98 protein-coding genes, 9 tRNA genes and 2 pseudogenes are annotated in these 111,543 nt (G+C 51.1%); 96 read left to right on the forward strand and 13 right to left on the reverse strand.

The annotated features are described in order from the left end of the window. Positions 1 to 212 precede the first annotated feature (212 nt). The 10 genes from LK536_RS50225 to LK536_RS50270 all read left to right on the forward strand — a co-directional run bounded on the left by LK536_RS50225 (position 213) and on the right by LK536_RS50270 (position 2,356). Positions 213 to 285, forward strand: a tRNA-Asn gene (locus LK536_RS50225). Between the two features lie 38 nt (positions 286 to 323). After that, a tRNA-Glu gene (locus LK536_RS50230) sits at positions 324 to 395 on the forward strand. Between the two features lie 29 nt (positions 396 to 424). Beyond that, positions 425 to 497: transfer RNA gene (locus LK536_RS50235), tRNA-Thr, on the forward strand. A 42-nt stretch (positions 498 to 539) separates the two neighbouring features. Continuing rightward, positions 540 to 613 (forward strand) — tRNA-Ile (locus tag LK536_RS50240). Positions 614 to 659: 46 nt separating this feature from the next. Continuing rightward, positions 660 to 733, forward strand: a tRNA-Asp gene (locus LK536_RS50245). Positions 734 to 771: 38 nt separating this feature from the next. Beyond that, positions 772 to 844 (forward strand) — tRNA-Val (locus LK536_RS50250). Positions 845 to 854: 10 nt separating this feature from the next. Continuing rightward, positions 855 to 938 (forward strand) — tRNA-Leu (locus LK536_RS50255). 60 nt (positions 939 to 998) lie between these two features. After that, positions 999 to 1,078, forward strand: a tRNA-Leu gene (locus tag LK536_RS50260). Between the two features lie 104 nt (positions 1,079 to 1,182). Beyond that, positions 1,183 to 1,581, forward strand: coding sequence for a VOC family protein (locus LK536_RS50265; protein WP_008720951.1), 399 nt, complete (start codon positions 1,183 to 1,185; stop codon positions 1,579 to 1,581). 1 nt (position 1,582) lies between these two features. Further along, positions 1,583 to 2,356: a GNAT family N-acetyltransferase gene (locus LK536_RS50270; RefSeq protein WP_227796703.1), complete on the forward strand. Its 774-nt coding sequence runs from the start codon at positions 1,583 to 1,585 to the stop codon at positions 2,354 to 2,356. A 174-nt stretch (positions 2,357 to 2,530) separates the two neighbouring features. On the opposite strand, the pseudogene LK536_RS50275 reads toward LK536_RS50270, so the two are convergent. After that, positions 2,531 to 2,695, reverse strand: a pseudogene (locus LK536_RS50275) (DUF6783 domain-containing protein); the annotation flags it as partial. Between LK536_RS50275 and LK536_RS50280 the strand changes: the two are divergent. The 26 genes and pseudogenes from LK536_RS50280 to LK536_RS50405 all read left to right on the forward strand — a co-directional run. Further along, positions 2,672 to 2,797: pseudogene (locus tag LK536_RS50280) on the forward strand (DUF6783 domain-containing protein); the annotation flags it as partial. The pseudogenes LK536_RS50275 and LK536_RS50280 overlap by 24 nt on opposite strands. A 43-nt stretch (positions 2,798 to 2,840) precedes the next feature. Next, entirely contained in the window at positions 2,841 to 3,512 is a 672-nt protein-coding gene (locus LK536_RS50285; RefSeq protein WP_227796704.1) for a sce7726 family protein, read from the forward strand. A gap of 87 nt (positions 3,513 to 3,599) precedes the next feature. Beyond that, a complete protein-coding gene (locus LK536_RS50290) occupies positions 3,600 to 4,847 on the forward strand; it encodes a DUF4272 domain-containing protein (protein ID WP_227796705.1) in 1,248 nt (415 codons plus the stop codon). Between the two features lie 344 nt (positions 4,848 to 5,191). After that, the gene (locus tag LK536_RS50295) at positions 5,192 to 6,892 is read left to right on the forward strand and encodes an ABC transporter substrate-binding protein (RefSeq protein ID WP_227796706.1); all 1,701 of its coding nucleotides are present in this window, start codon (positions 5,192 to 5,194) and stop codon (positions 6,890 to 6,892) included. A 15-nt stretch (positions 6,893 to 6,907) separates the two neighbouring features. Then, entirely contained in the window at positions 6,908 to 7,891 is a 984-nt protein-coding gene (locus LK536_RS50300; protein WP_227796707.1) for an ABC transporter permease, read from the forward strand. Next, positions 7,891 to 8,724, forward strand: coding sequence for an ABC transporter permease (locus LK536_RS50305; protein ID WP_008720958.1), 834 nt, complete (start codon positions 7,891 to 7,893; stop codon positions 8,722 to 8,724). Before LK536_RS50300 ends, LK536_RS50305 begins: the two co-directional genes overlap by 1 nt. A gap of 177 nt (positions 8,725 to 8,901) precedes the next feature. Beyond that, the gene (locus LK536_RS50310) at positions 8,902 to 9,825 is read left to right on the forward strand and encodes an ATP-binding cassette domain-containing protein (protein ID WP_235712237.1); all 924 of its coding nucleotides are present in this window, start codon (positions 8,902 to 8,904) and stop codon (positions 9,823 to 9,825) included. Next, on the forward strand, positions 9,822 to 10,433 hold the full coding sequence (locus tag LK536_RS50315) for an ABC transporter ATP-binding protein (protein ID WP_227796708.1): 612 nt from the start codon (positions 9,822 to 9,824) through the stop codon (positions 10,431 to 10,433). The genes LK536_RS50310 and LK536_RS50315 overlap by 4 nt, the downstream gene beginning before the upstream one ends. A gap of 2 nt (positions 10,434 to 10,435) precedes the next feature. Beyond that, positions 10,436 to 11,179 (forward strand): nickel pincer cofactor biosynthesis protein LarB, encoded by a 744-nt coding sequence (gene larB / locus LK536_RS50320; protein ID WP_227796709.1) that lies wholly within the window; start codon positions 10,436 to 10,438, stop codon positions 11,177 to 11,179. Between the two features lie 49 nt (positions 11,180 to 11,228). Further along, a complete protein-coding gene (gene larC, locus LK536_RS50325; protein ID WP_331472257.1) occupies positions 11,229 to 12,719 on the forward strand; it encodes a nickel pincer cofactor biosynthesis protein LarC in 1,491 nt (496 codons plus the stop codon). A gap of 2 nt (positions 12,720 to 12,721) precedes the next feature. Beyond that, complete coding sequence (larE, locus tag LK536_RS50330; RefSeq protein ID WP_227796711.1) at positions 12,722 to 13,537, forward strand: ATP-dependent sacrificial sulfur transferase LarE; 816 nt, start codon at positions 12,722 to 12,724, stop codon at positions 13,535 to 13,537. A gap of 132 nt (positions 13,538 to 13,669) precedes the next feature. Then, positions 13,670 to 14,146, forward strand: a complete 477-nt coding sequence (locus LK536_RS50335) for a Na+/H+ antiporter subunit E (protein WP_008720966.1) — start codon at positions 13,670 to 13,672, stop codon at positions 14,144 to 14,146. Continuing rightward, positions 14,137 to 14,526 (forward strand): MrpF/PhaF family protein, encoded by a 390-nt coding sequence (locus tag LK536_RS50340; protein WP_008720967.1) that lies wholly within the window; start codon positions 14,137 to 14,139, stop codon positions 14,524 to 14,526. Before LK536_RS50335 ends, LK536_RS50340 begins: the two co-directional genes overlap by 10 nt. Next, on the forward strand, positions 14,523 to 15,131 hold the full coding sequence (locus LK536_RS50345; protein WP_227796712.1) for a monovalent cation/H(+) antiporter subunit G: 609 nt from the start codon (positions 14,523 to 14,525) through the stop codon (positions 15,129 to 15,131). The genes LK536_RS50340 and LK536_RS50345 overlap by 4 nt, the downstream gene beginning before the upstream one ends. Then, a complete protein-coding gene (locus LK536_RS50350) occupies positions 15,118 to 15,420 on the forward strand; it encodes a hydrogenase subunit MbhD domain-containing protein (RefSeq protein ID WP_025483805.1) in 303 nt (100 codons plus the stop codon). The genes LK536_RS50345 and LK536_RS50350 overlap by 14 nt, the downstream gene beginning before the upstream one ends. Continuing rightward, positions 15,401 to 16,594, forward strand: a complete 1,194-nt coding sequence (mbhE, locus tag LK536_RS50355; protein WP_331472251.1) for a hydrogen gas-evolving membrane-bound hydrogenase subunit E — start codon at positions 15,401 to 15,403, stop codon at positions 16,592 to 16,594. Before LK536_RS50350 ends, mbhE begins: the two co-directional genes overlap by 20 nt. A gap of 1 nt (position 16,595) precedes the next feature. After that, positions 16,596 to 16,973, forward strand: coding sequence for a sodium:proton antiporter (locus tag LK536_RS50360; RefSeq protein ID WP_008720971.1), 378 nt, complete (start codon positions 16,596 to 16,598; stop codon positions 16,971 to 16,973). Then, positions 16,970 to 18,454, forward strand: a complete 1,485-nt coding sequence (locus LK536_RS50365; protein WP_025483801.1) for a complex I subunit 5 family protein — start codon at positions 16,970 to 16,972, stop codon at positions 18,452 to 18,454. The genes LK536_RS50360 and LK536_RS50365 overlap by 4 nt, the downstream gene beginning before the upstream one ends. Positions 18,455 to 18,467: 13 nt before the next feature. Beyond that, positions 18,468 to 19,961, forward strand: coding sequence for a complex I subunit 5 family protein (locus LK536_RS50370; protein WP_227796713.1), 1,494 nt, complete (start codon positions 18,468 to 18,470; stop codon positions 19,959 to 19,961). 13 nt (positions 19,962 to 19,974) lie between these two features. Continuing rightward, complete coding sequence (locus LK536_RS50375; protein ID WP_130790463.1) at positions 19,975 to 21,504, forward strand: complex I subunit 5 family protein; 1,530 nt, start codon at positions 19,975 to 19,977, stop codon at positions 21,502 to 21,504. After that, on the forward strand, positions 21,501 to 23,855 hold the full coding sequence (locus LK536_RS50380; protein ID WP_227796714.1) for a complex I subunit 5 family protein: 2,355 nt from the start codon (positions 21,501 to 21,503) through the stop codon (positions 23,853 to 23,855). The genes LK536_RS50375 and LK536_RS50380 overlap by 4 nt, the downstream gene beginning before the upstream one ends. Before the next feature lie 337 nt (positions 23,856 to 24,192). Continuing rightward, positions 24,193 to 25,251: an inorganic phosphate transporter gene (locus tag LK536_RS50385; RefSeq protein ID WP_040381112.1), complete on the forward strand. Its 1,059-nt coding sequence runs from the start codon at positions 24,193 to 24,195 to the stop codon at positions 25,249 to 25,251. Positions 25,252 to 25,268: 17 nt separating this feature from the next. Continuing rightward, entirely contained in the window at positions 25,269 to 25,892 is a 624-nt protein-coding gene (locus LK536_RS50390; protein WP_008720979.1) for a DUF47 domain-containing protein, read from the forward strand. A gap of 178 nt (positions 25,893 to 26,070) precedes the next feature. Continuing rightward, positions 26,071 to 26,841 carry a polyphosphate polymerase domain-containing protein gene (locus LK536_RS50395; protein ID WP_227796715.1) on the forward strand — a complete coding sequence of 257 codons (771 nt, stop codon included), beginning with the start codon at positions 26,071 to 26,073 and terminating at the stop codon, positions 26,839 to 26,841. Further along, the gene (locus LK536_RS50400; protein WP_227796716.1) at positions 26,834 to 27,508 is read left to right on the forward strand and encodes a DUF4956 domain-containing protein; all 675 of its coding nucleotides are present in this window, start codon (positions 26,834 to 26,836) and stop codon (positions 27,506 to 27,508) included. The genes LK536_RS50395 and LK536_RS50400 overlap by 8 nt, the downstream gene beginning before the upstream one ends. A 17-nt stretch (positions 27,509 to 27,525) precedes the next feature. Beyond that, a complete protein-coding gene (locus LK536_RS50405; protein WP_506092201.1) occupies positions 27,526 to 29,502 on the forward strand; it encodes a carbohydrate-binding domain-containing protein in 1,977 nt (658 codons plus the stop codon). A 149-nt stretch (positions 29,503 to 29,651) separates the two neighbouring features. Here LK536_RS50405 and LK536_RS50410 read toward each other — a convergent pair whose 3' ends face one another. Beyond that, complete coding sequence (locus LK536_RS50410; RefSeq protein WP_227796718.1) at positions 29,652 to 31,175, reverse strand: serine hydrolase; 1,524 nt, start codon at positions 31,173 to 31,175, stop codon at positions 29,652 to 29,654. A gap of 268 nt (positions 31,176 to 31,443) precedes the next feature. Here LK536_RS50410 and LK536_RS50415 point away from each other — a divergent pair, with 268 nt between their 5' ends. After that, the gene (locus LK536_RS50415) at positions 31,444 to 32,259 is read left to right on the forward strand and encodes an NPCBM/NEW2 domain-containing protein (RefSeq protein WP_008720985.1); all 816 of its coding nucleotides are present in this window, start codon (positions 31,444 to 31,446) and stop codon (positions 32,257 to 32,259) included. Between the two features lie 374 nt (positions 32,260 to 32,633). On the opposite strand, the gene LK536_RS50420 is transcribed toward LK536_RS50415, so the two are convergent. Then, a tRNA-Pro gene (locus LK536_RS50420) sits at positions 32,634 to 32,707 on the reverse strand. A gap of 84 nt (positions 32,708 to 32,791) precedes the next feature. On the opposite strand from LK536_RS50420, the gene LK536_RS50425 reads away from it, so the two are divergent. The 6 genes from LK536_RS50425 to LK536_RS50450 all read left to right on the forward strand — a co-directional run bounded on the left by LK536_RS50425 (position 32,792) and on the right by LK536_RS50450 (position 41,924). Beyond that, positions 32,792 to 33,592, forward strand: a complete 801-nt coding sequence (locus LK536_RS50425) for a Cof-type HAD-IIB family hydrolase (protein WP_227796719.1) — start codon at positions 32,792 to 32,794, stop codon at positions 33,590 to 33,592. A gap of 24 nt (positions 33,593 to 33,616) precedes the next feature. After that, positions 33,617 to 35,047: a dihydrolipoyl dehydrogenase gene (gene lpdA / locus LK536_RS50430; RefSeq protein WP_008721020.1), complete on the forward strand. Its 1,431-nt coding sequence runs from the start codon at positions 33,617 to 33,619 to the stop codon at positions 35,045 to 35,047. 39 nt (positions 35,048 to 35,086) lie between these two features. Further along, positions 35,087 to 36,916 carry an aminopeptidase P family protein gene (locus LK536_RS50435; RefSeq protein ID WP_227796720.1) on the forward strand — a complete coding sequence of 610 codons (1,830 nt, stop codon included), beginning with the start codon at positions 35,087 to 35,089 and terminating at the stop codon, positions 36,914 to 36,916. 702 nt (positions 36,917 to 37,618) lie between these two features. Beyond that, the gene (gene rlmD / locus LK536_RS50440) at positions 37,619 to 39,373 is read left to right on the forward strand and encodes a 23S rRNA (uracil(1939)-C(5))-methyltransferase RlmD (protein ID WP_227796721.1); all 1,755 of its coding nucleotides are present in this window, start codon (positions 37,619 to 37,621) and stop codon (positions 39,371 to 39,373) included. A 279-nt stretch (positions 39,374 to 39,652) separates the two neighbouring features. Then, complete coding sequence (locus LK536_RS50445; protein ID WP_227796722.1) at positions 39,653 to 40,345, forward strand: HNH endonuclease; 693 nt, start codon at positions 39,653 to 39,655, stop codon at positions 40,343 to 40,345. 1,261 nt (positions 40,346 to 41,606) lie between these two features. Then, entirely contained in the window at positions 41,607 to 41,924 is a 318-nt protein-coding gene (locus LK536_RS50450; RefSeq protein ID WP_227796723.1) for an AAA family ATPase, read from the forward strand. A gap of 116 nt (positions 41,925 to 42,040) precedes the next feature. Here LK536_RS50450 and LK536_RS50455 read toward each other — a convergent pair whose 3' ends face one another. Both LK536_RS50455 and LK536_RS50460 read right to left on the reverse strand, forming a co-directional pair. Continuing rightward, complete coding sequence (locus tag LK536_RS50455) at positions 42,041 to 42,226, reverse strand: hypothetical protein (protein ID WP_227796724.1); 186 nt, start codon at positions 42,224 to 42,226, stop codon at positions 42,041 to 42,043. Between the two features lie 120 nt (positions 42,227 to 42,346). Continuing rightward, on the reverse strand, positions 42,347 to 43,195 hold the full coding sequence (locus LK536_RS50460) for a DUF4397 domain-containing protein (protein WP_227796725.1): 849 nt from the start codon (positions 43,193 to 43,195) through the stop codon (positions 42,347 to 42,349). 157 nt (positions 43,196 to 43,352) lie between these two features. Here LK536_RS50460 and LK536_RS50465 point away from each other — a divergent pair, with 157 nt between their 5' ends. From LK536_RS50465 to LK536_RS50495, 7 genes are all read left to right on the forward strand, one after another. Continuing rightward, positions 43,353 to 43,934, forward strand: coding sequence for an HNH endonuclease (locus LK536_RS50465; protein ID WP_227796726.1), 582 nt, complete (start codon positions 43,353 to 43,355; stop codon positions 43,932 to 43,934). A 95-nt stretch (positions 43,935 to 44,029) separates the two neighbouring features. Further along, on the forward strand, positions 44,030 to 44,614 hold the full coding sequence (locus LK536_RS50470; RefSeq protein ID WP_227796727.1) for a zinc ribbon domain-containing protein: 585 nt from the start codon (positions 44,030 to 44,032) through the stop codon (positions 44,612 to 44,614). A gap of 21 nt (positions 44,615 to 44,635) precedes the next feature. Next, a complete protein-coding gene (locus tag LK536_RS50475) occupies positions 44,636 to 45,208 on the forward strand; it encodes a hypothetical protein (protein ID WP_227796728.1) in 573 nt (190 codons plus the stop codon). A gap of 58 nt (positions 45,209 to 45,266) precedes the next feature. Then, a complete protein-coding gene (locus LK536_RS50480; protein ID WP_120058188.1) occupies positions 45,267 to 45,890 on the forward strand; it encodes an acetyltransferase in 624 nt (207 codons plus the stop codon). Between the two features lie 34 nt (positions 45,891 to 45,924). Next, positions 45,925 to 46,413: a hypothetical protein gene (locus tag LK536_RS50485; protein ID WP_227796729.1), complete on the forward strand. Its 489-nt coding sequence runs from the start codon at positions 45,925 to 45,927 to the stop codon at positions 46,411 to 46,413. An 18-nt stretch (positions 46,414 to 46,431) separates the two neighbouring features. Beyond that, positions 46,432 to 46,767 carry a hypothetical protein gene (locus tag LK536_RS50490; RefSeq protein WP_227796730.1) on the forward strand — a complete coding sequence of 112 codons (336 nt, stop codon included), beginning with the start codon at positions 46,432 to 46,434 and terminating at the stop codon, positions 46,765 to 46,767. A 63-nt stretch (positions 46,768 to 46,830) separates the two neighbouring features. Continuing rightward, positions 46,831 to 47,439, forward strand: coding sequence for a hypothetical protein (locus LK536_RS50495; RefSeq protein ID WP_227796731.1), 609 nt, complete (start codon positions 46,831 to 46,833; stop codon positions 47,437 to 47,439). 18 nt (positions 47,440 to 47,457) lie between these two features. Here the strand turns inward: LK536_RS50495 and LK536_RS50500 are convergent, their stop codons facing one another. Next, positions 47,458 to 48,255 (reverse strand): MerR family transcriptional regulator, encoded by a 798-nt coding sequence (locus LK536_RS50500; protein ID WP_025483759.1) that lies wholly within the window; start codon positions 48,253 to 48,255, stop codon positions 47,458 to 47,460. A gap of 105 nt (positions 48,256 to 48,360) precedes the next feature. Between LK536_RS50500 and LK536_RS50505 the strand changes: the two genes are divergently transcribed. The 4 genes from LK536_RS50505 (at position 48,361) to LK536_RS50520 (ending at position 52,559) form a co-directional block, all read left to right on the forward strand. After that, positions 48,361 to 49,731, forward strand: a complete 1,371-nt coding sequence (locus LK536_RS50505; protein ID WP_227796732.1) for an MATE family efflux transporter — start codon at positions 48,361 to 48,363, stop codon at positions 49,729 to 49,731. Positions 49,732 to 49,946: 215 nt separating this feature from the next. Next, positions 49,947 to 50,768 carry a pyridoxamine kinase gene (locus tag LK536_RS50510; protein ID WP_227796733.1) on the forward strand — a complete coding sequence of 274 codons (822 nt, stop codon included), beginning with the start codon at positions 49,947 to 49,949 and terminating at the stop codon, positions 50,766 to 50,768. A 168-nt stretch (positions 50,769 to 50,936) separates the two neighbouring features. After that, entirely contained in the window at positions 50,937 to 52,025 is a 1,089-nt protein-coding gene (locus LK536_RS50515; RefSeq protein WP_008721049.1) for an anaerobic sulfatase maturase, read from the forward strand. 48 nt (positions 52,026 to 52,073) lie between these two features. Beyond that, on the forward strand, positions 52,074 to 52,559 hold the full coding sequence (locus tag LK536_RS50520) for a DUF4624 family lipoprotein (protein ID WP_227796734.1): 486 nt from the start codon (positions 52,074 to 52,076) through the stop codon (positions 52,557 to 52,559). Positions 52,560 to 52,648: 89 nt separating this feature from the next. Here LK536_RS50520 and LK536_RS50525 read toward each other — a convergent pair whose 3' ends face one another. Continuing rightward, positions 52,649 to 52,882 carry an HPr family phosphocarrier protein gene (locus tag LK536_RS50525; RefSeq protein WP_025483754.1) on the reverse strand — a complete coding sequence of 78 codons (234 nt, stop codon included), beginning with the start codon at positions 52,880 to 52,882 and terminating at the stop codon, positions 52,649 to 52,651. 299 nt (positions 52,883 to 53,181) lie between these two features. Between LK536_RS50525 and LK536_RS50530 the strand changes: the two genes are divergently transcribed. Both LK536_RS50530 and LK536_RS50535 read left to right on the forward strand, forming a co-directional pair. Then, on the forward strand, positions 53,182 to 53,601 hold the full coding sequence (locus tag LK536_RS50530) for an Hsp20/alpha crystallin family protein (protein ID WP_008721053.1): 420 nt from the start codon (positions 53,182 to 53,184) through the stop codon (positions 53,599 to 53,601). Between the two features lie 491 nt (positions 53,602 to 54,092). Then, positions 54,093 to 56,144 (forward strand): methyl-accepting chemotaxis protein, encoded by a 2,052-nt coding sequence (locus tag LK536_RS50535; protein WP_506092202.1) that lies wholly within the window; start codon positions 54,093 to 54,095, stop codon positions 56,142 to 56,144. A 115-nt stretch (positions 56,145 to 56,259) separates the two neighbouring features. Here LK536_RS50535 and LK536_RS50540 read toward each other — a convergent pair whose 3' ends face one another. Further along, positions 56,260 to 58,002 carry an FUSC family protein gene (locus tag LK536_RS50540; RefSeq protein WP_227796736.1) on the reverse strand — a complete coding sequence of 581 codons (1,743 nt, stop codon included), beginning with the start codon at positions 58,000 to 58,002 and terminating at the stop codon, positions 56,260 to 56,262. Between the two features lie 167 nt (positions 58,003 to 58,169). Here LK536_RS50540 and LK536_RS50545 point away from each other — a divergent pair, with 167 nt between their 5' ends. Continuing rightward, positions 58,170 to 58,616 carry a MarR family winged helix-turn-helix transcriptional regulator gene (locus LK536_RS50545; protein WP_008721058.1) on the forward strand — a complete coding sequence of 149 codons (447 nt, stop codon included), beginning with the start codon at positions 58,170 to 58,172 and terminating at the stop codon, positions 58,614 to 58,616. Here the strand turns inward: LK536_RS50545 and LK536_RS50550 are convergent. Then, positions 58,603 to 59,619, reverse strand: coding sequence for a linear amide C-N hydrolase (locus LK536_RS50550; RefSeq protein WP_008721059.1), 1,017 nt, complete (start codon positions 59,617 to 59,619; stop codon positions 58,603 to 58,605). The two genes, LK536_RS50545 and LK536_RS50550, sit on opposite strands and share 14 nt — an antisense overlap. A gap of 199 nt (positions 59,620 to 59,818) precedes the next feature. Here LK536_RS50550 and LK536_RS50555 point away from each other — a divergent pair, with 199 nt between their 5' ends. The 25 genes from LK536_RS50555 to LK536_RS50675 all read left to right on the forward strand — a co-directional run bounded on the left by LK536_RS50555 (position 59,819) and on the right by LK536_RS50675 (position 89,318). Then, positions 59,819 to 60,454 carry an endonuclease III domain-containing protein gene (locus LK536_RS50555; RefSeq protein ID WP_008721060.1) on the forward strand — a complete coding sequence of 212 codons (636 nt, stop codon included), beginning with the start codon at positions 59,819 to 59,821 and terminating at the stop codon, positions 60,452 to 60,454. A gap of 67 nt (positions 60,455 to 60,521) precedes the next feature. After that, on the forward strand, positions 60,522 to 63,854 hold the full coding sequence (locus LK536_RS50560) for a PAS domain-containing protein (protein ID WP_331472252.1): 3,333 nt from the start codon (positions 60,522 to 60,524) through the stop codon (positions 63,852 to 63,854). Positions 63,855 to 63,885: 31 nt separating this feature from the next. After that, positions 63,886 to 64,758 carry a patatin-like phospholipase family protein gene (locus LK536_RS50565; protein ID WP_008721062.1) on the forward strand — a complete coding sequence of 291 codons (873 nt, stop codon included), beginning with the start codon at positions 63,886 to 63,888 and terminating at the stop codon, positions 64,756 to 64,758. After that, complete coding sequence (locus LK536_RS50570) at positions 64,758 to 65,192, forward strand: PPC domain-containing DNA-binding protein (protein ID WP_008721063.1); 435 nt, start codon at positions 64,758 to 64,760, stop codon at positions 65,190 to 65,192. The genes LK536_RS50565 and LK536_RS50570 overlap by 1 nt, the downstream gene beginning before the upstream one ends. Before the next feature lie 7 nt (positions 65,193 to 65,199). Then, positions 65,200 to 65,880, forward strand: coding sequence for a FadR/GntR family transcriptional regulator (locus LK536_RS50575; RefSeq protein WP_034576709.1), 681 nt, complete (start codon positions 65,200 to 65,202; stop codon positions 65,878 to 65,880). A gap of 190 nt (positions 65,881 to 66,070) precedes the next feature. Further along, positions 66,071 to 67,168, forward strand: coding sequence for an iron-containing alcohol dehydrogenase family protein (locus tag LK536_RS50580; RefSeq protein ID WP_227796737.1), 1,098 nt, complete (start codon positions 66,071 to 66,073; stop codon positions 67,166 to 67,168). A gap of 210 nt (positions 67,169 to 67,378) precedes the next feature. After that, a complete protein-coding gene (locus LK536_RS50585) occupies positions 67,379 to 68,209 on the forward strand; it encodes an AraC family transcriptional regulator (protein WP_025483744.1) in 831 nt (276 codons plus the stop codon). A 171-nt stretch (positions 68,210 to 68,380) separates the two neighbouring features. Next, the gene (gene xylB, locus LK536_RS50590; RefSeq protein WP_227796738.1) at positions 68,381 to 69,910 is read left to right on the forward strand and encodes a xylulokinase; all 1,530 of its coding nucleotides are present in this window, start codon (positions 68,381 to 68,383) and stop codon (positions 69,908 to 69,910) included. 67 nt (positions 69,911 to 69,977) lie between these two features. Next, positions 69,978 to 70,598 (forward strand): DUF4867 family protein, encoded by a 621-nt coding sequence (locus LK536_RS50595; RefSeq protein ID WP_008721070.1) that lies wholly within the window; start codon positions 69,978 to 69,980, stop codon positions 70,596 to 70,598. A 118-nt stretch (positions 70,599 to 70,716) separates the two neighbouring features. Next, a complete protein-coding gene (locus tag LK536_RS50600) occupies positions 70,717 to 72,201 on the forward strand; it encodes an L-fucose/L-arabinose isomerase family protein (protein WP_227796759.1) in 1,485 nt (494 codons plus the stop codon). Between the two features lie 34 nt (positions 72,202 to 72,235). After that, the gene (locus tag LK536_RS50605; RefSeq protein ID WP_506092205.1) at positions 72,236 to 72,466 is read left to right on the forward strand and encodes a hypothetical protein; all 231 of its coding nucleotides are present in this window, start codon (positions 72,236 to 72,238) and stop codon (positions 72,464 to 72,466) included. 81 nt (positions 72,467 to 72,547) lie between these two features. After that, positions 72,548 to 73,573, forward strand: coding sequence for a substrate-binding domain-containing protein (locus LK536_RS50610; RefSeq protein ID WP_008721073.1), 1,026 nt, complete (start codon positions 72,548 to 72,550; stop codon positions 73,571 to 73,573). Between the two features lie 135 nt (positions 73,574 to 73,708). Next, positions 73,709 to 75,220 (forward strand): sensor histidine kinase, encoded by a 1,512-nt coding sequence (locus tag LK536_RS50615; protein ID WP_227796739.1) that lies wholly within the window; start codon positions 73,709 to 73,711, stop codon positions 75,218 to 75,220. Next, entirely contained in the window at positions 75,198 to 76,784 is a 1,587-nt protein-coding gene (locus LK536_RS50620) for a helix-turn-helix domain-containing protein (RefSeq protein ID WP_008721076.1), read from the forward strand. Before LK536_RS50615 ends, LK536_RS50620 begins: the two co-directional genes overlap by 23 nt. A 4-nt stretch (positions 76,785 to 76,788) precedes the next feature. After that, positions 76,789 to 77,889, forward strand: coding sequence for a sugar ABC transporter substrate-binding protein (locus tag LK536_RS50625; RefSeq protein WP_331472254.1), 1,101 nt, complete (start codon positions 76,789 to 76,791; stop codon positions 77,887 to 77,889). A 272-nt stretch (positions 77,890 to 78,161) separates the two neighbouring features. Beyond that, positions 78,162 to 79,349, forward strand: coding sequence for a multiple monosaccharide ABC transporter substrate-binding protein (chvE, locus tag LK536_RS50630; RefSeq protein ID WP_008721079.1), 1,188 nt, complete (start codon positions 78,162 to 78,164; stop codon positions 79,347 to 79,349). Between the two features lie 102 nt (positions 79,350 to 79,451). Next, the gene (mmsA, locus tag LK536_RS50635) at positions 79,452 to 80,990 is read left to right on the forward strand and encodes a multiple monosaccharide ABC transporter ATP-binding protein (protein ID WP_025483736.1); all 1,539 of its coding nucleotides are present in this window, start codon (positions 79,452 to 79,454) and stop codon (positions 80,988 to 80,990) included. Between the two features lie 3 nt (positions 80,991 to 80,993). Beyond that, on the forward strand, positions 80,994 to 82,169 hold the full coding sequence (mmsB, locus tag LK536_RS50640) for a multiple monosaccharide ABC transporter permease (RefSeq protein WP_008721081.1): 1,176 nt from the start codon (positions 80,994 to 80,996) through the stop codon (positions 82,167 to 82,169). A gap of 203 nt (positions 82,170 to 82,372) precedes the next feature. Continuing rightward, a complete protein-coding gene (locus LK536_RS50645) occupies positions 82,373 to 83,398 on the forward strand; it encodes a LacI family DNA-binding transcriptional regulator (RefSeq protein ID WP_162158524.1) in 1,026 nt (341 codons plus the stop codon). 90 nt (positions 83,399 to 83,488) lie between these two features. Then, the gene (locus LK536_RS50650; RefSeq protein WP_227796740.1) at positions 83,489 to 84,967 is read left to right on the forward strand and encodes a sulfatase; all 1,479 of its coding nucleotides are present in this window, start codon (positions 83,489 to 83,491) and stop codon (positions 84,965 to 84,967) included. Positions 84,968 to 85,014: 47 nt separating this feature from the next. After that, a complete protein-coding gene (locus LK536_RS50655; protein ID WP_227796741.1) occupies positions 85,015 to 86,208 on the forward strand; it encodes an ABC transporter substrate-binding protein in 1,194 nt (397 codons plus the stop codon). Positions 86,209 to 86,246: 38 nt separating this feature from the next. Further along, positions 86,247 to 87,038 carry an ABC transporter permease gene (locus LK536_RS50660; RefSeq protein ID WP_227796742.1) on the forward strand — a complete coding sequence of 264 codons (792 nt, stop codon included), beginning with the start codon at positions 86,247 to 86,249 and terminating at the stop codon, positions 87,036 to 87,038. Further along, positions 87,035 to 87,817, forward strand: coding sequence for an ABC transporter permease (locus tag LK536_RS50665; protein WP_008721088.1), 783 nt, complete (start codon positions 87,035 to 87,037; stop codon positions 87,815 to 87,817). Before LK536_RS50660 ends, LK536_RS50665 begins: the two co-directional genes overlap by 4 nt. Beyond that, complete coding sequence (locus LK536_RS50670; protein ID WP_331472255.1) at positions 87,790 to 88,566, forward strand: ABC transporter ATP-binding protein; 777 nt, start codon at positions 87,790 to 87,792, stop codon at positions 88,564 to 88,566. The genes LK536_RS50665 and LK536_RS50670 overlap by 28 nt, the downstream gene beginning before the upstream one ends. A gap of 8 nt (positions 88,567 to 88,574) precedes the next feature. Next, positions 88,575 to 89,318 carry an ABC transporter ATP-binding protein gene (locus LK536_RS50675; RefSeq protein ID WP_227796743.1) on the forward strand — a complete coding sequence of 248 codons (744 nt, stop codon included), beginning with the start codon at positions 88,575 to 88,577 and terminating at the stop codon, positions 89,316 to 89,318. A 6-nt stretch (positions 89,319 to 89,324) separates the two neighbouring features. On the opposite strand, the gene LK536_RS50680 is transcribed toward LK536_RS50675, so the two are convergent. Then, positions 89,325 to 90,029 (reverse strand): aspartate/glutamate racemase family protein, encoded by a 705-nt coding sequence (locus LK536_RS50680; protein WP_227796744.1) that lies wholly within the window; start codon positions 90,027 to 90,029, stop codon positions 89,325 to 89,327. Positions 90,030 to 90,227: 198 nt separating this feature from the next. Between LK536_RS50680 and LK536_RS50685 the strand changes: the two genes are divergently transcribed. The 10 genes from LK536_RS50685 to LK536_RS50730 all read left to right on the forward strand — a co-directional run bounded on the left by LK536_RS50685 (position 90,228) and on the right by LK536_RS50730 (position 102,937). Next, positions 90,228 to 90,710 carry a peptide deformylase gene (locus LK536_RS50685; protein ID WP_227796745.1) on the forward strand — a complete coding sequence of 161 codons (483 nt, stop codon included), beginning with the start codon at positions 90,228 to 90,230 and terminating at the stop codon, positions 90,708 to 90,710. Between the two features lie 66 nt (positions 90,711 to 90,776). After that, positions 90,777 to 91,610, forward strand: a complete 834-nt coding sequence (locus tag LK536_RS50690; RefSeq protein ID WP_331472256.1) for a RelA/SpoT-related domain-containing protein — start codon at positions 90,777 to 90,779, stop codon at positions 91,608 to 91,610. Next, the gene (locus LK536_RS50695) at positions 91,591 to 92,646 is read left to right on the forward strand and encodes a GNAT family N-acetyltransferase (RefSeq protein WP_227796746.1); all 1,056 of its coding nucleotides are present in this window, start codon (positions 91,591 to 91,593) and stop codon (positions 92,644 to 92,646) included. Before LK536_RS50690 ends, LK536_RS50695 begins: the two co-directional genes overlap by 20 nt. Before the next feature lie 15 nt (positions 92,647 to 92,661). After that, positions 92,662 to 93,495, forward strand: a complete 834-nt coding sequence (locus tag LK536_RS50700) for an HAD family hydrolase (protein WP_227796747.1) — start codon at positions 92,662 to 92,664, stop codon at positions 93,493 to 93,495. Positions 93,496 to 93,676: 181 nt separating this feature from the next. After that, positions 93,677 to 94,582 (forward strand): helix-turn-helix transcriptional regulator, encoded by a 906-nt coding sequence (locus LK536_RS50705; protein WP_227796748.1) that lies wholly within the window; start codon positions 93,677 to 93,679, stop codon positions 94,580 to 94,582. A 124-nt stretch (positions 94,583 to 94,706) separates the two neighbouring features. After that, positions 94,707 to 96,230 carry a 4Fe-4S dicluster domain-containing protein gene (locus LK536_RS50710; RefSeq protein WP_008721098.1) on the forward strand — a complete coding sequence of 508 codons (1,524 nt, stop codon included), beginning with the start codon at positions 94,707 to 94,709 and terminating at the stop codon, positions 96,228 to 96,230. A gap of 256 nt (positions 96,231 to 96,486) precedes the next feature. Further along, a complete protein-coding gene (locus tag LK536_RS50715; protein WP_227796749.1) occupies positions 96,487 to 98,583 on the forward strand; it encodes an ABC transporter ATP-binding protein/permease in 2,097 nt (698 codons plus the stop codon). After that, a complete protein-coding gene (locus tag LK536_RS50720) occupies positions 98,583 to 100,289 on the forward strand; it encodes an ATP-binding cassette domain-containing protein (RefSeq protein WP_506092206.1) in 1,707 nt (568 codons plus the stop codon). Before LK536_RS50715 ends, LK536_RS50720 begins: the two co-directional genes overlap by 1 nt. A gap of 53 nt (positions 100,290 to 100,342) precedes the next feature. After that, on the forward strand, positions 100,343 to 101,755 hold the full coding sequence (locus tag LK536_RS50725) for a sodium:solute symporter family protein (protein ID WP_227796751.1): 1,413 nt from the start codon (positions 100,343 to 100,345) through the stop codon (positions 101,753 to 101,755). 66 nt (positions 101,756 to 101,821) lie between these two features. Then, the gene (locus LK536_RS50730; RefSeq protein ID WP_025483718.1) at positions 101,822 to 102,937 is read left to right on the forward strand and encodes an aminopeptidase; all 1,116 of its coding nucleotides are present in this window, start codon (positions 101,822 to 101,824) and stop codon (positions 102,935 to 102,937) included. A 364-nt stretch (positions 102,938 to 103,301) separates the two neighbouring features. On the opposite strand, the gene LK536_RS50735 is transcribed toward LK536_RS50730, so the two are convergent. The 3 genes from LK536_RS50735 to LK536_RS50745 form a co-directional block, all read right to left on the reverse strand. Then, positions 103,302 to 103,610 (reverse strand): type II toxin-antitoxin system RelE/ParE family toxin, encoded by a 309-nt coding sequence (locus LK536_RS50735; RefSeq protein WP_227796752.1) that lies wholly within the window; start codon positions 103,608 to 103,610, stop codon positions 103,302 to 103,304. Positions 103,611 to 103,612: 2 nt separating this feature from the next. Then, positions 103,613 to 103,858 carry a type II toxin-antitoxin system prevent-host-death family antitoxin gene (locus LK536_RS50740; RefSeq protein ID WP_227796753.1) on the reverse strand — a complete coding sequence of 82 codons (246 nt, stop codon included), beginning with the start codon at positions 103,856 to 103,858 and terminating at the stop codon, positions 103,613 to 103,615. Positions 103,859 to 103,969: 111 nt separating this feature from the next. Next, positions 103,970 to 105,268, reverse strand: coding sequence for an L-cysteine desulfidase family protein (locus LK536_RS50745; protein WP_227796754.1), 1,299 nt, complete (start codon positions 105,266 to 105,268; stop codon positions 103,970 to 103,972). A gap of 292 nt (positions 105,269 to 105,560) precedes the next feature. Between LK536_RS50745 and LK536_RS50750 the strand changes: the two genes are divergently transcribed. The 4 genes from LK536_RS50750 to LK536_RS50765 all read left to right on the forward strand — a co-directional run bounded on the left by LK536_RS50750 (position 105,561) and on the right by LK536_RS50765 (position 110,906). Further along, complete coding sequence (locus LK536_RS50750; protein ID WP_227796755.1) at positions 105,561 to 107,765, forward strand: sigma-54 interaction domain-containing protein; 2,205 nt, start codon at positions 105,561 to 105,563, stop codon at positions 107,763 to 107,765. A gap of 329 nt (positions 107,766 to 108,094) precedes the next feature. Then, positions 108,095 to 109,264, forward strand: a complete 1,170-nt coding sequence (locus LK536_RS50755; RefSeq protein ID WP_120058168.1) for a MalY/PatB family protein — start codon at positions 108,095 to 108,097, stop codon at positions 109,262 to 109,264. Positions 109,265 to 109,290: 26 nt separating this feature from the next. Beyond that, the gene (locus LK536_RS50760; protein WP_025483714.1) at positions 109,291 to 110,568 is read left to right on the forward strand and encodes a dicarboxylate/amino acid:cation symporter; all 1,278 of its coding nucleotides are present in this window, start codon (positions 109,291 to 109,293) and stop codon (positions 110,566 to 110,568) included. 80 nt (positions 110,569 to 110,648) lie between these two features. Beyond that, complete coding sequence (locus tag LK536_RS50765; protein WP_008721112.1) at positions 110,649 to 110,906, forward strand: glutaredoxin; 258 nt, start codon at positions 110,649 to 110,651, stop codon at positions 110,904 to 110,906. Positions 110,907 to 111,543 lie beyond the last annotated feature (637 nt).

Consider the following 111,543-nt stretch of genomic DNA (forward strand, 5'->3'; position numbering starts at 1 on the left):
AGAGGTGGAAGTGCAGCAATGTACGGAGCTGACTAATACTAATCGGTCGAGGGCTTAACCAGAAGGTTCAGGGAGAAGCAGGAAGTTTGTCAGTTCGGTTTTCAATATGTGGTTTTGAGGGTACGTAAATAGTGTAATTTGTGCTTGAAATTTAGATTGAATTATTGTATAATGATTTGGTCAGCGCAATAAACGCTTAGTTGTACCATTATTCCTCGATAGCTCAGTCGGTAGAGCACGCGGCTGTTAACCGCGCTGTCGTAGGTTCAAGTCCTACTCGGGGAGTTTTTAGTGGAAGTCCATGGCGACCACTACCTTATTCAGGCCCCATGGTCAAGCGGTTAAGACATCGCCCTTTCACGGCGGTAACACGAGTTCGAATCTCGTTGGGGTCATTTAGCTTCAAGATTATTGGCATGAATATGCCGATGTGGCTCAATTGGCAGAGCAGCTGATTTGTAATCAGCAGGTTATCGGTTCGAGTCCGATCATCGGCTTTACTGTGATAACAGTAAACTTTATAAGAGATAATATAGTTCGGACCTTTAGCTCAGTTGGTTAGAGCAACCGGCTCATAACCGGTCGGTCCTGGGTTCGAGTCCCCGAAGGTCCACTCTTTCCTAACTAAAGCAGATTGAGAACTATATAATCTAAATAATGGCCCGGTGGCTCAGCTGGTTAGAGCGCCGCCCTGTCACGGCGGAGGTCGACGGTTCGAACCCGTTCCGGGTCGTTTGCATTTTATAATGCGACACAATTCGTATACATTTTGGGGTCTTAGCTCAGCTGGGAGAGCATCTGCCTTACAAGCAGAGGGTCACAGGTTCGAGCCCTGTAGGCCCCATTTGTATTATGCGGGTGTGGTGGAATAGGCAGACACAAGGGACTTAAAATCCCTCGGTAGCGATACCGTGCCGGTTCAAGTCCGGCCACCCGCATTGCAATTAAGTTCTGATGCTGAAAAGTGTTGGGACTTTTCTTGTAATTATATTAGATTTGCGGCTGTGGTGGAATTGGCAGACACGATGGGTTTAGGTCCCATTGGGAGACCGTGCAGGTTCGAGTCCTGTTAGCCGCATAGAGGAGCCTTATGAATAGGCTCCTTTTATATTTGAATAATGATGACATACAGATGTCATGTTTCTCCTGTTATAATGTGAAAAACAGGAAGAGGGAGAACGCATGAGACTAGAAGGATTTGGCATTTTCGTGAAGGATATGGGGACCATGATACGGTTTTACCGTGATGTCCTTGGGTTTGAGATTAAGGAAGATGAAGACAGTGATAATGTATTCCTGGAAAAGGACGGCACATTGTTCCTGCTTTATGGGCGTGATGATTTAGAGAAGATGACTGGCCGGAAGTTTTGTTATGCAGGTAAGGTGAGTGGTCATTTTGAGATTGCATTGACAGTAGCAGATTATGCTGCGGTAGATGAGGCATATAATAGTGTGCTTAAAAAGGGGGCTGTTCCAATCATGGCTCCTGTCACGGAACCATGGGGACAGCGGACCTGCTATGTGGCTGACCCGGAAGGCAATCTGGTTGAGATTGGGTCATTTGTTAAGGGAGAATCGTAAAATGGGTGATAAGCCGGTATTTAAACAGGTCACATTGGAAAATCTGGAGACAGAACATATATGCTGCTGTATTTCCGATAAGAAAGGTGAAAACTGTGTTCCATCCAAGAAATCATGGCTTCGCGGCAGGATGCAGGAAGGACTTGTGTTTAATAAGCTGGATGTGCGGGGAAAAGTGTTTATAGAATACATACCGGCAGAATTTGCCTGGGCGCCCATTAAGGCGGATGGTTATATGTATATTGACTGTTTATGGGTTTCCGGGCAATATAAGGGAAAGGGCTTTGGAGACCAACTGATGGATCAATGCATTGATGATAGCAGGGCCAAGGGAAAAAAGGGTCTTGTCTGCCTGTCATCTAAAAAGAAGATGCCGTTTCTGGCAGACCCGGGATATCTGAAGCACCGGGGGTTTAAGGTGGCGGATACAGCCAGCCCTTATTATGAGTTGTTCTATCTGCCTTTTTCGGATCCGGGTACAGTTCCGGCCATTAAGGATGTGGCAAGGAATGGCTGTGTGGATGAGAAGGGATTGATCCTGTATTATTCAGATCAATGTCCACATACGTCTAAATATGTACCGCTTCTTGCTGGGAATCTGAAGGAACTTGGGCTGGAGTGCAGGTTCAGGAAGCTTGAAACAAAAGAGGATGCACAGTCTGCACCTGTTCCATTTACAACATATGCGTTATTTTATAATGGCAAATTTATTACCAATGAAATCCTATCGGAAAAGAGCTTTGCAAAAATATGGGAGCGGATTAGGAAGATGTAAGGGTAGTAAGATCTGGGGATGGATTGGCATATGTAGGGATGGAAAAATATGGGGATGAATTGGCGGGGCCGATGCGGGAAAAGGAATTGGCCGGAGGAAGAATCAGAGGAAGAATCAGCGGGGCGATGTGGAAAGAAGAATACACAGAGTGATGGGGGAAAGCGAATAGAGAGGTCAGTGGACAGTCAGAAATGGCTGTCTTTTTTGGGGGATATATAGTAAAATTGTTTCATGATATGATATGCTAGAGCGTGTTTGAAAATTCATTCCCGCCGTCTGCACGCCCCACTTCGCGGTATATTTGGCCCCGATTCAGTCAGCGTAGCCCGCTACGCCTCCATCATCGGGACCAAATCTCCCACAAAGTGGGACGCACAGCCGACGGAAAGCAATTTTCAAACACGCTCTAGGATAAGAAGATATGGGCAGGCCAGGGATTAAGGCCGTCCATTAACTGGCTGTGACAGGGGAGTCTGGAAAATATATGCTGTATGATAAAGATATAAGGGAGCCGCTTTTCGATTTCCTGGAGGAAACTTATGGTAAGATAAGGATTATAGAAGAAAAGCAGGTAGGGAAATCAAGGGCGGATATTGTGATGGTCCTTCCCGGACTTTTGACGGGAATTGAGATTAAAAGTGATGCAGACACCTATGTACGTCTGTCCCGGCAGGTTAAGGATTATGACCGCTTCTTTGACCGGAATATGGTGGTGGCTGGTTCCAGCCATGCGGTCCATGTCAGGGAGCATGTTCCGGAATGGTGGGGAATCATTACAGTGGAGCAGACGGACCTGGGCATTGATTTTTATGTCCTGCGGGAGCCTCGGGAAAATCCTCAGATGAACTGGAAACGTAAGCTCAGCCTTTTATGGCGTCCGGAACTGGTACATATCCAGGAACTGACCTGTATGCCCAGATATAAAGAGAAGAGTAAGGCATTTGTCATCGACAAAATGCTATTGAAGGTCCCAAAGGAGCAGTTGTCCGCCCTGGTGAGCGATGAACTGTTTGAACGGGATTATACACGGATTGAGGAAATCATCAGGGAGTATAAAATACAGAACAGGCCGGAGTTGAAGGACCAGACAGGGAAAAAGAAAAGGAAAAGAAGCAGGATAAAAGGCAGAAGGAAAAGCACGATAAAAACCAGATGAAAAGCAGGACGCAGCCAAAATGAAAGCAGGATGAAAGTTGGATGAAAGCTGGATGTAAAACAAAATAAAGAATAGGAGGGCAGAGGTTTGGGTTTGTTTAATTGGAAAAATAAGCGGAAAAAAGAGAAGGAGGAGCCTGGGAAAAAGGAGATGAAGGAGGCAGTACTGACCTTATATGCATGCAGGAAAGATGGGGAGGCAGTGCCTGGGATAGCGAAGGACTTATTTTCACAGGTGATGGAGAGGATTTTCTTTACGGATGAGCAGGAATTCCAAATCCTGTTTAAGGATGGGACAGCCATTCAATTTCATGTGACAGCAAATAAACCGGAAAATAAGGCCCAGTCAGAGGGAATGGTCCGTTTTTTTGCCCAGGCGCCCCTTGAGGATGATACAATCAGGGATGCAATCCTGCGCCAGATTAGCCTTTTTAATTGTATTGTGGGGATTCAGTTCCAATTGGATGACAATGAACAGAGGACAAATCATATTGTTAACACCATATATGGGATGGCAAAGGAACTGGGAGGATTTGTCCTGCACCCGGATATGTGCCTGTACAGCCCGGATGGGAAGCTGCTTATATCCATTGATGGAAAGACGGATTATGAGGAGTTCCGTCCTCAGGCCCATTCCAGCCTCCTGGAACGGGATGCGGAGGAGACGGAGGCGGACAGGGCAAGAAAAGAACGGTCAATCGCCCTTCTGAAGGAAAAAGGCATACCGTATATTGAGCACCTGCAGGCCGCGGTATTGAAAGAGGAATGCAGGATTCCACCGAAAGACGTCATCATCCACAGGCTGTCAGCTGTATTTGCGGCGGCAGTGGTGTCTGAGATTTATGGAGGCGGTCAGTTTGACAACTGCCGTGAGATTGCTGAAGGCCAGATGAAGCAGATGGAGGAGCGCTATCAGGTCACCCGCTGGCTCTCCCCTGAGGAAAAGGCGTATATTGAAAATCCATTGCAGGAACCGCTGCAGCACGTTAAGTTTGGCTGGAGATATGAATGCTGCTCCGTCCTTTTGTGGGCGTTGTCCATGATTGGGTTGAAAGAGCCGGATGAAATCTGTGACGCTGCCAAACTGGGGTCAATTATGTGGAATCATACATTTGACAGCCTGATGGAAAAAGCCGTGCTCCGCGGCAGGGATGAAATCCTGGATATGCAGGATCTTGTATTCCGATATGACTGGGCATGTGTGGATGCACGCATACACCATGGGAAAGTGGATGGGCTGGATGGGGAAATCATATTTGAATGGCATTATGCGCTTAACTGGCTGACAGGAGCAGATGGGATTACGGAGTGGGATAGGGTGAGTACTACTACGTGATATGTGGATTGTGATGTGTTTAAGGAATTTAAGGCAGTATAAGAAGCATGTAAAATGTTTTCATAAGAAAGTGATTGACGTTCCACTGAGATTTTCGTATAATTTTTATTAACGGTTGGCAGAAGTCAACATCTGTGTGGAGTATGGATTCTGCATGGACCTATGGTCCGGACGATAATTAACAGTAATGATATCAGGAGAATACCAGGAAGGTAATGGATATCCCTAAGGGATAGGTCTGTTTTCCTGGTATTTTTGTGTGTTAAAGGAGCCGGATGAGGGAGATGCAAAAAGATGGACCTGAGACATGTAGGATGGTTTTCAGGAATTATAGGAGGACGGGAATGAAACGAAGTTTTAATTTTACAATGGCAGCCATGGCTGCAGCAGCCATGCTGGTGACTGGGTGCGGGGGAAATGGTTCCGGTGCGGCAGGAGGACCGGCATCCGGACAGGAGCAGCAGGGAACACAGGGGACAGCACAGGCGTCCAGCCAAAAGGAGCAACAGGAAAATGGACAGGTGTCCGGAACCCAGGGAACGGTAAGGGATGACGTGATTGTTGTCATGGGGCCTACGTCCGAACCGGAAGCGGGATTTGACCCGGCTTATGGATGGGGGGCAGGGGAGCATGTGCATGAGCCGTTAATCCAGAGTACCCTGACGGTGACGACAACGGATCTGAAAATCGGCTATGACCTGGCGACCGGCATGGAGGCCAGTGACGATGGCCTGACCTGGACAGTGACCATACGGGATGACGTGGTGTTTACGGATGGGGAGAAGCTGACTGCGGGGGATGTGGCATTTACCTATAATACGCTGAGGGATACCAGTTCGGTTAATGACTTCACCATGCTTAAAGAGGCTGTGGCAGTGGATGACGCAACGGTGGAATTCCATATGAACCGCCCGTATTCCATATGGCCATATACAATGGCTATTGTCGGAATCGTGCCGGAACATGCCTATGGGACGGGATATGGGGAGCATCCGGTTGGTTCGGGCCGTTATATGCTGAAGCAGTGGGATAAGGGGCAGCAGGTAATCCTGGAGGCTAATCCGGATTATTATGGGGAGGCGCCAAAGATGAAGAAGGTGACCATCCTGTTCATGGAGGAGGATGCGGCCTATGCGGCTGTCATGTCGGGACAGGCGGACCTGGCCTATACGGCTGCTTCTTATTCGGACCAGACACTGCCGGGATATGAACTGCTGGCATTTGAAACCGTGGATAACAGGGGATTTAACCTTCCTGCCGTGCCGGATGAAGGAAAGACAATGGATGGGATACCCGTTGGAAATGATTTTACAGGTGATGTGCAGGTGCGGCGGGCCATCAATCTTGCAATCGACAGGAATGAGATGATTGATAATGTGCTGAACGGCTATGGAAGCCCGGCCTACAGCGTCTGTGATAAGATGCCCTGGTATAATGATGCTGCCCGGGTCGGGTATGATGCTGCGAAGGCAGCGGATATACTGGATAAAGCCGGGTGGTTGACCGGAAGCGATGGAATCAGGGAAAAGGACGGCGTCAGGGCATCCATGACCCTTATGTACCCGGCCAGCGATTCTGTCCGCCAGGCCCTGGCAGCAGATACGGCCAATCAGCTAAAGGAAGTTGGCATTGAGGTTAAGACAGAGGGCGTTGGATGGGACACGGCTTATGACAGGGCGCAGGCAGAACCGCTGATGTGGGGCTGGGGCGCGCATACGCCTATGGAGCTTTATAACATTTACCATACCATGAAGGAATCGGGGCTGGCGGAGTATTCTCCTTATGCCAATGAGACCGTGGACCGTTATATGGATGAGGCCCTGGCCTCCAGCGATTTGGAACAGTCCTATGAGCTTTGGAAAAAGGCACAGTGGGATGGGAACACGGGAATTACCCAGGATGGGGATATACCATGGATCTGGCTGGTGAATATTGACCATCTGTACTGGGCCAGGGAGAATCTAAAGGTGGCGGATCAGAAGCTGCATCCCCACGGGCATGGATGGTCCATTGTGAATAATGTGGATCAGTGGAGCTGGTTGTGATGAAAGGACGATGACATGGGTTTGAGACAGGTTGGTAAGAATGTTGCACGGATGGCAGTACTGCTTGTGCTGGTCAGTATTGCGGCCTTTTTCCTGGTCACGGTGTCGCCTCTTGACCCACTAAGGACGAATGTGGGGCAGGCGGCGCTGGGAAGCATGAGTGAGGAGCAGATTGCACAGCTTGAGGAGTACTGGGGCGTGAACACGCCGCCTGTTAAACGGTATGTGTCCTGGGCAGCGGATTTCCTGCGGGGGGATATGGGGACATCCCTTCTGTACCGCCAGCCTGTTTCCAAGGTGATTGGAGAAAGGCTGGCTAATTCCCTCTGGCTGATGGCATCGGCCTGGCTGATATCCGGCGCAGTGGGATTTGTGCTGGGCGTGGCGGCAGGGGCCAGGAAAGGGGGGCTGGCAGATAAGCTGATTTCTGCATATGCGCTGCTTACTGCCAGTACCCCGGCCTTCTGGCTGGCGCTGGTGCTGCTGATGGTATTTGCGGTGTGGCTGAAGGTGCTCCCGATTGGACTCAGCGTCCCCATCGGGATGGAAGCGTCCGCTGTCACGCTGGGGGACAGGCTGGTCCACGGCATCCTTCCGGTGGCTGCCTTGTCCATTACCGGCATTTCCAATATCGCACTTCACACAAGAGAGAAGATGGCAGAGGTCATGGAGAGCGATTATGTGCTGTTTGCAAGGGCCAGAGGTGAGTCGGAGTGGGGGATTGTGAAGCGCCATGGCATACGCAACATCCTGCTTCCGGCCATGACCCTGCAGTTTGCTTCGGTCAGCGAGATATTCGGAGGGTCGGTCCTGGTGGAGCAGGTATTTTCCTATCCCGGACTGGGGCAGGCGGCTGTTACGGCTGGCCTGGGCGGGGATGTGCCGCTTCTGCTGGGAATCACTGTCATAAGCGCGGCCATTGTGTTTGCAGGGAATTTCACCGCCAACATACTGTATGGCGCAGTGGACCCCAGGATCAGGAAAAGGAGGGCAGGCTGATGGGATGGTTTACGGCGTGGAACCGGCGCAAGACCTTGTTCGTTTTCCTGATAATGGCAGCCCTTATGCTGGCAGCCATTACCATTGGGGGCAGGGTATTGGAAAATGAGGCCATGGTGACGGATTTTTCCAGGAAGAATCTGGCGCCATGTCCTGCATATCCTTTTGGGACGGACTGGATGGGACGCGATATGTTTGTAAGGACCATAACCGGCCTCTCCCTGAGTATACGGATTGGACTTTTGACAGCGGCAGTGAGCGCGGTCATTGCATGTTTTATGGGAACCGCGGCAGCCTGTCTGGGAAAGGCCGCGGATGGATTGGTGGGAATTATCATTGACCTGGTCATGGGGATTCCGCATATCCTGCTGCTGATTTTGATTTCCTTTGCAGCAGGCAAGGGGTTCTGGGGCGTGATGGTGGGGATATCCCTGACTCATTGGACATCCCTGGCAAGACTATTGAGGGCTGAGGTCATGCAGCTGAAGGAGCGCCAGTACATAAAGATTGCTGGAAAGCTGGGAATGGGTAAAATGCAGATTGCGTGGAAGCACATGATGCCCCATCTCCTGCCGCAGCTTCTGGTGGGGGTGGTGCTGCTGTTTCCCCATGCCATCCTTCACGAGGCCAGCATTACATTCCTTGGTTTTGGCCTTTCCCCGGAACAGCCGGCCATCGGGGTCATCCTGTCTGAGAGCATGAAGTATCTGACCATGGGAAAATGGTGGCTGGCCCTGTTTCCGGGACTTTTGCTGGTGTTGGTAGTGGCCCTGTTCCATTTTATCGGCGATACCATGATGACGTTGATTAATCCTAACAAGGCTCATATGTAGGCGGGGGAACTGGATTGGTCAGCGGAGTATGGGAGGGAAATGGGAATGGGTAGTGGAATCTGGTGCGGGGATGAAGCTGGGTAGTGGAATCTGGTGCGGGGATGGAGCTGGTTAGTGGAATCTGGATTTGGAAGGAAATTATGGGGTGGAATCTGGGGCTGAAAGGAGATTGGCGGAATGGAAACAGTATTGTCAGTGGAACATCTGATGATTTCATTTTCCCAGTATGAGCGGGGGTGGAGGAAGATACAGCTTCCGGTTATTAGGGACCTGAGTATTAATGTTAAAGGTCATGAGATTGTGGCTGTGGTGGGATCCAGCGGTTCGGGGAAGAGTCTCCTGGCCCATGCGGTCATGGGGCTTCTGCCTGCCAATGCTTCCTGGAAGGGAAGGATTACCTTTAAGGGGGAGGAACTGACCGGAAAAAGGGTGAAGGAGCTGAGGGGAAGGCAGATGGTGCTGGTACCTCAGAGTGTTTCCTATCTGGACCCGCTTATGAAGGTGGGGGACCAGGTGAGGAACGGGCATAAGGATGGGAAATCCAGAACCCGAAGCAGGGAGGTACTTGGCAGATATGGGCTGGGGGAGGATACGGAAGGACTCTATCCGTTTCAGCTGTCTGGCGGAATGACACGCCGGGTGCTGATTTCCACCGCTGTCATGGAGAAACCGGAACTGGTGATTGCGGATGAACCGACCCCGGGGCTTCATATCAGTGCGGCTAAGAGGGTGTTGTCGCATTTCCGGGAGATTGCGGATGAAGGGGCGGGAGTGCTGCTGATTACCCATGATTTGGAACTGGCCCTTAAGGTGGCTGACCGGATTGTGGTGTTTTACGCAGGAACCAATGTGGAGGAGGCTGCCGTGTCTGATTTTCAGAGGGAGGAGAGCCTGCGCCATCCATATACAAGGGCGCTGTACCGTGCCATGCCGAGCCATGGATTTGAGGTTCAGCCAGGGGTGCAGCCCTATGTGAAGGACCTGCCCAGGGGATGCCCCTATGGACCCAGATGTCCCATGGCAGACCAGGGCTGTTTGGAAGAAATCGAGTATCGCGCTTATAAAGGCGGTATGGTAAAATGTAGGAAGGCAGGAGTATGAGGCTGGAAGCAGGGAACATTTCCTTTCAATATGACAATGGAAACAGGAAAATACTGAATAATGTAAGTATATGCCTGGAGCAGGAGGAACGGGTGGGGATTACTGCGCCCAGCGGGTTTGGGAAGACCACGTTCTGCAAGATTCTGGCCGGGTATGAATCGCCTGATTCCGGGCGCGTGCTGTTGGACGGAAAACCTTTGTCCGGATTTGGCGCGTACTGTCCGGTCCAGATGGTGTGGCAGCATCCGGAGCTGTCGGTGAACCCAAAGCTTAAGATGAGGGAAGTCATCAAAGAAGGGGATGAGGTGGAGGAGCGGATCATCAGGGGGCTGGGCATTGAACCGGACTGGATGAACCGGTATCCAGGGGAGCTTTCCGGAGGCGAGCTGCAGAGGTTCTGCATTGCCAGGGCGTTTGGCAGACGGACACGGTTTTTGCTGGCAGATGAAATCAGTACCATGCTGGATTTGATAACCCAGAGCCAGATATGGAATTTCCTTTTAGAAGAGGTGAGGCACCGGAAGATGGGATTGCTGGTGGTGAGCCATTCCAGGGAACTGCTGGAGCGGGTATGTACCAGAATTGTGGATTTGAAGGAGGAAATTTGAATATGGACGTAAGGGAACTGCTGGAAAAGGTGAAGTCAGGGGCGGTTAAGATAGAGGATGCGGAACATGCTTTGAAGGACCTGCCGTATGAGGATTTGGGATATGCAAAGCTGGACCATCACAGGAAACTCAGGTCCGGTTTCGGTGAGACTGTGTTCTGCCAGGGAAAGCCGGATGCTTACCTGATGGAGATTTATAAACGGTTTTATGAGCGGGACGGCGAGGTGCTGGGAACAAGGGCGTCTGAGGAACAATATATGCTGGTGAAAGCAGCGGTCCCGGAAGTGGTCTATGACCCTATTTCCAGAATCCTTAAGGTGGAACGCCCGGGCAAGGAAAGGAAAGGACTCATTGCTGTGTGTACGGGAGGCACGGCAGATATACCGGTAGCGGAGGAGGCTGCACAGACAGCGGAGTATTTTGGCTGTGCGGTGGACCGGATCTTCGATGTGGGGGTGGCGGGAATCCACCGGCTGCTTTCACAGCGGGACAGGATCATGAAAGCCAACTGTATTGTTGCGGTGGCGGGAATGGAAGGCGCTCTGGGGACTGTGATTGCAGGACTTGCGGATTGTCCGGTGGTTGCGGTTCCCACATCGGTGGGATACGGGGCCAGCTTTCATGGACTGTCGGCTCTTTTGACCATGCTGAATTCCTGTGCCAACGGGATTTCAGTGGTGAATATTGACAATGGATACGGGGCCGGTTATCTGGCCACGCAAATAAACAGATTGGCGGTAAGATAAAATGGGAAAAATATTGTACTTGGAATGTAATTCCGGAATCAGCGGGGATATGACAGTCGGGGCGCTTCTGGATCTGGGCGCGGACAGGGATGTGCTGGAACATGCCCTTGAAAGCCTGGGGGTGGGAGGATATCATCTGCATTTTGGGCGGAAGAATGTTTGTGGATTGGATTCGTATGATTTTGATGTGCATCTGGAGGAGGATGGGCATGACCATGGAGAAGGGCATGGGGATAGCCATGGTCATGGAGAAGGATACGGGCATAGTCACGGCCATGAAGCGGGGGATGAGCACGGTCGTGGCCATGGTCACAGCCATGGTCACGGAGAGGGCCATGAGCACAGCCATCCCCACGAAGAACCGCATGACCATGCCCACCATAATCACACAGAAGCCCAGGCCCGTGTTCACGACCAATGGGAAGTCCATAAGCATGTACATCCCCATGAAGAAACCCATAATCATACGGATCCTCACACCCATCCCAATGAGGACGCCCACACTCATTCCCATGCCCATCAGCACGGGGACGGTCATTCCCATGTTCACAGAAATCTGTTCGACATATATCAGATTATTGACAGACTGGATTCCAATGACCGCGTGAAGGGACTGGCGCGAAAGATGTTCAGGATAGTGGCGGAAGCAGAGTCAAAGGCCCATGGCCTGCCTCTGGAGCAGGTGCATTTCCACGAAGGGGGGGCCATTGATTCAATTGTGGATATCATCAGTGTGGCGGTGTGCGTGGATAATCTGGGAGTGGATGATGTGGTGGTGTCCGCCCTGGCAGAGGGACACGGACATGTGCATTGCCAGCATGGAATCCTTCCTGTTCCTGTACCGGCCACAGCGAATATTGCTTCAGCTTATGGGCTGGATCTCCGGTTTACGGATAATGACGGGGAGATGGTCACGCCTACCGGGGCAGCGATTGCGGCGGCCCTGGGCACCAGGGACAGCCTGCCGGATTCCTGCCGCCTTCTTAAGGTTGGTATGGGAGCCGGAAACAGGGTATTTAAGCAGGCCAATGTGCTGCGTGCCATGCTGATGGAGACGTCTCAGGCAGAGGCGGGAAAAGCTGGGAATCTGACATCGGATGGCTGTTCCATGTGGGTAATGGAGACCAATCTGGATGACTGTACAGGGGAAATCCTGGGCTTTGTCATGGAACTGCTTCTGGAGGCAGGGGCTGCGGACGTGTGGTATACGCCGATATTCATGAAAAAGAACAGACCCGCCTACACGCTGTCTGTCCTGTGCAGGGGTGAGGACAGGGAGAAGCTGGAGGAAATCATACTGATCCATACCACGACCATTGGAATCAGGCAGTATCCTGTGACAAGGACTGTACTTGCCAGGGAGAAGATGACTGTGGACATGGACTGTGGACAGGCGGACGTGAAGGTATGCACATATAAAGACAGGAAATTTTATTATCCGGAATATGAGAGTGTACGCCGTATCTGCCGGGAGACGGACCGGGATTTTAAGGCTGTGTACCAGGCTGTGCGCCTGGAAGCAGAGCGGAAAGGATTGTGAGGATGAGCGACAGGGAAATGCTTCAGGCCAGGATGAGGGAGCTGGTATCGGAGGATATCTGCCTTGCATTTTCAGGCGGCGTGGACTCCAGCCTTCTCCTTAAAGTGGCTGCTGATGCGGCTGCTGAAACAGGGAAAAAGGTGTATGCAGTGACATTTGACAGCAGGCTCCACCCATCCTGCGATTTAGAGATTGCCAGGCGGGTGGCCGGTGAACTGGGAGGAATCCATCAGGTCATAGAAGTGGATGAACTGGAGCAGGAGGAAATACGGATGAACCCTGTTAACCGCTGCTATCTGTGCAAACGCCATCTTTTTATGTCACTTAAGAAGCTGGCAGGGGAATATGGGGTCAGCCGGATACTGGACGGTACCAATGAGGACGACATGCATGTGTACAGGCCGGGGATACAGGCTTTGAAGGAACTGGGGATTATAAGCCCGCTTGCAGAATTGCATATCACGAAGGACGCGGTGAAGCAGATGGCAGCTGAGTACGGGATTTCAGTGGCATCAAGGCCCTCCACCCCCTGTATGGCCACAAGGCTGCCTTATAATACAAGGATTGATTATGATGTGCTGGACAGGATTGCCCGGGGAGAGGCGTATCTGAAACGTATGCTGCCGGGAAATGTACGCCTGCGCCTCCATGGCGGGATTGCCAGGCTGGAGGTGGACCGGGATTCATTTACCAGAATCCTGGATATGGGGGAGGAAGTGGTGCGGAGGCTGAAGGAACTGGGATTTACTTATGTAACCCTGGATATGGAAGGATTCCGGTCGGGGAGCATGGATGTGGGGATTGGGAAAAGCAGTTAAAGGATACGCCACGCCTGCAAAGAGAGGTTCCATTATAGATTCTTGTGTTTATGGAAAAATAAGAGTATAATGGTCTAAGATTTGCTGTTGGCAATACAGGGAAAATATACCGGATCAAAGGGGGATAATCCTATGTTTCTTCTGTTATTGGCGGTGTGGCTTATATTGAATGGTAAAATAACGGTGGAAATCTGCGTCTTTGGCGTATTGATTTCCGCCGCTCTTTTTTATTTCATGTGCAGGTATATGGAGTACAGTCTGCGCAAGGAACTTCTTCTGTTCCGCCTGACGCCGCTGTTCATCCAATATTTCTGGGTTCTGGTGAAGGAGATAGTGAGGGCAAATGTGTGCGTGCTGAAAATCATCGTGTCGCCGGAACTGGAACCGGAACCGGCTTTTGTGTATTTTGATGCAAAGTTCAGGACCGGGATGGCTAAGGTGGTGCTGGCTAACTCCATTACCCTGACCCCGGGCACCATTACGGTTTCTGTGGAAAATGACAGCTTCTGCGTGCATTGTCTGGACCGGGAACTGGCAGAGGGGATGGAGGATTCCGTGTTTGTGGAGCTTTTATTGGAAATGGAGGCAGTGGAAAGCAGATGGATGTGATTGGGCTGGTATATGATAAGATGCTGGGCGGTTCGGTCATTGTACTGGCTGTCCTGATTATTTTAAGTATCATCCGTTCGGTCCGGGGTCCGGGGATTGCGGACCGGATCATTGCGGTTAATATGATTGGAACCATGATCATCATGATAATAGCAATCCTTTCCGTGTACCTGGATGAGAATTATCTGGTGGACGTGTGCCTTATATATGCCATGCTGAGTTTCCTTGGGGTGGTGGTCCTCTGTAAGGTGTATACGGGTGTTTACCTGCAAAGGAAGAATATGAAGGCTGACCTGGGGGCCATTGAGGATAATGTAAGCAGACAGGGGGTTGATACGGCGGATGCATCGGACCCTTCTGAAAGGGAGGAAGGCATATGACGTGGAGATGGATACAGCTGGCAGCAGCGGCTGCCTGCCTTCTGGTTGGAATCATATTCATGATTCTGGCTGTTTTCGGTGTGAACCGCTTCCACAAGGCCCTGAACCGTATGCATGCGGCGGCCATGGGGGATACGCTGGGAATCCTGTTTGTATTTGCAGGACTGATTGTGATGAAGGGTTTCTCCATGGATTCCCTTAAACTGTTCTTGGTCATCCTTTTTTTCTGGTCGGCAGGACCTGTGTCAGGCCATATGATAAGCAGGCTGGAGGCCATGACAGATGAGGAATTGGGGAAAATCCTGATAATACGGAAGACGGGGAAGGAACGGGGATATGGGGAGGAAGAGTGCAGTGCGGACGGATGCGGTGTAGGCGGATATTGTGCAGTAGGGTACGGTGCAGACGGATGTGGTGCGGATGGATGTGGTGCGGATGGATGCGGTGCAGACGGATGTGGTGCGGACGGATATGGTGCAGACGGATGCGGTGCAGATGCGTGTGAGGCAGAAGGATACAGCGCAAAAACATGCATGACAAAGTCGCACAACACAGGAAATCACAACGCTCCGGCAAAGGAGGAAAGCACAGATGAGGTTATTTGAAATCATACTTCTAATCAGCCTGGTAGTATGCGCGGTATCGGTTGGGTTTGCCAGGGATTTGCTGACCTCGATTGTTATTTTCATGTCCTACAGCCTTATTATGTGTGTTATATGGATCCTGCTCCAGTCTCCGGACCTGGCTATTACGGAAGCGGCTGTGGGGGCCGGGGTTACCAGCATCCTGTTTTTCATTACATTGAAGAAAATAAGGGCCATAAGTAAGGCCCGCGATGCAGTGGACGGCGGGACCATCCGAAAGGAGGGCCAGGATGAGCAGGAGAAGGGATAACTATGAGAACAGCCGGTGGATGAAATTCAGGAAATGGGTGGATGGGGAAGTAGACCCTTTGGATCATGGAATGGAGATAAAGATACCGGGAAATGAAAATGACTGTACAAAAGTTCAGTATACAGCTGAAGCAGGGGGAGAAGGCAGGACAGCCGGAACTGTCAGGGGCGATGAAGTGCTGACAGGCAGCGCCGAACCGGGGAAGAAGGCTGTATCCGGTTTTTTGCAGGAGCCTGTGGATCAAAAGCTTATGAACCAGGAATCTGTGGATCAAAAGCCTGTGAACCAGGAGCCTATGAACCAGGAGCCTGTGAACCAAAAACCTATGCACAAAAATCCCATGAATCAAGGGCCTGGAACCCCGCCGTCCGCCACTCCATCCCTCCTGCTCCGCGAAGAACGTGGAATCAGGATTTTCCACCGCTTTTACCAGGTCATGTCGGTGCTTCTGTGCTTCAGCATCATATTTGTCCTGCTGTGGACCATTGCCTATCTGCCGGTATTCGGAAATGCGGGCAATCCGGATAACAATGAGGTGTCGGCGCGCTATATTGAGAAAGGATTGGAGGAAACAGGGGCAGTGAATATTGTGACCGGGATGATACTGGATTACCGTGCCTTTGATACATTTGGGGAATCCTGTGTCCTGTTTATTGCATCCTGCTGCGTGTTTGCGCTGTTGCGGATTGACGCGGCCAGCAGGGACAAGCAGACGGCCAAACGGCTGGCAGAGGCCAACGACCGTTTATTTGAGCCTAAAAATGATATCATCCTTCAAAAATGCGCCTGCGTGCTGGTGCCCCTTATCCTGGTCTTTGGCATCTATATTGTGCTTAACGGCCACCTTTCGCCGGGCGGGGGATTTTCGGGCGGGGCGGTTCTGGGATCCGGACTGATCCTTTATCTGAATGCATTTGGTTTTCAGAAGACAGAACGCTTTTTTACGGAAAAGGTTTACCGCAGGATTACGCTGGCGGCCCTGACTTTTTACTGCCTGGCTAAGAGCTATTCTTTTTATACGGGAGCCAATCATCTGGAGAGCCATATTCCGTTAGGGACGCCGGGCGCAATTTTAAGCAGCGGCCTGATCCTTCCCCTGAACATCTGCGTGGGCCTGGTTGTGGCCTGCACCATGTATGCATTTTATACCCTGTTCCGGAAGGGAGGTATGTAGGATGGTTTCACATCTGTTCATGAATGTGGAAGAAACCGTGTCGGTCATCCTGTTCGGCATCGGATTTACCATGCTTTTGCTGCACCAGAACCTGATTAAGAAAATCATGGGCATGAATATCATGGATACGGCCGTGTACCTTTTCCTGGCCGCCAAAGGGTATATCCGCGGCAGGATGGTGCCCATTGTGGTGGATGGGGTCAGGGAGGTGTCGGCCTACATCAATCCGGTGCCCAGCGGCCTTGTACTCACCGGAATCGTGGTTTCGGTGAGTACCACGGCCTTGATGCTGGCTTTGACCATACGGCTTTATGAGCGGTATGGTTCCCTTGATCTGGATGAAATCCTTACACGGGCAAAGGAGGAAGAAAAGGCATGACACTTGTGCAGAATTTTCCTTTCTTTTCCATCATCATCGCCATGTTTTCCGGCATCCTTTCCCTGGCCCTATCCGGCAGGCGGGCCAGGAACGTAAGCCTGGGCGCAATCAGCATTGTGACGGTTATGTCCTTTGCCGTGTTCCTGTACTGTATGGATGCGGGGGAAAGCTATACCTACATGATGGGGCATTTTCCTGCGCCATGGGGCAATGAAATCCGGGCAGGGGTCCTGGAAGGGTTGACCGCAACGGTATTTGGCGTGGTAATGCTGCTCTCGGTTGTGGGCGGCATGGACCATACGTATGAGGATGTGGAGGGGACCAAGCTTAACCTGTTTTTCATTATGATTGACATGATGCTCAGCTCCCTGTTGGCCCTGATTTATACCAATGATTTGTTTACCGCTTATGTGTTTGTGGAAATCAATACCATAGCGGGCTGCGGGCTTATCATGATACGGCAGAAGGGGCGGAGCCTTTCCGCGGCCATCCGTTATATGATCATGAGCCAGCTGGGGTCGGGCCTGTTCCTGATTGGCCTGAGCCTGCTTTATGATGTGACCGGACATCTGCTTATGAGCCCGGCCAAGGAGGCCGTGGCCCTGATAGAGGCAACCGGGAAGTATGGGATTCCCATGCTTGTCATCCTTGCGGTCATCAGCGTGGGCCTTGCCATCAAAAGCGGCCTGTATCCGTTCCATTACTGGATACCGGATACGTATGGCTATGCCACGCCAACGGCCAGCGCAATCCTGTCCGGCCTGGTGTCCAAGGGATATATATTCCTGCTGATTAAGATATTTTACAGGGTGCTTGGACGGGAAAATGTGATTGCCAGCCAGATTGTGAATGTCCTTTACCTGTTCGGCCTGGCGGGAATGATTATGGGGTCGGTGCATGCCATCATGGAGGAGGATACAAGGCGGATGATAGCCTATTCCTCAGTGGCCCAGATTGGCTATATCTATATGGGAATCGGCCTGGGAACCCAGGCCGGGATGGTGGCGGCCGTGTTCCACATGTTTACCCATTCCGCCACCAAGGCCCTTCTGTTCATCAGCGCGGTGGGGCTGTATGAGGTTTCGGGAGATAAAAAGGATTACCGCAGCCTGCGTGGGGCAGGGTACCGCAATCCCCTGGCTGGAATCGGTTTTGCAGTGGGGGCACTGTCCATGGTGGGGTTCCCCATGCTGGCGGGATTCATTTCCAAGCTGCTTTTTGCCACCTCGGCGCTTCAAAGCCCCCACAAGATGATACCCACCCTGATTGTGCTGGCTGTCAGTACCACCCTGAATGCCATCTACTTCCTCCGGCTGGTCATCACCCTTTATTCGGGCGGTGGAAGTGAGAGGAAGGGGAAGGCGAGTTCCTGGAAGCTCAGGGCAGCTATCCTGTGCTTTATCCTGCTGAACCTGGTGCTGGGGCTTAAATCCCAGCCGGTTGTACAGGCTATCTGGGACGGGCTTGCCATGTTTGATTAAAAGGAGATACCATATGGACGGAAATGTGATATTGCTGCTGCCGGTCCTGATTCCCATTGTAATGGGGAGTCTGGTCCTGACAGTAAAGGGATTCAGGAAAAACAGGAATGTGCTGATTGCAGCCGTGGCCGGAACCCTGGCCGCGGGCGTCCTTCTGACATGGGCGGCCCTTCTGACAGGCGGACGGCTTATGCTGTGGCAGATGACGGAGCATATAACGGTTGCACTGGCAGTGGATGGGGTCGGCAGGCTGTTTGCCGCCCTGACATCAGGTGTCTGGCTTCTGGTGGGGATATACTCCTTTTCCTATATGACCCATGAAAAGGATGAATTCCGTTTTTTCGGCTTTTACCTGATTGTGCTGGGGGTCCTGATTGCACTTGATTTTTCTGCCAACCTGGTCACCTTCTACGTGTGTTATGAGATGATGACGCTGACCTCCCTGCCCCTGGTGCTGCATGAGATGACAAAGGAAGCAGTGATGGCAGGGCTTAAATACCTGTTTTATTCTGTGGCCGGCGCATTCCTTGCGCTGTTTGGCATATTTTACCTGTACTCAGTGGCGGAAAGCCTGACGTTTACCCCGGGCGGGGTTGCCATGGGATTTCCTGCCAATGGCCATGATGGGCTGTTCCTGGGGGCTGTGTGCTGCATGCTGGTGGGATTTGGGACCAAGGCAGGCATGTTTCCGCTGCACGGCTGGCTGCCCACGGCCCATCCCGTGGCCCCGGCGCCTGCCAGCGCCGTACTTTCAGGGCTGATTACCAAGTCAGGCGTGCTGGCGCTCATCAGGGTTGCGTATTACATTGTGGGACCGGACCGGCTGAGGGGGACATGGGTCCAGGATGTGTGGATGTTCCTTGCCCTTCTGACCGTGTTCATGGGTTCCATGCTGGCGTATAAGGAGCCGGTGCTCAAGAAACGCCTGGCGTATTCCACGGTGAGCCAGGTGTCGTATATCATATTCGGTCTGGGGCTTTTTAACGGGACAGGCTTTGTGGGTGCTTTGTCACATGTGGTATTCCATTCCCTGGTGAAGAACGGGCTGTTCCTGGCAGCCGGGGCCGTCATCTTTAAAACCGGGTGGACCAGGACCAGTGAAATGGACGGGCTGGGCCGGGTGATGCCTGTGATGCTGGGATGCTATACCCTGGTTTCCCTGGCCCTGATCGGGATTCCCCCGGCCAGCGGTTTTGTAAGTAAATGGTATCTTGCCACCGGCGCCCTGGCTTCCGGTACAGGTGTCTGGTCCTGGCTTGGCCCGGTCATCCTGTTAATCAGCGCGCTGCTGACAGCGGGGTATCTTCTGCCCCTGGCCATAAGGGGATTCTTCCCGGGGGCGGATTTTGATGAAGGGGAGATACGGGCCAGGGGTCTTGCGGGCCAGGAGCCTTCCTGGCTTATGATGGTTCCCATGCTGGCACTGACCGCAGGGGCAATCCTCTTTGGCTGCTTCCCGGGACCATTGATATCCATGCTTAAGTCCATTGCAGCCACAGTGCTTTGACGGAGGTTGGCATATGAGCAGAATGTTACTGGCGGTTCCGGCGCTCCTTCCCATTGTCGGGGGTGTGGTCCTGCTGATCATGAATCATTTTAAGGGAAATGCCGTCTTCCGGTACAGGGGGCTGGCATTGTTTGTGGAAGGAATCACCCTGGTGAACAGCCTGGTCATTGGGTGGCTGATTGTCCATAAGGCAGGAACCGGTGAGCAGATGGTGCTGTTTAAGCTCTATGGCGACCTGAGGGTCATGTTCAGCCTGGACGGTCTGGGCAGTGTGTTTGCCGGGCTGATTGCGTTCCTGTGGCCCCTGGCGGTGCTGTATTCGTTTGAGTATATGAGGAATGAGGAGAGGCAGACGGTTTTCTTTGCCTATTATCTGATGACCTACGGTGTGACGGTGGGAATTGCGTTCGCAGGGAATCTGGTAACCCTGTACCTGTTTTATGAGCTGCTGACCCTTGTGACCTTCCCGCTGGTGCTTCATCCCATGACGAAGGCAGCGGTGCGGGCAAGCAGGAAGTACCTGTATTATGCCATTGGCGGTGCGGCTTTTGCATTTATCGGAATCATATTCGTACTTAATTTCTCCACCACGGGCAATACCCAGTTTGTTCCGGGGGGAATCATGGATGCGGTGGCAGGGCAGACAAGGAGGGGGACACTGTTATTTGTGTATGTGCTGGCATTTTTCGGATTTGGCGTAAAGGCCGCGCTCTTTCCCTGCCATGGCTGGCTGCCGGATGCCACGGTGGCGCCCACGCCGGTCACGGCCCTGCTTCATGCGGTGGCAGTGGTGAAGTCCGGCGCATTTGCAGTCATGCGCCTTACCTATTACAGCTTTGGCACCGCCCTTTTAAGAGGGAGTTTTGCCCAGTATATTGTCATGGGGGCAGCCATGTTAACCGTGGTTTACGGTTCCACCATGGCGGTGAAGGAGATTCACTGGAAACGGAGGCTGGCTTATTCCACCATCAGCAACCTTTCCTATATCCTTCTTGGGACTGCCATGATGAGCCCTCTGGGGCTGATTGCAGCCATGAGCCATATGGTGTTCCATGCTTTTATGAAAATCTGCTCCTTCTTCTGCGCGGGGGCAGTGATGCACCAATCCGGTAAGACCTATGTCTATGAACTGGACGGCATGGCCAGGAAAATGCCGGTTACCTTTGCATGTCTCACCATTGCCAGCATATCCCTGGCAGGAATCCCTCCTTTTGCCGGATTCATAAGCAAATGGAACATTGCCCAGTCAGCCTTTGACTGCGGCCGAATCCTGAGCGGGGCGGGAAACGGGGGATACTGGCTTCCCTATGCAGGGGCGTGTGTGCTGCTGTATTCAGCGCTGATGACAGCGGTTTACATGTTTACGGTCCTGGTAAGGGCGTATTTCCCAAAGGAAGGGACGGCTCCCGGCGGGGATGTGACGGACCCCAACTGGATGATGCTGGTTCCCCTCCTGATATTCGCAGGTGTGATCATCTGTTTCGGTTTTCATTCCGTTCCACTGATGAAGATATTGTGGGCAATAGGAGGTAAGGCAGGATGATGGATACAATGGACCTGGTGATTCCGGGATTCTGCGGCATGGGAATGCACCTGAGGCTGGATGGCTTCAGGCTGGTTTACGTGCTCATAGCCATTGTGATGTGGACGGTGTGCGGCCTGTTTTCCCTGGAATATATGAGGCATTATGAGAAGCGAGGAAGATATTATGTTTTTTTCTGGATAACCTTCCTGGCAACGGCAGGCGTATTCCTGTCAGCGGACCTGTATACCACTTTCATATTTTTTGAAATCATGTCATTTACCTCCTATGTGTGGGTGGCCTTTGATGAGAAGAAGGAAAGCCTGAGGGCGGCCGGGACCTACCTGGCAGTGGCGGTGATTGGCGGACTTGTCATGCTCATGGGGCTGTTCCTGCTGTATGATATGACCGGCACCCTTGAAATCGATGGACTGGCCGGGGCCGCGGAAATCATATTATCCGGAAATGGGGTATATGGCCCTCAGGGGCCTGTGAGGCTGTACGTGGCCGGAGGGCTTTTGCTGTTTGGGTTTGGGGCCAAGGCAGGCTGTTTCCCGCTTCATATCTGGCTGCCCAAGGCGCATCCGGTGGCTCCAGCGCCTGCCAGCGCCCTGCTGTCCGGGATACTGACAAAGGCAGGTGTGTTCGGAATCGTGATTGTGTCCTGCGTGATGTTCCAGGCAGATAGGAACTGGGGCCTGCTGGTTGCGGTGCTGGGATTCATCACCATGTTTCTGGGCGCCCTGCTGGCCCTGTTTTCCGTTAATCTCAAGCGGACCCTGGCATGTTCCTCTGTGTCGCAGATAGGATTCATCCTCACAGGGACAGGGATGTGCTGCCTGCTAAAGTCCGTGGGCGCCGGCAATGGGCTGGCTGTCCGCGGCACCTTCCTCCATATGGTGAACCATTCCATGTTTAAGCTGGTACTGTTCCTGTGTGCGGGCGCGGTGTTCATGAACCTGCACCAGCTGGACCTGAACGATATCAGGGGATTTGGAAGGAGGAAGCCGGCCCTCCTGTTCTGTTTCCTCATGGGGGCCTTGGGCATCAGCGGGATTCCCATGTGGAGCGGATATGTGAGCAAGACATTGCTCCATGAGGGGATTGTGGAATACGGGGAAATGCTGGCGCAGGGGATAGGAACGGCTTTTGGCGGGGGTATTGGGTCTGCGGGAGGGGGAACCTATCTTGCTGGCGGGATATATGGATTGGGCGCGGTTCTTGGATCCCCAGCCCTGTGGAAGGCGGCAGAGTGGCTGTTCCTGTTAACGGGAGGGATGACACTGGCTTATATGCTGAAGCTGTTCATTGCCCTTTTCGTGGACCGGCATCCGGTGCGGCAACAGGAATTTGATGCCATGTCCTCGGGCTATATGAATCCGGTGAGCCGGGCGGCACTGTGTATTTCTGCGGCTGTGATTCCGGTATTCGGGTCATTCCCTCAGCTGTTCATGGACCGGGCGGCGGATTTGGGGCAGGGATTTTTTCATGGGGATTTGCAGGGGCATAAGGTTTCCTACTTTGCGGCGGGGAACCTGAAGGGGGCTGCAATTACCATTGGCATAGGAATTGTCCTGTACGTGGTTGTGGTGCGCGGCCTGCTGATGGAGAAGGCGGAAGTTGGGGAACAGGTGGAGGAATGGGGGATTGATAGTGGGGTCGATGGAAGAGTCGATAGTAGAGCCAATGGAGGAGCCGATAGTAGAGCCAATGGAGGAGTCGATAGCGGAGTCAATAGAGGAGCCGATAGCGGAGCCAATGGAGGGGCCGATAGTGGAGTTAATAGAGGAGCCGATAGCGGAGTCAATAGAGGAGCCAATAGTGGAGTTAATAGCAAAATCAATAGAAAACTTGGCAGCGTGTACAGATATGTGGACCGCTGGCCTAAATGGCTGGATTTAGAGGAACTGGTTTACCGCCCGATTCTGGCAGTGGCGCTTCCGGGCATATTTGGAGCCATCTTCCGGTTTGTCGACCGGTATCTGGTGTCCACGGCTGTGAATCTGTTCCTTCAGATATCCGCGGTCCTGTGCCGTACCCTTGACCATATGGCGGATGGCATCATCCTGCTGGCCAGGAAGACTACCCACAGGCAGAGGAATGGGGAAAAGGTCCTGGGCGGAAATGACAGGTTGGCTTTTATCCTGGGACATTTTATCGATGATGTGGCCAGCCTGGGACGCCGCCTGCCGGGAAGAAGGAAAGAGCGGGAAGGAAAAGATTCTGTCATTCCCCGCCTGATTGAGGGAGAGGAAGTGCTGAAACGTACCGGAAAGCTGGTGGAGGAAAGTTTTTCATTTGGACTTATGCTGTTTTGTATCGGACTTTGCCTGACGCTGGGATATCTGCTGGTGGTGTTTTTTAGGGGATAGGATTTTCAGGTAATAGGTTTTTTGAAAAATAGGATTTCAGAAGGCAGGGCAACTGACTTAGCCAGCTTCCCCAGGTAAAAAATACCTATTTACCAAAAATGGAAAATATAAAAGGGCAATTTGCTGCAGTAAAAGCCGGGAAAAAGGACAGGGGGCCAATGATATCCGATATTGGATATTATTGGCCCCCGCATTATCTATTTTTGATAATCTTCCTTCTATGTTAATGAAATTAAAACTTTACTACTATTTAAAACCGTGTTAGAATTAAAATCGTGAGTATGTAAAGTATACGTAAAGATAAAGTAAAGAATAAGAGAGTAGGTAAAAAAGAATTATGGATATGTCGTTTTCCTTTTTCCTGCGGCAGCTGGTGACGAATCCGGCCTTATTGATAACGGTATTGCTGACCTTGGGGGTCATCTGTGTGAATGGTATCACGGATGCGCCCAATGCCATTGCCACCTGTGTATCAACCAGGTCCCTGGATGTCAATGTCGCTATTGTCATGGCTGCTGTGTGTAACTGCGCCGGAATCGTGGTCATGACCATGATTAATGCAACGGTTGCTTCCACCATTACCAACATGGTTAATTTTGGAGATGATACTTCCATTGCCCTGGTGGCATTGTGCGCGGCCCTGTTTTCCATTGTGGTGTGGTCTTCCTTCGCAGTGTCCATCGGCTGTCCCACCAGTGAGAGCCATGCGTTGATTGCCGGCCTGACAGGTGCGGCGATTGCAATCAGGGGCGGATTCTCAGCCATCAATGGGGCTGAGTGGATGAAAGTAGTTTATGGCCTGGTGTTTTCCGTGTTACTTGGATTCTTCAGCGGATATTTATCCTGCAAGCTGGTTTCCTGGACATGCCGTAACATGGACAGGCGCAGGACCACCGGATTCTTCAAGTATGCGCAGATTGGCGCGGCCGCGGCCATGGCCTTCATGCACGGCGCCCAGGACGGGCAGAAGTTCATGGGTGTCATGCTTCTCGGAATCTGTATGGTAAATGGCAGCAGCAGTACGGCAGGCGTACGTTTTCCGCTGTGGATGCTGCTTCTGGGTTCCGCGGCCATGGCGCTGGGAACTTCCATAGGAGGAAAGAAAATCATTAAATCCGTTGGAATGGACATGGTCCGTCTGGAGAAGTATCAGGGCTTTTCCGCTGATATGGCAGGAGCCGCCTGCCTGCTTGGCTTTTCCATGTTTGGTATCCCTGTGAGCACCACCCACACCAAGACCACCGCCATCATGGGCGTAGGCGCCGTGAAGCGGCTGTCAGCCATTAACTTCGGGGTGGTTAAGGATATGGTGATGACCTGGATCATGACCTTCCCGGGCTGCGGCCTCATAGGATTCCTCATAGCTAAACTGTTCATGATGCTGTTCCACGGTTAGATAAAGGAGAAGATGAGATGTCTAAGAAAAGCGATAGTTACTATTTTCAGAACTTTATAGAATGTGTCCAGTGCGGCTGCGAGGCGGCAAAGATGCTGGAGGAAAACCTGATGAGCTTTGATGCGGGATGCCTGCAGGAGAAACTGGACGAGCTTCACCAGATTGAGCATGATGCGGACAAGAAAAAGCATGAGATGATGGGAGTGCTGGTCAAGGCATTCATCACACCCATTGAGCGCGAGGACATCATCCTTTTGAGCCAGAGCATTGATGAGGTGACGGACAAGATTGAGGATGTGCTGATCCGCATTTACATTAATAATGTGCATGACATCAAGCCGGAAGCGGTTGCATTTACCAAGGTAATCATCCGCTGCTGCCAGGCATTAAAGGAAGTGATGGAGGAGTTCTGCGACTTTCAGAAGTCCAAGACACTGCACGGGCTGATTATTGAGATTAATGCCCTGGAAGAGGAAGGCGACCGCCTGTTCATTGATTCCATGCGTAAGCTCCACACCGAGGAGAAAGACCCCATTCAAATCATTGCATGGAGGGAAATTTACGTCTACCTGGAGAAATGCTGCGATGCCTGTGAGCATGTGGCGGATATTGTGGAAAGCGTAATCATGAAGAACACCTGATGTACTGAACGTTTTAAATATATGATATGGTAAGGCATTGTTCCTGTGATAAAACAGGGGCAGTGCCTTTTTCACATTGTTAACACAAATTTAACAAAAGCCTGACACATTTTCCCGCTAACATAATAAAAAATCAAATTCATCAGGGGCAGTCATGATGTCCCCGGAAGGAGGAACGATGGCGCAGGAAGTATTCAAACGGTATGAGAAAAAATATCTGCTGACACAGGAACAGTATCAGAAGCTTATGCTGATTCTGGGCGGGGTCATGGATATGGATGTATATGGCCATCACACCATCTGCAATATTTATCTTGATACTCCGGATTATGAGCTGATCCGCACTTCCATTGAGAAGCCGGTCTATAAGGAAAAGGTGAGGCTGCGGTGCTATGGCGCCAGGGTAAATGACAGCTCCCCGGTGTTTCTGGAACTGAAGAAAAAGTATGATTCCGTGGTCTACAAACGCAGGGTGGGGATGGATATGGAAACAGCCAGAAGATATGTCTGCTATGGAATCCATCCAGGGCAGGACGGACAGATTTTCAGGGAGGTGGATTATGCCGTCAGGCGGTACGGTCTGCGGCCCATGGCCTACATTTCCTATGAAAGGGACGCCTATACCTGCCAGATGGACCGGGAACTGAGGATTACCTTTGATAGCAGCATCCTGGGGCGGCTGGGGGACCTGGACCTGCGGGTGGGACCTTACGGTAAATGCCTTCTGCCACAGGAGCAGATCCTGATGGAGGTTAAGATACCAGGCGCCATGCCGGTATGGCTGAGCAGGATTTTTGCTGAGCAGGGGATTTTTCCGTCAGCCTACTCGAAATACGGGACATTTTATGAAACCTATATCTACCCGGCAAGGATGACGGGATATGAAGAAATGGCGGGTTATCACACAACGCGGCAGGAATATATGCAAGGAGGGATTATCTGTGCTTGAGAGTATTTTGAATGAAACGGCAAGCAGTATTACCATGACACATATGGCAGTCTGCACGGTGGTATCCCTGGGATTGGGATCCGTGCTGGCAGGAATCCACACATACAGGAACCAGAGCAGCAGGAATTTCCTCATGACGCTGGTGCTGCTGCCGGTAATCGTGCAGATGGTCATCATGCTAGTAAACGGAAACCTGGGGACGGGCGTGGCTGTCATGGGGGCGTTCAGCCTGGTGCGTTTCCGCTCCATGCCGGGCAATGCAAGGGAAATCAGCAGTGTATTCCTGGCAATGGCGGTTGGCCTGGCAGATGGGATGGGATACATAGGAATCGGGATATTGATGATGGCAGTGGTGGGGATAGTGACAGTCATACTCTTAAAGATACCGGACGGCAGCGGCCAGCTTCTGGGCCGTGAGTTGAGGGTTACGATACCGGAAAACCTGGATTACTGCGGCATTTTCGATGATATTTTTATGAAATATACGAAAAAGGCTGAGATGGTGCGGGTAAAGACCGTGAACATGGGAAGCCTGTATGAACTGAGTTATATGCTGGTACTTAAGTCTCAGGAAATCGAAAAAGTCATGCTGGATGAGATACGGTGCAGGAATGGGAATCTGACCATTGTATGCGGACGGATGGCAGCGGGAAATGAAAATCTGTAAGGAAGGTGGATGAAGGAATGAGGAAAAAAGGCATGGAGGATACAAATAGGGGTGGGAAATATGGTAAAAGGCCCGTGAGAAGGGCGGCCACGGTGCTGGCTGTGCTGATGGCGCTGCAGCTTACCGGGTGCCAGGGGAATAACGGTACGGGGAATGCTGGTGCGGATCATGTTGTCGGTACGGGCAGTGAAGGTAATGTGAGTGGATTGGATGGCAATTCCCGGGCCATGGGCGGGGAGGATGAAAGCGGGGATGTTGGGGGCAGTGGAGGTGGTAATGCCGGGAATGGGGGGACTTTTGATGGGAGTCTGGCTGGTATGACTGGAAAAACGGCGGTTTATGAGGAGGAGGATTTGGACGCTGGGTGGAGTGAAGAGGAGTCGGTTGTCATTACATGCGATGGGACTGAGGTGGTGATGGAGGATAGCGGCGTTGAGGAAACGGGAAACGCGGCGGCGGAAAGCGGGATTATCCGGATAACCGCAGCAGGGACCTATATCTTGAGAGGGACCTATAACGGGCAGATTCAAGTTGATGCGGGAAAGGATGACCTTGTAAGGCTTGTCATGGATGGGTTCAACATTTCCAATGAAAGTACATCTCCTATATATGGGAAACAGAGTGGGAAGATTGTGCTGATTCTGGCGGACGGTACAGAGAATACCGTGACAGACGGAACCGGGTATGTGTTTGAGTCAGCGGATGAAGATGAACCGGATGCAGCCATATTCAGCAAGGATGACCTGACCATAAATGGGCAGGGGACCTTGACAGTGGAAGGTAATTACAGCAATGCAATACGTACAAAGGATAACCTGAAGGTGATATCCGGTACCTTTAATATCACGGCGGTGAAGGATGGGCTGAAAGGAAAGGATTCCGTATCCATCAAGGACGGAATCATGCAGATTAAGACAGGTCAGGATGGGATTAAATCCAGCAATGAGAAGGATTCGGAACAGGGATATGTGGTGATAGAAGGGGGAACGATTACAATCCAGGCAGGTGATGATGGAATCCACGCTGAAACATGGCTTACGATATCCGGGGGAAATATTGATATCCGGGAAAGCTATGAGGGCTTGGAGGGACTGAAGGTGGATATAAATGGAGGAACCATAAAAATCAAATCCACGGATGATGGTATCAATGCGGCGGGAGGAGACGGAGGAACAGGGCAGGCGCGGGCGGAATCAGGACAGGCGCGGGCGGAATCAGGGCAGGCGCGGGCGGAATCAGGACAGGCGCGGGCGGAATCAGGGCAGGCGCGGGCGGAATCAGGGCAGGCGCGGGCGGAATCAGGGCAGGACCAGGCAGAACCGGGACAGGAACAGACAGGCCGGCAACGGGCAGATATGGGGAAGGCATTGGACAAGATGGGCGATGAACATCAGAAAATGCAGAATAATCCGGAAGCATATGTGCGTATTACCGGGGGTACCATAGAGGTAGATGCCATGGCAGATGGAATTGACTCCAATGGAAACCTCTATGTGGAAGGCGGAACCATCTACATAAACGGCCCTGTCAGCGATGGGGACGGAGCACTTGATTATAATGGGACAGCAGTTATCAACAATGGTATTTTCGTGGCAGCGGGAAGTTCCGGGATGATGCAGGGATTTTCGGAAGAGTCCGGGCAGGATGTCCTGATTGCATACTACAGCGAACGCCAGGAGGCAGGAACTTCTGTCATATTGACCGATGAAAGCGGCAGGGAACTGCTCAACTTCACACCGGAAAAAGAATTTTCCTGTATACTGATCAGCATGCCGGATTTGGAGCAGGGGAAGACATACAGATTATCCACGGCAGATGCTTCGGAAGAAGTTGTACTGGACGGCATTGTCACCCAGCTGGGGGAACGGACAGGAGGCCATGACAGGGGGCGCGGTCCTGGCAGCGGAACCGGGAACGGAAGCGGGGCAATGTCAGGAGGAAGGACAGGCAGACCTGAAAAAGGAAGGTCACAGGATAGTGATAATGAAAGTTGACCATGCACAAGTTACAGGCAGATGATGGGAAGGGATGGAAATAGCGTATCAAAATGCCTGGGCGTGTTATCCGTGCCCAGGCATACTGACATTATCCGAATATTGATACTATAGAGCGTATTAAAGTCCATTCTCCCTATCGGTACGTATTAATAGACATTGGCTGCTGTTCTGACCAGCTTTTCCAGCAGTGACTGCATTTTTGGTATGACGGGGTGACCGGACAGCCCGTACTCTTGTGCCATATTATCCAACCTTGGGAATGCCAGCCAGGTACTGCCGGCCTCATCTTCCCAAATTGAAATCCGGAGGGGCAGCTCCAGGGAAATGCTCTGGTCAGCCTGCATAAGTCCTGTGCCCACCTTGGGCGAACCGAATACAAGGACGGTTGTGGGGCGCAGGGTAAGACCTGCGTCTGCAGCATTTTTTGCATGGTCAAATTTGGCGAAGAGAGGGATGTCCTGGGCTTTGAGGGCGTTTTCCAGACGTTCAACTGTTTCCTTTACAGGAAGCTGGCCTTCCGTCAGATACAGGCGGTTGTCGTCGTAATTGGTGGACAGAAGGTCTCCGTATGCCCCGGCAATCCTGCGTCCAAGATTGGTAAAATCCACCCCTTCCCTGTTGGCCAGCAGGGTGACGCAAACCAGTTCCGAGGAATCTGTGAAACGGCTGAGGAAGGAAGAGTAGCCGGGAACAGAACCCTTAATATCCATCAGTCCTCTGTGATGGTAAAACTGCCAGCCAGCCACAGCAGGAACCGTCCGCCCATCCGGCAGTTTCCATGGTGCGTATATCAATGCCCGGTTTTCGGGATTATGTATCAGCACAGAACCAGCCAGCCCAATGTCCCAATGTGAGATATCCTGGGCAGATGCCCATATGTCGGAGAACCCGGGGAGGGAGGCTGCGTCAGCCGGATTAAACAGTGTACCGTCCTCATGGTAAGAAGCGGCTGGTTCGGTGGGGTTGATATACTGTTTATCCGATTTGAAGGCCTGGTGGACATTATCCGTAAGGCTTACATCCTCATGTGGAAAACTCTCCAGGTCCTCATGGAAGCCGGTATGCTGCAGGTCAAGATAATGGATTTGATGTTCTGTTACAAAATCATGATAGCTCATGCCGCTGGTCCGTTCCACAATCTCCGTAAGCAGCAGGAAATTGGTTGCGCTTTGTTCCACATCCGTGCCAGGCGTGAAATGCAGCGGCTGGCAGATGACCGGTCCCAATCGTTCCGTCAGCGTCCCGCCACGGCGTGGGTCAAATCCCTCTGCCGTCCTGTAGTCCGCAATACCTGATGCATGGCGGAGCAGACAAAGTACGGTAACGGCTTTCCAGGTATCGGGCAGCTCCGGTAAATAGTTTCCAGCCGGAGCATTGACATCCACAATTCCCTGTTCGTAAAGCTGCATGATTGCTACGGCTGCAAATGCCTGTGAGACAGGTCCCACAGGCCACATGGTGTTAGGGGATGCAAGCCTCTTCTGTCCGCGGTCAGAGTAACCATAGCCAGTCACCCGTGGTATGTATGGGGCCTGGACAATGGCCAGGGTCAGCCCGTCAATCTGCTCCTTATCCATGAAATCCCACACCATCTGGTCAACGGTACGCCCTAAATAGGAAATATCCGCGCTGCCCCTCATTTTCATGATACTGTGTCCACGTGTATTCATATTACGTCTCCTTTCGGTGAAATACCATTTCAGGTATTGGTTAATGTTTGTCCTATGGGAATATGTAAATATAAATACACATCCTATACTGTAACCATAATACTTACAGTTTGGCTTGTCAAGGGATCCAGACATATTTTAACAGCCTTGCTGGAATAAAGACACAGTTGCATAAAAATGGATAATGAATTATAATGTAACAAGTGCAGGAAGTTTTGATTCTGCCCTGAATAGAGCAGATGCGGTGGTTGATGAAAGGAGATTCAACATGAAGAAACGTTTGGCAATGACATTGACAGCCTTGGCGCTGAGTGTGATTATGGCAGTACCCGCCTATGCAGGTACATGGAAATATGTGAATGATCAATGGAAATATCAGAGAGGCGCTAACAAATTTGCTTACAATGAGTGGGTTAAGGATAATGGGAACTGGTACTATCTTGATAAAGATGGTTATATGAAGACCGGCTGGCAGCAGATAAACGGCATATGGTATTATATGGATCAGTCGGGCGTTATGCAGAACGGCTGGTTCAAGGACAACGACAAGTGGTATTTCCTGCTTCCAAACGGGGCAATGGCAGTCAATACAACAATCGACGGCCGGCAGCTTGGACAGGACGGCGTATGGGTTCCGGCAGAGGGACAGGTAGAGCCTGCCAACACCATGGACCTTAACACCCCTTACCTGATTCAGAATATGTCAGAGGGATTTTCCACAAAAGGATATAATATAATCACTTCCGGCAAGAATGCCAGCGGGGAACGCTGGACCAATGCAATCCGTCTGAAAGGAAAAGGCAGTTATGTAAAGTATGACACCAAGGGTGAATATAAGCTGCTTGCAGGAGCCGTGGCCCCGTCATCCCAGTTTGACAGCGCCCTGATGGCAAGGATAACGGTGTATGGGGATAATGATACGGTCCTTTATACATCACCGGATATCCATTATAATGAAAAGACCATTTATTTCGGCGCGGACGTTTCCGGACAGAACACGGTGCGCGTGGAGGTTTCCCTGGTGACGGATAATTTCTATGATGACCCGGTTATATTGATGGATGGGCTGGCTGTTTATAAGTAGGATTGGAAGATGGTATGAACCATAATAATACAAGTAGAAGTTAATGAATGGAATTCGGGCTGTATATCTGTTAAGATGTCCAGTCCGGATTTTTATTTCGAGGACAGGGAGGCCCTTGGCCGGATAAGGCGGAACTGGAGGCGAGGCATATTTTACGTATCGGGACAGTTCCATAGGAGGATTCATATCAGATTCGGCTGACATGGCTTGATGATTAACTGGGAATGCGATATAATGGAAAAGATTCATTTTCATTAAATTCTGGGAAAATGTTAGCAGAGTGTTAGAAGAATGTTAGAAAAACCACTTATGTAAACTGGAAAGAGGATAACAAAAAAACCCTTGATTTCCAGTAAAATCAAGGGTCTGCATCGTCGGAGTAACAGGATTTGAACCTGCGACCTCTCGGCCCCCAGCCGAGCGCGCTACCAAGCTACGCCATACTCCGTTACTATTTGTGAACCTCTAGTATTATAGCAAAGATTTTTCATTTTGAAAAGCCCTAATTTTAATTTATTCAGGAGAATGTAAAATGACACAGGAAAATGCTGTTAAGAAACGGATATTCAGCTTTGATTTGGATATGACGCTGCTGGACCATGCAACATGGGAAATCCCGGCCAGTGCAATGGAAACGCTGGAGCATCTCAGGAAGGATTCCGTGATTGTCATTGCCAGCGGCAGGAACATGGACCATGAGATGAGTTCGATGTACCGGGATATGATTAAGCCGGATGCAGTCATCCATATGAATGGAACCAAGGTGGTTGCAGAGGGAAATGTCCTGTATGAGCATTTAATGGATAAGGAACGTCTGGAGCGCCTTCTGACCTATGCGGATGAAAACGGCATTTCCATTGGAATCGGTACAGGGGGATATGATTATTATATCCATCCCGAAGGGGTTGTGCGCATGGATGAACTGCGCTGGGGTGTGTCAGAGCGTAATTTCAGGGATGGATGGGAGCTGATGGAACTGCCGGTGCGGACACTGGTATACATAGGTGGGCCTGACCGGGCAAAGGAGTTGGAGGAGCATTTCCCTGAGTTCAAATTCCCTATGTTTTCCGGGAAAATGGGCGCGGATGTGGTGGAGAAGGAGGCGTCCAAGGCAGAGGGGCTTCTGCGTATCTGCCAGCACTACGGAATCAGCATGGAGCACACGGTTGCATTTGGCGACAGCATGAATGACTATGAGGTGGTCCAGGAGGCGGGAACCGGCATCGCCATGGGGAACGCGGTGGAGGAACTGAAGATGGTGGCGGATTATGTTACGGATGATATTAACCGGGATGGGGTATGGAAGGCCTGCAGGCATTTCGGATGGATATAATATAACAGGATGGGAGATTTACATATGGCTAGGAAATATGATGTTGTGATAATCGGCGCAGGACCGGGAGGATATACGGCTGCCTTTAAGGCGGCGCAGTTTGGACTTTCTGTGGCGCTCATAGAAGCAAAGAAGATTGGAGGCACCTGTGTGAACCGGGGGTGCATCCCGACCAAGGCGCTGCTCCATGCATCGGATATGTTCCATATGATGCAGAACTGCGATGCGTTCGGAGTGTCAACAGACTTCATTGCATTTGATTTTGGTAAGATGCAGAAGTATAAGAAGCAGGCGGTGGCAAAGTACAGGGAAGGGATTGAAGCCGGTTTTGAGCGTCTGGATGTGGATATTATCCATGGAACCGCCAGGCTGCGCAGGGACAGGACAGTGGAGGTGGAACTGGCAGAGGGCGGCCGTGAATTCCTTCAGGGAAATGCCGTCATCCTGGCAACAGGCGCCGTGCCGATCATGAACGACATACCGGGAGCCAGCCTGCCTGGGGTATGGAACAGCGACCGCCTGCTGGCAGCGGAAAGCTGGAATTTTGACCGCCTGACTATCATGGGCGGCGGTGTGATTGCGGTGGAATTCGCAACCATGTTCAATAATCTCTGTTCCCAGGTGACCATTGTGGAAAAGCAGAAGCACCTGATGGCCCCCATGGATGATGTGATGTCAGTGGAACTGGAAAATGAACTCAGGCGTAAAGGGATTAAGGTATACTGTGATGCCACGGTAACAGAGATCCTGGAGGAGGAAGGCAGCTTAAGCTGTGTCATTACGCCAAATGACGGAAGCGAACCGGTTAAGACGCGGGCAGGACAGATCCTGATGGCAATCGGCCGCAGGCCGGATGTGTCACGTCTTCTGGGCAAAGACATTTCCTTGGACATGAAGGACGGCAAGATTGCGGTGAACAGTGATTTTGAGACCAGTGAGCCAGGCGTGTATGCAATCGGGGATGTGGCTGCCAGGACACAGCTGGCCCATGTGGCGGCTGCCCAGGGTACCTATGTGGTGGAAAAAATCGCAGGAAGGCCCCACAGCATTAAGCTTGAGGTTGTACCCAATGGTATGTTTGTATCGCTTCCAATTGTGCCAAACTGTATATATACAGACCCGGAGATTGCCACGGTGGGAATCACGGAGGAAATCGCCAAAACGTGCGGACTCAAGGTGCGCTGCGGACATTTTTCCATGAGGGATAATGGCAAATCCATTATCACCGGCGAAGAGCATGGCTTTATCCGGCTGCTGTTCGAGGCATATTCCAATACCATTGTGGGTGCGCAGATGATGTGTCCCAGGGCAACGGATATGATTGGCGAAATTGCAACAGCCATTGCCAACGGCCTGACAGCCCAGGAAATGTCCTTTGCCATGAGGGCGCAGCCCACCTATAACGAGGGAATCGGGGCAGCCATTGAGGATGCCATGCGCCATGATCCGGTTTAGATGCAGGGAATATAAGCTAAGAAAAGAGAGGGAAAAACAATGAACGTGATTCAGGAGAGACTGAGCGCGCTCCGCGCTTTGATGAAAGAACAGGGCATGGACGCATACCTGGTGCCTACGGCAGATTATCATGAGACGGAGTATGTAGGGGAGCATTTTAAATGCAGGAAATATATAACCGGATTTACCGGTTCATCCGGAACCGCAGTGGTTACCATGGACGAGGCCTGTCTGTGGACGGATGGACGGTATTTTGTTCAGGCGGCCCATGAGCTGGAGGGTTCATCTGTCACCATGATGAAAATGGGGCACGAAGGCGTTCCTGAGGTTGAGGAATATCTGGACCACAAGCTTCCGGCCGGGGGCTGTCTTGGGTTTGACGGCCGCGTGGTCAATGCTGCCGTGGGTCTGAACCTGGAAGACATGCTAGAGGACAGGAATATCAGGATTTCCTATGGAGAGGACCTCATTGGAAGGATATGGAAGGACCGCCCTGCCCTGTCTGCACAGCCAGCCTGGGTACTGGCGGAACAGTATGCAGGTAAATGCAGCAAGGAAAAAATCGCAGATGTGCGCGAGGCCATGAAGAAGGCACATGCAACCGTCCATGTGCTGACTGCATTGGATGACATTGCATGGCTTTTGAACATCCGCGGGGACGATATCCTTTATAATCCGGTGGTGTTGTCTTATGTAGTCCTGACCATGAATCAGCTGTATCTGTTTATCAATGAGGATGTAATCCGTGGCAGGGCATATCCATATTTGGATAATGAGGATAGTACGACTACCAGGGAATATCTGGAGGGTATAGGGGTTACCATACTCCCATATGATAAAGTGTATGACACGGTGGAGGGACTCAGGAATGAGAAGGTGCTACTGGAAAAAAGCCGGGTGAACTATGCTATCTACCGACTGCTTGACGGTTCCAATAAGATAATAGACAGGATGAACCCAACTGCGTTGATGAAGCCCATAAAGAACGATGTGGAAATTGAAAATGTGAAAAAAGCCCATATCAAAGATGGCGTGGCTGTGACAAAATTCATTTACTGGCTGAAGAAGAACATAGGAAAGATACCCATGGATGAACTCAGCGTATGTGAATATATGGAAAACCTTCGTAAGGAGCAGGAGGGATGCATCAGCCCCAGCTTTGCAACCATATCCGCATACGGAGCACATGGGGCTATGTGCCATTACTCGGCAACCGAGGAAAGCAACATACCATTAGAGCCAAAGGGGCTGTATCTCATTGACTCCGGCGGACAGTATTATGAGGGGACAACCGATATCACCAGGACCATTGCAGTGGGGCCGCTGAGAGCAGAAGAAAAGGAGCATTTTACCCTGGTGCTTATGAGCATGCTGCGTCTGGGGGCGGTGAAGTTCCTCTATGGCTGCCGCGGTCTGAGCATTGACTATGTGGCAAGGGAGCCATTGTGGAGCAGAGGGCTTAACTTTGAGCATGGCACGGGCCATGGGGTCAGCTATCTTTCAAGCTGCCATGAGAGGCCTAACGGAATCCGTTTTAAGATGGTGCCTGAGCGCCAGGACAATGGGGTTCTGGAGCCGGGAATGGTAACATCCGATGAGCCGGGATTATATATAGAGGGAAGTCACGGCATCCGTACGGAGAACCTGACCCTGTGCGTAAAGGACGAGAAGAATGAGTACGGTCAGTTCCTTAAGTTTGAATTCCTGACCTATGTGCCCATTGATTTAGATGCTGTTGAGAAGTCATTGATGACTGAGCGGGATGTGGAGCTTCTCAATGAATATCACAGGCAGGTGTATGAGAAGATTGGTCCCCATCTGACAGAGGATGAAAGGGAGTGGCTGAAGGAGGTTACGGCTGCGATATAGGATGACTGGATGGAGAGATTGTGGATGTGGGAAGAAACCAGGAGGACTGGTTAGAGGTATTGGGGATGTGGGAAGAAACCAGGGGGACTGGTTAGAGAGATTGAGAATATCGGAAGAAACCAGGGGGACTGGTTAGAGAGATTGGGAATATCGGAAGAAACTAGGGGGACTGGTTAGAGAAATTGGAAATATGAGAAGAAACCGGAATGTGGTTCAGGATTTGCTGCCTGGGTGGGAAGATGGAACTTTCCAGGAGGGTGGACTTGGGCGGTTCCGGTTTCTTGTTTTGGTTATATATGTTTTTCTGGAAAAGGATGGGGAGATGGCGGCTGGGATGAGGCGGTTAGACTGTTGATTGGTTGAAGAGTAAAAAAATGGGGAAGCCAATTGTTGCAACAGATGGGGGGTGAGGAGGGGGATTGTTCAGAACAGGTAGCTGTGATTTCAGTGGTAATTGAAGTGGTGATTGCAACGGTGATTATAGTGATAATTATCGTAGTAATTATGGCGTTCCTGTTTCGTTATATTTACACATTAGATGAAATGTATGGTAAAATGTCGATAGGGTTTTATTACAGATATATTTTGAATTATGAAGATGATTAATTAGAGTGATAGGAGAACGAGGGAATGGCTCAGAGTGCTGGGAATCATAAGAGTGGTAACGGGAAGGTTGGAAGTAGGAGTGCTGGGAACGGCGGTATGGGTAATAGAAGAGTGGGTAAGGGCAGTGCAGGTAATGGCGGCATGGGTAATGACGGTCTAGCTAATAGAGGCGCGGGTAATAGCCGTGTGGATAATAGGGGGAAGGCTTATGGCAATGCAGGTAATGGATACGTTGGTAGCAGCGTAAGCAGTGTGGGAAACAGGGGCATGAGTAATAGCAATGCGGATAAGAGGAGCACTGCTTATAAAAGTGTTTCTAATAAGATGGACGGGAAGGCTGTAGTTCCGGGAAAGACGAGAAAGCCAAGAAACCCAAATAGCAGTTTTGGGGAGTTTGGCAGTGGTATAAGAGTAAGGGAAGAGGATGGGAAGAGTAATCCGGGATATAGGACGAAAGCAGTCTATGGGATAAAGGGGAAGGACACAGAAGACAGGGGTAAAAGAGTTGGATTCGATAATGAAGAAAAAAGGGTGGGGCGTAAGGCGTCAGAAGGAAGAGGAAAGGTAGAAAAGAGAGGGCATCTGCGGACGGAAACACTGGAAGATAAAGCAAAAAAATATAAATTGCAGAAGAATAGTGCGGAAAAAGATGTGGTCCACGGGAACGTCAGCGGGAAAAAGACAGAATGGAAGAAGACAGGGAAGAAGAGAAGCCTTTGTCCGGTTGAAAAATATTGTGGCGGATGCCAGATGCTGGATATGGAGTACACGGAGCAGCTAAAGCGCAAACAAAAGGTAGTGGAAGATTTATTTCGGGGAGTATGTCCCGTAAAACCGATAATAGGAATGAAGGATCCATTTCACTACCGCAATAAGGTACATGCTGTATTTGACAGGGATAAAAGAGGAAATATTATCTCTGGTATCTATCAGGAAAACAGTCATGATGTGATTCCTGTGGAAACATGTATGATTGAAGATAAAAAGGCTGATGAAATCATCGGTACAATCAGGGGAATGCTTAAATCCTTCAAAATCCGCACATATGATGAGGATACGGGATACGGGCTTCTTCGCCATGTGCTGATTCGGAGGGCATTTTCAACGAATGAAATCATGGTGGTGCTGGTTACCGCGTCCCCGGTATTTCCATCTAAAAATAATTTTGTGAAGGCACTTCGGGAGAAGCATCCGGAGATAACTACCATAATACAGAATATTAATGGCCGCGGTACCAGTATGGTTTTGGGGAATAAAGAGAATGTGCTGTATGGCAAAGGTTATATTGTGGACGAACTGTGCGGGTGTAAATTCAGGATTTCGTCAAAGTCTTTCTACCAGATAAATCCGGTGCAGACCGAAGTCCTGTATGGAAGAGCACTGGAACTGGCTGGGCTTAAGGGACAAGAGGTGGTGATTGATGCATACTGCGGCATTGGTACAATCGGTATTATCGCCAGCAGACAGGCCGGACAGGTGATTGGCGTGGAACTGAACCAGGACGCGGTGAAGGATGCAGTGAATAATGCTAAGATGAATGATATTGATAATATCCGGTTCTACTGCAACGATGCTGGCCGGTTCATGGTGAATATGGCTGAACGCGGGGATAAGGCGGACGTGGTGATTATGGATCCGCCGCGCAGCGGAAGTACGGAAGAGTTTATGGATTCAATTGCTAAGCTTGGCGCAGGGAAAGTGGTTTATGTGTCCTGTAATCCGGAGACGCTGGTTCGGGATGTGCGGTATATGAAGAAGCTGGGGTATGCGGCGGAGGGGGTGTGTCCGGTGGATATGTTTCCGGCTACGAGGCATGTTGAAACCGCCGTGCTTCTCGTGCGGAAAGGTTGATTCCACGCGGGTTTGTGGGATTATTTGGAGTAAATAGAGTTGTGTTTTTGCGAAAGGTGAGATGAATAAGCTTCCGCAGATAGGGGGACGGGGATAACGCTGGATAGTTTGAAAATGAGGGTTTTGTTGGACATAAGATACAATCTGGCAAAACCCTTACTTGGGGGCAAAAGGAATACTTCATAGCAAAATTCTTTTTGACAGTAAGCATCTGGAAAATTTTTGCGAAACGCTGGTGCGTTATGGAATAATTAAAGAGAACTATGAAAGGATAAGCGCATGATAAATGATATACGATACTTCACAAAACAACTTTTGATAGAGTACAATAATGCAGCTATTAGGGAAAAAAGGAATAGGTCTATAAAAGAGGAGGTTCTAGAAAATCTTCAAGAAGGATTTATCTTTCCGATTACATTTGATATGTATCATAGTAAAGATGAAATGAGAGTAATGATTTCGCTTTTTGAAGTAGGTACAGTATTTCTGGATATGACAACGGAAAGGTATTATATGTTACCTATTGCGAAATGGGATAAAAAGGCACAAACATTAATAATTGAAGATGAAGAAAAAATTAGAAACAAATTTCCGTATCGAAATAGAGAATGGACAGAAAAAGTAATAAAACAACCATATAGAAAACAGGGAAAGTTTAGAAAAGATATTTTGAAAGCATATAATAGTACCTGTGCAATTTGTGGTATAAAAGAGCCAAAAATATTAAGAGCCGCTCATATTGTACCAGTGGCAGAAGGTGGTAGTGATGAAATACAAAATGGATTATGTTTATGTACAAATCATGAAATTGCTTATGACAAAGGATTATTAAAGATAAAGCCAGATGGGACGATTGAAACTCAAAATGAAAATTTTAAAGATATTTATAAAAGAATTCTTTATCCGCAAAATAAAGAATGGTATCCTTCTCCAAAATACTTAAAGGAAAAATATACAAACAGCTTTGAATAATTATAAAGTCTGCTAATGATATATTTAGTGTTTGTTTGCTAATTAGTATTTCTATTTTTGATATAACATATGTATATGTGATCAAATTATGTAAAGTTTGTAAGTGTGAATAATTATAGAAGAACAGCTGTTATAAGAATTGTAAAGAGAGTACCGGGTAATGGACTAAGGAAAGGTAACTTTAACTTAGCAAAGTTCAATTTTTGTGGGAAGGATATTAAAGGGGTAAATTTATTCACAAAGGGGTGATTTTCATTCAAAAGGGGTAAGAGAGGCAAAATTCACGAAGAAATTTACCCTACCATAATGTAATGAAAATACTTTTGCCATGTAGTATAAAACCTCCGTCCCACCGCATGTGGAGGCAATTGTCGAATAGTGTCGAAATATAGAAACGATAAAGAAATGTATTTTGGTAAGTAATTGCATAATAGGTAATGAGACAATACTGTAATGTGGTGTTCATATTGATATATCCTTTAAGGCCAAACTACGCCTTGAAGGAATATTATTCACACACTCAATACATGTCGAGTCGGTGATTATGATGCGGAATTGTGGCTTTAAGAAAAAATAGGGAGTAATACCACAGGTTATAGTGACTTTTTTGCCTTTCCACAGATGTAGGAAGGTATCTAAGCGATATATGGAAAAAATTCAAGGTCAGCCAACGAAAAAATGGCTGGCCTTTTTACATGATATAATTAAAAATGGATGATTGGGTTCGCGTAGTGTAAAACGAATCAGAATAATACCATAAGAAATGAAAAGACATATGGAGGTATGACCGGACTTCGGTGGGGATTTAGTAACCAACAGGTCTATATATGGAACTATGCAACTTCATAAAAAACAACAAACACTCTTATAATGGCTATGTAATCGAGGATGGTCCCATATACATAGAGAGAAGAGGCAAAGACGCTGAGGGCCTGAAATCCATGGCATGGTTGTAAAAATCAGTCTGGGCTGTGGCCTGGGTTTAAGAAGAGGAACATGACGTATCTGACTGGCAGGAAGGACAAGATGAACCAGGCGCAGATGATTGGGATAAATTATAAAAAGTAAAGTATTTGAGCGTTATATGTGGCATGAATAATCATCAGGGTGTTTCCTGCGTACAATATTGAAAAAAGGGTATATAATAATATACTTTACAAACATCAAAAAATTAAAGATTTAAAAAATGTATTTTACAAACTTTACAAAAAGCAAGAATATGCTATTGTGGATTTACAAAATCTACGAGGAGGTGTAACAATTGATTGAAAGAAATGAATATCTTGAAGATTTAATCAGTTTTAAAGATAAAAAGTTGATAAAGGTAGTAACCGGAATCCGCCGCTGTGGTAAGTCAACAATGTTTGAATGGTTTCAATTCTATCTAAAAGAAAATGGAGTGGAAGAGGAGCAAATCATAACCGTTAATTTAGAGGACGGTGACTATCGCAGTATCCGCACATTAGAAAAGCTATATCAATATGTGGAGAGTAAGCTGATAAAGAGCAATAAGAATTATGTATTTTTGGATGAGGTGCAGCAAGCCGAAAATTTCCAGAAAGCAGTAGACTGGCTTTAGAGAGAGTTTCAAGTTTTTTGAGTTTACACAAAATTTGAAACGGTCTCCTGTTGATACACACACAACCGATAATACTAATATTTAAGCCATCATAAAGCAACCCAGCCCCCCTCCAACTACACATCCCCCGGATAAGCAAACTGCACCTCATCCACATAAGTCAGCCCATTCATATCATTAAGGCTGTAGCCGCAATCATTTTCATGATATCCATTCATATGGTTCAAATCAAAATGGGCGGATGGGTCATAGGTCAGTCCATTCTGGTTTTGATAATCAGGACAAATGGGATATATCATCATAAATATCCCCTCCTTTCCGGTCTTTCTGTTAGGATGCCGGAAAGGAGGGGATTTTATTCTTTAAGGCCGGATGTTCTGGGGAGAATCCCTGTCATCATGGCTGTTATCAATATTACATAATTAATCCCTTCTATCCTCGACCATTAACGTCTGAATCGTATCCGGCGATGGATTCCAGTTTAATATATAAAGTGTATAAATACGTCTTGGGCGCATGGAAACAGTGGTGGTGACCAATGTTGTTTCCGGTCTGGCAGAACGGGAAACATGGACCGTATAGTTTCCGCTCATCATGGAACTGAAGCTGGCGGCCTGCCTGAAGCTGACTGAGTTAAAGTACACATTTCCAATGGCGGCATTAATGGCGCCGCTGTAATACGCCAGATTGCATACCCGGAAACATGCGTTGGAATATGACATGGGGCATGTGGTATCTGGAATTGAAATCAGATTCAGTCCCCTGGAAGAATTGATGATTGCAATGGTAGCCATTCCATCCCCGACATACAGGGACTTGCGGAGATAGGTGTACCCATTTGACGCTATGGAAAAGGTATGATATCCCTGGGATATCCGCTCATAGCGGGTCAGCTCCGGAAAATCAAGGTTCCAGGAAACAGGGCGGTTATCAATATAGATAGTAAATGCATTATAGCCTGTTGCAGCATTGAGAAAACGGACAGCCCCGCGCTGCCAGTGATTGTTGTTACAGAAAAGGCAGGGCATGGGTGCCAGATTAACGGGCGGATAAATTGGACGGTCTGGATAATATGGCGGCATGACTGAAAAGTCCGGGTCGATATCATCATCATATGATGGGACCATAACCTCGTAATCCGGGACTGAGAAATCCGGGTCAACTAAAAAGTCCGGGTCAACAGACAGATTTTCAGTAGAAGAAACCTCCGGGATTATAGAGTCCTCAGAAAGCTGCGCAGCAGTTAGTGGTAGTGATTTGAATTGATTCATGATAATTTCCTAATGGTTGATTTATGATTAATATATTCTGTATTTTTTATATAGTGACCCTATCATGAATGATTTTTAATATAAGCGACAGTACCGCTGTTTTCTGCTATAATTGTTTTATAATCGTCAAAATAAATGGCTGGAAAGAGGGAAGTCTGTGTCCGAAAGAGAAAGAATAAAAACCACAAAAGGGCAGATAGTGGATTATTGGATTGGTCATGAGGATGAGTGCGGGTTAAGCGTGGATTTTGCTGAAGCCCACGAAAGGTGCTGGCGATGTGGGTGCAAAAGAGGGCTGGAGAGATGCCATATCATACCCCATTCCCTGGGAGGCCGGGATACCCCTTCTAATTTTGTCCTGTTATGCAGCCGCTGTCATCTTGATAATCCCAATGTGTCGGACCCGGAAATCATGTGGGACTGGCTGCGCGCGTATGCTGTGCCATTTTATGATACATTCTGGAATATACATGGGATGAAGGGATATGAAAGGATTTATGGGGTTTCTTTCCGTCAGGAGATGAAAATCCGGAATATCACGAAAAAGATTCAGGATGAGATGAATGACATACTAAAAGAGATGATTCAAAATGCATCTTATCATTTTGGGGACCCACATCTTAATATAGCTACATTGGCTGGAATATACCGTATGGCAATCAAGGAATATGATATGCGGCATGGTCTGGATACGGAAAAGAAAATACATCCATGTATTAATATAGCGGAGTTTCTTTGAGATTGAATACGGATTCGGTAACCATGGAAATGATTGGGAAGATGGTTGATAAAAACTAAGTAAGGAAAGCCAAAGATTCATTTGGGTGGTGGATAATGAAAATTTGTACATACTGCAAAAGTGAGATAGAGGACAGTTGTTTACAGTGCCCGAACTGCGGGGCAGCTGAGTTCGTACATAAATGCCCTGTATGCGGAAACAGCTACAGAGGTGAGACCTGTCCGGAGTGTACCATGCAGGCAATCAGTGAAGTGGTGGAATCCGTGGCTGCTTTGACTGGGCGTATGAAGGATATGATTGGGGAAGCGGAAACAAAGGGGAAAGTGGGAGTAAAAGGAGATGTGAAGGCAAAAGGGGAAGCGGAAACAAAAGGTGATATGGAGGATAGCAAAGCGGAAGCAATAACAGGAAAGACCGGCCATATAAAGACTGCCCCCAAACATCCAACCCGTACACACTCAACCCGTACACACTCAAACCGTACACACTCAACCCGTATGCAATCAGCCGGCACCGGTACAGAACGAAGGAAGGAATCCCTGTTTGCCAGGATAATCCGGTATATTCTTCTGGGTATATTTTTTTATTTCCTTTTTCTTGTTATAATCGCAATTCTGGTAGCCGTATATATAGCCATAACCGGTAATATGCCGGGATTTGTGATGGGATTATCAAGCTGAATCAGGTGGATGGGAGGGGTAATGAAGAAGGTAGATTACTTGTATTATATCGTCATGCTGGCTCTTTGGCCGTTGGTGGATTGTCTGCTTAGTACCGGAACCAGGATCAGCCCTCTGTTTTTCTGGCTGCTTCCCCTATATGCTGCATGGTTCATCGGTTCCCCGTTCCTGCTGTATTGGCTCAGGCAGGGGCTGCCGTTTAAAAAGTCCTTTCATGCCAGCCAGGAATGTAAAATGGAATGGAGTACATTCTGGCTTGATGAGGAGCGCGGAGAGCTGGCGGCACTTTTTATTTTGAATCCTTTTCATATCCAGTATATAGCGGTGCCGCGTATTGACAGTATGGATGTAAGGCTGGATGGACTGACAGCGGACAGGGAATATGTGCAGCAGATCTGCGTCCTTCTTGTAATTGATGGAAAAACATATAGAATGCGGGCTTGCTCCATGGGCCGTTTTGGACCGGTGGGAATGGATGGATATGGCGGAATGGTGTTACGGCAGGTTCAGGGGTTTGCGGGAGCCATATTGGAAGTGAAACAGCGGATGTGTGAGGATGGTAATTGTAATCCCGCATTACCAAAGAGGTTATGAAATCATTTTCAACCAGCGGGGCGGCTGGGGAATATGTAACAGAATGGAGGAAATGGACATGAAGCGATTACTGATTTGGGGAGCAGGGGACCAGGGAACCGTAACACTGGACTGCGCCCTGGCAATGGGGCAATATGGTGAGATTGATTTTCTGGACATGAAGGAAAAAGGCCACAGGGAGATTCCGGGATACCGGATCCATGAAGAGGCGAAGGTTGATTTGGAGCATTTCCTCCAATCATATGATGAGGTTATTGTTGCGGTTGGCAGCAATGAACTGCGTGAGAAGAAAATCACCCAACTGAAGTCATGGGGGATTACCTTGGCAACCATCGTCCATCCCACTGCCATAATCAGTCCGTCATCCTGTATCTCACAGGGGTGTACCTTACTGGCCCGCGCGGTAGTCAACCCCAATGCACGCATAGGGATTGGATGCATTGTAAATACCGGTGCGATTGTGGAACATGACTGCGTGGTGGAGGATTTTGTGAATATCTGTCCGGGAGTGTCCATAGCTGGACATACACGGATTGGAAGGAAGTCCTTTATAGGAATTGGAAGTACGGTTATTGATGATATCAAAGTGGGAAAAGAAGTTGTGATTGGAGCCGGTGCAGCCGTAATCCGGGATATCCCTGATTATGCGGTCGCGGTAGGGGTTCCGGCTAAGATTAGATAGCGGTTACTTTCTAAGGACAGGAGAACCCGGTTCCATGCCGTTGGACTGTCTGGATATCAGCAGGCTGCAGGATACGGGAACGGGTATGTCTGCATTGGACATCAGAGGAGGAAGCACCATGACGGTACCGGCAGGAAGCAATGGCAGTATGCGGCATTTCAGAAGGATTGTGGTAGATGGCATTGAATACAGGTGGCTGTTCCGGTATGAGGATTTTAAATATACTAAAAATCCCTATCTGCTGGTTGGAATGCCATCCCGGCCAAAAGCATGGGTACGGATGGTATTTGAACTGGGGGACCATTTCATGCTTAACAGCGGATATCCGGCATTGTTTTCAGGAGAGGAAGTTCTGGTTAATATGAATCAGCCGTCTATGATAGCAAAGGCCATCCGTCAGTGCAGGAAGATGGGGATAAGCTTTGAAGGGACGGGGGAAATTGTTCTGGATGGTGTGGATGTGCTGGAGGAAATGGGATATTCAATGAAGAAGGATATTGAACCAACCGCAGCAGGACGATAAAGTGAGGGGGAACCATGTATGTTTCGTATGTTTCAGAAAAAGAAAAGCCAGGAACCGCTGTTCATATACCGTATTGAAGATACATTTGCCATGAAAAGCGGGGATTGTGTGGTGACCGGACAGGTGGTTCAGGGAAGCGCAGGTGTAAACGATACGGTCTGGTATATGGATGCCCGCGGCACCAGACAGTTTTGTGTTGTAATCAGCGGGATTGAGTATGGCAGGGAAGAGATGAAAAAGACAGCTATAGTCAACCCGTCCGGCACATATGGTTCCCATTATGGCATTCTCATAAAAGGATACCCCAAGGAAATGTTTGAAATCGGAGGAACGCTTCAGGCTGGGAACTGTTAGCCTGGGACCTCTAAACCCGGGACCTGCAAACCTGGGACTGATAGTTAACGGGGGAGGGTGAATATGACATATCTGGATGAATTCCTGAAACATGTGCTGGAAAATGTAGATGACTACACAGGTGAAACCCTGGCGGAGGAGGCTGCGTCCATTCTGTATAAAAAATACGTGTTTGCCTATCTTGACAGACAGTTGGATGTCATAAAGACGGAGAAGGAAAGAATAGGTCTGCTGGGGACCGATGCGGTTAAGGTATCCCCGCCCACAGCGGATCCAGCCATTACAGCGCTGACAAAGGCTAAAATCAAACATCTGGAAGACGGATCAGAATTAATTGATTTTGCCAATCATGCCGCTGAACGGTTATCAAAGGAAGACTACCAGGGATTCCTGTCATTATTTGATGATGTAAGGGGAACTGGGCCGGATGGAATCAGGCTTGCCTTACAGGGCCTTGATGCGGACCGACCTGCAGTAAAGATTGACAATCCATTTACGGCAGGAAATATCACGCCGCTGGCGGAACTGTATCCATATAGGGATGGAAGCGGTGTGGGCCTGGATTATTTCCTTAAAACAGATGGTGTGATGAATGATTTTGTACTGTCTGTTTCATTTGAGAAAACAGGGGATGGGATCAAAACAGTGTTTGTGGATCTGCGGGTCCAGTAATGGATGGACCCGCCCTGTCTAGTGGACCTCCACCTTCAGCTGCAGCTCCGTCACCTGTTCCTCCACATGCTTGGTGGTATGGATATCAATCCATAAAAGCTCCAGCAGAGGACCGCGGATTGCCATGCCATTGTCCCTGGCGTATTGGAGGAGCTGGGGCACATAGGTGCGGGTCTGTCTGAAACTGCCGCAGTAGCATACGGACAGATAGGAGCCGGCCTCGATGCGGTGTTCCCCATCCGGGTGAAGGATGAAGACAGCGTCATACTGCTGGCAGCGCCCGTCCAGGGCGTCTGACAGGTTGACGAAGGAACCCATCTGGTTGTTGCCGATGATATACTGCCGGTCCGGCCCAAAGGAAACCAATTGTTTAATCAGGATGTCCATTTCCTCGTCCGTCTCATAGCTCTGCATGATCCGGTGGCAGGGACGGGGCGGCATTTCTTTTAAACTGATTTGGCCAAGGACAAGTTCTCCGGCCTGGGTAATGGTTTCACGTCTGGTTATGATGTTCTCCCGCAGGGAGTTCAGCCTTGCAATCTGCTGGTCTATCACATGCATTTCCTTCCGGAACAGTTCCAGGGTGGAACCGATGCTTCTGTTTTCAATATAGGAGCGTATCTGATCCATGGAAAACCCAAGCTGGCGCAGGTCGCGGATGACATTGAGGCACCACAGATCCTCTGTGCGGTAGACACGGTAGCCATTGGGCGCCCGGCGGGGAACCAGGATGCCAAGCTCCTCGTAATAGCGCAGGATGTCCGTGCTGATGCCGTATAATGCTGCAATCTCCCCGATTTTATAAAATGTTGACATGATAGCTCTCCTAAATATGGCAAAAATTGCTGTTTACCTTGGTATTATACCAAGGTTTATACTTTATTTGCAAGATTAGTTGTGTGAATATGAAGGAGAAGGATCATGAATTTCGAAGGAGTGTCGCTGAAGAAAGCATTTTGGAGGTTTGTCTGGCCGTCTGTTCTGGCGCAGTGGATATTTGCACTGTATACCATGGTGGACGGGATGTTTGTGGCCAGGGGCGTGTCGGAGGTGGCTTTGTCAGCTGTTAATATTGCATCCCCCTTTGTGAATTTCCTGTTTTCCGTGTCCATCCTTTTTGCAGTGGGAACATCCACCATTGTGGCTATTTTCCTGGGACAGGGGAAGCACAGGGAGGCCAATCAGGCTAATACGCAGAACCTGGCAGTGTCGGGTGTCATTGCATCTGTTATTATGGCTGCGGTGTGGCTGTGTCTGGATCCGCTGGTAATGTTTTTAGGGGCAACGGAGTCCACGGTGGGATATGTGCGGCATTATATCCTTTCCATCCTGCCCTTTACCTGGTTTTTTATCAGTTCCTATACGTTTGAGACCCTGGTAAAGACCGATGGGTATCCGCGCTTTGCAGCCATTGCGGTGACAACGGGCGCGCTGACAAACTGTGTCCTGGATTATCTGTTTGTCATGGTATTTTGCTGGGGGATAGGGGGAGCCGGTGTTGCAACCGGGATTTCGCAGATGCTGACCGTATTCCTGTACCTGAAGCATTTCCTTGGGGAAAAGGCAACCATCAGGTTTGCAAGACCTGACTGGAGCTTCGGGCAGTTCTGCAGGGTGGTGAAAATCGGGCTTTCCTCAGGACTTACGGAATTATCGGCTGGTTTCACGGTGTTCCTGTTTAACCACGCCATCTTACGTTATATCGGGGAGCAGGGGATTGTCAGCTATACAATCATTGCTTATGTGAATACCATAGTGGTCATGTCCATGGTGGGGATTGCCCAGGGAATCCAGCCGTTAATCAGCTTTTATTATGGGAAAGGACAGCGGGCGGCGTGCAGCAGGCTGCTCAGGTATGCGGTTACAACAGCGGTGGGTATGGCGGGAGCGGCATTCCTTGGCTCCATGGCAGGGGCGGATGGGATGGTTTCCCTGTTTATTTCTGAAAACCTGGAAAGCCTGAGGGTGTATTCTGCCGCCGTGTTCCGGATATTCAGCATATCATTCCTGGTACTGGGTTTCAATATTGTGGGCGCGGGATATTTTACAGCCATTGAGCGGCCAAAGGAGTCGCTTGTCATTTCCCTGGGAAGGGGGATGGTAATCATGGCTGCGGCCCTGGCCGGATGTATCGCCCTGGCCGGCGGCAAGGGAATCTGGTGGGCGCCAACGGTTTCGGAGACCGTGTGCCTGGGTATCACGCTTATATTGGTGTGCCGCCATATCAGGTGTGAAACGGCAACGGCAGATGTGCCCCATGGCGCTGTGACACCGGTCATGGACGAATCATGATCTCCATCGTATAAATCCAGGACGCTTCCTCTTGTGCAGGGGAGGCGTTTTGTGGTATGTGCCCTGCGCCTTGTGACCTGTACCATGTGCCCTGAAATTCATTGCAGACAGCATATAAAACATTTATAATAGATACCGCAGGGCATCCGAATGGCCCTGGAAGCACCATGGGTTCCATGGATATAAAACAGAATAAGAGATTGGAAGGTGGAAAAATGGACAAGCAGGTCTTACTGATTAATGATTTGGCGGGCTATGGAAAGGTGGCGCTTTCTGCCATGATCCCGGTCCTGTCCCATATGGGATATAACCTATATAACCTGCCCACGGCGCTGGTATCCAACACATTGGATTATGGTAAATTTGATATTTTAGAGACAACCGGTTACATCAGGAATACCATTGGCGTATGGAAGGAACTGGGGTTCTGTTTTGACGCGGTTTCGACTGGTTTTATTGTGTCTGAGCTTCAGGCAGGGGTAATCGCGGAGTATTGCAGGGAGCAGGCGGGGAACGGGACACTGATTTTCGTGGACCCCATCATGGGGGATGAGGGAAAACTCTATAATGGGGTTACGCAGCAGACCGTAGGACACATGCGCAGGCTCACCGAAGTTGCGGACTATATCGTGCCCAACTACACGGAAGCCGTGTACCTGGCCGGGATGCCGTACAAAAAGGACGGCATCACAAAGGAAGAGGCCGGGAATCTGATTGACAGGCTGAGGCAGATTGGCGCTAAATCCGTGATTGTCACCAGCGCATGTGTGGAGGGAAATGACACCGTGATAGGGTATGACCATAAAACAGGACAGCGCTTTTTCCTTCCTTTTACACTGATTCCGGTCCGTTTCCCGGGAACTGGGGATATTTTCTCATCCGTCCTTATGGGGAAGGTGCTGGCAGGGGAAGGGCTGCGGGAAAGCACCCAAAAGGCCATGGATATCGTAAAGGAGATAATCCTGCGCAACAGGGATAATGCGGATAAGTTCAAGGGGATTCCGGTGGAGGTCTGTCTGGAGCTGATTGACATTTAGTGTGGGTCATACTAGTATGTGCTGTGCCAATCCAAGTGAAGCCTGACATGACAGCTGCCGCAGCCATATCCATATGGTTAAGGATCCGGCTATCCGGGACAGGATTTTTAGTGTATAATAAATACAGTCAGCAGTGCGCAGAATATACCAAAAGAGGAGAAGAATGAGATGCCGCCGTTAAATCTTTTAATAAAGCCGTCTTCCGGCATGTGCAGCCTGAACTGCACCTATTGCTTTTACCACGATCTGATGAGTAAGAGGGAGGTTCCGTCTTACGGCTTCATGTCGGATGAGATAAGCGGGATATTGATCCAAAAAGCGCTTACATATGCTTCCGGCCAGTGTTCCTTTGGGTTCCAGGGAGGGGAGCCTACCATGATAGGCCTGGATTTTTACCGGAAATTCGTGGAACTGGTGAAGAAGCACAATCACAAGAACCTGGAAATCAGCTACTTCATACAGACCAATGGATACCTTCTGTCAGAGGAATGGGTGCGGTTCCTGGCAGAGAACCATTTCCTTATAGGCATTTCCCTGGACGGAACCATACATACGCATAACCGCTACCGCAAGAATTATGACGGGAAGGATTCATTTGCCCAGGTCATGGATACCATTGAGCTTTGCAACCGGTATAAGGCTGAATATAATATCCTGACCGTGGTCAATAAGGCCACGGCCATGAGTGTGCGCAAAGTATACCAGTTCTACCGCAGGAAGGACTTCCGTTATCTGCAGTTCATTCCCTGCCTGGATCCCATTGGCAAGGAAAAGGGAAAGGAGGAATATTCCCTTCTCCCGGAGGAATACGGGCGTTTCCTCTGTGAACTGTTCGATCTGTGGCATGACGACTACTGCCATGGACGCCTGATATCCATCCGCAATTTTGACAACTATCTGGGCATACTGAGGGGATATCCGCCCGAGGCGTGCGACATGCGGGGACAATGCAGCATCCAGCATGTGGTGGAGGCTGACGGAAGCGTTTACCCCTGCGATTTCTATGTGCTGGACCAATGGAAGCTGGGCAATATCCGGGAAGAGGAGTTCGGTGATTTTGCCGCAAAAGAACGGGCGGAGGAGTTCATTGCCCTGTCCCGGAACCAGGACGCGGAATGCAGGAACTGCCGGTACTTCAACCTTTGCAGGGGCGGCTGCCGCAGGGTGCGGGAGGAAACCGGACAAGGCCGCAATTACTTCTGCCAGTCCTACAAAATGTTCTTTGATCATGCCCTGGAGCGGATGATGAAGATGTGAGATATGGAAGGAATCAACTGAACCGCAGCCGACAAGTGAGGAGAGGAAATGTCCAAGACAAAATATATAGCCGTATTGTTAGCCGGAATTATCAGTGCTGCCGGCCTGACCGCGTGCCTGAAAGCCAATGGCAGTCAGATGAATGCAGCGGATACCGCTGATAATGAAACGCTTTCCCTTGAAATGGAAATGGACGCAAATTACAGTGATTCAGACCCGTTTGAGAATGGACGCCTGTTCTGTGTGTCCGAGGATATGGAAGCTTTAAACGCAGAGGTTTCATTTCAAATGGATGGGGAACATGGGATTGTGGAAATAAAGGACAGGGATGCAGACCAGGTGTTATGGAGCAACGCCTGGGATGGAAGTGTCAGCAGTGATACGCATGCAATCCTGCTTACGGACCTGAAAAAGGATAAAGAGTACGATGTACGGTTTACCGGGACAAAAATCAATCATGCGGTTGTAAATGTTACCTTTGAAAGCGGCTTGGTCCGGGAGAAAGAAAGACCCTCAAAACAGGCCTCCAATTGAATTGTTTGAACAAAAGCCGTGGCATATCAGGATGCCGCGGCTTTTGTCCATATGCTTTTCTGTATGAAACCTAAGATAAAACAACATTCCTACACAATGAACTTCGCGATTTTCTTCCTCAAATCCCCGCATCCATCCTCGTCAATATGAAGGACCAGTTCCACGGTACGTGAAATTGCAAGATAAAGAACACCCAGTATGGACTTGGCGTCCACAATCTGGCGGCCATATTTGATATCAGCGTCATAATCAAAGCGGCTGATGGTATTGACAAAATCAACTACCTGATTTGGCTGTTCGAACCTGACTAACATGCTTGTCATAAGTATACACTCCTTTGTAGAACATTCAATTCATGTTGTTATTAGTATAGGAGGTATGGCCGGGTTTTTCCATGGTAAGATTTTATGATTTCATGCAAAATTTAACGAAGAATACGGAAAATCCGGTCTAATCCGGTCTTTTTATGGGAGAGGGGGGATGTTGGCGCAACGGTAACCATTGGATTATTAAAAAAATATAAAGTTTTCAATGGCTCTTGACAGTATATGAAATGCGTGTTATATTACATATAGAACAAATAAAACAATAACTTTATTTCATAGAAAAGGAGAGATGACTTATGTTGATGCCTAGTATTTTTGGAGAAAACTTATTGGATGACTTTTTTGATTACCCATTTGGCAGAAGCAGCACCTTTGATATGATGAATACAGATATCAAGGATACGGATGCAGGCTATGAGATTACCATGAACATGCCTGGTGTAAAAAAGGAAGATGTGAAGGCGGAGTTAAAGGACGGTTATCTTACCATCCGGGCCACAGCCAATACCAGCAAGGACGAGAAGGGGTCTGACGGCAGATACATCCGCAGGGAGCGCTATTCCGGTTCCTGCAGCAGAAGCTTCTATGTGGGCGATGCGGTGACCGAGGAGGACATCAAGGCTAAGTTTGAGGACGGCACCCTGAAGATGCTGGTCCCGAAAGCAGAGAACAGACCGGCGGTGGAGGATAAGAAGTATATCCCCATTGAAGGATAAGGGCTGCGGAATCCCGGCGGGGTAAGTTTCAGGGACAGAAGGCAAGAGCAGGAAATTAAGGGCAGGAAGATAAAAGCAGGAAGATAAGAAAAGATGGTGTACGGGCCGCAGCCGGTTGGTACACCATCTTTTTTCCTGTACGAATGAATACAACACCTTGATCTTACAGTTATTTTACAGAATATGACCCGGTAATTTTACATGGATTTTGTATAATGGATTCAGACACTTTTGAATTGTATCAAATGAATGCAAAGGAGGAATCCCATATGAAGCTGATAAAAGAATACTGGCCCCTGGCAGTGTTGGGAATGATTGGTGTATCATTGTTTGCAGGTGCAGCAGCCTTTGTGTTGCAGAATCCGTCTGTTTTATAAAATATATTGGGAAAATAAGCCAGAAACTCCCCTTTTCATTGCCTTTTATTGGAAGGATCGTTATAATGGATTACATAACTACTTTACCAATAAAAGGATAGCGGGGGCAATATGATGTCAGATTCTAAAATCCGGCCGGCAAAGCCTGGGAGAACAGGTGCAGACAGGTGGAAATCATCCGTCTCATTTAAGATTATCCTGAGTGTGCTGGCTGTCTTAATTCCATCCCTGGTGATTTTAATCGTAACCTCCTGTATCGTGGCCTCCGGCTCGATTTCAAGGCTTAGCGGAAAAATGCTGGATATACAGACCGATTATGCGGTGTCCATTGTGGATGAATTTTTTAACAGCAAGGCCGCGGCAATCAGTGTATTTGAAATTGACCATGATATACAGGCTTATTTTGATTCAGTGTCCCGGCCTGAGGATATAGATGTATATGAGGACAGGGAAATCATCCTGAGGGAACTTAAAGGGGCGTTGGACAGGATGTCGGGATCCATGGTAATCCAGGTGTGGATTGCCGATGCAAAGACAGACAGATACCTGCTGTCCACGGGCGGGACGGTGAAGGCTGATTTGAACAATACAAAGTGGTACCATTCCGTGCTCTCCAGCAAAGCCACGGTCATATCGGACCCGTATCTGGACCCGGCTACCGGTAAGACGGTGGTTTCCGTGGTCACGCCTGTGTTTTCTGCTGACGGGGCAGGTATCATCGGATTTGCAGGGGTGGATGTTGATGTGGACAGCCTGTCTGAACTGCTTGCAGGCATCAGGGTTGGGGAAGAGGGATATCTGGAGCTTTTGTCCAACCAGTCGGATTACATATACAGCGATGACCCCACAGCCATGGGAAAGAATGTCTCAGATCTGGATATTTCAGATGATTACAAGGAAAAGGTCCGTTCCAATTATAATGGTGTGGTGGATTTCAGCTATGGCGGGGTAGGATATACTTCCAAATTCAAAAACTGTACAAGCACGGGCTGGCTGGCCGTTGCCACCATACCCGTGTCCGAGGTGAATTCCACCCGGGACAGCATGATAGGAATCATGATATCCATGTCCGTGTTCATCCTGGTTTTGCTGTGCGCAGTCATCATAGTACTGATACGGCGTGTGATGAAGCCCATGGCTATAATCAGCGGCAATATGGAGGCGTTTGCCCAGGGGAACCTGGATGGGGACATACAGGTACAGGGCAGTGATGAGATTGGGCATCTGGCGGACAGCGTACGCTCGTCCACCCATTTGCTGAAAGAGATGATAAACGATGTGTCCCATATATTGGGAGAGATATCCAGGGGCAATCTGGAAGTAGGGACAGCGGACAGTTATATCGGGGATTTCCGGTTTATCCGGGAAGCATTGGAACAGATCATAGGGTCCCTTAATTATATCCTTGGGCAGATCAACATCTCCGCGGAGCAGGTGTCCTTTGGCTCCGAGCAGGTGGCGGCAGGAGCCCAGGCCCTGTCACAGGGGGCTTCGGAACAGGCAGGCGCCCTGGAGGAACTGGCTGCCAGCATAGAGGATATTTCCGGGAAAATCACGGTCAATGCAGACAATGCGGCCCAGGCCACAAAAAGGGCCAGCGAAGTGGGAAGGGAGGCAGTGGAAAGCAACAGGAGGATGCAGGAAATGCTTGCAGCCATGCAGGATATCCGCGTCAGCTCCCGGGATATAGCAAAGATATTAAAGACCATTGAGGATATTGCGTTCCAGACCAATATACTGGCCCTTAACGCGGCGGTTGAGGCTGCCAGGGTAGGGGAAGCAGGCAAAGGCTTTACCGTGGTGGCAGGCGAGGTAAGGAACCTGGCCGTTAAAAGTGCGGAGGCATCCAAGGGAACAGCGGCCCTTGTGAAGAATTCACTGGAAAAGGTGGACGAGGGTGTGCGGATCGCGGACGAGACTGCAAAGTCCCTGAAGAATGTGGTGGAAGGCGTGAAGGATGTGGTTGCGGCCGTGGATATCATATCTGCCGCATCCAATGAACAGGCCGTGTCCGTGAAACAGGTTTCCAGGGGAATTGAACAGATTTCCAGTGTGGTGCAGGTTAATTCGGCCACGGCTGAGGAAAGCGCGGCTGCCAGTGAGGAACTGTCCGCCCAGGCCATACTGTTAAAAGATCTCATAGGGAAATTCAGGTTTAAGAAATGATTCTGGCCTGAGGAAGGATCCTGGCTTGAGGAATAAAGGAATAAAGAAATAAAGGAATCCTGCGGCGCCCAAATGGTACATGGGCGCCGCAGGATCCTTTTATCCGTACCGTGTGTTAAACCAGGTGCCCTGCCTCGAATACCGGGGCATCCGTCCGCTCCTCAATCCGCATCCGGTGGGCGTTATGTACCTTTTCCCGGCAACGTGCCAGGATGTCCGGAACCTCCGCCCAATCCTCCAGATGCGCGTTGCTGGCCAGCTTTTCTTCCTGCAGATGGGCCTGGATGACCAGGCTGTAGTACAGCTGGGTATCCACATGTTCAGAACTGCATATACGGGTCAGAAGCTCCGTAAGGGTCTGGTATTTGGTCAGGAGGTGCCTGGTAGCCATGGAACGGCTGTAGGGGATTATGTAACAGTTGGCAATCAGTCCAAGGACTGCCCCTGCCAGGATATAGCCCAGCCGGATGACGAATATATTCCCCACCTGCCAAAAGCCGAATGCGTTCATGAATACAGCGCCCCCCAGTGCGCCGATGGTGGAACATGCAAATGTTTCAGCATAATCGGTAAAATAGAATGAAAGGTAACCGGAGAGCATCATGGCAGCGGTGCGCCCGGCAGCCGAAGGAATCAGGGAGTAGATCACAACAGAGGCCAGGCCTCCGGTTATGGTTGCCAGGATACGTTTCTTTGTCTTGACCGGCACATCATCTGCATAGGGCAGGGATACGGAGGCCAGGGTGAACAGGAGCCATCTGCCGTGGGGCATCCCCAGTGCCCGTACCAGGCAGGCGGCTGCCGACAGCACAAGGGCTGTGCGCAGCGCATAGACAGCCCGCACCGGGCTTACGTCCAGGGCAGCCATGAGGCGGAACCGGAAGGACAGGGAGGTTTCGCGGTAGCGGGACCTGTTCTGGGGATCTGTCATGTGCAGCAGCCTGTCGCGGATATAATTCAGGCTGTTATGGAACAGGACAGCGGTTTTGCTGTTTTCAGTGTCCGGCGGGCCGGAGGGATCCGGAAGGGGAATGGTACCGGTTTCCTGTTGGAGGAAGGAATAAAAGGCAGCGAGCCAGGAGCGCACGTTCATAAGCAGGCCGCGGTCATTGGGGGATAAGGGGGCGGGCAGTTCATTTATAAGGACCAGCAGGTGTTCCAGGCCGCGGCCCGCATCAACCATGTAGAAACTGGCGTCGGAGATGCAGAGGATCCGTTTCCTGCGCTCATATACGGTCCGGCTTAACTGATACAGGCGGCTGCGCATGTACGGGAAGTCCGGCGCTTCCCCGTTGCCCTCCAGCCGTCTGTCAATGTAACGGCTGATCATATCAACCATCCCGCTTAAGACATCCTTGGCTGTCTCCACCACCCGCTTCCTTCCCATGAACCACTGGTACAGCATGATGGACACGGCCCCGGCCAGCATGGCCACAAGCCTTCTGGGAAGCTGGGCTGCGCTGACAGGGGAAATATATATCAGGAACAGATAGGATAAAATATAAGGAAAATACAGATGGCTGGAATACTCATAGGTAAATGCGTACAGGATTCCCAACAGTGTGGTAAAATTAATGATAAACGACAAGGGCATGGGAAGGGCGTTTACCCAGTAGGCGGCCAGGGCCATTAAGACCAGTACCAGGGACTGGACAATCAGATGGCGGATGGGGGCGGCGGTCAGGTCACGGGCCATGAACGCGGACATCATGATTGTGAAGATGACGCCCACAATGGAATTTTCCGGGCCGAAAATGTGCTGGAAGACATTGATGTATGCAACGATAAAAATAAAGCTGAGTGTGCCGAAGCGGAATTTGTCCCGTACCGGCGCAGGGATTTTAAACCGGATGTTCATGAATGTATGCATCTCCTTTGTTCTGGCTGATGGTTGGATAGTGATTGACTTTGATTACATTTCATATATAATCAAAGAGAAAAAGTCATAGAAATATGATAGTCATGTTTTATTTACTAATTAACAAGGATAACATTTTAACAGGATTTTGTCAATGGGAGAAAAAGATGAAGAATGCAAAAGCATCGGAGATGTTTGTCCAAAACCTGCTGCTGGTGATGCCGGACTGGCATTCCAAACTGGTTAAACCTTTTAGGGACACGCTGGACAATGAGATGAGCCTGGAGACATACTACTGCCTGGAGACGCTGCGGGCATGCGGCACCGCCACCATGTCGGACCTGGCCCACCAGATGAAGGTACCCAAGCAGCAGATGACAAAACTGGTTGACAGGCTGAGCCAGAGCCGGTTTGTGGAGCGGGTGCAGGGAAAGGATGACCGCAGGGTCACATGGATTCGGCTGACGCCGCAGGCAGTCTCCTATCTGGATGAATATTACCTTAAGAATACGGCATTCATCCAGATGCTGGAGGAAAAGCTGACCAGGGATGAACTTCAGAGGCTGAATGATGCGGTGGAGGCCCTGGAGGAGATACTGCCTAAGTTGACATGAAGTCCCAGCTGTCGGTGACATCCGGGCTGTTAAGCCTGCCAAGGGATACCATCTTCCTGCCGTAATCCCTGCCAGGTTCCAGGTATGCGGAAAATGTCCGGCTGTTGTCATAAGTGCGGAAGGAGTACTTCCTTGCGGACAGGTCAATCATTGCAGTGTACTGTGTGTAATCCGCGGTTTCCCGGTCCGTCATGACAGCGCCTTTGGGGATGCTGACATTTTCCAGTATATGGAATCCTGTGTTTAGCGCCTCTTCCTGGCTGGACGGGATGGGGGAATGGCTTTTCAGATAGGCGGCCCTTACAAATCTGGAGGGAGGGGTAAAATCCCCGGGCAGGCCCAGCGTGCCCGCGCCCTGCCCGAATGGCGCCAGCCTCACGGACCCCCAGTCAGCGTCCTGAGGCTGGTAAGGCGACAGGTCCATATAGTTGCGGAGATTGGTCATATGCCATTGGAAATCGGGACTGTTGGCCAGTACGCCCATTGGATCATCCATGAGCCGCAGTCCGTCCCCGGTCCGCTCTACAGCCATGCAGGCCCCGTCCTGGTCCGCAAGGATCCAGTGCAGGGGCGCCACCGTATTGGTAACGCTGTCCTTCTGTCCCACAATACGTATGGTGTCAAGCAGGGTGGCTGCCTGGCTTACGGATGCACAGAGTCCCAGCAGGAAGCTGACAAGTTCAATGGCCGCAATGGGAGGCCTTGGGTCCTTAAGGCCGTCCCCGGAGTCCACGGTATCGTATTGTGCATAACCGGGAAAATAAAGGACAGCCGCCCCAAAGCCCATCTCATTGACTCCGTCTGCGAAAATCACAGGGGGAAGATCCTGGCCTGCGCCTATGAAACTGTAGCGGCTGCGGATCCTGTGGGTGGCTGCCAGGTTGTTCCATTCATAGCCCCTTGGGGATATATAAAGTTCTGGGTCAAGGGGATAGGAAAAATCCATGGTACGGCCAAAACAGGTATTGCCCTGTGCGGTCCGTATGGTGATTGCGGTACACATTTGCACCCCTCCTTACTCGGATGATCGGATTCAGTTCCGTTATGTCATGTATATTCCGCAGCGGATGAAACATTCCGTTTAAGTGGCTTGCTACGGAAATGTAAATGCGATAGAATAGACATGTGGCTTTTAAGGAAGCGCCTGTCCCGGGGAATGACCATGGACAGCCGTGGAATACCAATATGGGAGGAAGTGTGACATGACAAAAGAAGAACTGGCGTTGGAAATCATAAAACGCCTGAAAAAAGAATATCCGGACGCAGGCTGTACCCTGGATTACAACCAGGCATGGAAGCTGCTGGTCAGTGTCCGCCTGGCTGCCCAGTGCACGGATGCCAGGGTTAACGTGGTGGTCAAGGAACTGTATGAAAGATATCCGGACGTAGGGGCCCTGGCAGAGGCCAAGGTTGAGGACATTGAACGGATTGTGAAACCCTGCGGCCTGGGGCACAGCAAGGCCAGGGATATAAGCGCCTGCATGAAGATCCTTCAGGAAGAATACGGGGGCAGGGTCCCCGATGATTTTGACGCCCTTCTCAAGCTGCCGGGTGTGGGACGCAAAAGCGCCAACCTAATCATGGGGGATGTGTTCGGCAAGCCGGCCATTGTCACGGACACCCACTGCATCCGCTTGGTGAACCGCATGGGACTGGTGGATGGGATTAAGGAACCAAAGAAGGTGGAGATGGCTTTGTGGAAGCTGGTTCCGGCCAAGGAGGGAAGCGATTTCTGCCACAGGCTGGTCTATCATGGAAGGGATGTGTGCACGGCCAGGACAAGGCCTCATTGTGATGCATGCTGTCTGAGTGACATTTGCGCCCGGAATGGGATCTGAGAGGCGGACATAAAGATAAGTAAGGCATAAGAGGATGTCCACATAACAGAGAAGGCGGTTTTTAATAGTGAAGAATTGGGATGGAAGAACAAACCACAGGCGTCTGGAAGAGGCAAAGGAGATGGCCAGCCGGATGATGCATATGCATTACTGTGAAAATGACGTGAATGGGATTGCTTCCCTGTTTGCCCCGGATGTTCTGTGGATGGGGGCAGGGGAGGAAGAGTATATTGCGGGCCGGGAAGCGTGCGTGGAGGCATTTGCGCAGATGAAAGGCAGCATTCCGCGGTGCAATATATGGAATGAGGAATATGACGCCATACAGCCTTCAGATGGAATCTATATCGTTACAGGACGGATGTGGATTGCCACGGATCCCAGTACCCGGATGTACCTGAAGGTACATCAGCGGGTGTCCTTTGTATTTCAGGACCAGGGGGACAGGCTGTCCTGCGCGCATATCCACTGTTCCAATCCATATCAGGAGATGATGGAGGGGGAAAAGTTTCCTGAAAAGATAGGCCGCCAGTCCTTTGACTATGTAGAGGAGCGCATGAGGATCCTGGAGGAGGAGATGCGCCAGAAGAACCGGCAGATGGAGGTAATCATGTCCTCCATTGCAGGCGGGCTGAAAATCAGCAATGATGATGATACCTACTCCTATGCCTTTGTCAGCAGGGAAGCAGCGGCCCTGTTTGGATATACGGTGGATGAATTCATGGAAGTCACAGGGGGTACTGCGGTGGGCAATGTGTATCCGCCTGACCTGCCCGGCGCACTGGCTGACTGCGAAGCAGCATTTAAGGACGGCGGCCTTACCTACTCCACCCGCTACAGGGTGCGCTGTAAGGACGGGAGCCTTAAATGGATTATTGACAGCGGCAAGAAGGCCCGGGATGCAGAGGGCAGATGGATGGTGAACAGCCTATATCTGGATATTACCCAGTCAGAGGCGAATGCCCAGCGTCTGAGGGAACAGACAGAACTGCTGGCCAGCATTTATGACACCGTGCCCTGCGGCATCATCCGCTTTGTACGGGGCCGGGACGGCGGTTACAGGCTGATTTCAACCAACCGCACGGCCATCCGGTTACTGGGTTACGGCACCATGGAGGAGGGGCTGGCGGACTGGCACGATGGGGTGCTGGGAAATGTGCTGCCCCAGGACCAGGAGATGCTGCGCAGCTGCTATATGGAACTGAGGCAGCCGGGCGACCGGCAGGACAGGGAATACCGGGCCAGGTGGAAGGACGGATCCGTCCACTGGCTGGAAGGGACCAACATGGTGGTCTCCGCCACCCCGCAGGGGGACCATATCATCCAGCGGACCATAGTGGATATCACACAGCGCAAGGCGCTGCAGATACAGCTGGAACGGGAACAGGAGATGTACCGGGTGTCCATGGAAGCCAGCGCGGCCGTGATGTTTGAATACCTGATGGATGAGGATGTGTTCATCAGCTATGAACCGCGGCCGGGCATGGGAGTCTGCAGGCATGAACTTCACGATTATTCCAACATCCTTCTGGAACAGAAAATCATCCACCCGGACGATATCCCCATTGTGATTGATAATATCTGTAAGGGACGGGCGGAGACATTCGAAGTGCGCTGTTCCACGCCGGCGGGGCGTCCGGGGGATTATGTATGGTACAGGGTGAACAGCCGCCTGATCATGGAGGATGGGAAGCCGGGCCGTGTGGTGGGCGCCCTTTATAATATCCATGAGATGAAGTCCCTTTTGTTTGAAAACAGCGAACACCTGTATATGAACCAGTCAGCCCTGCAGGCGATCAACGGTGTGTATGTCAGCATGTTCTATGTGAATCTCATACAGGACAGTTATTATGCTGTCCGGCTTCCGGATGCAGGCAGGAAGAGGACATTGTCCAGGGCAGGACGGTTTTCGGAAAGCCTGAACCAGTATATCCTGGAACAGACGGACGAGGCTGACCGGGAGCGGGTGAAGTCCATGTGCGCCAGGGACTGGCTGCTCCGGGAAATCAACCAGGAAAATGAGCATATGGAGGCAGAGTTCCGTCTGGCCGGACCGGAGGACGGGGCATCATGGTACCGTCTGGAAATCCATCTGGTGGCCATGGAGCAAAACAGGCCCAAGACCATCATCATTGCAATCCGCAACATCAGTTCCGAGAAGCAGAAGGAACTGGAACACAGGGAAGAGGAGAAAAAGGCAAAACAGGCCCTTGAGGAGGCATATGCCGCTGTTAACCGGGCCAACCAGGCCAAATCCGAATTCCTGTCCAGGATGAGCCATGATATCCGTACCCCCATGAATGCCATTCTGGGAATGGCCGCTGTTGCGGAACACAATCTGGATAAAGGGGATAAGGTAAAGGACTGCCTTTCAAAGATACATACTTCAGGGGACCATCTCCTGGAGCTGATCAATGCGGTGCTGGATATGTCAAAGATAGAATCCGGCAGCATCTGTCTTGCGGAAAACCCGTTCAGCCTGTCCTGTATGATGGATGAGGTGGCGCAGATCATCCAGACGGACATAGGGCGGAAAGGTCAGCATCTGTCCGTGCATATGCAAGGGCTGGGGCATGACGCCGTGTACGGGGATATGGTCCGGGTCAAGGAAATCCTTCTCAATCTCCTGTCCAATGCGGTTAAATATACCCAGGAAAATGGAACCATCCAGGTATCCCTGGAAGAAAAGCTGTCCAGCCAGAGCGGCGTGGGCTGTTTTGAGTTCATTGTGGAGGATGACGGAATCGGCATGTCCCCGGAATTTCAGGAAAAGATGTTCACTCCGTTTGAGCGGGCGGAGGACGAGCGGGTCAGCCAGATTCAGGGAACGGGGCTGGGGCTTCCCATTACCCGCAACCTGGTGCAGATGATGAACGGAACCATCGGGGTGGAGAGCCATCTGAATAAAGGGACCAGGTTCGTGGTAACCATATATCTGAAACTGGTGGACCAGGATAAAACCCGCAGGCAGGAACAGGAAGCCATATCTGAAGTCCCAAGGACATTCCGGCCGGGTACCAGGATCCTACTGGCAGAAGATAATGAACTGAACCGGGAAATCGTAAAGGAGCTTCTGTCCCTGTGCGGACTGGAGATAACATGCGCTGTAAATGGCCGGGAGGCAGTGGAGTTATTTGAAAAGAATCCCCCGGGAACCTACGGGCTTATACTTATGGATATCCAGATGCCGGTCCTTGACGGATACGGCGCGTCCATGGCCATCCGCCGGATGGGCGTGGATGGAAGGCGTCCGGATGGGGCCGGGATTCCCATTATCGCCCTGACAGCCAACGCCTTTGCAGATGATGCATATAAGGCGAAACAGGCCGGGATGAATGAACACGTCACCAAGCCCCTGGACCTGGACCACCTGCTGGAGACAATGCACCGGTGGATGGATTAATTAATGATAGGATGAAGTAAGAGGTGAAGGAATGAGAACAGGAATCGTTGTAGAAGGCGGCGGGATGCGCGGTATATATGGAGCCGGCGTCCTGGACGTGCTTCTGGAGGATGACATACAGGCAGACGGCCTTATCGGTGTGTCTGCCGGGGCAATTCACGGATGCAGCTTTGTCTCAGGACAGAAGGGACGCTCCATCCGGTATAACCTGAAGTACAGCCGCGACCCAAGATACATGAGCATGCGGTCCTTAATCAGGACAGGGGATATGTTTGGGATAGATTTCTGTTACCACGAGCTGCCGGAAAAGTTAGACCCATTTGATAATGAGACATTTGAGGCAGCCAGGACGGAATACTATGTCACATGCACGGATGTGGAGACAGGCAGGCCCGTGTACCATCACTGTCCCAGCCTGAGGGGAAACCTGATTGACTGGGTGCGGGCTTCCGCCTCCATGCCTCTGGCCTCCCGGATCGTGGAACTGGATGGGAGGAAGCTGTTGGACGGGGGCGTGGCTGATTCCATCCCGGTCATGGCGTTCCGGAAGATGGGATTTAAAAAGAATCTTGTGATACTGACCCGTCCCGCGGGATACCGTAAGAAACCGAATCCCATGATGCCCATGATACGCAGGGTGTTCAGGGAGTACCCTGAATTCGTGGAGACGGCGGCCTGCCGCCACCTGGTGTATAACCGGGAACTGGACGAGATCAGCCGTCTGGAGCGGGAAGGGGAGATACTGGTCATACGTCCAAGCCAGCGCATCGAGATCAGCCGTACCGAGCGCAGGCCGGAGCGGATTGAACAGATGTACAGGCTGGGAAGGGAAGACGCCCTGAAGGCGCTTTCAGATATAAAGGAGTTCATGGGGGCTTCAGGGAAGCGGAAAGGAGATTTGTGATGGAATACAGGAAGTTTGGACATAAGCTGGTACTCAGGCTGGACCCGGAGGAAGAGGTGGTGCAGTGCCTGACGGAGCTTTGTGAGAAGGAGGATATCAGGCTGGCAGAGGTCTCAGGGCTGGGAGCTGCCTCTGAGGTGGAACTTGGCCTGTTTGATACGGATACAAAATCATTTCAGGGAAAATGCTTCAGGGGGGCATATGAAATCGCAACCCTGACAGGCAGCGTGACAAGGAAGGATGGGGAACCATACCTGCACCTCCATACGGTGATAGGAAACCCGGTCAAGGGCGAATGCCACGGCGGCCACATGGTCCGGGCCGTCATCAGCGCGACCGCTGAGATTTTCGTGGACATCCTGCCAGGGGAAACCGGACGGAAGATGAACGATAGGATTGGCCTGAACCTGTTTGAGTTCCCGGAATCCCGGTAAACAGGACATGGAAAAGGTAAACCAGAAATCCCTGCCTGAACGGACCGCGGATGCCATCATGTCCATGCTCCACCATGAAAATTACGGGGTAGGACAGAAGCTTCCCAATGAAATCAGGATGGCGGAGCGTTTCGAGGTCAGCCGTTCCACCATCCGTCAGGCGGAAAAAATCCTTGAACAGAGGGGAATCCTGGACATTGAGCGCGGGGCGGGCACATTCGTATCCGGCAGTATGGGGATGAATGAGGATCCTTTGGGATTTTCCCTTATTTATGATAAAACCAAGCTGGCCAGGGACCTACTGGAACTGCGCCTGCTCATAGAACCCAAGTCCGCTTCCCTGGCAGCCCAGAACGCAAAGCGGCAGGACACGGAACTGCTGTTCCGGCTGTGCGATGAACTGGAGGCCATGGTGGCGGCTGGTGAGAATTACGTGAGGAAGGACATGGAATTCCACCAGGCGGTGGCCAACTGCAGCCAGAATGCGGCCATCCACAACCTGATTCCCTATATCCATCAGATGCTGGTGCTTCACGACAGCATTTCCACCAACCGCCATATGGAGGAGACGGTAAAGGAGCACAGGCGTATTGCCAGGGCCATTGCGCAAAGGCGTGGCGCGGATGCATATGACGCCATGGAGTATCATCTGATGGTCATACGCAGCCGGCTGATGGAGGACTGGTGACGGTGCGCGGGAAGCAGCGGATAGGAATGGACAAATGGGAATAGCCGGATAGAAATAGACAAATTTGTATAAAAATATATGACAATGCCCAGAAGTGATTAGAAAAACAGAGGTCCTGTTGAAGCCCGGAATCCGGGATGGTATGATGCATCCAGAATCAATTTCAGAAAAAGGAAGGGATGCATATATCATGGAGAAGATTGTGTTGGACAGCGCCATAAAATTCGGGGCAGGCCGTTACCGCCAGGACAGGAATATCCTGAAGGAGTGCGGACAGGAGATACGCCGGTTTGGGAAAAAGGCGTTTGTGATAGCGGGACCCAGGGCCTTTGATGCGGTTAAGGAGCAGCTGCTTTTGGGATTTGAGGCAGCGGGCCTGGATTATGTGGTGGAGATTTACAGCGGTCCCTGCAGCTTTGAGGCGGCAGAGGAATACGCGGGGAAATGCCTGGCAGCCGGCTGCGACGAGGTGGTTGGGGTGGGCGGAGGAAGGATCATGGATTTCTCCAAGGCCCTGGCCGAGACAGCAGGGCTTGGAACGGTGAATATCCCCACCTCCATAGCCACATGCGCTGCATTTACGGCCATGAGCGTCATGTACACACCAGAGGGGGCCAAGAGGACCTGCTGGAGGTTTGAGCATGAGGTGGATGCCGTCCTGGTGGACATGGACGTGATAGCAGGCTGTCCCGTCCGCTATGCGGCCGCGGGCATCCTGGATGCCATGGCCAAGCGGATTGAAATCCAGAATGGCAAGCCGGTAATGACACTGGAGGACAACCGTTTTGACCTGTTCACCGCATTCAGGATGTCGGAGTATACCTATGATGTACTGGAGCAATACGGTCCCCAGGCCGTCGAGGACATCCGGTGCCACAAGGTTACCAAGGCAGTTGAGGACATAACCTTCATCAACATAGCGGTAACAGGCGTCATAGCCAATATAACCAAGAGCTTCAGCCAGTCCGCCCTTGGCCACATGATGTATGACGGGGTGCGCACCTTCTTCACAAAGGAAGCCGAAGCAGCCCTGCACGGTGAAATCGTGGCCGTGGCGCTGTTTGCCCAGCTCTACTACAACCAGCTGGAGGGGGAGATGGAGCAGCTTAAGCGGTTCATGGAGCGTTTGGACATGCCCCTTACCCTGGATGCCCTGGGCGTGGCATGCAATGAGGAAAACCTTGGGATATTGGAAGGATATCTCATTGATTCTCCTTATGTGGGACAGGACCAGGAGAGCCTCAGGCGCCTGCACGGGGCCATGGGGATGATGGGGGCGCGGATGTGATTGGCGGATAATTGAAAAAAGCGGGGAGCAGAATTCCGGGCCGGGAAACCTTTTTAAAGGTTCCCGGCCCGGAATACGTTGGATTCTTATTCCAATTCCCCGGCATTTCTGATAGAATGAAAAGAGCAAGAAATAGTTGTATGAGGAACAGCGTCATAAGCGGTATCAGGAGCTGCTCACGTGTTTATATGTGCAGGATGGGGGATGGATATGGATTATAAGCATGAACTGGTTATTCCCAATGAGGATCTGCCATTCAGGATGTTCCTGTTTGAGGGCAGGGACGGCAATTACAGGGTGGCGAAGCACTGGCACCGTTCGGTCGAGGTTTTCCTTGTGCTGGACGGGCAGATGGAATTTTTCATCAACAATAAAAGGCTTCCGCTGAAGGCGGCTGATTTTGTGATTGTCAATTCCAATGAAATCCATTCCATCGAGGTCCCGGACCCTAATACCACCATTGTGGTGCAGATACCGGTTTCCTGTTTTGCCGGGTATCTGGAGGAAGGGGATTATGCGCTGTTTACCAAGCAGGAAGAGGAGGATAACCTGAACCTGGTGCAGCTGATTGTACGGATGTACCGTACCTATGAACAAAAGGAGTTTGGGTATGAGCTGAAGGTTAAGAGCCTGTTTTTAGAACTGCTTTACCTGCTTGTCACACGGTTCATGAAGAAGGAGGACGACCAGGGCAGTATCCGTCAGAAGCGCCATCTGGACAAGCTGTCCAATATAACCGCGTATCTGAAGAATAATTATGATAAGGATATTACATTGGAGAGCGTGGCGGCTACCTTCGGCTTTTCCCCCACCTATCTTTCAAGGATGTTCAAACGGTATGCCAGCGTCAGCTACAAGACCTATCTCCTGGACCTGAGGACGGAGTACGGACTCAGGGAAATGATGAATACCAGCCACAGCTTAAGCGAAGTTGCGCTGAACAACGGATTTCCCAATGGACGGGCTTTTTCCAAGGCATTTGTGAAGCGGTACGGGTGCCTGCCCAGCGAATACAGGAAGGTGATGGACGGGGATGGTTAAAATGTCTGTCCATCCAGGGAAGGAAGGGTGAAAAGGGCAAAAAAGTGCTGTCATGAAGTCAAGTTTGAATCTGGAAAGACAATCCTGTTCTGGTATAATCGTAGGTAGATGCGTTTACAGCAGGTTCCAGGTACTGGAATCATAAGCTGCCGGAGAAAGGGGAAGGGCAAGATGAAATATCTGATTGGAGTTGATGTGGGGACGTCCGCAACCAAGACCGTCCTGTTCGATGAGGACGGCGCCGTGGCTGCGTCCGCTTCCAGGGAATACCCGCTGTACCAGCCGGAGAACGGATGGGCGGAGCAGAGGCCGGAGGACTGGAGGGATGCGGTGCTTGCAACCCTTAAGGAGGTGACGGACCGGTCCGGCGTTCCCGCAGGGGATATCAAGGGAATCGGCATATCCGGGCAGATGCACGGACTTGTGATGCTGGATGGGAAGGGGGAGGTAATCCGCCCCTCCATCATCTGGTGCGACCAGAGGACCGGACGGGAAGTGGAGGATATGCTTGAAATCATGCCGAGGGAGCGTTGGATTGAGATTACGGCCAATCCGCCCCTTACCGGATGGACGGCGGCCAAGATACTCTGGGTCAGGAAGCATGAGCCGGAGAATTACAGCAGATGCCGCCATATCCTTCTGCCAAAGGATTATATACGCTATGTGCTGACCGGGGAGTTTGCCACCGAGGTATCCGATGCCAGCGGCATGCAGCTTCTGGACGTGCCGGGCAGGTGCTGGTCCAAAGAGGTATTGAAGGCCCTTGATATTGATGAATCCATGCTGGGTAAAGTGTATGAGTCCTGCCAGGTGACAGGGACCCTGCTTGAGCAGGTGGCAGGGAAGACAGGGCTGACCGTGGATGTGAAGGTGGTTGGCGGCGCAGGCGATAATGCGGCTGCGGCAGTGGGGACCGGGATTGTGAAGGACGGCACCGCCTTCACCACCATCGGGACCTCCGGCGTTGTATTTGCACACACCAGCAAGGTGTCCATCGACCCCAAGGGCCGGGTGCACACATGCTGCTGCGCGGTGCCGGGCGCATGGCACATCATGGGCGTGACCCAGGGCGCAGGTCTTTCACTCAAGTGGTTCAAGGACCAGTTCTGCCAGGATTATGTGGCCCAGGCCCAGGCCATGGGATGCGATGTCTATGACCTGATTAATAAGGATGTGGCGGAAATCGGACCCGGGAGCAGCCGGCTGGTCTATCTGCCCTACCTGATGGGGGAGCGGACCCCCCATCTGGATCCGGACTGCCGCGGCGTATTCTTCGGGCTTTCCGCCATCCATACCAGGAAGCACCTGCTGAGGGCGGTCATGGAAGGCGTGTCCTACTCCCTGTGCGACTGCAATGAGATACTGAAGGAGATGGGCGTGGAGGTCACACAGATGATGGCCTGCGGAGGCGGCGGCAAAAGCCCTGTCTGGAGGCAGATGCTGGCAGACCTGTACAACTGCACGGTCAAGACCGTTGAGATGGATGAGGGACCCGCCCTTGGGGCCGCCATACTGGCCGGCGTGGGCTGCGGCATCTACCCGGATGTGGAGACTGCCTGCAGCCGGATCATCCGTGAGAAGAGCAGCACGGAGCCTGTAAAGGAAGAAGCTGAGGTTTATGCAGGGTATCACAGGATATACCAGAACCTTTACCGCAGCCTGAAGGACGACTTTAAGGCTCTGTCAGGGATGAAAGGGTAAAATAAAACAGCCGTGGGCGCGGGGCCGCCGCAAGGGGTCACCATGCCCGTGATGAGGAGGAAAAGAGATGGAGTTAATCAATGTATGCAGCCCGGAGTTCAGGCCGTATGGGCGTGTGATTACCGGATATGATGTGGACGGTCTTATGAAGGCCATGGAGTCCACGCCCCTTCCTGAGGACGTTGTCTATGTGGCTTCCGTACCGGAGCTTGAGGCGCTGCCCATCGGTGCGGAGCTGTCTGACGGAATCTATGGACAGATGGAAATCCAGCTGGGATACTGCAACGGCCATAATAAAAAGCTGAATGCCCTGGAGTACCACAGGGATTCAGAGGTGAACCTGGCTGTGACGGACCTGGTGCTGCTGTTGGGCAGGCAGCAGGATATAGAAGAGGATTTTACCTACGATACATCTAAGGTAAAGGCATTCCTGGTCCCGGCAGGCACCCTGGTGGAAGTGTACGCCACCACCCTCCACTATGCGCCGTGCCAGACAGAGGACAGCGGGTTCCGCTGCGTGGTGGTGCTTCCAAGAGGGACCAACACAGACCTTGACCACAAGCCGCAGGTGAAGTGCGGCGAGGAAAAGCTGATCACGGCAAGGAATAAATGGCTGATCGGCCATGAAGAGGGCGGACTGGACGGGGGCGCATGGATTGGCCTTAAGGGGGAGAACATTTCCCTGTAGATAAACATTTCAGATAGATACTGCAAATAAAAACCGCAGATGAAAACCGCGGTTCATATGATTGTGGAACATTGGCCATTGGCCATAAATCAAATAATAAGACGGAGGATATATGACTATGATCAACATGCCGGAAGTAAAGATTGGTATTGTGGCGGTAAGCCGTGACTGTTTCCCTGAAAGCCTTTCCGTGAACAGAAGGAAAGCCCTGACAGAGGCATATAAGAAGAAGTATGACGCATCCAATATTTATGAATGTCCAATCTGCATCGTGGAAAGCGAGATCCACATGGTACAGGCCCTGGAGGATGTGAAGAAAGCGGGCTGCAACGCCCTGGTGGTTTACCTTGGCAACTTTGGCCCTGAGATTTCTGAGACATTGCTGGCAAAGCATTTTGACGGACCGTCCATGTTCATTGCAGCGGCCGAGGAGTCCGGGAACAACCTGGTCCAGGGCAGGGGCGATGCATACTGCGGCATGCTCAATGCCAGCTATAACCTGAAGCTGCGCAACATTAAGGCGTATATCCCCGAGTATCCGGTGGGCACGGCAGAGGAATGCGCGGACATGATTGAGGAGTTCGTACCCATTGCAAGGGCAGTGGTTGGGCTTAGCAGCCTTAAGATCATCAGCTTTGGACCCAGGCCCCTTAACTTCCTTGCATGCAATGCGCCAATCAAGCAGCTTTATAATCTGGGGGTTGAGATTGAGGAGAACTCAGAGCTGGATCTGTTCGAGGCATTTAACCGCCATGCAGGGGATCCCCGTATCCCGGATGTGGTAAAAGATATGGAAGCAGAGCTGGGCACAGGCAACAAGAAGCCGGAAATCCTGGAGAAGCTGGCACAGTATGAGCTGACCCTCCTTGACTGGATAGACGGGCACAGGGGATACCGCAAGTACGTTGCCATTGCAGGCAAATGCTGGCCCGCATTCCAGACCCAGTTCGGCTTTGTGCCCTGTTATGTTAACAGCCGTCTGACCGGACGGGGGATTCCCGTGTCCTGTGAGGTGGATATCTACGGCGCGCTCAGCGAATTCATCGGCACATGTGTGAGCCAGGATGCGGTCACCCTGCTGGATATCAACAACTCAGTTCCGGCCGACCTTTATGAAGAGGATATCAAGGGCCGGTACGGTTATACCCAGAAGGAAACCTTCATGGGCTTCCACTGCGGCAACACCAGTTCCAAGAAGCTGTCCTTCTGTGAGATGAAATACCAGCTGATCATGGCCAGGGCCCTTCCTGAGGAAGTGACCCAGGGCACGCTGGAAGGCGACATCACACCTGGCGACATCACCTTCTACCGTCTCCAGAGCACGGCGGATAACAAGCTGCGCGCCTACATTGCCCAGGGAGAGGTTCTGCCCGTTGCCACCCGCTCCTTTGGCGCCATCGGTATCTTTGCAATCCCGCAGATGGGCAGGTTCTACCGCCATGTGCTGATTGAAAAGAACTTCCCGCACCACGGCGCGGTTGCGTTCGGACATTACGGAAAGGCAATTTACGAGATATTCAAATTCATCGGTGTGGATGTGGAGGAAATTGGATTTAACCAGCCTGCCGGCATGCTTTATAAGACGGAGAATCCGTTTGCGTAAATGAAGGTCTGGCAGGAACAGGTGGACTGCGAAGGTGGATATCCGCCATGCACCCCTGGACAGACTGTCGGTAAAGCAGGCGGGAAAGCCCTGTGTGGGCTTTCCCGCCTTGCCTGTTTGTGGAGGAGGGCTTATTTATGAGGAAGGATTTTATACCAGTGCCTGTATGAAGATGGGCTTGCCTCCGTTTTCCGGCGCTTCAGGGGGCCTGCCGCAAAAAAATGCTATTCCATGGCAAGATTATCCTGCTTTTGTTTTACCATGATTTTTTGTATAATGGTAAAAGATAAGCATTGTGCGGCGTCCGGATAGGCGCCAAGGGGGCAGACGGAGAGGGGATGGGGAGATGGACAGGAATAAAAGGAAACTGTTTTGGCTGGTGCTGGCCGGCCTGTTCTGCATTGTATTCCTCACCCTGCTGACCATCTCCTTTTATGGTTATGTGCTGGAGAAGATAGGGGTGGAGTACGCGGAGAATTCCAGGACCTATGACAGGCACTTCGTGATGATTGTAGGCAATACGGAGTCGCAGTTCTGGAAGGATACATATGCCTGTGTCAGGGAAGAGGCGGCTGGTCAGAACGCTTATGTGGAGCTAAAGGGAACCAGCCAGTCATCCTCCTATACCATGACGGACTTCATGGATATGAGCATTGCTGCCAAGGTGGACGGTATCCTGCTGGAGTGCACGGCGGAGGAGGCCCTGGAAGGAAAAATCAATGAAGCCAATGAAAAGGGCATTCCGGTTGTGACCATTTTAAATGATGCGCCAAAGACTGGGCGTAAGAGCCATGTGGGAATCAATCCATACCAGCTGGGGCAGGAATATGCAGGACAGATATGGAAGATACTTCCCAAAGACAAGGATAACCTGAGGATTACGGTCCTGCTTCATGATAATGCCATTGACAGCAACCAGTCACAGATTTTCAACCAGATTAACAATCTGATGGTCACCTCTGAGGAAACCCAGGGGCGGGTGCGGGTGGAGGAAATCAGGATTTCATCTGAACGTGCCTTTGAATCCGAGGAGATTGTCTGGAACCTGTTCCAGAATGAACAGGGGGCCCCGGATATCATCGTTTGCATGGATGAGGTGGACACCGAGGCCGTGTACCAGGCCGTGATTGATTATAACAGGGTGGGCGAGACCCAGATCCTCGGATACTATAAGTCACCCGCCACATTGGAAGCGGTCCGGCGGGGAACCATGGCCATGTCCCTTTATATTGATACGGAACAGATGGGGAAGTACAGCGTGCAGGCCATGATGGAGTGCATCCGGGACGGCCGGACCAATTCATTTTATAGTGTGGACCTGCAGTTTGTGAACAGTGACAATGTGTCTGGTTTTGTGCGTAAGGCACATTGAGTTTACGGAGGGCCGGACCTGGTATGGGACTGAAACTGGTACTGGCATGGACACGGACCCGGTATGGGACTGAAACTGGTACTGCTACGGACCCGGCACCGGGCATGGATGGACAGGGAGATAGGCGGGGCGCATATGGGTAAATATTGGGACAGGATCTGGGGAAATATCCCAATCGCACATAAACTGTTTCTGGAGATAGCATTGACGGCTGCTGCGCTGTTTGCCAGCAACCTGTTAATCTATGCCCAGATTAACCGTATGGTGGTGCGCATGGATTCCGTGTATTCCAGCAATGTGAACCTGAATGAACTGTCTGACTGTCTGGCAGGGGTCCAGAATTACATGTACAAATATCTGGAGGTCAAGGATTCAGATTCCCTGACCGCCTATTATAAATCGGAACAGGAATACCGGGACCTTTTGGACGGCCTTAACAGGAAGGTTACGGATAATCCCATCCAAATCCTGGAAAAGAATATACGCAGCATGTCTGAGTCCTACCTTGCCATTACGGATGAGACGGTGCAGGCCAAGCGGGGACTGAACGTGGAGAAGTATAAAAGCTCCTATGAGTCCGCCCTGCGGCTTTATAAATTCATCAACGACGATATTTCCATACTGAACGGCCAGCAGTTCAAGAACAACTCAGCCAGTTACAAGACGCTTCAGTCCGCCCTGCGCTACCTGGAAATCATCAGCCTTGTGATCCTATGCATCGTGATGGTAATCAGCCTTGCGGTGATGATGATGATGACAAGGGACATTGTGACCCCGTTGACCAATCTGGCGCACACGGCCAAGCTGGTTGGCCAGGGGAATTTCCATGTGAAGGTGACGCCCATAAAGACCAGGGATGAGCTGGGGATTGTCACGGGAACCTTCAACCAGATGGTGGACAGCCTGGATGAATACGTGAATAAGATTAAGGAAAGCGCGGAGAAAGAGCAGGAGATGAAGGCGCGGGAGCTTTTGATGGCAAACCACCTGAAGGAGGCGCGTCTCAAATACCTCCAGTCCCAGATTAACCCCCATTTCCTTTTCAATTCCCTGAACGCAGGGGTGCAGCTGGCCGTGATGGAGGATGCGGAGAAGACCTCGGTGTTCATAGAACGGATGGCTGACTTTTTCCGGTATAATGTGAAGAAGGGTTCAGGGGACGCCACCATACGGGAGGAAGTGGAGACCGTGGACAACTATATCTATATCCTTAATGTACGGTTTGCGGGGGATATCCACTATGTTTCCGAACTGGATGAGACGGTCCTGGACTACAGGATACCCAGCATGATCCTTCAGCCGCTGGTTGAAAATGCAGTGAACCATGGCATACACGGCATTGAATGGCCGGGTGAAATCCGCCTGCGGGTACAGGATAAGGGCGGTCAGATTGAAATACGGGTGGAGGACAACGGAAAAGGGATGACCAGGGAACAGGTGGGGACAATCCTGTCCGGGAGCCACATAACCGTGGACAGTGACTCCACCGGCATCGGACTGGGGAATGTGATTGCCAGGCTGAGGCTTTACTATGGCACGGACCAGGTCTTTTGCATTGACAGTAAGGGGGAGGACCAGGGAACCTCGGTTATCCTGACCATACCGAAGAAGGAGGAGGATGGAAATGTTCCGGATATTAGTGGCTGACGATGAGGGAATCATGCTGGAATCCATCAAAAGCATTATCCTGTCCAACTTTGGAAGCGAATGCCAGGTGGTCTGTGTGAAGACCGGGCGGGCCGTGATTGAGCAGGCCGAGGCTTTCCGGCCGGATATTGCGATTGTGGATATCCAGATGCCGGGGCTAAGCGGGATACAGGCCATCCGTGAGGTGCGCAGGTTCAACTCATCCATGGTGTTCATCATCATTACGGCCTATGACAAATTTTCCTATGCCCAGGAGGCCGTCAACCTGGGGGTGATGGAGTTCATCACAAAGCCGGTGAACAAAAAGAAGATACTGGATGTGTGCATCCGCGCCATGCATCAGGTGGAGGAGGCCAGGCAGAAGCTCAGCGATGACCTGAAGATACGGGAAAAGCTGGAATTGGTGGTACCCATGATTGAGAGCGGTTTTATCTATAACCTGCTCCGGGACGACACGGATATATACCGTAATGATTATCTGGAGATGCTGGACATAAAAACCAGGTATGGTTTTACCATTGTCCTGGAATTTGGCGATGGGGTGGTGGACGGTCTGATGACCAACGCGGTGGGGGCCAATGTCAGGCTGAACAAGTATTACACCCAGCTCAGGGAACTGGTAAAGGATTACTTTGACTGTATCACAGGTCCTGTCATGGGGAACAGGATTGTGCTGTTCGTGCCATTTGAGAGGGAGAAGACCCGGTATGAGGAGCGGGTGGAGATCATTACCAGGACCAGGAACATGATTCACAGGCTGGAAGCCGGTATTGACATGCAGTTCAGGGGCGGCATCGGGATGGTGACGCCTGTGGAGGAGGCCAGGGATTCCTACAAGGGTGCGTTAAAGGCCCTGAGGGAGAGCGACAGCCATGTGGTACATATAACAGACATACCGGCCATAACGAATTATGACGGGGAATATCCCATGGAACTGGAAAACCAGTATTTCCAGAGAGGGGCAAAGGCGGACAAGGAGGGAGCCGCAGCCTGTGCCAACGAATTCTTTGACTGGATGCTGGAACATGATGGGAATGTGAGGGCCAATATCGAGGTGAAGGTGCTGGAACTGGTCATACGCCTGGAAATGACGGCGTTTGAGGCAGGAAGCGTCCGTTACGGGTTCCGTTACAGGGAAAATTATCTGGCGGAAATCCAGGGCGCTGCCGACATGGCCGCACTGCGCAGCTGGTTCATCCGGAAAACAAGGGAAATCTGCGATAACATCAGTACATCCAGGGAGCGGGAATCTGAAAACGTGGTATCCAGGGTAAAGAATTACATCAATGAGAATTACGCCCAGGATGTTTCGCTGGATGATGTGTCCCGCCTGGTGGACATCAGCCCCTATTATTTCAGCAAGCTGTTCAAGCAGGAGGTGGGGGAGAACTTCATTGAGTATCTGACGCGTACCAGGATAACCCATGCCATGCGCCTGCTGGAGGATTCCAGGTACAGCATAAAGGAAGTGTGCCTGATGTGCGGTTACAGCGACCCCAATTATTTCAGCCGCATTTTCAAAAAGTATGAGGGCATGACGCCAAGCGAGTACAGGGAGAGGTGATGGTATGGAAAAGAGAAGCAGGATCAGGGGGATGGAGGATAAGACCGCCGGAGCAGGAAAAAGGATGGCTGCTGCCGTGCTTGCCGCCATCCTGTTCCTGTACGCATGTATGGCCCTGGGCGGATGCCGCAAGGCGGAGGAAGCGCCTGAGACCAGACAGGAGGAGACAGGGGACCGCCTGCAGATCGGCCTGAGTTTTGAATCCTATGTGATTGAGCGCTGGATCCGGGAACGTGATGTGTTTGTCTCCACGGCCAAGGAGCTGGGGGCGGATGTGAACGTGCAGAATGCCAACGGGGACGTGCAGGAACAGATTGCGCAGATTGAATATTTCATCAAGAAGCAGATGGATGTGATTGCAGTGGTGGCCGGGGACTGCGACGCCCTGTCCGATGTGATGAAAAAGGCCAAGGACGCAGGAATCAAGACGGTCAGCTATGACCGGCTGATTAATAATTCAGACTGCGACCTGTACATCTCCTTTAATAATGAACTGGTGGGGAGATTGATGGCGGAGTGTTTCCTGGAATACGCGCCGGATGGCGGGGATATATTCATGATCCAGGGACCCAAGACCGACGGGAATGTCCATCAGATCAGAAAGGGGTTTGATGACGTCCTGAAAGGCAGCAGGCTGAACGTGGTGTATGAGGCCAACTGCGAGGGATGGCTGGCGGAGCATGCATTTACCTATGTAAAGGAAGGGCTGGCCCGGCACCGTGATATCGTGGGGGTCATGTGCGGCAACGATGACCTGGCAACCCAGGCATTCCGGGCGCTTTCTGAGGAACGGCTGGCAGGGAAGGTAATCCTCACCGGACAGGACGGGGACCTGATGGCATGCCAGCGGATCATGGAAGGGACACAGAACATGACCGCCTTCAAGTCCGTGGAGGAGGAGGCCAGGCTGGCCGCGGAATATGCAGTCATGCTGGGCAGGGGAGAGGAACTGACCGGTATCACCAAGACCATTAATGACGGTACCTATGACATCCCTTACCGGGAACTGCTTCCGGTTGCGGTCACAAAGGAGAACATGGATGACGTGATCATAAAGGGCGGGTTCCACGCGAAAGAGGATGTGTATCTGAATGTTAAGAAGTAAGGGAAATGGCTGGCAGTGCCGTGTTCCCGGCTCCATATGTATGAATCTTTTGGGCAGCTTATATCAGATCCTGATATGGCTGCCTTTTGTCATGTTTTCCTGACCGGAAGAGGAACGCGTCCATATAGCATTTTTTTGCTGTCAAAATGTCCAGCCGTCCAGGCCGCCATGGGCAGGCCGATAGTTTTGTGCTAATGGTTCACAAGCAAGTCCAGTCCATTCTGTGGTAGGATGAAACTATCAAAAATAAGTGTCTGGAGGAGGATTTTACAATGAAAAAGAGATTGATTGCAGTGGCACTGACAATGGCGATGGCGGCTGGAATGATGACCGGATGCGGCGGTTCCGGCAAGACAACGGAGAGCGCGGCTGCAACAGCTGCAGCAGATGCAGGAAACACGGAGGCGGCAAAGACAGAAGCGGCAAAGGAGCAGGAGGATAAGACGGAGGCGGCCAAAGATGATGCGGCGGCAGGCGGCGCAGGGGCGCTCATCGGCGTTGCAATGCCCACCAAGGACCTTCAGAGATGGAACCAGGACGGCTCCAACATGAAGGCAGAGCTGGAGGCGGCTGGCTACGCAGTGGATCTGCAGTATGCGAGCAATGACGTTCAGACCCAGGTGTCACAGATAGAAAACATGATTTCCAATGGATGCCAGATGCTGGTGATTGCGTCCATTGACGGAAGCTCCCTGGGCGAGCCTCTTTCACAGGCCAAGGAGGCCGGCATACCGGTCATCTCCTATGACCGTCTGATCATGAACTCGGACGCGGTCAGCTATTACGCCACCTTTGATAACTACAAGGTAGGCCAGAAGCAGGGAGAATACCTGGTGGAGGCCCTGGGACTGGAAAATTCATCCGAACCCAGGAACATCGAGCTTTTCACAGGCGACCCGGCTGATAACAACTGTGTGTTCTTCTTTGGCGGCGCAATGGATGTGCTCCAGAAGTATATTGATGAGGGGAAGCTGGTTGTGAAGTCAGGACAGACCGCATTTGAGCAGGTGGCTACTGCCAACTGGGATTCTGAAAAGGCGCAGAACCGCATGGATACCATCATTGCAGGCAACTATTCAGACGGGACGGTCCTGGACGCAGTGCTCTGCTCCAATGACTCCACTGCCCTTGGGGTTGAGAATGCCCTGGCAGCATCCTACACAGGAACATATCCTGTCATCACCGGACAGGACTGTGACATTGCCAATGTGAAGAACATGTTAAATGGCAAGCAGGCCATGTCCGTATTCAAGGATACACGTACCCTTGCAACCCAGGTGGTCAAGATGGTTGACGCTGTCATGCAGGGCAGCGAGGCGGAAATCAACGATACCTCTTCCTATGATAACGGAACAGGCGTCATTCCCACCTACCTCTGTGAGCCGGTTGTCGTAACCATTGATAATTACAAGGAAATGCTGATTGATTCCGGTTATTATACGGAGGATCAGGTAAAGTAAGACAGAGACAAGAGAGGGACGGCTGGTACCTGAGCGCAGGGGTTTCCTGAAACGCTTTGGGACAGCCGTCCCTGACTAAAATCAGCTTAGGGAGGGAGAGCGTTGGCAAAAATATTATTGGAAATGAAGAATATCACCAAGACATTTCCGGGCGTGAAGGCTCTTGATGATGTGAACCTGCGGGTGGAAGAAGGGGAAATCCATGCCCTGGTAGGTGAAAATGGCGCAGGGAAGTCCACGCTGATGAACGTGCTCAGCGGTATTTACCCCTATGGAAGCTACGAGGGGGATATCATCTATGACGGGGAAGTGTGCAAATTCAGCCATATCAATGACAGCGAGAGGAAAGGCATTGTAATCATCCATCAGGAACTGGCCCTGGTGCCGTATATGTCCATTGCCGAGAACATGTATCTGGGCAATGAAAAAGGAAGGAAATATGCAATTAACTGGAATGAAACGTATGGAGAGGCCGATGAATACCTGAAGACAGTAGGGCTTTCTGAATCCTCCCATACTTTGATAAAGGATATCGGCGTGGGAAAACAGCAGCTGGTGGAGATTGCCAAGGCCCTTGCAAAGCATGCCAGGCTTCTTATACTGGACGAACCCACGGCTTCCCTCAATGAAGATGATTCAAAGGCATTGCTGGAGCTGCTTTTGAAGTTCAAGTCAGAGGGCATGACAAGCATCATCATTTCCCATAAACTGAATGAGATAGCGTATGTGGCGGATAAGATTACGGTCATCCGTGACGGTTCCACCATAGAGACATTGGATAAGGCAACAGATACCATCACCGAGGACCGGATCATCAAAGGCATGGTGGGCCGTGAGCTGGTGGACCGTTTCCCGAAGCGGGAAGGAGTGGCTGTCGGGGATACCGCCATGGAGGTGCAGGACTGGAGCGTATACCATCCCCTGTATTCGGACCGGAAGGTGGTGGACCGTGTTTCCTTCCAGGTGGGAAAAGGAGAGGTGGTTGGGATCTGCGGCCTTATGGGGGCAGGGCGGACGGAGCTGGCCATGAGCATTTTCGGCAGAAGTTACGGAACCAATATTACAGGCAGGCTTTTCATCCATGGAAAGGAAGTAATCCTCCATTCGGTCCGGGACGCCATCCGGCATAAGCTGGCTTATGTGACAGAGGACAGAAAAGGGAACGGGCTGATTCTTTCCAATGCAATCAGGATTAACACAACCCTTGCCAACATGGACGCAGTGAGCAGTAAGACCATCATTGATAAGGATAAGGAATATCTGGTTGCCGAGGAGTACAGGGATAAGCTGAAGACCAAATGTCCTTCGGTTGAACAGAACGTGGGAAACCTTAGCGGCGGGAACCAGCAGAAGGTGCTGCTGGCCAAGTGGATGTTCGCGCAGCCGGATATCCTGATCCTGGATGAACCCACCAGGGGAATCGATGTGGGGGCCAAGTATGAGATATACTGCATCATCAACCAGCTGGCAGCGGAGGGGAAATCCGTTATCATGATATCCTCGGAACTCCCGGAGGTCCTGGGGATGTCTGACCGTATCTATATCATGAATGAGGGCAGGATGGCAGGCGAGGTAAAGGCAGAGGAAGCCACCCAGGAATATATCATGTCCTGCATCCTGAAATCAGATAAAGGAGAGTAGAGTATGGAAAACAAGTTGAAATTATCCGAGGTATTGAAGAAATATACAATGGTAATCGTTCTGGCCGTGGTGGTCATCCTGTTCACTGCCAACACGGGCGGGAAAATGCTCCTGCCCCAGAATGTAAATAACCTGATTGCCCAGAATGCCTATGTATTCATTCTGGCAACCGGCATGCTGTTCTGCATCCTGACAGGAGGCAACATTGACCTGTCTGTGGGTTCCGTGGTATGTTTTGTAGGCGCCATCGGCGGAAGCATGATGATTAAGATGGGAATCAACCCCTACCTGTCCCTTCTGTCCATGGCATTGATCGGTATGCTGGTGGGGGCGTGGCAGGGATTCTGGATTGCCTATGTGAGGATTCCTCCCTTTATTGTGACCCTGGCCGGTATGCTGATGTTCAGGGGACTTTCCAACGTGGTGCTTCAGGGCATGACCCTGTCACCAATCCCGGACCGGTTCTTAAACCTGTTCAATACATACGTACCGGATTTTTTTGGCGGGGAGGGGATTAATATAACCTGTATGCTGGCAGGGATTGCCGTATGCCTGGTCTACGCAGCCAGCGTGCTGCGGGGGCGTATGAAGAAAATGCAGAAGGGCTACCGGGTGGATCCTCTTGGAGGAGTGGTTGCAAAAATAGTAATCATCAGCGTGGTTGTACTGTTTTTCATGTTCAAGCTTGCGCAGTATAAGGGGATACCCAACGCCCTTCTCTGGGTGGGTGTCATCATCGGCATCTACAGCTACATCTCATCCAAAACCACCACCGGTCGTTATTTTTATGCGGTGGGCGGCAATGAGAAGGCGACCAGGCTTTCCGGCATCGACACCAACCGGGTGTATTTCCTGGCATATCTTAACATGGGGCTTCTGGCAGCCGTGGCCGGCATGATTACCGTGGCAAGGCTTAATTCCGCCAATCCCACTGCGGGCAACAACTATGAGATGGATGCCATCGGCGCCTGCTTCATAGGCGGCGCCTCGGCATACGGCGGTACAGGTACGGTTCCCGGCGTTATCATCGGCGCAACCCTGATGGGCGTGCTGAACCTGGGCATGAGCATCATGGGCGTGGACCAGAACCTGCAGAAAGTGGTCAAGGGAGCGGTGCTTCTGGCTGCAGTCATATTTGACGTTGTCAGCAAGAGGAAGTCGTTTATTGTGAAGCAGTAGGAGGAAGCGGAAGAGGACGTTTCTGTGTCCTGCCGGAAACCGCCGTCCTGTATAACATCCAGATGTTATACAAGGGCGGCTTTTTGTGTGGATTTTTTCTTTTTTTTAAAGAAGGGGCTTGCTTTTTTTTGTGAATATGCATATAATACAGATAGGTCCGTTATCGATAACGGTAATCGAATAACCAGGAAGAGGACATGCACATGGCAGTAACGATTAAGAAGATTGCAGAGCTGGCGGGGGTTTCTGTAGGGACAGTGGACCGGGCGCTGAATAACCGGAAAGGGGTGAATCAGGAGGTAGCCGGACGTATTAAGGAAATCGCGGATTCAGTTGGGTATGTGCCGAATACAGTGGCGAAGGGGTTGGTAGCCAGACGCAAGGAAGTTAAGATTGGCGTGATCATCCATACGCCAAAGCATGCTTTTATTGAAGAGCTTTTAGCAGGAATCCAGGCTGCCAATAAAAAGATTGCGGATTACGGCGTGGAAATCATGGCCAGATATGGGGAAGGCTATGATGCGGACAGCCAGATACGGATGATAGACGAGCTGGTGGATGAAGGAATCCATGCACTGGCCATCATACCCCTGAACGATAAGCGTGTGGTGGATAAGCTGGAGGAACTCAGGAAGCGTGGGATTACAGTGGCGCTCATGGTATCAGATATCGACGTGGACTGCCTTGCTTACGTGGGCTGTGACCTCTACAGGGGAGGCAGAATCATCGGAGGGCTGGCAGGCATGCTTGGGGGCAGGGACAGCAAGGTGGTTTATTGCACCGCGCCTCTTGAGATATTGGGGAATGTAAGGAGGCTGGACGGGCTGAAGGATGTCCTGCAGGAGCGTTATCCGGACATTCATCTTCTGGGGGTCTGCGAACTGCAGAATGATGACCTGGCAGCCTACAGGCAGGCGGCAATTGCGTTTAAGGAATACAGGGACGCTGACACGATTGTAGTGACAACCGGTTGTACCAAAGGTGTTTTGTCAGCCATTGAGGAAACCGTGTTTGAGAAAAAGGTGAATGTCATCACCCTGGATTTGGCAAAGCCAGTTGAACAGGCCATGGCCAGGGGCCTGGTGCAGGCCACGGTGGTACAGCATCCATTCCTTCAGGGAAAGAAAGTGATTGAGACGCTGTTTAATTATGTGGTAATGGGGAAAGTTCCGGATTCAAAGAAAATCTACATTGATACGGACATAAAGATTTATGAAAGTATTTTTTAGGAGTATTACCGGCCGGCGCCGTGGTACTCCAAAAAATAACAGAATACCGTTATCGATAACGGTAGAAAACATAAAAGGGGAAGTAAGACTATGAAAGCAATTATGCTGATGTTCGATTCATTGAACCGCCATATGCTGCAGCCGTACGGATGTGACAGTACCATCACTCCGAATTTCAACAGGCTGGCAAAACATGCTGTTACATTTGATAACTGCTATGTTGCAAGCATGCCATGCATGCCGGCCAGAAGGGAAATACATACAGGAAGGATGAATTTCCTGCACCGCAGTTGGGGACCATTGGAGCCATTTGATGATTCCATGCCGGAAATCCTGAAGGAGAACGGGATATATTCCCATCTGGTGACGGATCATTACCATTACTTTGAAGACGGTGGCTGTACCTATCATACCCGGTACAGCTCATATGAATTTGTCAGGGGACAGGAAGGCGACCCATGGAAGGGGTCTGTGGGGAATCCTGAGATCCCGGAGACGCTGGGGGGAAGGACGAACTGTCTGTGGCGTCAGGACTGGGTCAACCGGCCATATATGCAGGGGACAAAGAGACATTCCCAGACGCTCACCATGGACCTGGGGCTGGAGTTCATCGAGAAGAATAAAACGGAGGATAACTGGTTTCTCCAGATTGAACATTTTGATCCCCACGAACCGTTTTTTGCCCCGGAAGAGTTCAGGAAGCTGTATCCGGATGATTATGAGGGCCCTCATTTTGACTGGCCTAATTACAAGCGGGTAACAGAGCCTGACCAGGCCTGCGAGCATGTGAGGAACGGGTACCGGGCGCTTCTGACCATGTGTGACCATACCCTGGGACGCCTTTTAGATAAGATGGACCAGGAGGGGATGTGGGAAGATACCATGCTGATAGTCAATACGGACCACGGCTTTTTGCTGGGGGAACATGACTGGTGGGCCAAATGTGTGATGCCCTGGTATAACGAGAACGCCAATATCCCGCTGTTTATATGGGACCCAAGATGTGGGATAAAGGGAGGGAGAAGGAAGGCGCTGGTGCAGGGGATTGACTTAGCACCCACACTTCTGGAGTATTTCAACCTTCCAATTCCTGGGGATATGATGGGTAAACCACTGAGGGACACAATTTTATATGATACCCCTGTCAGGGAGGCTGCAATTTATGGAATCCATGGAGGACATGTTAACTGTACGGATGGCAGGTATGTGTATATGAGGGCGCCGGTGAACGCAGATAACCAGCCGCTGTTTAATTACACGCTGATGCCCAATCATATGAGAAACCGTTTTTCCGTGGATAACCTTAGGAAGGCCAGGCTGAGAGATGGATTTTCATTTACAAAAGGCTGTCCGGTGCTGGAAATCCCATCTACCGGTATTCCTGAACTGGAATTTTCAGCATATGATTTCGGCACCATGTTGTTTGACCTGGAGAAGGACCCGGGGCAGCTCCATCCAATCAGTGACGCTGCGGTTGAAGAACGGATGGCTGGCATGATGGTGCGGATCATGAGGGATAATGACTGTCCGGGGGAACAATACACAAGGCTGGGGTTAGCAGTGGATTAGCCGGCAACAAATGAACGGTGGGAGAAAACACGAAAAGGAGAAGGAAAATGAAAAGAAGAACATGGAAAACTGCATTGTCGATGGTATTAACAGCAGCACTTCTGGCTGGATGCGGCGGGGTAAACAACGGGGGGACGCCGGGCACCGGGGCAGGGGAAGCGAAAACAGAAGAACAGAAAACAGAGGAACAGAAAGCAGAGGGGCAGAAGTCAAAAGCCCAGGGAGGCGGAACAGCAGCTGGTAATGATGGGGCCGCTGACACGGGGCTGTCAGGCCAGAAACTGGTGGTGGGTACCATGGCAAAGGCAATGGGTCTTCCGCTTAAATACGCGTTGGATAAGGGGTACTTTGCGGATAAAGGGCTGGAAGTTGAAATTGTTACATTTGCAACAGGAGCGCCCATCAATGAGGCAATGAATGCAGGTGAGCTGGATGTGGCGGTGAGCGGGATGGCATCGGTCTATAATCTGGCAACAGGGAATTACACCTATATTGGCGACACCATGATATCGGAAGAGGGGCAGTCCCTGTACATAAGGCCGGACAGCGCCCTGGCATCCAGCGGTGAGAAAGACGGGATTGTGGGAAGTAAGGAAACCGTTAAGGGGATTTCCATTTTAGGGCCGCTTTCCACCTCAGCCCAATATAATGCCATTAAATATGTGGAGTCCTTCGGACTGACGTCTGAGGATTTCACCATGGTATCCATGGAATATGCCCAGGCCTACCAGGCTTTCATAACAGGTGAGGGTGACGGCATCGCAACCATACCGCCCTACTCTTTTCAGTTAGAGGCAGCGGGATATGTGGATGCGGCAGATGTGGCAACCCTGATGGGACAGCCATTGACCGATGGAATCTATGTGTCCAACAAAGTGCTGGAGGAAAAAAGGGGAGACCTGCAGGTGCTGATGGAGGTTTATTACCAGGCATGCCAGGAACTGCTGGATGACCCTGGGATGAGGGCCGAGGCCGGTATGAAATGGTATGGGGAGGAAGGCGTGACCTACAGCGATGAGGATATGGAAAATGAGATAAAAGCCCAGACCTATACGACTGTGGATAAGCTAAAGAGCCAGGATTACATATTCGGCGCAACCATGGCCAATATGGGGGCATTTTTCACAACCCAGGAATTAATAGAGGCGTCCAATCTTCCCAATATAGAAAAAAGTTTTGATACATCCTTTGTGGAGCATATCATTGGGACTACTGTCACGACGGCAAAGATTGATCTGTAGGTCTAAGCCTGAAATAATTCCCGTGGAAAGGAATGGGTATGAAACGTAAGAAAACCATGGAACTGAAATATATGATGATGTCAATATCATCGGTATGCGCAGTGTTGCTTGTCTGGTGGCTGTGCATTGATGTTCTGCATTTGAAAAGTGAAAGCGTGTTTCCCGGTCCGGGAAAGGTACTTAATACATTCATCGTCAAACTGACCCATAAAGCTCCGGACGGAGCAACCCTTATCACCCATACCCTGCAGAGCCTTAAAGTGGCTCTGACCGGGTATGCCATGGGCGCTGTCATCGGGATTCCCATGGGAATCCTGATGGCATGGAACCGGTTTGCGGACATGTTCATCCGGCCCTTGTTTGACCTGCTGCGCCCCATTCCCGGGCTGGCGTGGATCCCTCTGTTTATCCTGCTGTTCGGTATCGGGCTGCTTCCAAAAGCGCTGGTGATTTTTATTGCCTCCCTCATTGCGTGTGTGGTGAACGCCTACACAGGGATCCGCCAGACAAAGGATCTGCACCTGTGGGTAGGGGATGTGTTTGGCGCTTCTGATATGCAGAAACTGTTTAAAATCGCCATTCCCACTGCAACGCCCATGATATTTACCGGTTTGCGGGTAGCCCTTGGCTCTGCCTGGACCGCGCTGGTGGCAGCGGAACTTCTTGCATCCAGTAATGGCCTGGGATATATGATCCAGCAGGCCAGGTCTATTTCCAGGCCGGACCTGGTGCTTGTGGGGATGATTACAATCGGAATCGTGGGGCTGGTCATGGACCGGCTGCTTCATAAGCTTGAATTAGTGGTAGCGAAAGGAATGAATGTACAATGAAGGCTGGCAGACAAAAAGTATATGAGTTCCTGGCCGGTGTATGCTCGATTGGATGTTTTGTCATTATCTGGTTTGTGGCTACCAATGGGACTCTGCTGGGAGAAATGATACCGCGCCCGGATGTGGTGTGCGTGGCATTTTTTCAGGCAATTGCAGGTAAAATCGGAAGATATAACTTACTGGTACATATCGGATGGAGCCTCTCCAGGGTTTTGATTGCGTACGGTGCAGCATCCGCGGCAGGTATCGTCCTTGGCCTGGCCATGGGGTGGAGTAAAAGTGTGGAGGCTGTTTTCCAGCCGCTGTTCGGTATTATCCGTCCCATTCCGCCCATTGCATGGATCCCTATTTCCATTATCTGGTTTGGACTGGGGGAGAGCGCCAAATATTTCCTGATTTTCCTGGCTGCATTTTCCAATGTGACACTGAATGCGTGGGCTGGCGCAAAGGCCATGGATTATAAGCTGGTGGGAACCGCAAGGATGCTGGGGGCCAGCAGGACGCAGATTTTCCTGACCGTGGTGATGCCATCGTCCGTGCCTCAGATTTTTGCAGGACTTCAGATTGCCATGTCTTCCAGCTGGGCTACGGTTGTGGCGGCTGAGATGGTACGGTCCTCGGAAGGTGTTGGCTGGATCATCACGACCGGTATGAACAATAATGACATTGTTCAGATTCTGGTGGGAATCATGGCGATTGGAATTGTGGGATTCGTACTTGCAGTAATTATGAGGAAGCTTGAGGAGGTATTATGCCGATGGAACAAGAGCGGACAGTAAACAGTATGATTGAATGCAGACAGATATCCAAATCCTTTCCAGGGGAAAATGGCAGTATGGAAATCGTGCATTCCATGAATCTGTCGGTTGGGGAAAATGAGTTTGTCGTGCTCCTGGGACCCGGGCAATGCGGCAAGACCACAATCATTAACCTGATAGCCGGACTGGAGACGGTGACGTCCGGTGAGGTCATGGTGGATGGGAAGAAGGTGTTGGAACCAGGCCCGGAGCGCGGTGTTGTGTTCCAGACCACCAATCTGTTCCCATGGCTGACCACTATGGGCAATGTGGAATACGGTCCTAAAATGGCAGGTGTCACCAAGGCAGAACGCCAGAAACGGGCGCAGTATTATATTGACCTGGTGGGGCTGCATGGATTTGAGAAATCATTTCCAATCCAGCTTTCAGGCGGCATGCAGCAGCGTGTGGGGATTGCCCGGGCATATTGTATCGAACCCAGGGTCATGATCATGGATGAGCCTTTTGGCGCACTGGATGCCCAGACCAGGTACCAGATGCAGGAAGAGCTGGAACGCATCTGGGAAACGGAAAAGCGCACGGTGGTATTTGTGACCAATAACATTGAGGAGGCAATTTATCTGGCTGACCGTATCATTGTCCTGAGCAACTGTCCGGCCAAAATCAGGAAAGAATACAGAATCAGCCTGCCAAGGCCGAGGAACTATGTCTCATCTGAGTTCCTGGAACTGCGCAGGGAGATAACACAGGTCATGGACAGTACGCTGTAGGAGGGGATATGGAGAAGAAGGTAAAAGTGCAGGTCAGGGACCTGACAAAGAAATTCGGGGATTTACTTGTTCTGAATCATATGGACTTCGATGTGGAAGAAGGGGACCTGCTGTGCGTGGTGGGGCCTACCGGCTGCGGAAAAACAACATTTTTGAACAGCCTTACGAAAATATATGATATCACAGAGGGCCAGATCCTTCTGGATGGCAGGGAGGTTGACCCTAAGGTTAATAACATGGCATATATATTCCAGGGAAATTCCACTATGCCCTGGCTTACTGTGGAAAAAAATGTAAGCTTTGGCCTGGATATCAAGAAGGTGCCGTCTGCAAGAAAGAAAGAGCTGGTGGATAAATACCTTGATATTGTGGGGTTGGCAGAATACCGTAATTATTATCCCAACCAGCTCTCTTCCAGCATGCTCCAGAGAGTGGGGATTGCAAGGGCATTTGCAACAGAGCCTGAATTGCTGCTGATGGATGAACCTTACGGGCAGCTGGATATTGAACTCAGGTTCAAACTGGAGGATGAACTGGTAAAGCTATGGCAGATGACAAAGACAACCGTCATTTTCATCACACATAATATTGAAGAGGCAGTTTATCTGGGCAATAAAATCATGGTCCTGACCAATAAGCCAACCACGGTTAAGACCACGCTGACGAACTCAATGCCCAGGCCCAGGGATGTGACGTCCAAAGAGTTTGTGGAACTGAGGAATAAGGTGACGGATCTGATAAAATGGTGGTGATACGGATTACTCCGTTACATGGCCGGATATGGAAGCCATGGCCGCTTTCCTGGCATGTATGACCGTGGTATCAAAAAGCGGGATATCCGTATCCTCCTGTCTGATCAGCAGGCCGATTTCCGTGCAGCCAAGGATGACGCCCTCGGCCCCCTTCTGTCCAAGTCCGCGGATGATGGCAAGGAAGCCTGCCCTGGATTCAGAGGAAATGGTGCCCAGGCAGAGTTCATCGAAAATGACACGGTTAATCATTTCCCTTTGTGGTTCTTCGGGAATCAGGACCTGGAGCCCGCTTTGGACCAGGCGTTCTTTATAGAAATCCTGTTCCATGGTGTAACGGGTGCCTAACAGGGCCACGGTCTTAATCCCCCTGTCCTTCAGGCACTCCGTTGTTACGTCTGCAATGTGGAGCAGGGGGATGGAGATATAGGATTGGATACGGGGGGCCACTTTGTGCATGGTGTTGGTACAGATGACAATAAAGTCCGCCCCGGCTTTTTCAAGGGAACGGGCGGCCTGGCCCAGTATGTCCCCGCTTTTGTCCCAGTCCCCGCAGGACTGGCATTTTTCTATTTCATCAAAGTCAACGCTGTACAGGATGCACCTGGATGAGTGGAGGCCGCCCAGTTCTTTTTTCACGGTTTCGTTGATGATCTGATAGTAGGTGACGGTGCTTTCCCAGCTCATGCCGCCGATTAATCCGATTGTTTTCATGTTGTGTTCCTCCTTGGGGTTTATCCATAGTATAGCATGCGGACGGCGAAGGTACAAGAAAGGCGTTTTCCGGAACCTTCTTTCTGATAATTCCCTCATGTAAATCCTCTGGGTTAAAATACCGGAGGATTTTTTTGCATTAACGTGTTATAATGGCGTCATGCATTATGATTGATAATAGTACAAGGGGATGAAGAAATGGAGAAAACGATTTTACTGCTGGGTCATCCGGATCTGTATGAGGTGTGCAGTGAGGTGACGGAGGAAGAACTGCCCTGGATGGGGGAAGTGAAGGAGGACCTTAAGGACACGCTTCTGGCGTTCCGGAAACGTTATGGCGTGGGCCGCGCCATTGCCGCGCCCCAGATCGGCGTGAAAAAGCGCGTTATATACAGACATCTGGACACGCCTGTGCTGTTCATCAATCCAAGGCTTGAGTTTCCGGATAAGGAGGAGATGGAGGTCATGGATGACTGCATGTCCTTTCCGGATTTGCTGGTACGGGTAAGGCGGTATAAACGGTGCGTCATCCATTACAGGGATGAGCAGTGGAAGGAGTGTTCACTGGCGTTTGAAGGCGATATGGCGGAGCTGATACAGCATGAATACGACCATCTTGACGGCATTTTGGCAACCATGAGGGCAATTGATGACAGGGCATTTGTGATGAAGGAACACTAGGGCGGTATCAGGGAGCTTTAGGAAAATGCCCCTTCCATATAAATTTATAGAAGGGACCACAGGTTTATGATGATTGACAGGGACGGGTTTTTAAAAAGTTATAATATAGAACAGGAAGATTTTGAGGCAGCGGACATGCCATGGGAGGAGCTGGCTGCCATTTATGAGGATTACCAGGCAATTGAAGGGAAGCTGCGCAATATCGGCAAGGATTTTGTTTATGATTATCTGTATGATATCGAGCGGGCCGGAATCCATTCCTACCGCTACCGGACAAAGGACCCGGGGCATCTCCTGGAAAAAATCATCCGGAAAAGGGTGGAACATTTTGAACGCTTTAAGGATATCAACCGGACCAATTACCATAAATATATGACGGACCTTATCGGTATCCGCGTTTTTTTCCTGTACCGTGAGGACTGGATCCATTTCCATAATTATATCACCAGTGTGTTTGAGAATGACCCTGGGCTTTATGTAAAGGACAGGATCCTGGATTTCGACGGGGATCCCAAGCATTACTATATTGCGGAGCGGCCAAAGGTATACAGGCGCAACGGGGATTCCAGGATATATGATGAGGATCTGATTGAAATCCGGTCAGACGGCATTTACCGCTCCCTCCATTATATTATCAAGTATAAGGGATATTATGTGGAGATCCAGGGCAGGACCCTGTTTGAGGAAGGATGGAGCGAGATTGACCACGATATCGTGTACCCATATTTTAAGGATGATGAGATGCTGAAGGATTTCTCCACCCTGCTGAACCGGCTTTCCGGCATGGCGGATGAGATGAGCTCTTACTTCCGCAGGATGAAGGGAACGAAGGAAGCCTGGGAGCGGAAGATTGAAGAGGCTGGGGCCAGGGAGGATTTAAGTGGAAAGACAAATGACTGAGCTGTCCCTGGAAGAATTGTGGGAACTGTTTCCGATTTTCCTTACAAGGCACAGTGAGGAATGGAAGGAATGGTATGAGGAGGAAGCCCGCTGTCTGGAAGGCATGCTGCCCATGGACCGGATACGCAGGCTGGAGCATGTGGGCAGCACATCCGTAGAAACCATATGGGCTAAGCCAATTATTGATATCCTTGTGGAGATGGAGCCAGGGGAAGATATGGGGGCTGTGAGGACCATCCTGGAACAGAACGGGTATGTCTGCATGTCGGAGAAAGAGGACAGGCTGTCCTTCAACAAAGGTTATACACCTAAGGGGTTTGCAGAGCGCGTATACCACCTTCATCTGAGACAGGACGGGGATAATGATGAACTGTATTTCAGGGATTATCTGCGGGATTATCCGGATGTGGCTAAGGATTATGAGGCGCTGAAGCTGGGACTGTGGAAGCAGTATGAACATGACCGTGATGCCTATACTGACAGTAAGGGGGAATTTGTCAGGAAATATACCCGGAAGGCGAAATCTCTTTATGGGGAACGGTATGGGAAGAGCGGACGTGGTAAAAGTGGGTATGGGAAATCCAGGTGTGGGAAGTGGCGCCGGGCAGCGGCAGGGGATGCGGATGGTTTGAGGCGGATTGCCAGGGAGTCGGAAGCCCATTGGGGTTTTGATGAGGCGTTTATGGACACATTTGACAGGAAGTTCAACATCACCCGGGAGTTCATTGAGGAACACCCTGTATTTGTTTTTCTGAAGGATGAAGCTCCGGCTGCTTTCTGGGGCGTGGTGACAGAAGGAGACGGATGCGGGCTGGAATATTTCTATATTGCAGAGGCATATCTGGGAAAGGGATATGGGCGGCAGATGTGGGAACACCTTACCTGCTGGTGCGGGGAGCATGGTATCCGTGAAATGCATTTTGTCACCAGCTGGGAAGCAGCCGGTTTTTATGAAAAGATGGGGGCGCAGCGGGATGGGGAAGCTGTTTCTGTTATTGACGGCAGGAAAATCCCGCGTTTTTGCTGCTGCCTGTGAAAGGTGTGGATCAGGATGGAAATAAGACAGGATATCAGGCTGGCCGCAGTTGACCTGGATGGGACGCTTATGGACAGCGCCAACCACATAGGGGAGACGGCCATCCGCCAGATAGGGCGTTTAAATGAGAACGGCTGTCTGGTAGTTCCGTGTACAGGCAGGTATCTGAGGTCGATTCCCCAGGAGCTTCTTCAGATGGGGAAAATCAGGTATGCCATCACGGCCAATGGGGCGCAGATATGGGATGTGAAATCCCTGACTTCCCTGTTCCGGGTGAAGCTTCCGCCCGGCGTGGTAAAAGAGGTGCTGGAGGTCATGAAAGGGAAGGAAGGATACATTGAACTGTTTTCCCAGGGAAAGTCCTACATTAATGAAGGGGATGTGCAAAAGGCGGCCGGAAAAGAAAAGGATTATAATTTCATACAATATTTCCAGAGGGACCATGTGATGGTGCCAAGCCTGTACGGGCTTGAGGATGTATGGGATGAAGCTGAGAAGCTGAATGTGTTTTTCCTGGAAGACAGTGACCGGGAGATGCTGAAGGCCAGGCTGAGGGCCAGGGGAGACGTCCAGATAACCAGTTCCATGGCAGGTAACATTGAAATCAACGGGGCGTCTGTCAATAAGGGCAAGGCCATGGAGTGGCTGTGCGGGTACCTTGGCATAGGCAGGGAAGCAACCCTTGCCATTGGGGACGGTGACAATGACATGCAAATGATTGGATTTGCAGCCTATGGGGTTGCCATGGGAAACAGTCCTGAGGAATTAAAGGAGCGGGCTGTTTATGTTACAGGTGACCACGACAGCGGCGGGGCGGAAGCGGTGCTGCGCATGATACGGGCTTTCTGACTTGTCCAGGGGACGCACAGCCGGCGGAAAGCAATCTACAAACACGCCCCAGGGGGAGTTTGGATGTTCAATCCTGCCCCCTTTTTGCGTGTCCGGGTGCCTGCTGTCATGGAACAGGGCAAAAAAAGTCGAGAGCATTTTCCCTCTGATGATTATAATGTGTATGTAAGGCGGTGGACAGATGAAGGAGCAGGCAAAAGGGGAAGCGGTACAGATTGAGGCGGTGCAGAGGATGCAGGATTATATAGCGGAGCATTTGGATGAAGAAATCAGTCCCGGCGCCCTTGCCGCATGTTCCCTGTATTCACCCTGGTATTCCTACCGGCTTTTTGTACGCTATGTGGGTATGACGCCTTCGGATTACGTCCGCAGGTTCCGGCTTTCACGCTCAGCGCTCAGACTGAGGGATGGGAAGGTAAAGGTTGTGGATATTGCTTTTGAAATGGGATTTAAAAGCGTGGACGGCTACCAGCGGGCATTTTCCAGGGAATTTGGCTGCAATCCAAAGGAGTATGCCTTGAATCCTGTGCCTATTAGCCTGTTTACGCCTTACGGAGTCAAATACAGGTATATCAGAAGGGAGAAAACCATGGAAACAGTTAAAAATGTATTCATCCGGGAAGTCTGGAAGCCGGAGCGCAAGGTGCTGATTAAGCGGGGCATTAAGGCAGAGGAGTATTTTACTTATTGTGAAGAGGTGGGCTGCGATGTGTGGGGGCTGCTCACAAGCATCTGTTCCATCAGCGGGGAACCGGTGTGCCTGTGGCTGCCCGGCGCTTATGTAAAGCCGGGCACGTCCGTGTATGTGCAGGGGGTGGAGGTTCCGGCGGACTATGATGGCGTGGTGCCGGAAGGGTTCGATGTGATAGGACTTCCGCCGTGCAGGTATCTCATGTTCCAGGGGGAGCCGTTTGCCGAGGAGGACTACTGCCAGGCAATTGAACAGGTGCAGTCAGCTATCAGCCGGTATGAACCGTCTGCAGCCGGGTACAGGTGGGACAGGGACAACCCGCGGGTCCAGCTGGAGCCAATCGGGACCAGGGGTTATATTGAACTGCTGCCTGTCAAGGCGCTGGCAGATGGTTAAAATCAGGAACAATGGTTAAAAATAAGTTAATATACTTGCATTTGCGTGCCTTTCCTATATAATCGGTACTGTATTATCAAGTAATGAAGAACCGGTTGACCGATTGATGATAAGGAGGCACACCATGAGAGGCGTAGAAACGCGTATACAGGAAATCAGGCACAGGATATTCAGGGAAGTGGCCCGCATGGCTTACCACACGGAATGGCCTGTGGATAAGAGGATTGAGGAACTTCCCTATAAAATCATTCCGGGGGAGATTGGCAATTACCGCAGCGACGTATTCCTGGAAAGGGCCATTGTGGGGGAGCGGCTGAGACTGGCCATGGGGCTTCCCTACCGCAGTGCGGCCGACCCTGCACCGATATCGGATAATATAGAGGCAGCGGACCAGCCGGAGACGTATTATACGCCACCGCTTATCAATGTGATGAAGTTTGCCTGCAACGCCTGCCACGAAAAGCGGGTGGTGGTGACGGACGGATGCCAGGGCTGTCTGGCCCACCCCTGTGTGGAGGTGTGTCCAAAGGATGCGGTGAGCATTGACCGTTCCAACGGGCGCTCCCATATTGACCAGGACAGATGCATCCGGTGCGGCAGGTGCGCGGATGTCTGTTCCTACAATGCAATCATTATCCAGGAGCGTCCGTGTGCAGCGGCCTGCGGCATGGACTGCATACATTCAGATGAAAACGGCAAGGCGGATATTGATTATGACAAATGCGTATCCTGCGGCATGTGTCTTGTGAACTGCCCCTTTGGGGCCATTGCGGACAAGTCCCAGATATTCCAGGTCATCCGCGCCATCCAGTCCGGCGAGCGTGTGTATGCTGCGGTTGCACCTGCGTTCGTGGGACAGTTCGGTCCGAAGGTGACGCCGGGCAAGCTGCGTGCGGCCATGAAGGCGCTGGGATTTGCGGATGTATTCGAGGTGGCAGTGGGCGCCGATCTGTGCGCCACCCAGGAGGCGATTGACTTCATGCAGGAGGTTCCGGAAAAGCTTCCGTTCATGGCCACTTCCTGTTGTCCGGCCTGGTCCATGATGGCTAAGAAGCTGTTCCCTGAACAGGCTGACTGCATTTCCATGGCCCTGACCCCCATGACCCTGACGGCCCGCCTGATTAAACGGCACCACAAGAACGCCAAGGTGGTGTTCATCGGCCCGTGCGCAGCGAAGAAGCTGGAGGCCATGAGGACGGATATCCGCAGTGATGTGGACTTTGTGCTGACCTTTGAGGAGATGGATGGGATTTTTGATGCAAGGCATGTGGAGATTGAGAAAATGGAGGAGGACCCGGACGGTGTCAACGATGCGTCCATGGACGGGCGTAACTTTGCCGTGTCAGGAGGCGTTGCAAAGTCAGTGGTTGACGTTATCCACCAGCGTTTCCCGGACAGGGAAATCAAGGTTGCCAATGCAGAGGGGCTTAAGGACTGCCGGAAGCTTCTTACCATGGCCAAGGCTGGTAAATACAACGGCTATCTGTTAGAGGGAATGGCGTGTCCGGGCGGATGCGTGGCCGGGGCAGGAACCATGCAGCCCATTAAGAAGTCCCAGGCAGCAGTGAATCTCTATGCCTCCAAGGCAAACCATAAGACCTCCAATGAGACGGAGCATGTGAAGGAACTGGATAAGCTTGTGGATTAGTGGCCTGCGGGTGGATGACTTTGTGGATAAATGGTCTGCAGAGGAACGGCCTTTGGATGGATAAGGTTGGATGGATGAGGAGGTTAAAATGCTTGACCTTGCCTGGGCCTTGTAGTAGAATGAGGGTAGTTAGCGGATGCTAATAGAACGGAGCGGTATAGCCATCTGAGGCTATGCCGCTTTATGGCGTTTTTATGAATTACGGTGCTGTGCCGTCCATGGCGGCACCAGTACTTATCTGACAGGGGGTAACCATATGCTTTTGATGAACCGGACACTGTTTAAACTGGCAAAGGGACTGTGGGGATGGATGGCGGCAATCGCCGGACTTAAAATGGTAACTTTAATCGGGGCAGCCGCGTTTGCCAGAACGATTTCAGGATTCCTGGGCAATATTGCCTCACCGTCCCTGACGGTTAAGGATGCGGGCGCTGCCATCCTTTCCGCGCTGGCGGCGGCATTTCTCATGCTCTGTTCCGAGCTTCTCCGGGGGGAGGCGGAGTACCGCTGCACGGCCAAGGCCAGGACCGCGTTAAGGGCCAGGATATTTTCCAAGGTCCTGGAACTGGATGCTGGAAACATCGAGAAAATCGGACCTGTTTCGGCCATCACCTCATCGGTTGACGGTGTGGAATCCATGCAGACATATTACAGCCAGTATCTTCCGGGACTGATGTATTGCATGTGCGCCCCGGTTTATCTGTTCTTCCAGCTTAAAGGGGCGTCCCTTACGGTAGCGGTGCTGCTGTTTGCCATTGCATTTGTCCTGCTGCCGTTGAATAACGTGTTCCGTTCCAGGATTGAGCTGCTAAAGACGGAGTACTGGAACGCATTGGAGGACCTGACCGGATATTACCTGGAAAGTGTCCAGGGGCTTGTGACCCTTAAACTGTTTGAACGGGACGCGGACAGGACCGCCGTGCTGACCGGAAAGGCAGATGCGTTTAACCGGAAAATCATGGATGTGATGAAGGTCAACTTCCTGTCCTTTTTGATGACGGACGGCATGATATACGGAGCCGTCCTTGCGGCCACGGGTATCATCTGCGGGGGACTGGTACGGGGAAATGTCTCATTCAGCGCAGCCCTCATGGTGCTGCTTTTGTCCTACAGCTTCTTTGACTCCGTGCGCCAGCTTATGGGAGCCACCCACACGGCGCTGGCAGGGGTTTCGGCAGCGGAGAAGGTATCGGACCTGCTGGATATGGATACTTCAAGGCCCTACCAGCCGGATTTCCCAAAGGAAGAGGAAGGCTATATGGGAATACGGATGGAACATGTCTCACACACTTATACGGGAAGGAACATTGCGCTTAAGGATGTGTCGCTGACAATCCAGCGGGGGAAGGTGACTGCCCTGGCAGGGCTTTCCGGCTGCGGTAAAAGCACGGTGGCAGGGCTGCTCATGCGCTTCTTTGACCCGGCGGGCGGAAGGATTGTGCTGGAGGGCAGGGATTATATCAGTTTCACGCCGGAGGAACTGCGGAAGCATATCATCATGGTCCCGCAGTCCGTCAGCATTTTTGCGGGAACCATTGCCGACAACCTGAGGATGGCAAAGGAAAATGCCTCCGATGAAGAGTTACTTGAGGCGCTGGACCAGGTCCGCCTGAAGGACTGGGTCCTGGAACAGCCGGATGGCCTTCTTACGGATGTGGGCGATGGCGGCGGCAAACTGTCCGGCGGGCAGAGGCAGAAAATTGGGATTGCCAGGGCGCTGCTTTGCCAGGCGGAATATATCATCTTTGATGAGGCAACTTCCAGCGTGGATGTGGAGAGCGAACAGGAGATATGGAACTGTATTGACAGGCTGGCCCTTACAAGGACCCTGATCATCATTTCCCACCGTCTGTCCACCATCCGGAACGCTGACTGTATCTATGTCCTGGACGGAGGGGAAATCTCTGAGAGCGGGCGCCATGACGGGCTGATGCGGCGGCATGGCCTGTATCACAGGCTGGTGACGGAGCAGGAGCAGCTGGAAGGGCAGGCCCGGTTGGAAGGGCAGACACAGTTGGAAATGCAGGTTCGGCTGGAAGGGCAGGCACAGATGGAAGGGCAGGCCCGGTTGGAAGGGCAGGCACATCTGGAAGGACAGACCCGGTTGGAAGGGCAGGAGCAGATGGAAATGCAGGTTCGGCCGGAAGGGCAGACACAGATGGAAGGGCAGGCCCGGTTGGAAGGGCAGGTACAGCTGGAAGGACAGACCCGGTTGGAAGGGCAGGAGCAGCTGGAAATGCAGGTTCGGCTGGAAGGGCAGACCCGGTTGGAAGGGCAGGTACATCTGGAAGGACAGACCCGGCTGGAAGGGCAGGCACAGCTGAAAGAACAGGCAGAAAGGGGGCCGCAATGATGAAGCGTAAATTTCAATATTCAATCCGCGAAATGACCATCCGGCTGTTAAAGATTGCGGCTCCGGTCAAAGCGCCTCTTGCGGCGGCAGCCGCTGCAAGTATTGTGGGAAATCTTTCCCATATGGGACTTATGGGTTTTGGCGCCCTTTGGATCCTTGCCTGCGCGGGCAGGCTGGCCTGGGGCAGTCCTGTGCTGTTTGGGACATTGACGGCAGTCTGTACCATCCTGATAGTAGCCTGCCGTTACATGGAGGGCGTGGCCTCCCATGCAGGGGCATACCAGCTTCTGGCAGACATGCGGATCCATCTGTTTAAGACCATACGCAAACTGGCTCCTGCCTGTCTGATGGACAGGAAGAAGGGGGATATCCTGAATGTGGCTGTGTCGGATATTGAGACAATCGAGTATTTTTTTGCCCATACCATCGGGCCTATGTTCACGGTAATCATCCTTCCGTGCACGACCCTTGGGCTGGCGCTGTACATCAATCCGCTGTTTGCGGCAGCGCTGCTGCCCGTGTATGTGATAATCAGTGTCCTGCTGCCCCTGCTTGCCATGAAGGCGGGAAGGCCGGTGGGCATGCGGTACAGGACAAGGCTCGGGGAGATAAAATCCCTTGTGCTGGAAAGCGTATATGGGATTAAGGATATCCAGATATTTGGTTTTGGGGATAAACAGCTGGCCCGGGTGATGGAACAGAACAGGAAGGTGAACCGGGCAGCCCACGGGCTGACCATGCATAAGCAGGCAGTGTCCTCGGCGCCCACCTTTTTCGTGTACCTGGCCAGGATACTGATCCTTCTGGTGGCCTCCGTCCTTGCTGCCAACGGCGCCTCCAATCCCGTTGGGACGGTAGTGATATCCTTTGTGGCGGTTGCCTCCTTTTCATCTACATTTTCGCTGACCATGGTCATATCCAGCCTGCTGGAAGCCTTTGCGGCAGCGGAACGGCTGTTCATCATCGAGGATACGCGGCCGGAGATTGTGGAAACAGTACATCCTAAAACCGTTGGAACCATAAGGAGCATTGAATTTAAAAATGTTTCCTTTGGCTATTCACAGGAGAGGGGAAAAATCCTGGATGGATTTAACCTTAAGATTGAGGAGGGGGATAAGGTTGGAATCGTGGGTGAAAGCGGTATCGGCAAATCCACGGTGCTGCGCCTCCTGCTGCGGTTCTGGAATCCGTCAGGAGGTTCCATCCGGATTAACGGTATTCCCATTGACCAGATTTCACTGGAGGAACTGCACCGCAGGATAGCGGTATTGGAACAGGATACCTTCCTTTTCAACGGTACCATTGCGGACAATATTGCCCTGGGAAAGCCGGAGGCGTCCATGGATGAAATCATGACAGCCGCAAAACGCGCGGGGCTGCATGAGTTTGTCCTGACATTGCCGGAGGGATACGCAACGGAGATGGGCACCATGGGCAGCCGCCTTTCCGGAGGGGAGCGGCAGCGGGTGGGCATTGCCCGGGTCATGCTGGCGGATCCTGACGTGGTGGTGATGGATGAACCCACCAGCAGCCTGGATATCCTGCACGAAAAAGAATTGTTAAAGACCCTGGAGGAAGAATATTCCAATAAAACCCTGCTGATCATATCCCATCGGATGTCCACCCTGACCGGATGCAGCAGGATCATACGCCTGGAACATGGGAAAGGGACCGGGGAACCGGGAAACGAAAACATGTTTGACTAATCTGCAATTAATTGGTATGATTTTATTAAAATTTTATAAATTGGAGGTTAGATATGGGATATTTGATTTGTATCCTGCTCTACATTGCCGGAATTATCATCTACGGCATTGTGATGGGCAAGAAAAAGGTTAAGACATCTGACGATTTCGTGGTTGCGGGACGTCAGCTGCCATTTATGATCCTGATAGGAACCCTGCTTGCAAGCTGGTGCGGAGGCGGCGGCATCACCGGAAGCGCCAGCGTGGTGTATCTGTATGGTCCGGTTGTGGGAACCCTGCATTTTGCCGGAGCGCCCATCGGTATGCTGCTCCTGTACTTCATATCCAGCAAGGTGCGCAGCAGCACGAAGATTACGGTGCCTGAGGTATTTGCGGCACGCTACGGCGACGGGGCAAGCATCATTGCCGTAATCTGCATCATGCTGGCTTATGTGGGCCTGTGCGCAACGCAGATTAAAGCTGCCGGCAATATCATCAGCCTGATTACGGGAATGGATGCAAATCTGGCGACCGTGCTGTCAGCGGTCGGTATCCTGCTTCTGACTGTTTCCGGCGGAATGATTTCCGTGGCTTATACGGATGCTGTCAGCGCGCTGCTGATGGTAGGCGGCTTCCTCCTTGCCATCCCGCTGCTGATCGGCAGGGCGGGCGGATGGTCTGAGGCCATGGCTGCCATCCCTGCAGAGAGGCTGACAGGAACTGGCGGACTGGGCGTGATTGCGATTCTTGGCTATATGATACCAACCATTTCCCTGCTGTTGGGCGACCAGAACATGATGCAGCGTTTTGCATCTGCCAAGAGCGCGGAGGAGGCAAAGAAGTCGAATCTTGGATTGTTTGCAGCCGAAATCACGGTCTGTGTGCTGATTATCCTTATGTGTACCATAGGAATTGCCTTGTTCCCAAGCCTGGACGTGCCGTCCAACATTATTTTCTCACTTGCGGTTAATTATCTGCCATTTGTGCTGGGCGCAGTCGTGCTGGTGGCCTGCGTGGCATTCATCGTTACCACGGCGGATTCCTATCTGCTGAGCGCTGCCACCAATGTTACATATGATGTATGGGGCAAATATCTGAACAAGAATGCGGATGATAAGCAGAAAATCCACTTTATGCGTATCACCATCCTGGTCCTCACGGTCCTGGCGGTTGTGCTGACCCTGTTCTTCCCCACCATCCTGAGCCTGCAGATGACAGCTTATACCATGTACGGTGCAGCCATCACCCCGGCCCTGCTGTTTGCCCTGTTCTCCAAGAAGGTGACAAAGGCTGGCGGCATCGCGGGAATCCTGACCGGCGGTGTGGTGACCGTTGTATGGACCATGGTGCTTAACAGCCCATACGGAATCGCCAGCGCCATTGTGGCTGTTCCGGCGGCAGTGGTTGTAATCCTGTTAGTCAGCGCGCTGACCGGATTCAAGGGGGAAGAGACTTATAGGCGTCTGTATGAGAACAGCAAATCATAATGAGGTCCGGTGTCAGGATGTCGTGCTGCACACCCTGGGACATGGAAAGAAAGGAATCAATTTAGTATGGAAGATCCACGTATTCGGAAATTCGCCAAGTTTTTAATTAACCATGCAGTGTATCTTCAGAAGGATGAGAAAATCCTTCTGGAGCTGCACGGAAAGCAGACCGGCCTTTTGAAGGCGCTGGTGGAGGAGGCCTATCTGGCCGGAGGAAAGCCTTTTGTGCACATATTTGACTATGAGGTGGAAGGCGCACTGATTGAGGGAAGCAGCGAGGAGCACATGGCCGAGATTGCATCCTATGAGCTGGAACGGATGAAGGATATGGACGCCTATATCGACATACGGGCCACGGATAACATCAGTGTGTGGAACCGTGTTTCAGATGAGAAAAATGGATATTACCGCAAGCATTACTGGGGCCCCATCCATCTGGCGGAGCGCTGCAACCACACCAAGTGGTCCGTGCTGCGCTATCCCAATGACGCCATGGCCCAGCTGGCCGGCATGAGTACTGAGGAATATGAGGATTTCTACTTTGCAGCCTGCCTGGTGGATTATGATAAGATGGGCAGGGCCATGGAGAAGCTGGAAGCGCTGATGGACCGCACGGACAAGGTGCACATCGTGGGGCCTGGGACCGATATTACCTTTTCCATCAAGGGAATTCCATGTTACGGCATGCATGGCAATAAGAATATACCGGACGGTGAGGTTTATACGGCGCCGGTTAAGGATTCGGTCAACGGAGTGATTACATACAATACCCCGGCGCCATATGACGGCTTTGTATATCAGAATGTGAAGCTGGTGTTTAAGGACGGTAAGATTGTGGAATGCAGTTCCAATAATACGGACCGCATGAACAGGATATTTGATATTGACGAGGGCGCCCGCTATGTGGGAGAGTTCGCCTTTGGCGTGAACCCGCAGATCCACAGGGCAATCGGCGACATCCTTTTTGATGAGAAGATTGCCGGAAGTTTCCACCTGACCCCGGGCAATGCCTATGACAACACGGATAACGGCAACCACTCCGCGGTGCACTGGGATTTGATCTGTATCCAGACGCCGGAGTACGGCGGCGGGGAAATCTGGTTTGACGATGTGCTGATCCGTAAGGACGGGATGTTTGTGCTGGATGAGCTGAAGTGCCTGAACCCGGAGAATTTGATTTGAATTTAGGATTGTAATGGGGCAGGGGTGTTTCCGTCCGTGAGTGGAATGGGGCCGGGAAAACCGGGGGCCGGGACGGACCGTTCCGTTCTGGTTCCTGGTTTCCGCGGTGGGCCGGACTAAGGGGCCGGTATGCAAAAACAGAAGGTTCGCTGCCAATTACGGCGCAGGCTTGATGCCTGCCCCTCCATGGGCAGCCGGATTTGGGCGTGGAGCGCTCCAAATCCGCCTTCTGTTTTTGCATACCGCCCCCTAAGTCCGGCCGAACCGCTCCAAATGTCACCAGAACGGAACGGTCCGTCCCGGCCCCCGGTCTCCCCGGCCCCATTCCACTCACCCGCTGCGGTATTGCTTCTGCTGCCTCATTCTAAATGCCAAAAAGAATCCGGAGAAAATCTTGCTGTTCATTCAGGACCCTTACTACCTTCACGGTATTTCCCTCAATCCTGTAAAAAAGATAATTCGGTTTTATATATAGATATCGGTAGTCTGTGGGAACCATAATCATTCCTTCCAGGCTGGGTCCTTCTTCTGGGAATTTCTCCAAGCGTCGTGCGGAGGATGTCAGTTTCCGGAGGCTTTTTCTTGCCACAGTGGCTCCATGCTGAAGGGTTATATATTCTTTAACACGTGCCATATCATCCGTGGCTCTTGGTGCATACTCTAATTTATACATAACTATAACCCCAATGCGGCTTCCGCATCATCTGCGGAAATCCAGCCATGCTCTCTTGCCGAGTTTTCTCCCTCTTCTAATTGTGCCATAAGTGCAACCGTGGCGCGCAGCCTATCCAACTCATCAATCTTAACAATAGCATATTCGCCGCGGCCATTTCTTGTCAGATAGACAGGATTATTGTCTCTGACTTCCCTTAGGACATCCGTATAATTTCTTAAATCTGATATAGGTTTTATATTTGGCATGATTCTCATCTCCTTACAAATCTATTATATTCTATCTGCTGTATAATATCAATGTATATATACGCGTTTTTTTGTCAGCATATTCGATGAGTATAAGATTTTTTATAAATACTATCCTTTTTCCATCATGATTTCCAGTATTGTCCGGTCCGTTTCTACCATTCCGGGGTTGCTGACGCGTCCCATGTTTTGGATGGCTTCTTCCGGCGTACAGGCGCAGATTCCGTCCGTGGGTTGGAGGACTGTGCCTTCCATGGCGAGGCAGGCGCTCATGAGGGCCGCGCTGCTGGCGGTGGCCAGCTTCAGGGCGCAGCCGATTTTTCCGCCGTCGCATATCATTCCGGTCAGGTTGCCGCTCATGTTGATGATGGCATTGCCCATCTGCTGGTGGCTGCCGCCCATGAGCCATACCATGGCGGCGGAAGCAGCGGAGGCGGCGGATACGCCGCAGCCGCAGGTGGCGGATAGTTTCCCGGTGAATTCCTTGATGTAGACATTGAGGGAGTGGGAGATGGCCAGGGCCTTGACCAGCTGTTCCTGGGATGCGCCCAGATAGTCTGCTGTCTCCAGCACGGGAAGGATGGTGGTCAGGCCATGGTTGCCGCTGCCCGCACTGCTCATGACCGCATAGGGACAGCCGCACATCCTTCCTTCGGCGCTGCTTGCCATCACGGTCATGATCCGGGTCATCAGGCTGTTGCCCATGATATCGGTGGTGCTGTATTTTTTCAGTCCGGATGCAATGCCTATGCCAAGTTCGTGTTCCAGGCCATATTCTGCCATCCGGCTGTTCATGTCGGCGCCTTCCTTCATGAACGCCAGTTCCTCCTGGCTGCATTCTTCTATCAGGGATACAATGGCGGATATGGACATCCGGGTCAGCTTCTTATGAAGCTGTGTCTGGCCGGACAGGGAGTATTCTTTCTGGTCCAGGATTTCCGGGGTGCTTTGCGGAAGCATTTCCCGGGCAGTATATACAATATTGGAATGGGTATTGCGGATGGTGCTGGTTCCTCTGCCTGTAGTGGTGGTGACCACGGCATGGGCATAAAGCTGTGCTTCGTTGGATTTTATCTCAATGCTGACCTGATTGTCCTCCACCAGCCGGATGGAACGGCTGCTGACGGCGGGAGTCAGGTTTTCTAAAAGCTGCAGTCCCTTTTCCGGGTTGGACAGATAAGCGCCCAGGGCAGCTGCATACTTGAGGCCTACCCGGTCAAATCCCGGTATGCCCACGGACATCCCGTTTTTATAGATACCTGGATTCATTTCCACGTGGATGGAATGGATATCGCCGCCCACTGCTTTGGCTGCACTGGCGGCTGCCAGGGCAACGCATACTGGTTCCGTGCATCCCAGGGCCGGAACTACCTCCTGTTTTAATAAAGTAATCAGTTCTTCACGATTCATCTAAGTCTCCTCCTGCTGTTATCTGTGATTAGGTCCGTGCTGCGTGGTTCATGCGATGTGGTTTATGCGGCGCAGTACCGGACATTCAGACATTTACCAGACATCCGTTTTGTGATATGGATATCTTCAATAAATATTACAAGCAAGAAACGTGCCGAATGCTATATGGGACGATTGTAATGGGGGTGAATGCTTTTTGGGCGGCTTTTTTGGGGAATTATCCGATTTATGGTTGAAATTATGGATTTATTGGAGATATAATGGTTTTAATGGTTAAAGTGGAGGGGGATATATGGTAAAACAGGTTGCGATTGTGGCGCTGGACCCAAGGGCCAGTGCGTTTTATGGAAATCAGGTGCAGGAGTTATTTGGGGAATATGTGAAGGTGCGGTCTTACAGCGTGATGGAGGGGACCATTTCCAATATGGAAAGGGCTGACCTGTACATGATGTCCACGGATGCCTTTGACAACAGGGAGGAGGTTCCGCAGTACATACCCATTGATGCCCAGATTAGTGAGATACATGTGACCTATATGTGGGAGACCATACGGCGGCTGCGGACCATTCCGGCCGGCACAAGGGCGCTGTTTGTCAACATGACGGAAAAGATGGTCCGTGAAGCCACGGCTACCTTGAACCAGCTGGGCGTCAACCACATCAGCTTCATTCCTTTTTACCCGGGGGCTGAACCGGTGGAAGGCGTGACGCTGGCAGTGACTCCGGATGAGGAGCGCTATGTGCCGCAGGGGGTGGAACATGTGATGAACATCGGGCACCGGTGCCTGACGTCGGAAACCATGATTGAAGCCGCGCTGAAGCTGGGCCTGGAGGAACTTCTGGAGACTCCCAGGTTCCAGGAGTATTTTGGGAATGTTGTCACCAGTACCTATAACTTTGATATGATGTTTGCGCGTTCCCGAAGGCTGGAGAGCCAGTTCGACATCCTTATGGAAATATTGGACGAGGGTATTATCGGGATTAATGAGCGGGCGGAGATATTTGCCATGAATAAAAAGGCGGAGGAGATTACAGGGCTGAAGCGTTCCCTGGTGCTGCATAAGCAGGCGTCCTCATCCCTGGCCTACCTGCCTCTGCTCCAATGCCTGAAGTCAAAGGAGAAAATAGAGCCAAAGGTAATCCGGATTAATGGGGTTAACGTGGGTGTGACCGTGGTTCCTGTTTTAAGGAAGGATGACTGTATCGGCGCATTTGCCATTCTCCAGAGATTCAATGATGCTGAGAACCGCCAGCATGAATTGAGGAACCAGCTGATGCACAAGGGCTACCGGGCCAAGTATTGCTTCGATGATGTGGTGGGGGTGTCGGATGGCATTGAGAGGACCAAACAGATACTCAGACGCATGGCGGCCACGGAATCCCCGGTTCTCCTCATCGGGGAGACAGGTACCGGCAAGGAGCTTTTTGCCAATGCGGTCCATCAGGCGTCCAGGAGGTCCAAGGGGCCTTTTGTGGCAATTAACTGTGCCGCCATGCCTGAAAATCTGTTGGAGAGTGAACTGTTCGGATATGAAGAGGGGGCGTTCACAGGGGCGAAAAAGGGCGGAAGGCCGGGATTATTTGAGTTTGCCCATCACGGCACCCTGTTTTTGGACGAGGTGGAGGGGATGAGTCCTGCCCTGCAGGTGAAGCTTCTGCGAGTGCTGCAGGAGCATGAAATCATGCGGGTGGGAGGCAATAAGATCATCAGCATTGATGTACGGATTGTGGCGGCTACCAATGAATCACTGGAGGAAAAGGTGCAGGACGGAAGCTTCAGAAGGGATCTGTATTACCGCCTTAATACCCTGCCTGTACTGATTCCGCCCCTGCGCCAGAGAGGCGATGACGTATTCCTTTTGATGGAGCGTTTTAACAGTGAACTGAAGGGGGATTTCGTGCTGTCGGATGAAGTGAAGGATCTGTTCCTTCATTATAGCTGGCCGGGGAATATACGTGAGCTTCGGAACCTGGCAGAATATTTCAGCTTTACAGGCAGTCCGGTCATAACGGTGAAGGATCTTCCGCCAACCTTTGTATATGAGAATAGGGAAATGAAGGATGGACAGCGGGAATCTGGTAAGGCGGTGAGGACGGCTGGTCCTGAAGTGCCCGGGGGATTGGAACCGGGAAATTCTGAAACATCCGCATCTGAGGCAGCTGCTTCTGGCAGTCCTCAGTCCTTCCGTCGTCCTGAACCGTGGCAGCAGGCCATGGAGGAAAGGGGGATGGAGCCGGAAGAATACTGGTTTGTGCTGAAGGTCCTATACCAGTGTACAGAGGAAAGAAAGGCCATAGGGCGGGAGGGCATTCTGGAATGTGCAAAGAAAGAGAAATTCTTTCTATCGCAGATTGGCGTGAGGACAATCCTTGGCATACTGAAGGAATATGGCCTGGCGCGGGTCAGCAGGGGGAGGGGAGGAAGCCGTATGACCTGCCTGGGACGTGAAATCTGGGAAAATAGGGAGGATTATATAAAACCGTATGGAATTCTATAAACCATATGTAACTATATTCAATCATATAAAACTATATAGAACCAAAATGAATCAATTGCAACCAATGCAACCTAATGTAACCTAATAAAACCAAAAACAACCCAATACAACCCCATAACCAACCCCTCACTCCCAACAGCAATCATTTCCCCATATATAAAATAATTCCCCGCCCATTTTCATCCATGTATAAAAAGGCTTGATTTTCCAGGAAATCAGGCCTTTTCAATTCTTCCCCATCTGCTGCGCCTCGGAAGTTGGCACGGGTTTTGCTTATATATTTAATAGGTCCACAGAAACAGGGAAACCAAAAGAAAGGCGGCATAAAAATGAAGTATGATTTTGATGAAGTTATCGACAGAAGCCGGAACAGGGCGGCAAAGTACGATGAGCGCGTGAAGAAATTCGGAAGGCAGGATGTGATTCCGCTCTGGGTTGCGGATATGGATTTCAGGACGGCGCAGCCCATTATAGATGCGCTGAAGGAAAAAGCAGGGCAGGGAATCTTCGGATATACCTCCAGGCCGGATTCTTATTTTGAGTCAATACGGGGATGGCAGAGAAGGCGCAATGGATGGGAAATCAGACCTGAACTCATGAGCTGGAGCCTGGGCGTGGTGCCTGCGCTGTCCTCCCTTGTAAAGCTGTTTTCAGAACCAGGTGACAGTATTTTAATCCAGACTCCGGTGTATTCTGAGTTCTACGATGTGACTGAGGCCTGGGGGCGGAACGTGCTGGAGAACCAGTTGGTGGAAAAGGACGGGGCCTGGTCCATTGACTTTGAGGACTTTGAGGAAAAGGCAAAGCAGGCCAGGATGTTCCTTCTGTGCAGCCCCCACAACCCGCTGGGGATTGTGTGGACCAGGGAAGAACTGGACCGGATGGCACGGATCTGTATGGAGAATGATGTGTTGCTGGTATCGGACGAGATCCACTCAGACCTGGTTTTCCATGGAAAGAAGCACATACCCACAGCAACCCTTTCAGATGAAATCGCAGGAAAAGTGATTACCTGTATATCAGGAACCAAAACATTTAACCTGGCCGGACTCCAGGCATCCGCAACCATTTTCCCCAATGAGGAGATGAAAAAGAAATTCGATACGTTCTGGATGGCCATGGATATCCACAGGAACAATGCCTTCAGCTCAGTGGCAATGGAAGCAGCCTTCAATGAAGGGGAGGAGTGGCTGGAACAGCTGCTGCCATATCTGGAAGCCAACTTTGATTTCATCCGTGCGTACTGTGAAGCCAATATTCCCCAGATTAAGCCCACTGTCCCGGATGCGACGTATCTGGTGTGGCTGGACTGCCGTGCCCTTGGCATGGACAATGAAAAGCTCCGCAGATTCATGATTGAGGAGGCGGGCCTTGGATTGAACGAGGGTTATACATTCGGACGCAGTCTGTCCGGTTACATGCGGTTAAATGCGGCCTGCCCAAGATGTGTCCTGGAAAAGGCGTTAAACCAGCTTAAGGAAGCTGTCAGCAGGCTGTAAAGACATAAGAGAAGGAGGAGAAAGGTATGAATAAATCAACGATATGGAAAAATTACCGTTTTCCAATCATATTATTATCAGGAATCACCATCGGGGCAGTGCTGGGGATTGTTCTGGGGGAAAAGGCAAAGGTACTTGCGCCATTGGGGGATATTTTCCTGAACCTGATGTTTACCATTGTGGTGCCGATGGTGTTTGTGTCCATAGCAAGTGCGGTGGGCAACATGGTCAACATGAAACGGCTTGGCAGGATCATGGGAAGCCTGGTGACCGTGTTCGTGGTAACAGGCGCCATTGCAGGCGTGCTGGTCCTGGTGGTGGTCAATGTCTTCCCGCCTGCGGCAGGTACGAGCATACAGTTTGCCAGTGCGGAGATGGAGGAAATGTCCAGTGTGGGCGACATGATTGTGGGCGCCCTGACCGTGGATGATTTCTCAGGACTGATGAGCAGGAGGAACATGCTGCCGATTATCGTATTCGCAATCCTGTCCGGTTTCTGTGTCAGCGCCTGCGGAGGCGAGGAAAGCCCGGTTGGGAAGCTTCTTAACAATCTGAATGCCATTATCATGAAGATTGTCAGTATCATCATGATGTACGCACCCATCGGGTTAGGCGCTTACTTCGCTTCCCTGGTTGGGGAGTTCGGCCCCGGACTCATCGGGGACTATGGACATGCCATGCTGGTTTATTATCCCATGTGCCTTTTTTACTTCTTTACCGCATTTCCTGCCTACGCATATTTCGCAGGGGGCAAAGAGGGGGTCAGCAGGATGTTCAAGCATATCCTGAACCCGGCGGTTACCGCGTTTGCAACGCAGAGCTCCATTGCGGCCCTTCCGGTAAATGCAGAGGCCTGCGACCGGATCGGCGTCCCGAAGGATATCCGCGATATCGTACTTCCCATGGGCGCTACCATGCATATGGACGGCTCCGTGTTATCTGCAATTGTAAAAATCAGTTTTCTGTTCGGCATTTTCAACCAGTCCTTTACCGGTGTGGGAACCTATGCCATGGCCATGGCAGTTGCCGTGCTCAGCGCATTCGTACTGTCTGGCGCGCCGGGAGGCGGACTGGTTGGGGAAATGCTGATAGTAAGCCTTTTTGGCTTCCCTGCAGAGGCATTTCCACTGATTGCAACCATCGGTTTCCTGGTGGATCCGGCTGCAACCTGCCTTAATGCAAGCGGTGATACCATTGCGTCCATGATGGTGACGCGTATGGTGGAAGGAAAGGACTGGCTGAACAGGCGGATAAAAAAGGAAAAGGAAATGACGCCTGAGGCGCCAGGATTGGAACGTGCCTAAAAGAATCTGAAGCATATATTTCCGGGCCTGTTCCGGAACATATAGATAAGTAAAACAAACCTGAGAGGAGATCATGAATCATGAAAATCACTGTAATTGGAAGCCACTTATGTCCCGACACTTTATATGCCCTTTGCAAGCTGAGGGAAAAGAACGCGGAAATGGATTTTAAGAACCTGTCCGCCAGCCTCCCGGATCTGAAGGCGTATCTGGCCGTGAGGGAGAACTGCGGATTATATGAGCAGGTACGCCAGGCAGGAGGAATCGGAATCCCGTTCTTTGAACTGGAGGACGGTACCAGGACAATGGACCTGGATGAGGTTCTGGCTAAATTATAAAGATTAGGGCAGTTGGCGGGAATGAATTTTCAAACACGCCCTAAGATTGCGTGCCGGTTACGCAGAGGTACACTGGGTTATGGACAGAGGGAGGCATATGCTTCCCTCTTTTGGTATATCCTCATTGCCCGCGTCTCCCTTTAAGATAGATGCCCCGCCATGGCCGCGAATGTATCCGGCCCGGCGTATCGTCCTATGACCAGGGCATTGATGGTATTGTAGGACTGCTATAGTATATTGCCGGCTATCAGCGGTACGGTTAGTGATATGGGCTGGAATCGGATATTACCTGAGGTGGGATTTTTCATGAGGGATGTCCTTTCTGATACATACAGGATATACCGGAAGAATTTGGTTGTAAAATGTTTATTTTGGCCTTAGTATAGAAATGGTTATTATTCCCTGAGGGAAAGGGATGCTAGTATAACCCCCGAATACATAGCCAGGAGGCCGGAGGCGCGGGGCGGACTGGATATCTACGGACTACAGGACGGCCCGGCGGAATCCAGCAAAGGGGCGCCCATCTGGCAGAAGGCATTTTTCCAACCCATCCAAGGAGGTTAGTGTGAAAGAAAGTAGAGGAAAACCATAAATGGACGCACTTAAATAAGCTGTCTAAGGCAGGCAACTTTTTGAA

Source organism: Clostridium pacaense (assembly GCF_020709765.2).
Taxonomy (GTDB): Bacteria; Bacillota; Clostridia; order Lachnospirales; family Lachnospiraceae; genus Enterocloster; species Enterocloster hominis.

Excerpts from the sequence above, each read along its gene's own strand:
- LK536_RS50265 (WP_008720951.1), top strand. The coding sequence starts at position 1,183 with ATGAGACTAGAAGGATTTGGCATTTTCGTGAAGGATATGGGGACCATG.
- LK536_RS50270 (WP_227796703.1), top strand. The coding sequence starts at position 1,583 with ATGGGTGATAAGCCGGTATTTAAACAGGTCACATTGGAAAATCTGGAG.
- LK536_RS50285 (WP_227796704.1), top strand. The coding sequence starts at position 2,841 with ATGCTGTATGATAAAGATATAAGGGAGCCGCTTTTCGATTTCCTGGAG.
- LK536_RS50295 (WP_227796706.1), top strand. The coding sequence starts at position 5,192 with ATGAAACGAAGTTTTAATTTTACAATGGCAGCCATGGCTGCAGCAGCC.
- LK536_RS50300 (WP_227796707.1), top strand. The coding sequence starts at position 6,908 with ATGGGTTTGAGACAGGTTGGTAAGAATGTTGCACGGATGGCAGTACTG.
- LK536_RS50305 (WP_008720958.1), top strand. The coding sequence starts at position 7,891 with ATGGGATGGTTTACGGCGTGGAACCGGCGCAAGACCTTGTTCGTTTTC.
- LK536_RS50310 (WP_235712237.1), top strand. The coding sequence starts at position 8,902 with ATGGAAACAGTATTGTCAGTGGAACATCTGATGATTTCATTTTCCCAG.
- LK536_RS50315 (WP_227796708.1), top strand. The coding sequence starts at position 9,822 with ATGAGGCTGGAAGCAGGGAACATTTCCTTTCAATATGACAATGGAAAC.
- larB (WP_227796709.1), top strand. The coding sequence starts at position 10,436 with ATGGACGTAAGGGAACTGCTGGAAAAGGTGAAGTCAGGGGCGGTTAAG.
- larC (WP_331472257.1), top strand. The coding sequence starts at position 11,229 with ATGACAGTCGGGGCGCTTCTGGATCTGGGCGCGGACAGGGATGTGCTG.
- larE (WP_227796711.1), top strand. The coding sequence starts at position 12,722 with ATGAGCGACAGGGAAATGCTTCAGGCCAGGATGAGGGAGCTGGTATCG.
- LK536_RS50335 (WP_008720966.1), top strand. The coding sequence starts at position 13,670 with ATGTTTCTTCTGTTATTGGCGGTGTGGCTTATATTGAATGGTAAAATA.
- LK536_RS50340 (WP_008720967.1), top strand. The coding sequence starts at position 14,137 with ATGGATGTGATTGGGCTGGTATATGATAAGATGCTGGGCGGTTCGGTC.
- LK536_RS50345 (WP_227796712.1), top strand. The coding sequence starts at position 14,523 with ATGACGTGGAGATGGATACAGCTGGCAGCAGCGGCTGCCTGCCTTCTG.
- LK536_RS50350 (WP_025483805.1), top strand. The coding sequence starts at position 15,118 with ATGAGGTTATTTGAAATCATACTTCTAATCAGCCTGGTAGTATGCGCG.
- mbhE (WP_331472251.1), top strand. The coding sequence starts at position 15,401 with ATGAGCAGGAGAAGGGATAACTATGAGAACAGCCGGTGGATGAAATTC.
- LK536_RS50360 (WP_008720971.1), top strand. The coding sequence starts at position 16,596 with ATGGTTTCACATCTGTTCATGAATGTGGAAGAAACCGTGTCGGTCATC.
- LK536_RS50365 (WP_025483801.1), top strand. The coding sequence starts at position 16,970 with ATGACACTTGTGCAGAATTTTCCTTTCTTTTCCATCATCATCGCCATG.
- LK536_RS50370 (WP_227796713.1), top strand. The coding sequence starts at position 18,468 with ATGGACGGAAATGTGATATTGCTGCTGCCGGTCCTGATTCCCATTGTA.
- LK536_RS50375 (WP_130790463.1), top strand. The coding sequence starts at position 19,975 with ATGAGCAGAATGTTACTGGCGGTTCCGGCGCTCCTTCCCATTGTCGGG.
- LK536_RS50380 (WP_227796714.1), top strand. The coding sequence starts at position 21,501 with ATGATGGATACAATGGACCTGGTGATTCCGGGATTCTGCGGCATGGGA.
- LK536_RS50385 (WP_040381112.1), top strand. The coding sequence starts at position 24,193 with ATGGATATGTCGTTTTCCTTTTTCCTGCGGCAGCTGGTGACGAATCCG.
- LK536_RS50390 (WP_008720979.1), top strand. The coding sequence starts at position 25,269 with ATGTCTAAGAAAAGCGATAGTTACTATTTTCAGAACTTTATAGAATGT.
- LK536_RS50395 (WP_227796715.1), top strand. The coding sequence starts at position 26,071 with ATGGCGCAGGAAGTATTCAAACGGTATGAGAAAAAATATCTGCTGACA.
- LK536_RS50405 (WP_506092201.1), top strand. The coding sequence starts at position 27,526 with ATGAGGAAAAAAGGCATGGAGGATACAAATAGGGGTGGGAAATATGGT.
- LK536_RS50410 (WP_227796718.1), bottom strand. The coding sequence starts at position 31,175 with ATGAATACACGTGGACACAGTATCATGAAAATGAGGGGCAGCGCGGAT.
- LK536_RS50415 (WP_008720985.1), top strand. The coding sequence starts at position 31,444 with ATGAAGAAACGTTTGGCAATGACATTGACAGCCTTGGCGCTGAGTGTG.
- LK536_RS50425 (WP_227796719.1), top strand. The coding sequence starts at position 32,792 with ATGACACAGGAAAATGCTGTTAAGAAACGGATATTCAGCTTTGATTTG.
- lpdA (WP_008721020.1), top strand. The coding sequence starts at position 33,617 with ATGGCTAGGAAATATGATGTTGTGATAATCGGCGCAGGACCGGGAGGA.
- LK536_RS50435 (WP_227796720.1), top strand. The coding sequence starts at position 35,087 with ATGAACGTGATTCAGGAGAGACTGAGCGCGCTCCGCGCTTTGATGAAA.
- rlmD (WP_227796721.1), top strand. The coding sequence starts at position 37,619 with ATGGGTAATAGAAGAGTGGGTAAGGGCAGTGCAGGTAATGGCGGCATG.
- LK536_RS50445 (WP_227796722.1), top strand. The coding sequence starts at position 39,653 with ATGATAAATGATATACGATACTTCACAAAACAACTTTTGATAGAGTAC.
- LK536_RS50455 (WP_227796724.1), bottom strand. The coding sequence starts at position 42,226 with ATGATGATATATCCCATTTGTCCTGATTATCAAAACCAGAATGGACTG.
- LK536_RS50460 (WP_227796725.1), bottom strand. The coding sequence starts at position 43,195 with ATGAATCAATTCAAATCACTACCACTAACTGCTGCGCAGCTTTCTGAG.
- LK536_RS50470 (WP_227796727.1), top strand. The coding sequence starts at position 44,030 with ATGAAAATTTGTACATACTGCAAAAGTGAGATAGAGGACAGTTGTTTA.
- LK536_RS50475 (WP_227796728.1), top strand. The coding sequence starts at position 44,636 with ATGAAGAAGGTAGATTACTTGTATTATATCGTCATGCTGGCTCTTTGG.
- LK536_RS50480 (WP_120058188.1), top strand. The coding sequence starts at position 45,267 with ATGAAGCGATTACTGATTTGGGGAGCAGGGGACCAGGGAACCGTAACA.
- LK536_RS50485 (WP_227796729.1), top strand. The coding sequence starts at position 45,925 with ATGCCGTTGGACTGTCTGGATATCAGCAGGCTGCAGGATACGGGAACG.
- LK536_RS50490 (WP_227796730.1), top strand. The coding sequence starts at position 46,432 with ATGTTTCGTATGTTTCAGAAAAAGAAAAGCCAGGAACCGCTGTTCATA.
- LK536_RS50495 (WP_227796731.1), top strand. The coding sequence starts at position 46,831 with ATGACATATCTGGATGAATTCCTGAAACATGTGCTGGAAAATGTAGAT.
- LK536_RS50500 (WP_025483759.1), bottom strand. The coding sequence starts at position 48,255 with ATGTCAACATTTTATAAAATCGGGGAGATTGCAGCATTATACGGCATC.
- LK536_RS50505 (WP_227796732.1), top strand. The coding sequence starts at position 48,361 with ATGAATTTCGAAGGAGTGTCGCTGAAGAAAGCATTTTGGAGGTTTGTC.
- LK536_RS50510 (WP_227796733.1), top strand. The coding sequence starts at position 49,947 with ATGGACAAGCAGGTCTTACTGATTAATGATTTGGCGGGCTATGGAAAG.
- LK536_RS50515 (WP_008721049.1), top strand. The coding sequence starts at position 50,937 with ATGCCGCCGTTAAATCTTTTAATAAAGCCGTCTTCCGGCATGTGCAGC.
- LK536_RS50520 (WP_227796734.1), top strand. The coding sequence starts at position 52,074 with ATGTCCAAGACAAAATATATAGCCGTATTGTTAGCCGGAATTATCAGT.
- LK536_RS50525 (WP_025483754.1), bottom strand. The coding sequence starts at position 52,882 with ATGACAAGCATGTTAGTCAGGTTCGAACAGCCAAATCAGGTAGTTGAT.
- LK536_RS50530 (WP_008721053.1), top strand. The coding sequence starts at position 53,182 with ATGTTGATGCCTAGTATTTTTGGAGAAAACTTATTGGATGACTTTTTT.
- LK536_RS50535 (WP_506092202.1), top strand. The coding sequence starts at position 54,093 with ATGTCAGATTCTAAAATCCGGCCGGCAAAGCCTGGGAGAACAGGTGCA.
- LK536_RS50540 (WP_227796736.1), bottom strand. The coding sequence starts at position 58,002 with ATGAACATCCGGTTTAAAATCCCTGCGCCGGTACGGGACAAATTCCGC.
- LK536_RS50545 (WP_008721058.1), top strand. The coding sequence starts at position 58,170 with ATGAAGAATGCAAAAGCATCGGAGATGTTTGTCCAAAACCTGCTGCTG.
- LK536_RS50550 (WP_008721059.1), bottom strand. The coding sequence starts at position 59,619 with ATGTGTACCGCAATCACCATACGGACCGCACAGGGCAATACCTGTTTT.
- LK536_RS50555 (WP_008721060.1), top strand. The coding sequence starts at position 59,819 with ATGACAAAAGAAGAACTGGCGTTGGAAATCATAAAACGCCTGAAAAAA.
- LK536_RS50565 (WP_008721062.1), top strand. The coding sequence starts at position 63,886 with ATGAGAACAGGAATCGTTGTAGAAGGCGGCGGGATGCGCGGTATATAT.
- LK536_RS50570 (WP_008721063.1), top strand. The coding sequence starts at position 64,758 with ATGGAATACAGGAAGTTTGGACATAAGCTGGTACTCAGGCTGGACCCG.
- LK536_RS50575 (WP_034576709.1), top strand. The coding sequence starts at position 65,200 with ATGGAAAAGGTAAACCAGAAATCCCTGCCTGAACGGACCGCGGATGCC.
- LK536_RS50580 (WP_227796737.1), top strand. The coding sequence starts at position 66,071 with ATGGAGAAGATTGTGTTGGACAGCGCCATAAAATTCGGGGCAGGCCGT.
- LK536_RS50585 (WP_025483744.1), top strand. The coding sequence starts at position 67,379 with ATGGATTATAAGCATGAACTGGTTATTCCCAATGAGGATCTGCCATTC.
- xylB (WP_227796738.1), top strand. The coding sequence starts at position 68,381 with ATGAAATATCTGATTGGAGTTGATGTGGGGACGTCCGCAACCAAGACC.
- LK536_RS50595 (WP_008721070.1), top strand. The coding sequence starts at position 69,978 with ATGGAGTTAATCAATGTATGCAGCCCGGAGTTCAGGCCGTATGGGCGT.
- LK536_RS50600 (WP_227796759.1), top strand. The coding sequence starts at position 70,717 with ATGATCAACATGCCGGAAGTAAAGATTGGTATTGTGGCGGTAAGCCGT.
- LK536_RS50610 (WP_008721073.1), top strand. The coding sequence starts at position 72,548 with ATGGACAGGAATAAAAGGAAACTGTTTTGGCTGGTGCTGGCCGGCCTG.
- LK536_RS50615 (WP_227796739.1), top strand. The coding sequence starts at position 73,709 with ATGGGTAAATATTGGGACAGGATCTGGGGAAATATCCCAATCGCACAT.
- LK536_RS50620 (WP_008721076.1), top strand. The coding sequence starts at position 75,198 with ATGTTCCGGATATTAGTGGCTGACGATGAGGGAATCATGCTGGAATCC.
- LK536_RS50625 (WP_331472254.1), top strand. The coding sequence starts at position 76,789 with ATGGAAAAGAGAAGCAGGATCAGGGGGATGGAGGATAAGACCGCCGGA.
- chvE (WP_008721079.1), top strand. The coding sequence starts at position 78,162 with ATGAAAAAGAGATTGATTGCAGTGGCACTGACAATGGCGATGGCGGCT.
- mmsB (WP_008721081.1), top strand. The coding sequence starts at position 80,994 with ATGGAAAACAAGTTGAAATTATCCGAGGTATTGAAGAAATATACAATG.
- LK536_RS50645 (WP_162158524.1), top strand. The coding sequence starts at position 82,373 with ATGGCAGTAACGATTAAGAAGATTGCAGAGCTGGCGGGGGTTTCTGTA.
- LK536_RS50650 (WP_227796740.1), top strand. The coding sequence starts at position 83,489 with ATGAAAGCAATTATGCTGATGTTCGATTCATTGAACCGCCATATGCTG.
- LK536_RS50655 (WP_227796741.1), top strand. The coding sequence starts at position 85,015 with ATGAAAAGAAGAACATGGAAAACTGCATTGTCGATGGTATTAACAGCA.
- LK536_RS50660 (WP_227796742.1), top strand. The coding sequence starts at position 86,247 with ATGAAACGTAAGAAAACCATGGAACTGAAATATATGATGATGTCAATA.
- LK536_RS50665 (WP_008721088.1), top strand. The coding sequence starts at position 87,035 with ATGAAGGCTGGCAGACAAAAAGTATATGAGTTCCTGGCCGGTGTATGC.
- LK536_RS50670 (WP_331472255.1), top strand. The coding sequence starts at position 87,790 with ATGCCGATGGAACAAGAGCGGACAGTAAACAGTATGATTGAATGCAGA.
- LK536_RS50675 (WP_227796743.1), top strand. The coding sequence starts at position 88,575 with ATGGAGAAGAAGGTAAAAGTGCAGGTCAGGGACCTGACAAAGAAATTC.
- LK536_RS50680 (WP_227796744.1), bottom strand. The coding sequence starts at position 90,029 with ATGAAAACAATCGGATTAATCGGCGGCATGAGCTGGGAAAGCACCGTC.
- LK536_RS50685 (WP_227796745.1), top strand. The coding sequence starts at position 90,228 with ATGGAGAAAACGATTTTACTGCTGGGTCATCCGGATCTGTATGAGGTG.
- LK536_RS50690 (WP_331472256.1), top strand. The coding sequence starts at position 90,777 with ATGATGATTGACAGGGACGGGTTTTTAAAAAGTTATAATATAGAACAG.
- LK536_RS50700 (WP_227796747.1), top strand. The coding sequence starts at position 92,662 with ATGGAAATAAGACAGGATATCAGGCTGGCCGCAGTTGACCTGGATGGG.
- LK536_RS50705 (WP_227796748.1), top strand. The coding sequence starts at position 93,677 with ATGAAGGAGCAGGCAAAAGGGGAAGCGGTACAGATTGAGGCGGTGCAG.
- LK536_RS50710 (WP_008721098.1), top strand. The coding sequence starts at position 94,707 with ATGAGAGGCGTAGAAACGCGTATACAGGAAATCAGGCACAGGATATTC.
- LK536_RS50715 (WP_227796749.1), top strand. The coding sequence starts at position 96,487 with ATGCTTTTGATGAACCGGACACTGTTTAAACTGGCAAAGGGACTGTGG.
- LK536_RS50720 (WP_506092206.1), top strand. The coding sequence starts at position 98,583 with ATGAAGCGTAAATTTCAATATTCAATCCGCGAAATGACCATCCGGCTG.
- LK536_RS50725 (WP_227796751.1), top strand. The coding sequence starts at position 100,343 with ATGGGATATTTGATTTGTATCCTGCTCTACATTGCCGGAATTATCATC.
- LK536_RS50730 (WP_025483718.1), top strand. The coding sequence starts at position 101,822 with ATGGAAGATCCACGTATTCGGAAATTCGCCAAGTTTTTAATTAACCAT.
- LK536_RS50735 (WP_227796752.1), bottom strand. The coding sequence starts at position 103,610 with ATGTATAAATTAGAGTATGCACCAAGAGCCACGGATGATATGGCACGT.
- LK536_RS50740 (WP_227796753.1), bottom strand. The coding sequence starts at position 103,858 with ATGCCAAATATAAAACCTATATCAGATTTAAGAAATTATACGGATGTC.
- LK536_RS50745 (WP_227796754.1), bottom strand. The coding sequence starts at position 105,268 with ATGAATCGTGAAGAACTGATTACTTTATTAAAACAGGAGGTAGTTCCG.
- LK536_RS50750 (WP_227796755.1), top strand. The coding sequence starts at position 105,561 with ATGGTAAAACAGGTTGCGATTGTGGCGCTGGACCCAAGGGCCAGTGCG.
- LK536_RS50755 (WP_120058168.1), top strand. The coding sequence starts at position 108,095 with ATGAAGTATGATTTTGATGAAGTTATCGACAGAAGCCGGAACAGGGCG.
- LK536_RS50760 (WP_025483714.1), top strand. The coding sequence starts at position 109,291 with ATGAATAAATCAACGATATGGAAAAATTACCGTTTTCCAATCATATTA.
- LK536_RS50765 (WP_008721112.1), top strand. The coding sequence starts at position 110,649 with ATGAAAATCACTGTAATTGGAAGCCACTTATGTCCCGACACTTTATAT.